Source organism: Bacillus sp. FSL K6-3458 (assembly GCF_038005045.1).
Lineage (GTDB): Bacteria > Bacillota > Bacilli > Bacillales > Bacillaceae > Bacillus > Bacillus altitudinis.
Window position 1 is genome coordinate 862,986 of sequence record NZ_JBBOSI010000001.1, and the last position, 115,343, is coordinate 978,328.

117 protein-coding genes, 1 tRNA gene and 1 other RNA gene (2 of these 119 cut by a window edge) are annotated in these 115,343 nt (G+C 41.7%); 95 read left to right on the top strand and 24 right to left on the bottom strand.

Going from position 1 to position 115,343, the window contains the following annotated elements; translation table 11 throughout:
* The 8 genes from MHH23_RS04430 to MHH23_RS04465 form a co-directional block, all read left to right on the top strand.
* Positions 1-401 carry the end of a C40 family peptidase gene (locus MHH23_RS04430; RefSeq protein ID WP_041091649.1) on the top strand. Its footprint begins 973 nt before the window's first position, so only the last 401 of its 1,374 coding nucleotides appear in the window; its start codon lies beyond the left edge, outside the window; it ends in the stop codon at positions 399-401.
* A 234-nt stretch (positions 402-635) separates the two neighbouring features.
* A complete protein-coding gene (trxB, locus tag MHH23_RS04435) occupies positions 636-1,586 on the top strand; it encodes a thioredoxin-disulfide reductase (RefSeq protein WP_024719880.1) in 951 nt (316 codons plus the stop codon).
* Positions 1,587-1,943: 357 nt separating this feature from the next.
* Positions 1,944-2,408 carry an 8-oxo-dGTP diphosphatase gene (locus MHH23_RS04440; RefSeq protein ID WP_008348133.1) on the top strand — a complete coding sequence of 155 codons (465 nt, stop codon included), beginning with the start codon at positions 1,944-1,946 and terminating at the stop codon, positions 2,406-2,408.
* A gap of 39 nt (positions 2,409-2,447) precedes the next feature.
* Positions 2,448-3,335, top strand: a complete 888-nt coding sequence (gene rapZ, locus MHH23_RS04445; protein WP_024719879.1) for an RNase adapter RapZ — start codon at positions 2,448-2,450, stop codon at positions 3,333-3,335.
* Positions 3,336-4,295 carry a gluconeogenesis factor YvcK family protein gene (locus MHH23_RS04450; RefSeq protein ID WP_008348128.1) on the top strand — a complete coding sequence of 320 codons (960 nt, stop codon included), beginning with the start codon at positions 3,336-3,338 and terminating at the stop codon, positions 4,293-4,295.
* 17 nt (positions 4,296-4,312) lie between these two features.
* The gene (gene whiA, locus MHH23_RS04455; protein WP_008348125.1) at positions 4,313-5,263 is read left to right on the top strand and encodes a DNA-binding protein WhiA; all 951 of its coding nucleotides are present in this window, start codon (positions 4,313-4,315) and stop codon (positions 5,261-5,263) included.
* A 26-nt stretch (positions 5,264-5,289) separates the two neighbouring features.
* Entirely contained in the window at positions 5,290-5,547 is a 258-nt protein-coding gene (locus tag MHH23_RS04460) for an HPr family phosphocarrier protein (RefSeq protein ID WP_008348124.1), read from the top strand.
* A gap of 39 nt (positions 5,548-5,586) precedes the next feature.
* Complete coding sequence (locus MHH23_RS04465; RefSeq protein ID WP_039169092.1) at positions 5,587-6,330, top strand: arylamine N-acetyltransferase family protein; 744 nt, start codon at positions 5,587-5,589, stop codon at positions 6,328-6,330.
* Between the two features lie 52 nt (positions 6,331-6,382).
* On the opposite strand, the gene MHH23_RS04470 is transcribed toward MHH23_RS04465, so the two are convergent.
* The 3 genes from MHH23_RS04470 to MHH23_RS04480 all read right to left on the bottom strand — a co-directional run bounded on the left by MHH23_RS04470 (position 6,383) and on the right by MHH23_RS04480 (position 8,497).
* A complete protein-coding gene (locus tag MHH23_RS04470; protein WP_039169094.1) occupies positions 6,383-6,871 on the bottom strand; it encodes a ribonuclease in 489 nt (162 codons plus the stop codon).
* Positions 6,872-7,051: 180 nt separating this feature from the next.
* Positions 7,052-8,029, bottom strand: a complete 978-nt coding sequence (locus MHH23_RS04475; RefSeq protein WP_039169103.1) for a 2-hydroxyacid dehydrogenase — start codon at positions 8,027-8,029, stop codon at positions 7,052-7,054.
* 303 nt (positions 8,030-8,332) lie between these two features.
* On the bottom strand, positions 8,333-8,497 hold the full coding sequence (locus tag MHH23_RS04480; RefSeq protein WP_340958969.1) for a hypothetical protein: 165 nt from the start codon (positions 8,495-8,497) through the stop codon (positions 8,333-8,335).
* Between the two features lie 87 nt (positions 8,498-8,584).
* Between MHH23_RS04480 and MHH23_RS04485 the strand changes: the two genes are divergently transcribed.
* Together MHH23_RS04485 and MHH23_RS04490 are read left to right on the top strand one after the other, a co-directional pair.
* Positions 8,585-9,166, top strand: a complete 582-nt coding sequence (locus MHH23_RS04485; RefSeq protein ID WP_096881889.1) for a beta-class carbonic anhydrase — start codon at positions 8,585-8,587, stop codon at positions 9,164-9,166.
* A 37-nt stretch (positions 9,167-9,203) separates the two neighbouring features.
* Positions 9,204-10,826, top strand: a complete 1,623-nt coding sequence (locus MHH23_RS04490; RefSeq protein ID WP_340958972.1) for a SulP family inorganic anion transporter — start codon at positions 9,204-9,206, stop codon at positions 10,824-10,826.
* Positions 10,827-10,855: 29 nt separating this feature from the next.
* Here MHH23_RS04490 and MHH23_RS04495 read toward each other — a convergent pair whose 3' ends face one another.
* Positions 10,856-11,197: a MazG nucleotide pyrophosphohydrolase domain-containing protein gene (locus MHH23_RS04495; protein WP_047945650.1), complete on the bottom strand. Its 342-nt coding sequence runs from the start codon at positions 11,195-11,197 to the stop codon at positions 10,856-10,858.
* A 136-nt stretch (positions 11,198-11,333) separates the two neighbouring features.
* Here MHH23_RS04495 and MHH23_RS04500 point away from each other — a divergent pair, with 136 nt between their 5' ends.
* A complete protein-coding gene (locus tag MHH23_RS04500) occupies positions 11,334-11,912 on the top strand; it encodes an LOG family protein (RefSeq protein ID WP_024719873.1) in 579 nt (192 codons plus the stop codon).
* 55 nt (positions 11,913-11,967) lie between these two features.
* Here the strand turns inward: MHH23_RS04500 and clpP are convergent, their stop codons facing one another.
* Positions 11,968-12,564, bottom strand: coding sequence for an ATP-dependent Clp endopeptidase proteolytic subunit ClpP (gene clpP / locus MHH23_RS04505; RefSeq protein ID WP_007500118.1), 597 nt, complete (start codon positions 12,562-12,564; stop codon positions 11,968-11,970).
* Positions 12,565-12,817: 253 nt separating this feature from the next.
* On the opposite strand from clpP, the gene MHH23_RS04510 reads away from it, so the two are divergent.
* From MHH23_RS04510 to abc-f, 14 genes are all read left to right on the top strand, one after another.
* Positions 12,818-12,893: transfer RNA gene (locus tag MHH23_RS04510), tRNA-Arg, on the top strand.
* A gap of 198 nt (positions 12,894-13,091) precedes the next feature.
* Positions 13,092-13,751: a hypothetical protein gene (locus MHH23_RS04515; protein ID WP_340958975.1), complete on the top strand. Its 660-nt coding sequence runs from the start codon at positions 13,092-13,094 to the stop codon at positions 13,749-13,751.
* A 49-nt stretch (positions 13,752-13,800) separates the two neighbouring features.
* On the top strand, positions 13,801-13,932 hold the full coding sequence (locus MHH23_RS20110; protein ID WP_417894827.1) for a helix-turn-helix domain-containing protein: 132 nt from the start codon (positions 13,801-13,803) through the stop codon (positions 13,930-13,932).
* Between the two features lie 387 nt (positions 13,933-14,319).
* Complete coding sequence (locus MHH23_RS04520; protein WP_340958976.1) at positions 14,320-15,552, top strand: Fic family protein; 1,233 nt, start codon at positions 14,320-14,322, stop codon at positions 15,550-15,552.
* Between the two features lie 76 nt (positions 15,553-15,628).
* A complete protein-coding gene (locus MHH23_RS04525; RefSeq protein WP_282745800.1) occupies positions 15,629-16,453 on the top strand; it encodes a hypothetical protein in 825 nt (274 codons plus the stop codon).
* A 567-nt stretch (positions 16,454-17,020) separates the two neighbouring features.
* Positions 17,021-17,485 (top strand): DinB family protein, encoded by a 465-nt coding sequence (locus MHH23_RS04530; RefSeq protein WP_203143692.1) that lies wholly within the window; start codon positions 17,021-17,023, stop codon positions 17,483-17,485.
* 233 nt (positions 17,486-17,718) lie between these two features.
* Entirely contained in the window at positions 17,719-18,609 is an 891-nt protein-coding gene (locus MHH23_RS04535; protein WP_330546891.1) for an ABC transporter substrate-binding protein, read from the top strand.
* A gap of 167 nt (positions 18,610-18,776) precedes the next feature.
* The gene (locus MHH23_RS04540; RefSeq protein ID WP_340958978.1) at positions 18,777-19,946 is read left to right on the top strand and encodes a macrolide family glycosyltransferase; all 1,170 of its coding nucleotides are present in this window, start codon (positions 18,777-18,779) and stop codon (positions 19,944-19,946) included.
* Between the two features lie 124 nt (positions 19,947-20,070).
* Entirely contained in the window at positions 20,071-21,714 is a 1,644-nt protein-coding gene (nikA, locus tag MHH23_RS04545; protein WP_340958980.1) for a nickel ABC transporter substrate-binding protein, read from the top strand.
* A 14-nt stretch (positions 21,715-21,728) separates the two neighbouring features.
* Positions 21,729-22,658, top strand: coding sequence for a nickel/cobalt ABC transporter permease (gene opp1B / locus MHH23_RS04550; RefSeq protein WP_116306256.1), 930 nt, complete (start codon positions 21,729-21,731; stop codon positions 22,656-22,658).
* Between the two features lie 5 nt (positions 22,659-22,663).
* Positions 22,664-23,551 (top strand): nickel/cobalt ABC transporter permease, encoded by an 888-nt coding sequence (opp1C, locus tag MHH23_RS04555; RefSeq protein ID WP_116306254.1) that lies wholly within the window; start codon positions 22,664-22,666, stop codon positions 23,549-23,551.
* On the top strand, positions 23,514-24,332 hold the full coding sequence (locus MHH23_RS04560; protein WP_047945655.1) for an ABC transporter ATP-binding protein: 819 nt from the start codon (positions 23,514-23,516) through the stop codon (positions 24,330-24,332). Before opp1C ends, MHH23_RS04560 begins: the two co-directional genes overlap by 38 nt.
* Positions 24,326-25,096, top strand: a complete 771-nt coding sequence (locus MHH23_RS04565; protein ID WP_047945656.1) for an ABC transporter ATP-binding protein — start codon at positions 24,326-24,328, stop codon at positions 25,094-25,096. Before MHH23_RS04560 ends, MHH23_RS04565 begins: the two co-directional genes overlap by 7 nt.
* Positions 25,097-25,430: 334 nt before the next feature.
* Complete coding sequence (gene abc-f, locus MHH23_RS04570) at positions 25,431-26,990, top strand: ribosomal protection-like ABC-F family protein (RefSeq protein WP_223255592.1); 1,560 nt, start codon at positions 25,431-25,433, stop codon at positions 26,988-26,990.
* 15 nt (positions 26,991-27,005) lie between these two features.
* Here abc-f and MHH23_RS04575 read toward each other — a convergent pair whose 3' ends face one another.
* The gene (locus MHH23_RS04575) at positions 27,006-28,415 is read right to left on the bottom strand and encodes a polysaccharide deacetylase family protein (RefSeq protein WP_041091297.1); all 1,410 of its coding nucleotides are present in this window, start codon (positions 28,413-28,415) and stop codon (positions 27,006-27,008) included.
* Between the two features lie 310 nt (positions 28,416-28,725).
* Between MHH23_RS04575 and MHH23_RS04580 the strand changes: the two genes are divergently transcribed.
* The 4 genes from MHH23_RS04580 (at position 28,726) to MHH23_RS04595 (ending at position 32,058) form a co-directional block, all read left to right on the top strand.
* Entirely contained in the window at positions 28,726-29,778 is a 1,053-nt protein-coding gene (locus tag MHH23_RS04580; RefSeq protein WP_038475387.1) for a FecCD family ABC transporter permease, read from the top strand.
* The gene (locus MHH23_RS04585) at positions 29,775-30,776 is read left to right on the top strand and encodes a FecCD family ABC transporter permease (protein ID WP_025208010.1); all 1,002 of its coding nucleotides are present in this window, start codon (positions 29,775-29,777) and stop codon (positions 30,774-30,776) included. Before MHH23_RS04580 ends, MHH23_RS04585 begins: the two co-directional genes overlap by 4 nt.
* 16 nt (positions 30,777-30,792) lie before the next feature.
* Complete coding sequence (locus tag MHH23_RS04590) at positions 30,793-31,689, top strand: iron-hydroxamate ABC transporter substrate-binding protein (protein WP_007500130.1); 897 nt, start codon at positions 30,793-30,795, stop codon at positions 31,687-31,689.
* Positions 31,690-31,833: 144 nt separating this feature from the next.
* Complete coding sequence (locus MHH23_RS04595; RefSeq protein WP_008347764.1) at positions 31,834-32,058, top strand: phage holin; 225 nt, start codon at positions 31,834-31,836, stop codon at positions 32,056-32,058.
* Positions 32,059-32,317: 259 nt separating this feature from the next.
* Here the strand turns inward: MHH23_RS04595 and slrR are convergent, their stop codons facing one another.
* Positions 32,318-32,788: an HTH-type transcriptional regulator SlrR gene (slrR, locus tag MHH23_RS04600; RefSeq protein ID WP_007500131.1), complete on the bottom strand. Its 471-nt coding sequence runs from the start codon at positions 32,786-32,788 to the stop codon at positions 32,318-32,320.
* A gap of 257 nt (positions 32,789-33,045) precedes the next feature.
* On the opposite strand from slrR, the gene MHH23_RS04605 reads away from it, so the two are divergent.
* The 19 genes from MHH23_RS04605 (at position 33,046) to MHH23_RS04695 (ending at position 53,361) form a co-directional block, all read left to right on the top strand.
* Entirely contained in the window at positions 33,046-33,777 is a 732-nt protein-coding gene (locus MHH23_RS04605) for a YveK family protein (RefSeq protein ID WP_024719858.1), read from the top strand.
* Positions 33,767-34,450, top strand: coding sequence for a CpsD/CapB family tyrosine-protein kinase (locus tag MHH23_RS04610; RefSeq protein WP_008347761.1), 684 nt, complete (start codon positions 33,767-33,769; stop codon positions 34,448-34,450). Before MHH23_RS04605 ends, MHH23_RS04610 begins: the two co-directional genes overlap by 11 nt.
* Positions 34,451-34,615: 165 nt before the next feature.
* Entirely contained in the window at positions 34,616-36,490 is a 1,875-nt protein-coding gene (locus MHH23_RS04615; RefSeq protein WP_116306249.1) for a polysaccharide biosynthesis protein, read from the top strand.
* Positions 36,456-37,595: a glycosyltransferase family 4 protein gene (locus tag MHH23_RS04620; RefSeq protein WP_113766929.1), complete on the top strand. Its 1,140-nt coding sequence runs from the start codon at positions 36,456-36,458 to the stop codon at positions 37,593-37,595. Before MHH23_RS04615 ends, MHH23_RS04620 begins: the two co-directional genes overlap by 35 nt.
* Before the next feature lie 2 nt (positions 37,596-37,597).
* Positions 37,598-38,437 carry a glycosyltransferase family 2 protein gene (locus MHH23_RS04625; protein ID WP_116306247.1) on the top strand — a complete coding sequence of 280 codons (840 nt, stop codon included), beginning with the start codon at positions 37,598-37,600 and terminating at the stop codon, positions 38,435-38,437.
* A complete protein-coding gene (locus MHH23_RS04630; RefSeq protein ID WP_116306245.1) occupies positions 38,430-39,560 on the top strand; it encodes a glycosyltransferase family 1 protein in 1,131 nt (376 codons plus the stop codon). Before MHH23_RS04625 ends, MHH23_RS04630 begins: the two co-directional genes overlap by 8 nt.
* 14 nt (positions 39,561-39,574) lie before the next feature.
* On the top strand, positions 39,575-40,678 hold the full coding sequence (locus MHH23_RS04635) for an EpsG family protein (protein ID WP_024719852.1): 1,104 nt from the start codon (positions 39,575-39,577) through the stop codon (positions 40,676-40,678).
* Between the two features lie 27 nt (positions 40,679-40,705).
* A complete protein-coding gene (locus MHH23_RS04640; protein WP_340958988.1) occupies positions 40,706-41,734 on the top strand; it encodes a glycosyltransferase family 2 protein in 1,029 nt (342 codons plus the stop codon).
* On the top strand, positions 41,734-42,762 hold the full coding sequence (locus tag MHH23_RS04645) for a polysaccharide pyruvyl transferase family protein (protein WP_286067844.1): 1,029 nt from the start codon (positions 41,734-41,736) through the stop codon (positions 42,760-42,762). The genes MHH23_RS04640 and MHH23_RS04645 overlap by 1 nt, the downstream gene beginning before the upstream one ends.
* Before the next feature lie 28 nt (positions 42,763-42,790).
* A complete protein-coding gene (locus MHH23_RS04650) occupies positions 42,791-44,320 on the top strand; it encodes an MATE family efflux transporter (RefSeq protein ID WP_340958991.1) in 1,530 nt (509 codons plus the stop codon).
* A gap of 20 nt (positions 44,321-44,340) precedes the next feature.
* The gene (locus tag MHH23_RS04655) at positions 44,341-44,934 is read left to right on the top strand and encodes a sugar transferase (protein WP_039169221.1); all 594 of its coding nucleotides are present in this window, start codon (positions 44,341-44,343) and stop codon (positions 44,932-44,934) included.
* Positions 44,897-45,586 (top strand): acetyltransferase, encoded by a 690-nt coding sequence (locus MHH23_RS04660; protein WP_340958992.1) that lies wholly within the window; start codon positions 44,897-44,899, stop codon positions 45,584-45,586. The genes MHH23_RS04655 and MHH23_RS04660 overlap by 38 nt, the downstream gene beginning before the upstream one ends.
* Entirely contained in the window at positions 45,583-46,746 is a 1,164-nt protein-coding gene (locus MHH23_RS04665) for a DegT/DnrJ/EryC1/StrS family aminotransferase (protein WP_039169182.1), read from the top strand. Before MHH23_RS04660 ends, MHH23_RS04665 begins: the two co-directional genes overlap by 4 nt.
* A gap of 164 nt (positions 46,747-46,910) precedes the next feature.
* Entirely contained in the window at positions 46,911-48,530 is a 1,620-nt protein-coding gene (gene nikA / locus MHH23_RS04670) for a nickel ABC transporter substrate-binding protein (RefSeq protein ID WP_039169183.1), read from the top strand.
* An 18-nt stretch (positions 48,531-48,548) separates the two neighbouring features.
* Positions 48,549-49,493, top strand: coding sequence for a nickel ABC transporter permease subunit NikB (gene nikB / locus MHH23_RS04675; protein ID WP_039169185.1), 945 nt, complete (start codon positions 48,549-48,551; stop codon positions 49,491-49,493).
* Complete coding sequence (gene nikC, locus MHH23_RS04680) at positions 49,490-50,323, top strand: nickel ABC transporter permease subunit NikC (RefSeq protein ID WP_039169186.1); 834 nt, start codon at positions 49,490-49,492, stop codon at positions 50,321-50,323. The genes nikB and nikC overlap by 4 nt, the downstream gene beginning before the upstream one ends.
* Before the next feature lie 4 nt (positions 50,324-50,327).
* Positions 50,328-51,143 (top strand): nickel import ATP-binding protein NikD, encoded by an 816-nt coding sequence (gene nikD / locus MHH23_RS04685; protein ID WP_189337172.1) that lies wholly within the window; start codon positions 50,328-50,330, stop codon positions 51,141-51,143.
* A 13-nt stretch (positions 51,144-51,156) separates the two neighbouring features.
* Positions 51,157-51,972, top strand: coding sequence for an ABC transporter ATP-binding protein (locus tag MHH23_RS04690; protein ID WP_116306237.1), 816 nt, complete (start codon positions 51,157-51,159; stop codon positions 51,970-51,972).
* 63 nt (positions 51,973-52,035) lie between these two features.
* Positions 52,036-53,361: an MATE family efflux transporter gene (locus tag MHH23_RS04695; RefSeq protein ID WP_045034032.1), complete on the top strand. Its 1,326-nt coding sequence runs from the start codon at positions 52,036-52,038 to the stop codon at positions 53,359-53,361.
* Between the two features lie 24 nt (positions 53,362-53,385).
* Here MHH23_RS04695 and yvfG read toward each other — a convergent pair whose 3' ends face one another.
* Positions 53,386-53,601, bottom strand: a complete 216-nt coding sequence (yvfG, locus tag MHH23_RS04700; protein ID WP_017359206.1) for a protein YvfG — start codon at positions 53,599-53,601, stop codon at positions 53,386-53,388.
* 70 nt (positions 53,602-53,671) lie between these two features.
* On the opposite strand from yvfG, the gene rpoN reads away from it, so the two are divergent.
* A complete protein-coding gene (gene rpoN, locus MHH23_RS04705) occupies positions 53,672-54,970 on the top strand; it encodes an RNA polymerase factor sigma-54 (RefSeq protein WP_024719845.1) in 1,299 nt (432 codons plus the stop codon).
* Between the two features lie 173 nt (positions 54,971-55,143).
* A complete protein-coding gene (locus MHH23_RS04710; protein ID WP_116306235.1) occupies positions 55,144-55,881 on the top strand; it encodes a FadR/GntR family transcriptional regulator in 738 nt (245 codons plus the stop codon).
* Positions 55,882-55,908: 27 nt separating this feature from the next.
* Here the strand turns inward: MHH23_RS04710 and MHH23_RS04715 are convergent, their stop codons facing one another.
* Complete coding sequence (locus MHH23_RS04715) at positions 55,909-57,351, bottom strand: sigma-54 interaction domain-containing protein (protein WP_116306234.1); 1,443 nt, start codon at positions 57,349-57,351, stop codon at positions 55,909-55,911.
* Positions 57,352-57,560: 209 nt separating this feature from the next.
* On the opposite strand from MHH23_RS04715, the gene MHH23_RS04720 reads away from it, so the two are divergent.
* From MHH23_RS04720 to MHH23_RS04780, 13 genes are all read left to right on the top strand, one after another.
* Positions 57,561-58,754 carry an ornithine--oxo-acid transaminase gene (locus MHH23_RS04720; protein WP_024719842.1) on the top strand — a complete coding sequence of 398 codons (1,194 nt, stop codon included), beginning with the start codon at positions 57,561-57,563 and terminating at the stop codon, positions 58,752-58,754.
* Between the two features lie 137 nt (positions 58,755-58,891).
* Positions 58,892-60,277, top strand: coding sequence for an amino acid permease (locus MHH23_RS04725; RefSeq protein ID WP_047945706.1), 1,386 nt, complete (start codon positions 58,892-58,894; stop codon positions 60,275-60,277).
* Between the two features lie 288 nt (positions 60,278-60,565).
* On the top strand, positions 60,566-61,603 hold the full coding sequence (locus tag MHH23_RS04730) for a sugar-binding transcriptional regulator (RefSeq protein ID WP_047945672.1): 1,038 nt from the start codon (positions 60,566-60,568) through the stop codon (positions 61,601-61,603).
* 31 nt (positions 61,604-61,634) lie between these two features.
* Entirely contained in the window at positions 61,635-62,642 is a 1,008-nt protein-coding gene (gene gap, locus MHH23_RS04735; protein ID WP_007500174.1) for a type I glyceraldehyde-3-phosphate dehydrogenase, read from the top strand.
* Positions 62,643-62,855: 213 nt separating this feature from the next.
* Complete coding sequence (locus MHH23_RS04740; RefSeq protein WP_017359212.1) at positions 62,856-64,040, top strand: phosphoglycerate kinase; 1,185 nt, start codon at positions 62,856-62,858, stop codon at positions 64,038-64,040.
* Between the two features lie 30 nt (positions 64,041-64,070).
* Positions 64,071-64,832, top strand: coding sequence for a triose-phosphate isomerase (gene tpiA, locus MHH23_RS04745; protein ID WP_017359213.1), 762 nt, complete (start codon positions 64,071-64,073; stop codon positions 64,830-64,832).
* Positions 64,825-66,360 carry a 2,3-bisphosphoglycerate-independent phosphoglycerate mutase gene (gene gpmI / locus MHH23_RS04750; RefSeq protein ID WP_017359214.1) on the top strand — a complete coding sequence of 512 codons (1,536 nt, stop codon included), beginning with the start codon at positions 64,825-64,827 and terminating at the stop codon, positions 66,358-66,360. Before tpiA ends, gpmI begins: the two co-directional genes overlap by 8 nt.
* A 30-nt stretch (positions 66,361-66,390) precedes the next feature.
* Positions 66,391-67,683, top strand: a complete 1,293-nt coding sequence (eno, locus tag MHH23_RS04755) for a phosphopyruvate hydratase (RefSeq protein ID WP_003212752.1) — start codon at positions 66,391-66,393, stop codon at positions 67,681-67,683.
* Positions 67,684-67,962: 279 nt separating this feature from the next.
* Positions 67,963-68,232, top strand: a complete 270-nt coding sequence (locus tag MHH23_RS04760; RefSeq protein WP_039169204.1) for a hypothetical protein — start codon at positions 67,963-67,965, stop codon at positions 68,230-68,232.
* Between the two features lie 59 nt (positions 68,233-68,291).
* Positions 68,292-69,059, top strand: a complete 768-nt coding sequence (locus tag MHH23_RS04765) for an ATP-binding cassette domain-containing protein (protein WP_268430592.1) — start codon at positions 68,292-68,294, stop codon at positions 69,057-69,059.
* The gene (locus MHH23_RS04770; protein WP_268430593.1) at positions 69,031-70,428 is read left to right on the top strand and encodes a hypothetical protein; all 1,398 of its coding nucleotides are present in this window, start codon (positions 69,031-69,033) and stop codon (positions 70,426-70,428) included. The genes MHH23_RS04765 and MHH23_RS04770 overlap by 29 nt, the downstream gene beginning before the upstream one ends.
* Positions 70,425-70,790 (top strand): hypothetical protein, encoded by a 366-nt coding sequence (locus MHH23_RS04775; protein WP_268372707.1) that lies wholly within the window; start codon positions 70,425-70,427, stop codon positions 70,788-70,790. Before MHH23_RS04770 ends, MHH23_RS04775 begins: the two co-directional genes overlap by 4 nt.
* On the top strand, positions 70,791-71,072 hold the full coding sequence (locus MHH23_RS04780) for a hypothetical protein (RefSeq protein ID WP_008347692.1): 282 nt from the start codon (positions 70,791-70,793) through the stop codon (positions 71,070-71,072). It begins immediately after the preceding gene.
* 20 nt (positions 71,073-71,092) lie between these two features.
* Here the strand turns inward: MHH23_RS04780 and MHH23_RS04785 are convergent, their stop codons facing one another.
* Together MHH23_RS04785 and MHH23_RS04790 are read right to left on the bottom strand one after the other, a co-directional pair.
* Positions 71,093-71,557 carry a GNAT family N-acetyltransferase gene (locus tag MHH23_RS04785; RefSeq protein ID WP_268372709.1) on the bottom strand — a complete coding sequence of 155 codons (465 nt, stop codon included), beginning with the start codon at positions 71,555-71,557 and terminating at the stop codon, positions 71,093-71,095.
* Positions 71,558-71,572: 15 nt separating this feature from the next.
* A complete protein-coding gene (locus MHH23_RS04790) occupies positions 71,573-72,037 on the bottom strand; it encodes a hypothetical protein (RefSeq protein ID WP_268430596.1) in 465 nt (154 codons plus the stop codon).
* A gap of 118 nt (positions 72,038-72,155) precedes the next feature.
* Between MHH23_RS04790 and MHH23_RS04795 the strand changes: the two genes are divergently transcribed.
* On the top strand, positions 72,156-72,791 hold the full coding sequence (locus tag MHH23_RS04795) for a MarC family protein (RefSeq protein WP_024719834.1): 636 nt from the start codon (positions 72,156-72,158) through the stop codon (positions 72,789-72,791).
* A 55-nt stretch (positions 72,792-72,846) separates the two neighbouring features.
* Here the strand turns inward: MHH23_RS04795 and MHH23_RS04800 are convergent, their stop codons facing one another.
* On the bottom strand, positions 72,847-73,383 hold the full coding sequence (locus tag MHH23_RS04800; protein WP_017359221.1) for a GbsR/MarR family transcriptional regulator: 537 nt from the start codon (positions 73,381-73,383) through the stop codon (positions 72,847-72,849).
* Positions 73,384-73,652: 269 nt separating this feature from the next.
* On the opposite strand from MHH23_RS04800, the gene MHH23_RS04805 reads away from it, so the two are divergent.
* From MHH23_RS04805 to MHH23_RS04820, 4 genes are read left to right on the top strand one after another with little or no spacing between them, the layout of a single operon-like run.
* Positions 73,653-74,801 (top strand): betaine/proline/choline family ABC transporter ATP-binding protein, encoded by a 1,149-nt coding sequence (locus MHH23_RS04805; protein WP_135009680.1) that lies wholly within the window; start codon positions 73,653-73,655, stop codon positions 74,799-74,801.
* Positions 74,802-74,814: 13 nt separating this feature from the next.
* Positions 74,815-75,468, top strand: coding sequence for an ABC transporter permease (locus MHH23_RS04810; RefSeq protein ID WP_024719832.1), 654 nt, complete (start codon positions 74,815-74,817; stop codon positions 75,466-75,468).
* A gap of 13 nt (positions 75,469-75,481) precedes the next feature.
* On the top strand, positions 75,482-76,399 hold the full coding sequence (locus MHH23_RS04815) for an osmoprotectant ABC transporter substrate-binding protein (RefSeq protein ID WP_008347678.1): 918 nt from the start codon (positions 75,482-75,484) through the stop codon (positions 76,397-76,399).
* A gap of 21 nt (positions 76,400-76,420) precedes the next feature.
* Positions 76,421-77,110, top strand: coding sequence for an ABC transporter permease (locus MHH23_RS04820; RefSeq protein WP_008347676.1), 690 nt, complete (start codon positions 76,421-76,423; stop codon positions 77,108-77,110).
* Between the two features lie 81 nt (positions 77,111-77,191).
* Here MHH23_RS04820 and MHH23_RS04825 read toward each other — a convergent pair whose 3' ends face one another.
* From MHH23_RS04825 to MHH23_RS04835, 3 genes are all read right to left on the bottom strand, one after another.
* The gene (locus tag MHH23_RS04825) at positions 77,192-77,512 is read right to left on the bottom strand and encodes a winged helix-turn-helix transcriptional regulator (RefSeq protein ID WP_007500199.1); all 321 of its coding nucleotides are present in this window, start codon (positions 77,510-77,512) and stop codon (positions 77,192-77,194) included.
* A gap of 82 nt (positions 77,513-77,594) precedes the next feature.
* The gene (locus MHH23_RS04830; RefSeq protein ID WP_159145118.1) at positions 77,595-77,996 is read right to left on the bottom strand and encodes a helix-turn-helix domain-containing protein; all 402 of its coding nucleotides are present in this window, start codon (positions 77,994-77,996) and stop codon (positions 77,595-77,597) included.
* 130 nt (positions 77,997-78,126) lie between these two features.
* Positions 78,127-78,531 carry a helix-turn-helix domain-containing protein gene (locus MHH23_RS04835; RefSeq protein ID WP_007500204.1) on the bottom strand — a complete coding sequence of 135 codons (405 nt, stop codon included), beginning with the start codon at positions 78,529-78,531 and terminating at the stop codon, positions 78,127-78,129.
* A gap of 154 nt (positions 78,532-78,685) precedes the next feature.
* Between MHH23_RS04835 and MHH23_RS04840 the strand changes: the two genes are divergently transcribed.
* From MHH23_RS04840 to MHH23_RS04875, 8 genes are all read left to right on the top strand, one after another.
* Entirely contained in the window at positions 78,686-78,919 is a 234-nt protein-coding gene (locus MHH23_RS04840; protein WP_008347669.1) for a helix-turn-helix domain-containing protein, read from the top strand.
* Between the two features lie 38 nt (positions 78,920-78,957).
* Positions 78,958-79,248, top strand: a complete 291-nt coding sequence (locus MHH23_RS04845; RefSeq protein ID WP_008347666.1) for an AbrB/MazE/SpoVT family DNA-binding domain-containing protein — start codon at positions 78,958-78,960, stop codon at positions 79,246-79,248.
* 186 nt (positions 79,249-79,434) lie between these two features.
* Positions 79,435-79,668 (top strand): preprotein translocase subunit SecG, encoded by a 234-nt coding sequence (gene secG / locus MHH23_RS04850; RefSeq protein ID WP_003212746.1) that lies wholly within the window; start codon positions 79,435-79,437, stop codon positions 79,666-79,668.
* Positions 79,669-79,791: 123 nt separating this feature from the next.
* Positions 79,792-80,538: an alpha/beta hydrolase gene (locus MHH23_RS04855; protein WP_008347663.1), complete on the top strand. Its 747-nt coding sequence runs from the start codon at positions 79,792-79,794 to the stop codon at positions 80,536-80,538.
* Between the two features lie 19 nt (positions 80,539-80,557).
* Complete coding sequence (rnr, locus tag MHH23_RS04860; RefSeq protein WP_024719828.1) at positions 80,558-82,897, top strand: ribonuclease R; 2,340 nt, start codon at positions 80,558-80,560, stop codon at positions 82,895-82,897.
* A 139-nt stretch (positions 82,898-83,036) separates the two neighbouring features.
* A complete protein-coding gene (smpB, locus tag MHH23_RS04865; protein WP_008347658.1) occupies positions 83,037-83,507 on the top strand; it encodes an SsrA-binding protein SmpB in 471 nt (156 codons plus the stop codon).
* Positions 83,508-83,688: 181 nt separating this feature from the next.
* Positions 83,689-84,052: a transfer-messenger RNA gene (gene ssrA, locus MHH23_RS04870) on the top strand.
* A gap of 430 nt (positions 84,053-84,482) precedes the next feature.
* Positions 84,483-86,756, top strand: coding sequence for a CDP-glycerol:glycerophosphate glycerophosphotransferase (locus tag MHH23_RS04875; RefSeq protein WP_268430599.1), 2,274 nt, complete (start codon positions 84,483-84,485; stop codon positions 86,754-86,756).
* A 52-nt stretch (positions 86,757-86,808) separates the two neighbouring features.
* On the opposite strand, the gene MHH23_RS04880 is transcribed toward MHH23_RS04875, so the two are convergent.
* Positions 86,809-87,045 carry a hypothetical protein gene (locus MHH23_RS04880; RefSeq protein ID WP_144679176.1) on the bottom strand — a complete coding sequence of 79 codons (237 nt, stop codon included), beginning with the start codon at positions 87,043-87,045 and terminating at the stop codon, positions 86,809-86,811.
* Positions 87,046-87,284: 239 nt separating this feature from the next.
* Here MHH23_RS04880 and MHH23_RS04885 point away from each other — a divergent pair, with 239 nt between their 5' ends.
* The 10 genes from MHH23_RS04885 to MHH23_RS04930 all read left to right on the top strand — a co-directional run bounded on the left by MHH23_RS04885 (position 87,285) and on the right by MHH23_RS04930 (position 98,344).
* Positions 87,285-88,883: a histidine kinase N-terminal 7TM domain-containing diguanylate cyclase gene (locus tag MHH23_RS04885; protein WP_340959000.1), complete on the top strand. Its 1,599-nt coding sequence runs from the start codon at positions 87,285-87,287 to the stop codon at positions 88,881-88,883.
* 254 nt (positions 88,884-89,137) lie between these two features.
* Positions 89,138-89,593, top strand: coding sequence for a DUF6376 family protein (locus MHH23_RS04890; RefSeq protein ID WP_301231756.1), 456 nt, complete (start codon positions 89,138-89,140; stop codon positions 89,591-89,593).
* Between the two features lie 97 nt (positions 89,594-89,690).
* A complete protein-coding gene (locus MHH23_RS04895; RefSeq protein ID WP_017359234.1) occupies positions 89,691-89,996 on the top strand; it encodes a metal-sensing transcriptional repressor in 306 nt (101 codons plus the stop codon).
* An 83-nt stretch (positions 89,997-90,079) separates the two neighbouring features.
* Positions 90,080-90,286, top strand: a complete 207-nt coding sequence (gene copZ / locus MHH23_RS04900) for a copper chaperone CopZ (protein ID WP_017368060.1) — start codon at positions 90,080-90,082, stop codon at positions 90,284-90,286.
* Positions 90,287-90,370: 84 nt separating this feature from the next.
* Entirely contained in the window at positions 90,371-92,806 is a 2,436-nt protein-coding gene (locus MHH23_RS04905) for a heavy metal translocating P-type ATPase (RefSeq protein WP_340959004.1), read from the top strand.
* Positions 92,803-92,970, top strand: coding sequence for a hypothetical protein (locus tag MHH23_RS04910; protein ID WP_203143668.1), 168 nt, complete (start codon positions 92,803-92,805; stop codon positions 92,968-92,970). Before MHH23_RS04905 ends, MHH23_RS04910 begins: the two co-directional genes overlap by 4 nt.
* 271 nt (positions 92,971-93,241) lie before the next feature.
* Entirely contained in the window at positions 93,242-94,519 is a 1,278-nt protein-coding gene (locus MHH23_RS04915; RefSeq protein ID WP_007500222.1) for a cation:dicarboxylate symporter family transporter, read from the top strand.
* Positions 94,520-94,535: 16 nt separating this feature from the next.
* Entirely contained in the window at positions 94,536-95,981 is a 1,446-nt protein-coding gene (aspA, locus tag MHH23_RS04920) for an aspartate ammonia-lyase (RefSeq protein WP_035701391.1), read from the top strand.
* A gap of 117 nt (positions 95,982-96,098) precedes the next feature.
* A complete protein-coding gene (locus MHH23_RS04925; RefSeq protein WP_340959006.1) occupies positions 96,099-97,415 on the top strand; it encodes an ATP-binding protein in 1,317 nt (438 codons plus the stop codon).
* Complete coding sequence (locus tag MHH23_RS04930; protein WP_045034051.1) at positions 97,412-98,344, top strand: response regulator; 933 nt, start codon at positions 97,412-97,414, stop codon at positions 98,342-98,344. Before MHH23_RS04925 ends, MHH23_RS04930 begins: the two co-directional genes overlap by 4 nt.
* A 13-nt stretch (positions 98,345-98,357) precedes the next feature.
* On the opposite strand, the gene MHH23_RS04935 is transcribed toward MHH23_RS04930, so the two are convergent.
* Positions 98,358-98,966 carry a TetR/AcrR family transcriptional regulator gene (locus MHH23_RS04935; RefSeq protein ID WP_340959007.1) on the bottom strand — a complete coding sequence of 203 codons (609 nt, stop codon included), beginning with the start codon at positions 98,964-98,966 and terminating at the stop codon, positions 98,358-98,360.
* 88 nt (positions 98,967-99,054) lie between these two features.
* Between MHH23_RS04935 and MHH23_RS04940 the strand changes: the two genes are divergently transcribed.
* Entirely contained in the window at positions 99,055-99,603 is a 549-nt protein-coding gene (locus MHH23_RS04940) for a hypothetical protein (RefSeq protein WP_017368056.1), read from the top strand.
* 37 nt (positions 99,604-99,640) lie between these two features.
* On the opposite strand, the gene MHH23_RS04945 is transcribed toward MHH23_RS04940, so the two are convergent.
* The 3 genes from MHH23_RS04945 to MHH23_RS04955 are packed head-to-tail and all read right to left on the bottom strand — an operon-like array spanning position 99,641 to position 102,208.
* On the bottom strand, positions 99,641-100,579 hold the full coding sequence (locus MHH23_RS04945; protein ID WP_024719816.1) for a metal ABC transporter substrate-binding protein: 939 nt from the start codon (positions 100,577-100,579) through the stop codon (positions 99,641-99,643).
* Positions 100,580-100,592: 13 nt separating this feature from the next.
* Positions 100,593-101,465, bottom strand: a complete 873-nt coding sequence (locus MHH23_RS04950) for a metal ABC transporter permease (protein WP_007500236.1) — start codon at positions 101,463-101,465, stop codon at positions 100,593-100,595.
* Entirely contained in the window at positions 101,465-102,208 is a 744-nt protein-coding gene (locus tag MHH23_RS04955; protein WP_338705749.1) for a metal ABC transporter ATP-binding protein, read from the bottom strand. The genes MHH23_RS04950 and MHH23_RS04955 overlap by 1 nt, the downstream gene beginning before the upstream one ends.
* A gap of 423 nt (positions 102,209-102,631) precedes the next feature.
* On the opposite strand from MHH23_RS04955, the gene MHH23_RS04960 reads away from it, so the two are divergent.
* The 7 genes from MHH23_RS04960 (at position 102,632) to MHH23_RS04990 (ending at position 110,913) form a co-directional block, all read left to right on the top strand.
* Positions 102,632-104,731, top strand: coding sequence for a heavy metal translocating P-type ATPase (locus tag MHH23_RS04960; protein WP_039168260.1), 2,100 nt, complete (start codon positions 102,632-102,634; stop codon positions 104,729-104,731).
* A gap of 116 nt (positions 104,732-104,847) precedes the next feature.
* Positions 104,848-105,564, top strand: coding sequence for a DsbA family protein (locus tag MHH23_RS04965; RefSeq protein WP_008347618.1), 717 nt, complete (start codon positions 104,848-104,850; stop codon positions 105,562-105,564).
* On the top strand, positions 105,561-105,974 hold the full coding sequence (locus MHH23_RS04970) for a disulfide oxidoreductase (RefSeq protein WP_007500241.1): 414 nt from the start codon (positions 105,561-105,563) through the stop codon (positions 105,972-105,974). Before MHH23_RS04965 ends, MHH23_RS04970 begins: the two co-directional genes overlap by 4 nt.
* Positions 105,975-106,122: 148 nt before the next feature.
* Positions 106,123-106,734, top strand: coding sequence for a trimeric intracellular cation channel family protein (locus MHH23_RS04975; protein ID WP_007500242.1), 612 nt, complete (start codon positions 106,123-106,125; stop codon positions 106,732-106,734).
* Positions 106,735-107,050: 316 nt separating this feature from the next.
* Positions 107,051-109,066 carry a Na+/H+ antiporter gene (locus MHH23_RS04980; RefSeq protein WP_024719813.1) on the top strand — a complete coding sequence of 672 codons (2,016 nt, stop codon included), beginning with the start codon at positions 107,051-107,053 and terminating at the stop codon, positions 109,064-109,066.
* A 63-nt stretch (positions 109,067-109,129) separates the two neighbouring features.
* Positions 109,130-109,999: an ROK family protein gene (locus MHH23_RS04985; RefSeq protein WP_045034590.1), complete on the top strand. Its 870-nt coding sequence runs from the start codon at positions 109,130-109,132 to the stop codon at positions 109,997-109,999.
* Between the two features lie 68 nt (positions 110,000-110,067).
* Positions 110,068-110,913: an aldo/keto reductase gene (locus tag MHH23_RS04990; protein ID WP_008347122.1), complete on the top strand. Its 846-nt coding sequence runs from the start codon at positions 110,068-110,070 to the stop codon at positions 110,911-110,913.
* A 209-nt stretch (positions 110,914-111,122) separates the two neighbouring features.
* Here the strand turns inward: MHH23_RS04990 and modB are convergent, their stop codons facing one another.
* The 4 genes from modB to MHH23_RS05010 all read right to left on the bottom strand — a co-directional run bounded on the left by modB (position 111,123) and on the right by MHH23_RS05010 (position 115,145).
* Positions 111,123-111,788 carry a molybdate ABC transporter permease subunit gene (gene modB, locus MHH23_RS04995; protein WP_041507764.1) on the bottom strand — a complete coding sequence of 222 codons (666 nt, stop codon included), beginning with the start codon at positions 111,786-111,788 and terminating at the stop codon, positions 111,123-111,125.
* The gene (gene modA, locus MHH23_RS05000) at positions 111,788-112,564 is read right to left on the bottom strand and encodes a molybdate ABC transporter substrate-binding protein (protein WP_340959011.1); all 777 of its coding nucleotides are present in this window, start codon (positions 112,562-112,564) and stop codon (positions 111,788-111,790) included. The genes modB and modA overlap by 1 nt, the downstream gene beginning before the upstream one ends.
* Before the next feature lie 115 nt (positions 112,565-112,679).
* Positions 112,680-114,530 (bottom strand): LTA synthase family protein, encoded by a 1,851-nt coding sequence (locus tag MHH23_RS05005; RefSeq protein ID WP_025207970.1) that lies wholly within the window; start codon positions 114,528-114,530, stop codon positions 112,680-112,682.
* Positions 114,531-114,653: 123 nt separating this feature from the next.
* Entirely contained in the window at positions 114,654-115,145 is a 492-nt protein-coding gene (locus MHH23_RS05010) for a metal-dependent hydrolase (RefSeq protein ID WP_008347118.1), read from the bottom strand.
* 170 nt (positions 115,146-115,315) lie between these two features.
* Here MHH23_RS05010 and MHH23_RS05015 point away from each other — a divergent pair, with 170 nt between their 5' ends.
* A protein-coding gene (locus MHH23_RS05015; RefSeq protein ID WP_007500254.1) for a MarR family winged helix-turn-helix transcriptional regulator crosses the window boundary here: on the top strand, positions 115,316-115,343 show its 5' end (the start). It continues 401 nt past the right edge of the window; only the first 28 of its 429 coding nucleotides appear in the window; the start codon lies at positions 115,316-115,318; its stop codon lies beyond the right edge, outside the window.

Consider the following 115,343-nt stretch of genomic DNA (forward strand, 5'->3'; position numbering starts at 1 on the left):
GCGGTATCGAAGGTGCAATCAGCACAGGTTCTACGATTGTAGGACAATCTCCATATAAATGGGGCGGCGGCAGATCACAAGCCGATATTGACGCACGTCGTTTTGACTGTTCTTCATTCGTTCGCTGGGCATTTGCATCAGCAGGCATCAACCTTGGACCAGTTGGCGGTACAACAACAGATACGCTTGTAGGTAAAGGAAGAGCTGTAAGTGCATCTGACATGAAACGCGGAGACCTTGTGTTCTTTGATACGTATAAAGTAAATGGACACGTTGGTATTTACTTAGGAAACGGTACATTCTTGAACGATAATAGCTCTCGCGGTGTTTCAGTTGACTCTATGAGCAACGTTTACTGGAAAAAAGCATTCAATGGCGTTGTAAGAAGAGTCGTTGAATAAATCATTACTTACTATATAACCGTAAACAGGCTTCCTTAAACAGCAGTTTAAGGAAGCTTTTTCTTTTTTTGAAGATATGAGCAAATGATTCGCTTATTACCCGCAGATTTAATAGGATATGGGTAAGGAATAAAAGCTAAGAGTGGAAATGATGCTCTCTGTCATGAATGGAAGCATCACCCAAGGGCATTCTAATAAGAAATGCTAGCAGCAATTGAAGAGGGAGTGACAGTTGTGTCAGAAGAAAAAATCTACGATACGATCATCATTGGAGCGGGTCCTGCCGGAATGACAGCCGCTGTTTATACATCACGGGGAAATCTTTCAACACTGATGATTGAAAGAGGAATTCCAGGCGGCCAAATGGCGAATACGGAAGATGTCGAGAACTATCCGGGCTTTGAAAGCATCTTAGGGCCGGAACTTTCAAATAAAATGTTTGAGCATGCAAAGAAATTCGGTGCCGAGTATGCGTATGGCGATATTAAAGAAATTGTAGATGGTGAAGAGTACAAAATCGTCAAAGCTGGTTCCAAAGAATACAAAGGACGCTCTGTCATTATTGCGGCAGGTGCTGAATACAAAAAAATCGGTGCACCAGGCGAAAAAGAACTTGGCGGCCGCGGCGTATCATACTGCGCGGTATGTGATGGAGCCTTCTTTAAAAACAAAGAGCTTGTCGTGATTGGCGGAGGAGACTCAGCAGTAGAAGAGGGTGTTTACCTCACTCGCTTTGCATCTAAAGTCACTATTGTCCATAGACGCGACAAACTGCGTGCCCAAAGCATCTTACAAGCACGTGCATTTGATAATGAAAAAATCGACTTTATGTGGAACAAAACCGTCAAAGAAATCAATGAAGAGAACGGGAAAGTCGGCAGTGTGACATTAATTGATACCGTGACAGGTGAGGAAGAAGACTTCAAAACAGATGGCGTCTTTATCTACATCGGTATGCTGCCGCTGTCTAAACCATTTGAAAATCTAGGGATTACAAATGCAGAGGGTTACATTGAGACGAACGAAAGAATGGAAACAAAAGTTGAAGGAATCTTCGCAGCTGGAGACATTCGTGAGAAAACACTTCGTCAAATCGTCACAGCAACAGGTGATGGAAGTATTGCAGCACAGAGTGCACAGCATTATGTAGAAGAGCTTGCTGAAAAGCTAAAAGCAATGAAATAAACAGCTGTCGTAAATCCTTAATATTGCGTCACGGGCTTTTAACTGGAATGTAACACGGGTGAAACAATTATCCGTTATGATGAAACTAGTAATTGACCCCCTTTTATAAGGAATACATGTTTGGCACGGATGTGAATCCGTGTCCTTTTTTTTGCTTAAAATCAGAAATTCACGAGATGTTCACAAATGACGCATGGAGAACCGTTAGATGTTGTAAAATAAAGAATAGAGAAAGTGCCCGTCACCATATTCATACGAAAACCTGTCTGTTTTCAGTGAAGAACGGGCATGTTCATTGTGGGAGTCATGATGAACCTGTATAATAAGAAAAAGACATAAAAGAGTAGGTGACAGCTGATGCAACGAGTAACCAATTGTGTGCTGCATCACGAAGATCAAGTTCTCTTGCTGCAAAAGCCAAGACGAGGCTGGTGGGTAGCACCTGGCGGCAAAATGGAGAGCGGAGAATCGGTCAAGGATTCAGTCGTTCGAGAATTTAGAGAAGAAACAGGCATTTATATTTTAAATCCGCAGCTAAAAGGCGTATTTACCTTTATCATAAAAGAAGGCGATCAAATCGTTCAAGAGTGGATGATGTTCACCTTTATGGCAGATTCCTTTACAGGAAAAAACGTATCAGAGTCGGAGGAAGGCATTTTAAAATGGCATGATGTAAAAGATGTGCCCAGCTTGCCGATGGCTCCAGGAGATTCCCATATTCTTGACTTCATGTTGAAAGGCAAAGGACTTCTCCACGGCACTTTTACGTATACACCAGATTTTGAGCTGATTGCTTATCGATTAGATCCTCAAGGAGACTAATAAATGAACCGTTTTCATAAAGAAGGAGAGGGAGCAGGCATGAATACGCACAAACAAGATGATATTCAGCTTGTGATTATTACAGGAATGTCAGGTGCGGGGAAAACCGTTGCCATCCAAAGCTTTGAAGACTTAGGTTACTTTTGTGTGGATAACTTACCGCCATCACTTTTACCGAAGTTTCTAGAGCTCATGAAGGAATCCAATTCAAAGATGAGCAAGGTGGCCCTTGTGATGGATTTGCGCGGACGCGAATTCTTTGATAGCTTAATTGCTGCCTTAGATGAGATGAGTGATATCGGCTGGATCACACCAAGGATTCTATTTTTAGATGCAAACGATAAGGTGCTTGTCTCAAGATATAAAGAAACGAGACGTTCTCATCCCCTTGCGACAACAGGTTTGCCGCTCGAAGGAATTGAGATGGAACGCGATCTGTTAGAAGAGTTAAAAGGCCGGGCTCAAATGATTTTTGATACATCGGATTTAAAACCCAAACAGCTTCGAGAAAAAATTGTCGCACACTTTGCCACGAGCCAAGGGCAGGTGTTTACAGTGAATGTGATGTCCTTCGGTTTTAAATACGGTCTGCCGATTGATGCTGATCTTGTATTTGATGTGAGATTTCTGCCGAATCCTTACTATATTGAGAGCATGCGTCCACAGACTGGAAACGATGAAGAAGTACGCTCCTATGTCATGAAGTGGAGTGAAACGCAAAAGTTCACAGAGAAATTAATCGACCTTCTCAGCTTTATGCTACCGTCCTATAAACGAGAAGGGAAAAGTCAGCTGGTGATCGCTATTGGCTGTACAGGCGGACAGCACCGATCAGTGACGCTAGCGAACTACTTATCGGAGTATTTTAAAAATGACTACTATACTCATGTCACTCACCGGGACATTGAAAAGAGAAGCAGAAAATAGATGACGACACTTCCAAAGGTGGTCATTCTTGGCGGGGGCACTGGCTTATCTGTTTTACTTAGAGGATTAAAGACAAAGCCAGTGGACATTACTGCCATTGTGACGGTAGCTGATGATGGAGGCAGCTCAGGCAGACTGCGACATGATTTGAATATTCCGCCTCCAGGCGATATTCGAAATGTACTTGCGGCACTCTCTGATGTCGAACCGCTTGTAGAAGATTTATTTCAGCACCGTTTTAATAAAGGGAATGACTTAACAGGCCACTCTCTCGGCAATCTCATTCTTGCGGCTATGACGAATATAACCGGTGATTTTTTTCATGCCGTCACAGAAATGAGCAAGGTCTTAAATGTGAGAGGAAAAGTATTGCCAGCAGCGAATTCAAGTGTTGTTCTTCATGCGGAATTAGAAAACGGGCAAGTGGTAACAGGAGAATCAAAAATCCCAACCTATGGTGAGCGAATTAAACGAGTGTTCCTCACACCCGATACGATTGAGCCGCTCCCAGAATCGATTCAAGTCATTCGTGAAGCCGACTTGATCGTCCTTGGACCTGGCAGCTTGTATACCAGTATTTTGCCCAATCTGCTTGTACCGCATATTGGCGAAGAAGTGATTCGTTCTAAGGCGAAAAAAGTGTATATTTGCAATGTCATGACACAGCCGGGGGAAACGCTTTCCTACAGTGCAGCTGATCATGTGCAGGCATTAAACGATCATATGGACCGACCATTTATCGATACGATATTTGTGAACAATAAAGAAATTCCAGAAGAAATCAAAGCAAAATATGCAGAAGAACAGGCGCAGCCTGTACAATTCGACACAGATGTACTCAAAGCCATGGGACTAGAAGTCATCCCTGGGGAAATTATTACATATGACCAGCATGTGATTCGTCATGATACGTTGAAAGTAGCTGCGCTGCTTGTCGATTTGCTGCATCAGAAAAAATAGGAATGGGGGTGGCAAGGATGTCATTTGCATCCGAAACAAAAAAAGAGCTGACTAATCTGGAAGTGAAGGACTGCTGCACAAAAGCAGAGCTTTCTGCCCTCATCCGTATGAACGGTTCATTATCTTTTTCTAATCGAAAATTGATTTTAGATATACAGACAGAGAACGCAGCCATTGCAAGACGTATTTATACCCTTTTGAAAAAGAAATACGATGTGACTGTCGAGCTGCTCGTTCGTAAAAAAATGAGATTAAAAAAGAATAATGTGTATATTGTCAGACTGGTAGAACGAGCGAAAACCATTTTAGAGGACCTAAAGATATTAGGTGAACAATTTGTATTTGAACGCAACATTTCAGAAGAACTTGTGAAGAAAAGATGTTGCAAGCGTTCCTATATGAGAGGTGCTTTTTTAGCAGGAGGTTCTGTGAATAATCCAGAAACCTCTTCGTATCACCTTGAGATTTTTTCACTATACAAAGAACATAATGATGCTCTTTGTGAGCTCATGAATCAATTCCATCTTAACAGTAAAACACTTGAACGCAAAAAAGGCTTTATCACATACATGAAGGAAGCGGAGAAAATTACGGAATTCTTAAGTGTTGTGGGTGCTCATAACTCATTGCTTCGTTTTGAAGACGTGCGCATCGTCCGAGATATGAGGAATTCTGTGAACCGGCTCGTCAATTGTGAAACAGCAAACTTGAATAAAACGATCGGTGCCTCACTGCGCCAGGTTGAAAATATTCAATTCATTGACGAAAAGATTGGACTAGACGCCCTGCCAGATAAGCTGCGTGAAATTGCGCAACTGCGTATTGACTACCAAGAAGTCACACTAAAGGAACTTGGCGAAATGGTGGAAAGCGGCAAGATCAGCAAATCAGGCATTAATCACCGTTTAAGAAAGCTAGATCAAATTGCAGAACAATTAAGAAACGGACAAGCTGTTACACTCAAATAGGGAAATAAAAAAGGGAGGCAGATCATATGGTGGAAAAAACGGTCACAATTCAGCTGAAAACGGGTTTGCAGGCACGTCCGGCTGCTTTGTTCGTTCAAGAAGCCAATCGTTTTGGTGCTGATATTTTTCTAGAGAAAGATGGGAAAAAGGTCAATGCGAAGAGTATTATGGGACTGATGAGTCTTGCGATCAGCTCTGGGGTCACCGTCAAACTAATAGCTGATGGAGCAGATGAACAAGAAGCCATCGATGCGTTAACGGATTTTATCAATCAAGAAAACTGAGTCTCTTTCAAGGGCTCAGTTTTTTTAGGAGGGAAAGTTGTGATTCAATCAGCCTTTTTACGGAAAATTGGATATGAAGCCGCGTCCATTACGTTTGATCAATTACCGGATTTACTAAGGAAGATGGCTTATACCTTTCCTTTTGAAAATAGATCTGTGGTGGGTAAACACGCCTATGCTTTGGATCAAGAAGGTTTGAAGCATCATCTTTTGGAAGGCAGCAGAGGTGGGCTTTGCTATGACCTCAATCCGCTCTTATATTATGTCTTAAAAGAGGCAGGTCTCGCCGTAAAGCTCGTTCAAGGGACCGTATATAACAAAGAAGCAGAGAAGTGGGCACTGGATGGGACGCATGTAGCCATCGTCCTTCAACATCACCATGAGCGCTACCTCATTGATGCAGGATTTGGTGTGAATTTACCCCTTCAGCCCGTCCCTTTTACAGGTGAATGGGTGGAAGCACCGTCCCTTCGTTTTCGCGTGAACGCAGAGGAAACAGAAAAAGGAACCCATTTACTCCAATTGGATAGGGGAGCAGGTGCTGAAACAGGTTATGCTTTCACATTAAAAGAAGTCGGTGAAGATACACTTGTGCAATTGCGGCATGAGATTTATGAAAATGAAGCCTCTCCTTTTAACAAAAGGCTGCTTGCATCCAAACTGACACCAACAGGTCGTGTGATCGTGACAGAGGATCATGTCACGATACATGAACAGGAAGAAGTATCGAAGAAACCACTCTCACAACCGTTTGAGGAGTACGTACAAAAACTGCTTCCGTAAACAATATCAAAAAAGACAGCCCTTTTGACTTAGGGCTGTCTTTTTACAATGATTAACGAATCCTCGCAAATGTCGCATAGTGATCGGTTGTTTTATAAATAAGCCAGTCACTTGAGTATACTAGGCGGTCTGCATTACGGAAACCGGAGACGTAGTTGATGTCGGCTTCACGCCATGTACGGCCACTAGCGGATGGAAGGCGTCCCTCCCGATTAGAGAATACGTCTCCACCGATGCTTTTGCCCGGCGCGACTTCAGCTAAATTTCCTTTTGATGCCACCCATCCGAGGGCGCTCGCTTGTGATTTGGTGATGTAATTATCAGGTAGTCGTTTATAGCGGATTAAGTAATCTGCTACACCATCAAAGGTATTAATGACGGCAAGGGTACGAAGGTCTGGTGCAAGCTGTACGGAAGCAGTCTCATTTGTGGCTGTTGGTGTAAGTGGTGTTTCTGCATGGACTTGCTGCGGGATAAATCCAGAAAACAGAATGGCAGCAATCAGAGCGAACAGAGTAAAAATCGAACTTATTTTTTTCATCTTGATCCTCCTCAAAAGGAAATGGGATGCCGTCCTCTTGATGCTTGTCTACCTCATATTATAGCACCGGCATATGAAGAGAATGTAAAGAATCAGGAGATTGGAAAAAATGAGGCTTTTTGACCTACTGTCTCTAGATGACGTAAACAAAAAGACGCAGTTCCCTGCGCCTTTTTTCAATTAAGATGAGGCAAGCTCCTTCACAATATCAACAGGGGCTTTGCCGTCAATTCCATGAAGCACATTATGAATGGCTCGTTTCAGCATAAGATCTCTTGTCGTTTCAGTAGCGGAACCGATATGCGGGGCAAGCGTGACATTGTCCATCTCTTTGAAAGGATGATCTTCCTGAAGCGGTTCTTGCTCATACACATCCAGACCAGCTCCTTTAATCCACCCTTCCTGCAGTGCTTGAATGAGGCTTTTCTCATCGACGGTTTTTCCTCGGGAGATATTCACGAATAAAGCTGTCGGCTTCATTAATTTCAATTCCCGCTCTCCTATCATATGGTATGTCTCATCCGTCAGCGGTGTGATTAACACAATGATATCAGCTTGCTTCAGCAAGTCATCCAGTGCACAATATACAGCGCCATATGCCGATTCGGCTTTCTCGTTCCGGCTCCGGTTGTGATAGAGGACGTTCATATCAAAACCATGAGCGGCTCGTTTGGCTACTTGCTCACCGATTCGTCCCATCCCAATGATCCCAAGCGTTTGATGATGGACATCAATGCCGAATATATCTTCCTCTTGAACAAATTTTGTCCATTTTCCCTTACGGATAAAACGATCAAGCTCGGCAATTCTCCTTGCAGAAGAGAGAATGAGCGAAAAGGCAAGATCAGCAACGGTATGATCGAGTGTATAAGGCGTGTGCGTACCAATCACGCCTCTTTGTCTCATGGCTTCTAGATCAAAATTGTCATAACCGACTGAATTATTGCTCACCACCTTGAGTTGGGGTGCATGATCTAATAAATCTTGATCAATTTTCGTCCCAGATGTTAAAAGGCCATCAGCCTTCTGCAGCTTCTCAAATAACAGATCTCTTGGGATCGGATCCTTTGACTGCCATACCTCATATGTACAATGTGCCTTTAGCATGTCTTCAAAAGAGGCAGGTAAGGGTTTGGCGACAAAAATATGTGGTTTCATCATCACAACTCGCTCCTTTCACATGGTCATCTTTCTCTTTTTATTATAAAGCAACCATTTTGGCAGTACACGTTTGAATATGAGCTGCTCAATATTTAATATACTGAAATAACGGAAAAGGAGAGATTTTTATAGTGAAAGAGTAAATGCTGATGTCTTTTTATGATGTAGAAAAACGAGGGATTAGTAGATGAGTCATAGAAAAATGTTAGATGTTTCGAGAGATAATCTGACAAACTGGAAAATAGATCGAGACTTTTTGATAGAAAATTTATTATATTTGCAGTGTATTAAACGGGATGGTCATTTTCTACTAAACCATTTCATCGTCTTTTGGTGAAATGAAAGCCATTGTTTGAAAGCAAAAGCCGCATATCCCCTGTGCTGAAGCGGAACAAAGAGCAAAATAGAGAAAATGCTTACATATTCTCTCATCGTTTTCTCATTTTTTTCTTTTTTTTCTATCATTTTTCTTCTCTATGCTTGAGAACACACAAGGGAAAAGGAGGCCAGGTAAGGCGTTACAATCACTTAAAAAAGATAGGAGATGACAGGATGGGATCAACATTAGAACAGATTCTTCAGCACAATGAAGACTTTGTGAAAGAGAGACAGTATGAGCCTTTCAAGACGGGAAAATTTCCTGAGAAGAAATTGGTTATATTAACTTGTATGGACACACGCCTGTTGGAATTATTACCCCAATCCATGGGGCTTCGTAACGGTGATGCGAAGATCATTAAAAATGCAGGAGCCATCGTCACACATCCATTTGGCAGTGTCATGCGGAGTATTTTACTAGCCATTTATGAGCTGAAAGCAGAGGAAGTATGCATTGTCGGACATCATGAATGCGGAATGGCAGGCCTTGCGGCAGACCCTTTACTTGAAAAGGCAAAAGCACGGGGAATTGAGGAAAAGTGTTTGAGCATTGTGAAAAGCGCAGGTGTCGATTTAAAGGGCTGGCTGACAGGATTTGATTCAGTGGAAGAGAGCGTATCTCAAAGTGTGAAATTAGTCAAAGAGCACCCGCTCATGCCAAGTGATGTAGCTGTTCATGGACTAGTGATTCATCCGGCAACAGGAAAGCTGGATGTCGTTATAAAAGATAAACAGATCGACCCGCAATATACCTAAATCATCTACACATACTTGAAGGAGGCCAACACATACCATGCGTTTTTATGGAAGATTTGAAGGTTATGATTCATCAAAGTTTAGACGCGATTTAATCGCTGGGCTTGTCGTGGGCGTTGTGGCAATTCCTTTAGGCATGGCTTTTGCCATTGCATCTGGTGTCGGACCAGAATACGGATTATACACAGTCATCGTTGCTGGCATTTTGATTTCATTGTTTGGTGGTTCAAAGTATCAGATCGGCGGACCGACCGGGGCATTTGTTCCAATTTTATTCGGGATCGTCAGCCAGTACGGTATTGAAAACTTACTCATTGCTGGTTTTATGGCAGGCTGTTTGCTTGTGTTATTCGGAATATTCAAACTAGGAAAGCTCATGAAATTTATTCCTCGTCCGGTTATCATCGGCTTTACTGCTGGCATTGCTGTCATTATTTTTTCAGGACAGATTGCCAACTTCCTCGGATTAAAGGGTGTTGAAAAGCATGAAAGCTTTTTCCTCAATATGAGAGAAATCGTGGTCCATCTCGGTACCGCAAACAGTCTCGCCATTCTCACAGCGATTGTTGGGCTCATCGTGATTTTGGCGGCACAAAAATACATTCCCAAAATACCTGGTGCTCTATTAGGTCTACTCGTTTCAACATTTATAGCTGTTCTCTTTTTTCAAGGACAAGTTGAAACCATCGGCTCTGCATATGGCGAAATCCCTCGTCAGCTGCCAACTTTCGCTTTCCCTGAATTAACGATTGAAAAAATAATTTATCTGCTGCCGCCGGCTATTGTCATTGCGCTTTTGGGCGGCGTGGAGTCCATCTTGTCAGCGATGGTTGCTGATAATATGAAAGGCTCAAAGCATGACAGCAACAAGGAGCTTGTCGGGCAAGGAATTGCCAATATGGTGGCACCGCTTTTCGGAGGGATCCCAGCGACTGGAGCGATTGCTCGTACGGCAACAAACATTAAAAATGGTGGAGCAAGCCCCATTTCAGGAGTCGTGCATGGTGTCGTCGTCTTGCTCATCTTAATGTTATTTGCACCATATGCATCGATGATTCCGCTTGCTGCCATGGCACCGATTTTGATGTTTGTGGCGTGGAATATGAGTGAGAAAAAAGAGTTTATCAATATTGTCAAAGTCAAAAATGCGGATTCCCTTGTGCTTGTCGTGACCTTCCTGCTGACGGTCATCGGTGATTTGATTATTGGCGTGACTGCAGGTCTCATTTTAGCGTTTATCGCCTTTATCAAAAAAATGAGCCAGACAACGAATATCCACACAAATGTCGCTGTTCCTCAAATCGAAACGGCGGCTGCCTTAGAAAGGGAGACCGATCAGAAAGGGATTAGTATGTATTCGATTGAAGGGCCACTCTTTTTCGGTACAACCGATTCATTGGAAAATTCGATTTTGGATCATGTTCAGACAAAGCCGAAAACACTCATTTTGCTTATGAACAAAGTGAATTATATGGACACCTCAGCAGAAGCGGTTCTGATGAACATTTCCAATCGATTAAAGCATCACGATGGAAAATTGATGATTGTAGGGCTTCAATCACAGCCAAAAGAGCTTTTGCATCGTACCGGTCTTTTCCATCACATTGGAAAGCAGCATTTCTTTGAACGAACGGATGATATTTCACCACAGCAGCTATAAAAGGCTAAAAAAAGCACGTGACATGTCGGTCACGTGCTTTTTACCTGCTCTTTTTCACTAGAAAACCGTTGTGTGAGTTTCTGTTGATGGGAAGAGAAGATCTCTTCTACTGTTACATCATAGAGATCAGCTAGAACAAGTAGATTTCCTAAGACATCTCCCATTTCTTCAATAAGGTCCTTTCTTAACGCGGCGTCCTCCTGTGTTTTCTCATCAGGTCGATCGCGTCCAATTTCGACCGCCCTGACTGCACGAGCGAGTTCTCCTGTTTCTTCCATCAGGAAACCTAACCTGATAAACGGCCCGTATTCTGTCCAATTTCTCATTTTGTAGAAATCTTTGATCCATTTTTCCATTTCAGTTGTTTGCATTCTCTTTATACAGCTCCTTATATGGTGTTCACCTTCTGATTTTACACTATATATAGATGGAGCGGCTGTTTCTTTACAATGAATTATAGTAGAATGAGTGGGTGAAGAAATCATAGAGAGAGATGGAGCTGTTTTGATGAAAACAATTTGTGTGTTTGCTGGTTCGAATCCAGGTGTGAATGACATCTACAAACAAAAAGCTGTCGAGTTAGGGGCTTATATGGCAGAGCAAGGAATCCGTCTTGTATACGGTGGCTCACGAATTGGCTTAATGGGCGCTATAGCGGATGAGGTATTGAAAAACGGCGGGCAAGTGATCGGAGTCATGCCAAAAGGGCTTTTTAGAGGAGAGGTTGTGCATCAAGAGCTCACTGAACTCATTGAAGTCAAAGGAATGCATGAACGAAAAGCGAAAATGAGCGAGCTGGCCGATGGGTTTATTGCCATGCCAGGTGGTTTTGGTACATATGAAGAATTATTTGAGGTGCTATGCTGGGCGCAAATTGGCATCCATCAAAAGCCAATCGGATTGTATCAAGTGAATCAGTATTTCAAACCGCTCCTCGACATGGTGACGTTCAGTGTACAGGAAGGTTTTTCGAATGAATCACACCTTCAGTTGCTGCATGCCTCTGGAGAACCAGAAGAATTGATTTCTCAGATGGCTTCCTATCAAACACCGTCTCTACAGCAGAAATGGACGGAGCTATCTTAAAACAAATGCATAACAAAAAACCGCCTGTTCAAAGAGCAGACGGTTTGTTTTGTGATTATTTTTGTTCTTCTGTATTACGGGTCAAGACTTTGTCAATGAGTCCGTATTGAAGTGCTTCTTCCGCTGTTTTGAAGTTGTCACGATCTGTATCGCGCTCAATGACTTCAATTGGCTGACCAGTACGTTCAGCAAGTACTTGGTTCAGTTTATCGCGTAAAGAAAGGATTCGTTTTGCCGCAATTTCAATTTCTGTTGCTTGACCTTGCGCACCACCTAGTGGTTGGTGAATCATCACTTCACTATTTGGAAGGGCATAACGCTTACCTTTTTCACCAGCAGCAAGCAGGAACGCACCCATAGATGCAGCCATACCAATACAAATAGTTGATACCTTTGGTTTAATAAATTGCATCGTATCGTAAATGGCCATACCAGCTGTGATCGAACCACCAGGGCTGTTAATGTAGATAGAGATATCTTTTTCTGGATCCTCGGCTTCTAAGAAGAGAAGCTGTGATACGATGGAGTTGGCAACATTGTCATCGATCGCAGAACCAAGCATGATAATACGGTCTTTTAAAAGACGAGAATAAATGTCGTAAGCTCTTTCCCCACGATTTGTTTGCTCAATGACTGTAGGTATTAAATTCATAATGTTCCTCCTTCACCTTTTAGGTAAGTATGTAATTCAATGATACATTTTTGGTCAATAAAGGTCAAACAAAATGCTGACCTAAAATCAAATACCCCTATCCATTTTCCCCAAAACTCTTCCACTTCAAACCATCATATGAGTATATGTATGGGAATGAAGAAAATGCATCGACAGGGATAGCGATTAATCATTGCTTTCTTGCAGCATTTCCCTTATAATTTGATATGCTGACGTTCAAAAAACATATCGTGCGCTCGTAGCTCAGTTGGATAGAGCGGTGGTTTCCGGTACCACGTCTGCCGGGGGTTCGAATCCCTCCGAGCGCGTCTATAGGATCCGGTAGGATTCGATTTATCATTTGTGGAAAAGCTAAAAACCCTTTGAAATAAAGGGTTTTTAGCTTTTTTTATGTGGGTGGAATTAAAAGTGAGTAAACGATAATGTTACGTTTTGTACAAATTTTCCATTTGTGGATCTTTTGAGATGTGGAGAAAAGTGAGAAGCTGTCATGACAACATCCTTGTATGACAGAAAAAACGCCTTTGATGGGAAAGGTGTTTTATGAACAGTTAAGTATACCTATTAATCAAATTCCAAGAAAGGAAACAGGTTATGGCTTTGAAAGGGAAGTGAATCTTCATTATGAAAATGAAATCGGCGAAAAGGTTACGCCTGCATTTGATTTTGAAGTTCCGACGAATATGGTCGATAGTTATTTGACATACAAGAAAAGCGGAAACCGTTCTTTAGTTGAAATGGAAGAAACGAAGCGCAGTAGTGAAATGAAGGGAGAAACATCAGTGTATGACATTACGTATGAGCTTCCGCATATCAACGTCGAGCGTCATACAGGTCGCCTATTTGATGATGAACAGGTCGAGAAGAAAGACAAAAGAATCACGTATGATCTTGTGGATGGAGGTCGTAAGTTTTATAGTCCTATTTGGTCTTATATTGGGAAGTATGACATGAAATTGAAATCACAGCCTATGGGTGTGAATCTCGTTATGGTGGATGTGCAACAGCAATTAGAGCTATACGCTCTTATGTATGCCCATATGGATTCGGAAACAAAGGAATATGACGAGGTTCTACTGAAGTCAGTGTATGCCGATGATCCATTCCCAAATGGATTACCAGAGGGATGGACAAAAGAGGACATGGAATGGATAAAAAAGAAATAGCAGAGAGGAGATAGGTGGATAGAGTTTTGCAGAAGTTCTAAGAAAAGCTATGGATGAAACAAATATTTCACAGGCTGAATTGTCAAAGATGACAGGGATAGGGAAATCCTTAATAAGTAAATATTTATCAGGAAAGAACAAATATATACAAAATAGGAAGGTGAAGTATTTTAGTTCTTAGGATGACTTCCTTTGAGCATAATGATGAAATAAGTAAGGATAATACCGATAAGGCGATATAGTAAAAAATCAGCTGAGATTCTGGGGAAATCAGAACAATTTGTACGTGTTGGATTGCAACGTTCTGTCTTGCCTTTTGGCACAGCGGTGAAATTAAACTCCAAATGGACTTATCATATAAGCGCAAAGAAGTTTTATGATTATATCTGATGGATTACGGTTTAAAACATTGAATAGCAGCTATGTGAAAAGAATTAATATTTTTAGGGGATTTTTATAATGTCAGGGTCTAGTATTTGAAAACGAAAAATAATTTGTTTTAAAATCACGTTACAAGTTATATAATTTTAAAAAATGGGCATAATTTAAAATAAGGGAGGTTGGAATTGTGGAATATGAAAAATTAACAAAGCTTTTTTATAAGAAAGGTGAACAATTTGCCGAAGAAGAATATAAAAAGCGAATAAATAGTTATGGTTCCTATCTAACCCCATTAGCTGTGCAAGGATTTAGAAAAGGTAAACTGACTCAGTGTCATCACTCCTTATTTTACGTTAACATACCATATTTAATGCAATTAAATAATAAGGTGTTAAAAAATAGTTCAAGAATCTCATCATTAATTGCGAAACTGCCGCAATATATATTAGAACCATATTTTCATAAAATGATTGTTAATGAAGCGCAGAGTAACAATGAAATTGAAGGGATAAGAAGTACAAAAAAAGAACTGGAAAGTGTATTAGAAGGAGTAAATAGATCGGAAAATCTTAACAAACGTTTTACGGGTCTTATGAAAACATATTTGTTTATCGATGATATTGAACCGTTTAAAACTGTGCGGGATTTTAGAGAATTGTATGATGATCTAGTTTCGAAGGAAATTGAAAGTAGTAATGAGCCCGACGGTAGGTTGTTCCGAAAAGGTTATGTTGAGGTAAACAATGGTTTATCGGTCACACATATAGGAGTTAGTACCGAGGACAAAATATTAGAGTGTTTAAATACACTTATAACATATTTGGAAGATGATGAACACCCTGAATTATATCGTTATATGGTTGCTCACTATTTTTATGAGTATGTACATCCATTTTATGATGGAAACGGAAGAACAGGGCGATTATTGGTTTGCAGTTATTTATCTAGATATCTTGAGAGATACTCCGCTATAACATTTTCATATGCTGTTAATAAGAATAAAAATAAGTATTATAAGGCACTTGAAGGAGTACCCAATCCATTGAATAAAGGAGAACTTACATTTTATTTAATGGATATGCTTGAATTATTATCTATGGGCCAAGAAGAGATTATAGAGGATTTAGAAATAAGTTTGGGAAAACGTGAGAGAATAGCAAAATTCTTTAATGAAGATTTTGTAGAGAGTAGCCGAGACAAGTGGTTGATATTAAAATTTATGGTTGATATTTCTGTGTTTGTAAATAATGATGCTAATATTTCAATAACGAAACTAATGGATGCTACTAATATAACGAGATATAAAGTGGATAAAATAGTGAGCGAATTAGAGTCTGAAGGTTATATAGAACAAGTTAGCCAAAGACCTAAAGCTTTTAAAGTAAATGAGGGTTTTCTGGAGAATACACTTAGAGTTTAAAAAATTGAGTTTCTAATTCCGCAAAAGGTTTAACTAGGTGGTATTATTAAAGTAAACTCAATGGGGTAACTTGTTTATGAAAAAAAGTACAGAATTCAGATGTAATCTTGATATCAGTATCGTTGAGCGAGTCAATAAGCGATTGTTAGAAAATGGCTATTCTGAAAATGCTAAGGGGATTAAAAATAATAAAGGGAAAATCGAACAGGAACAAAATAAATGGAATTTTTTAATGGCCTGTTTAACTCGAGTGAAAGAAATCGGCATTTATTTGAATAGCAGTGAAATGAAAATTGATTTTGAAAAAGATTATGTTGAATTTAAATTCATCGAATTACTCAATTATGCAAGCCAGATAGAAACGATAACCAATCAAATAATTGTAAATTTATCGAAGAAAGAATTTAAAAAAACTCAGGTTAATAATATCTTTGTTTTGGATGATTTTAAAAGAAAGTATGGGGAAAATACTTCAGGAGATTCACAATTTATTGAATATATTCGTTCTCTTTGTGCAATTCACCCAACAGAAACAAATAGACATAAAAAGAGGGGGTTTCAATCAGGTCTTGAATTTTCTCCGTACGTTAGTAAGCTGGGAAAGTCTATTGATCTTATGGAATTTCCTCTAGTGATTAATACTTCCTCAACTACAGAGGAGTTAAATAGTTGTTGTTTAAGCATTACAGTGTATCCTGGAGAAAAAAATATAAGTGAAGATCACACCTCAAAAAAGAGTGAGATAAATAAATTGTATGCACTTGGTGTAATAGATGAAGAAGAGTATTACCAATTGTTCAATCAAATTGAATTTGGTGGAGATTTTTATATTATTGTCAATGTGAAAGATTTGATATGTTTTATTGAAAATAGTTATTCTAGATTAGAATTATTGATATAAGAGTTGGTATTGAGTGGGGAAACTAATCATCTTTGAAGTCGTACGACAGCTCTTGAGTAATACACCGGTAATAGACAAATGCGTGTTTGATGTTGCTGTATATAGATACCTCAGTTCTCAAAACAAGAAATGAGGTATTAAAAGGGGTTTTTAATACTAAATGTTAATTTAAAGTGTACTTAGAAATATTTTTTGCACAAATTTTTCACGAGATAATTTAATAATGTTGTTACAACAGTATTCAAAGACATAAATTATACGTTCTCCGAGCGCGTCTTGAGTATCCGATGGATTATTTATGAAAGAACTTGAAAACCCTTTGAAATAAAGGGTTTTTTTGTTTTTTTATGAGTGGTATTGTGTGAGTAAATTGAGAGGAACTTCACTATTTATTAGCGAGTTCATTTTGTATCGAAAAACACAGATTAATATTGTTAAAAAGACAAATTTTCTTGATGATAGGCAATCAAGTAAACTTAATCTATTATTGGAGTATAAAGTCAGTTCATCAATATTCTAAAAGCTTGTTCAACGAAAAGGGCAGAATTCATTCATAAGGAGGCACTAATGAATTGTGAAAGTGTTTTACATCAAATTGAAGTAGCTGTTAAAACTTTGATAAAAATAGTAAGTCAATTAGAAGAAGCTGATTTACGAAAAAGACCAACACCTCATAAGCAGTCTATCGGAGAGTTGTTGGAACACATTGCGATCATTTGTGAAGCTGACTGGCGTATTTCTAATGAGGCGACCCAAGAAGAGATGGAAATATTTTATGCTAATGTATCATATAAAACTATAAAATCGATAGAAAATGGTTTAATGACTAATTTCCATTCATTAAAAAATAATTATATGAAATTATCGGACACAGAACTACTGTCTCGTACCACTTCCTATTGGGGTGTGACATATACAAGGTATGAATGGTTGTTAGAGATTTTAGCACATGTTTATCATCATAGGGGGCAAGTACACGCTATGCTTGTTCACTGTTACGATAAAGACCCTAAAATTTCTATGTTTGAATAACTGTCCTCAATTCAAATAACCATCCATCGTGTTGGTTCAAGTAATGTCAATTATACGTTCTTCGAGTTCATGCTCGACCTAGTTCACGATAGAACAAGGTCTCTCAAACCCTTCTCCATTAAGAGTGGGGTTTTTGTGTGGCGTTCACTGCTAAAACTTTACATCTAAACCACACTGTTTATGTTATAATTAATAATCATTCTCAATTAAAGGTGGTTTCGCAAGTGAAAAAAATGATGTGGCTTATGGGTCTGCTGGCAGTATTGTTGGTGGCTTGCGGGCAGAAAAACAATAAAGAACAAGAATCAAATACTCGTACATATATAACTGAAACGGGTGAAAAGATCACCATTCCTGACAAGCCGAAACGAATTGTTGTGTTAACAGCGCAGCTTGGAAACTTTAAAAAGTTAGGTGTGACACCTGTTGGCATGACAGATGTTTATCCTAAATCATCCTTTTTAGATGAAACAGGTGTGAAGCGGGTGCCGATAGAAAATGTGGAGGCAATCGCCAAACTGAAGCCTGATCTCATCATTGCTTATTCACAAAATGATCAAGTTGAAAAATATAAAAAGATCGCAAAAACAATTACTTTCACAACAAGTGAACATAGCTTCAAAGAGATGCATATTGAAATCGGAAAGATTCTTGGAAAAGAAGCGTTAGCGAAAAAACAAGTACAACAAATGGACGAGCAGCTGAAGAAAGATGGCAAAGAGATTAAAGCAAAAATTGGTGATGACAAGACGTTCTCTATTATGGACGTCGAACCAAAGCAAGTATACTTATTTGGTACAGACTTTGGCCGCGGCGGTGCAGTCATCTATCAAGGCTATGGGTTCAGCTTGCCTGAAAAGGCAGAAAAAGCTCTTCCAAAAGAAGGGTATCTCGGCATTTCATTAGAAGAGATGAACGAGTTTACTGGCGACTATTTACTTGTACCAACAAAGGATGGAAAAGCACCGAATTTTGATATCACAAGCAGTGGTGTATGGAAGAAAAATAAAGCAGTAAAACAAGGACATGTTCTAACCTATTCAATCAAAGAATTTATCTATGCTGATCCAATCTCAATTGAAAAACAGTCTGCTGCGTTTAAACAAATGCTGCTCAAAAATTAATAGAAAAAAGACAAAGCACTTAAAAAGGAGGCTTTGTCTTTTTTTCTGCTATCCTCTTAAAATACTAGCCATAAGACTCATTTATCCCTTTTTCAGGCGTATTTGTTGAGCCTGATCACTGTATAAGATTAACATGGAAGGGAATTGACAATAAGGAGAGGATTCTTGTGGTGAAAGTTTTAATGATTACGTTCCCAGCTGAAGGACATGTGAACCCAATGTTAGGGATGATCAGTGCATTTGTTGATCGAGGTGATGAAGTGCATGTGGTCACAACTGAATATTATCAAAAGCGGATCAAACGCTTAGGCGCTCACATACATATACATCCAGATTATATTCGCACATTAAGTGTCGAAGAAAGCGATTTAGAGTCCATGCAGCCATTTTTTCATGCCATGCTACAAACGTCATTAGACATTTTAGAAGTGGTGGAAACTCTTTCTCAACAGCATTCATTTGATTTGGTCTATTTTGATATGTTTGGAGCAGGTGAGCTTGTGCGGGATTACTTACAGATTCCAGGCATTGGTTCAAATCCTTCTTTTGTGCTGCAAGAGGCGCATTTTGATACACCTTTATACAGAAAGGATGAGAAGGCGGCTCATCTGTTAGAAGAAATACATGAACGTTTTGGCGTTCAGCCAAATTATTTGATGCAATTCATGAAAAACCGCGGCGAACTGAATATGGTGTATACAAGTGAATATTTTCAGCCGTCTGTTGATGCATTGGATGATTCGTTTGTTTTCATTGGACCGAGTTTTCTAAAACGTGCTGACCAGCACGATTTCCCATTAGAAGCGCTTGAGCGGGAGAAGGTTGTCTTTATTTCAATGGGAACGGTTCTTGGAGATACTGAAGCATTCTTTAATATGTGTATTGATGCCTTTGCCGACTTTGATGGAAAAGTGATTCTCGCAACTGGTGAAAAAATCGACATGTCTCTCCTAAAAGAAGCGCCATCTCATTTTCTCATCGAGCCTTATGTGCCGCAGCTTGAAGTCCTTGAACTGACAGATGTGTTTGTGACCCACGGCGGGATGAACAGTGTCAATGAAGGTATTCATTATCATGTTCCAATGGTTGTCATCCCGGTTGACAAAGATCAGCCGATGGTGGCAAAAAGACTGACGGATCTCTCTGCTGCTCGTGCACTCGATAAAGACCAGCTGACAGCAAAACAGTTGAGAGATACTGTAGAGAGTGTACTCGGAAGTGACACATACCGTGCTGGGATTGAAAAGATTGAAGAAAGTTTCCAAACAGCAGGTGGAACAGAAAAAGCATTACGTGTCATTGATCAGTTTATGCAAGCGAAACAGACTCAATCATGAGTCTGTTTTTTCGGTGAAAAAAGACATTGTATTTCCCAGATCTATATGCTAACATTCAATTCGTAATCATTTCGATTAATAATCGTAATGATTACGATAAAATGAACATTTGGGGGAAGTACATATGAATCATCAACCTGTTTACATAAAGAAAAAGGACGAGAAAAAGCAGTCCTTTGTGACATATACCTTGATGCTGTTTTCAGTCATGGCTTGTTTTCTATTGGCATCTTGTTCTGAAAATAAGACCTCTTCCAGTTTAAGTGGAAGAGAAGATGATGAACTGGTGTATGCAAGTACAAAAGATATAAGAGACATTAATCCCCATCTATATGGCGGGGAGATGGCCGCTCAAAATATGGTGTTTGAATCGCTTGTTGTGAATACGGAAAAAGGCATTCAACCTGCCCTGGCCCAAAGCTGGGATATTTCTAAAGATGGAAAAACCTACACATTTCATCTTCGAGAAAACGTGACTTTTTCAGATGGTGAGCCATTTAATGCGAAGGCTGTCAAAATGAATATTGATGCAGTTGTCAAAAATATTGAAAAAAATGCTTGGCTCAATCTCGTGTCAGAAATTAAATCCACAAAGGCTGTAGATGAACATACTTTTGTTCTCACATTGAAGGAGCCCTATTATCCAACATTAGAAGAACTTGGTTTAACACGTCCATTCCGTTTTATTTCTCCCAAAAGCTTTATTGATGGCACCACATCAAAAGGCGTAAAAGGTTATGCAGGTACAGGTCCTTATGTGTTAAAGGAACATAAGAAAAATCAATATGCCATTTTTGAAGTGAATCATCACTATTGGGGAAAGAAGCCAAAGATTTCAACGGTGAAATGGAAGGTCATGCCTGATCATCAAACCATTTTACTCGCTCTTCAAAAAGGGGAGGTTGATCTCTTATTTGGAGCAGATGGTGACATGATTGATGGAGATTCATTTCAGGCTTTAAAAGAAGCTGGTCAATATGGTGTGACTGTGAGTCCTCCTGTTGGTTCAAGATCTATTGTAATCAACTCCAATCAACCAATAACACAAGATCCAAAAGTAAGAGAAGCATTTCAATATGCCATTCAAAAAGAGATGATTACAGAAGGGATTTTAAATGGAACTGAACAGGTGGCACATACACTGCTCGCCCCATCAGTCCCTTACGCAGATATTCCGCTTAAAAAGAAAACCTATCAAAAAAAGAAAGCAGAGGCATTATTAGATGAGGCAGGCTGGAAGCTAAAAGAAGACGACTATCGCTATCAAAAAGATAAGCCGCTCAGCGTGACCATTTATTATAATTCGGATAATGCAGGTGAAAGAACGATTAGTGAATCGATTCAGCAGGACTTCAAGCAGGTTGGAATCAAGCTGGATATTAGAGGTGAAGAAAAACAGGCATTTTTAGATCGTCAAAAAACAGGAAAGTTTGATCTTATGTACTCTCTATCTTGGGGACTTCCTTATGACCCTCAAACATACGTCTCTTCATTCCGTGTTGCATCCCATGCTGATTATCAAGCTCAGTTAGGATTGAAAAAGAAAAAGTGGCTGGATGAGACCATTACGAAAGTATTGGTGGAGCCGGATGAGCAAAAGAGGGCACAAATGTACCGAGATATTTTGACGTATATTCATGATGAAAATGTCTATATTCCTATCTCGTATTCTGTGACAAAGGCTGTTTATAATAAGCGCCTCAAAGGTGTAGATTTTCATGTATCTCAGTATGAAATTCCTTTTGATCGAATGTATTTTTCGTCATAACCGGAGGCGGAGACATGACACGCTATATCATAAAAAGATTATTATTTCTTTTACCACTCATTGTATTCATTACCTTCTTTGCGTTTGTGCTGCTTGCGATGCGTTCAAGTGATCCAGCTGAGGTCGCTTTACGTGTGAACCAAGTAACCCCAACCGAAGAAATGGTTGAATTCATGCGTCAAGATCTAGGCTTAGATCAACCATTTTTCTTACGATATGCCACATGGCTTAAAGATGGATTAACAGGTGATTTTGGCAGCAGCTATGTCACGCGGGAGCCAGTTCTTGATCTGATCTTGGAGGCACTTCCTGCGACTTTACAGCTTGCAGGGATGTCCCTTTTGTTTATTATTGTGCTGAGTTTGTTGTTCGGAATGGTGTGTGCATATGCGGCACATACATGGTTGGATCGAATCGTGAGAGCATTTGTGTTTATTGCAGCTTCCATGCCTAGTTTTTGGTTGGGCATTTTGTTTATCTGGCTTTTTTCAGTCAAATTTAACTGGGTCAACACGAGTGGAATGGAAGGATTTAAATCGATTCTTTTGCCAGCGATGACTTTATCACTTGGCTACTTATCGACCTATGTGAGACTCATTCGAAATCAAATCCTAAAGTTTCAGCACGAGCCCTTTGTTTTTTATGCAAGAGCTCGTGGTTTAAAGGAACGAACCATTCAATTGAAGGTGATGAGACATGCCCTTCAACTAGCGGTAACAGCACTCGGTATGTCAGTACCAAAGCTCATTGCAGGAACCGTTATTATTGAAAATCTCTTTGCTTGGCCAGGGGTTGGCCGTTTGTGTGTAACAGCTATTTTTCACGCCGATTTCCCTATGATTCAAGCCTATTTGTTTGTGATGGGATGCCTGTTCGTTGTGTGCAACCTTGTTGCTGATGTCATACAAATGATCATGAACCCGCAGTTAAGAAAGGAGGTCTAAAAAATTTGATCGTATGGAATCAATTAAGAAAAGATCGAATGGCTATTCTGTCTATCTGGCTTTTGGTACTTGTCACATTAGCTGGGCTGTTTGCACCGTTTCTATCGCCGCATGACCCAACTGACACGAACATTCTTCAAAAATATGCTGGTGTGAGTCTAACATATCCCCTCGGAACCGATCAGCTGGGGAGATGCGTATTGTCCCGGCTCTTATATGGTATTCGGACAACGATGCTTGCTGCCGTGCTGACAATGTGTATCACGATGCTCATTGGCACGATACTTGGACTCGTAGCTGGCTTTTTTAGAGGGAAAGTTGATGGAGTGTTGATGAGAATATGTGATGTCATGCTGTCATTTCCAGCAGAGGTGATGATTTTGGCTGTTGTGGGCATTATGGGACCTGGGCTTTTCAATATTATTTTGGCCAATGTCCTTGCAAAATGGGCTTGGTATACAAGGATGATTCGTTCGTCAGTCCTGCAATATACGAATGAACCATCTGTTCAGTTTGCGAAAGTATCTGGGGGTTCACCTTTTTATATCCTTCGAAAACATCTATTTCCTCGCATCTCAGGAGAGATAGCTGTCTTTGCTACACTTGACGCAGGCTGGGTCATTTTAAATATTTCTGCTCTGTCTTTTCTTGGATTAGGTGTGAGTGCACCTACACCGGAATGGGGCATGATGCTCAACGAGGCGAAGAATGTCATGGTGACGCACCCGGCTCATATGCTCCCGCCTGGACTTGCGATCTTATTTGTGGTCATGGCACTGAATTTTTTAGGAGACAGTCTTCAGCAGGTCATGAACCCTGCCATGCATCTTAGCAACAAAAAAAGGGGGAGACGGTTTGCCTTTCATCGAGATAAAAAACCTGTCCGTACATGATCCGATTCAACAAAAGGATTTGGCGGCAAATATCACGTTTACATTACATAGACAACGTTGTTTAGGCGTTATTGGAGAAAGTGGAAGCGGAAAATCAACCGTTGCAAAAGCATTAATTGGCCTCATCCCTCCTTCGCTAGAGATGATTGGGACCATTTTGTTTGACGGTGAAAAATTGACAAGTCATGCTGCACAGCGTTGGAGAGGAAAGCGAATTGGCTACATTCCACAAGATGCTATGAATGCGTTCAATCCAATTGAAACAATTGGTCATCAAATACTTGAAACGTTCCAGCGGCATTTGGGCATACGTGGCAAAGAAGGAACAGCACATGCGATTACTGGGCTAGAACGTGTCCATTTAAACAATTCGCATATGTTAATGAAAAAATATCCTCATGAGCTGTCGGGAGGGATGCTTCAACGTGTCATGATTGCCATTACGATCATGCTTTCTCCTGACGTGATCATTGCCGATGAGCCTACAGCATCATTAGATGCATATAACCGGCGTGAAGTCATCACGCAATTACAGACGCTGAAAGAAGAAACAGGAGCTGCCTTGATCATCATTTCGCATGATTTAGGCGTCGTTCAGGCAATCGCTGATGAATTGTTGGTGATGCACCAAGGGGAGATGCTTGAGCATCGTCATGCAAAAGAGATATTTACATCACCTGAGCATCCTCAAACGAGGCATTTACTAGAAACGAGGCTTCGCTTATCGGCACCCCTTGAAGCACTGAGGCAGCAGAAGAGAGTGAGGGCATTCCCATGCTGATCACAGCAAATCAACTACTTAAACATGGAGAAGATAAAGGACGCTTTTTTCATAAAGAGGAATCCCTAGCACGCATAGATCAGGTTTCATTTCAGATTGGAGAAGGTGAATGTGTCGGGTTAGTCGGTGAGAGCGGCAGTGGTAAAAGTACAATAGCACGTACGCTGCTTGGTTTAGAAACATTAGACGGCGGAGAGATAAAGATAGGTGGATGGCCAGCTCATACATGGCGTAAGATGAACCGGGGGGGAATGAGTGTTGTTTTTCAGGATTATCTATCTTCTGTCCATCCTTCCTTTACAGTGAAAGAGATCATAGCAGAACCCATGCAAATAATAAAGCGAAACATGGATGTGAACCAAAAAGTGTTGTCCCTGCTCAAGCAAGTAAGACTTCCATCGTCTTTGCTAAATCAATATGCTCATCAGCTAAGCGGCGGTCAGCTCCAGCGTGTATGCATAGCAAGAGCCATATCGACGAATCCAGCCATTCTCATCTTAGATGAAGTCCTTAGCTCACTTGACGTTTCTGTCCAAGTTCAAATATTGGAACTTCTTGAGACATTAAAGCAAGAGTTAGATATGACCATTCTCATGATTACCCATGATCTAGAGGCAGCCGTTTTTTTATGTGATCGACTTCTTTTTTTACATGAGGGAAAACTTGTGGAAGAATGTAAAAGTGACCAGCTGTTTGAAGCGACTCATCCATTTACGCTCAAGCTAATAGACTCACTCATGCCTTTTCAGCTTGACAAAAAATAACCAATCTTTTATCGTATACGTAACAAATGACGGAAGGGTGACCCAATGCAATGAAGTACTAATCCTATGACCTGTAAGCAAAATGAAAGAACGAAGGCAGTGAGCAAACGATATGTGTTGCTATGTTTGCTGCGTTTTCATTTTTTAGCTTCGGAATAGGATGGTACAGCTTGGGAATCAAAGATTGAAGTGATGGATACTGGGGATATGTGTGCTCATTTGATGAACCGCATGTCATTCTGTATCGATACGCTTATTTTTGTACACCATTTTGCCTCCTATTCTGAGAATGGGAGGCTTTTTCATGTCTCCTGATACGAAAGGAGAGGGTTGGATGTTACTGAGAGCCCACCAATTAAAAGTATTTCGAAAGGATCGTTTGTTATTTGATATAGAGGAGCTTGCCATTCATCAAGGGGACCGAATCGGCCTTGTAGGGACAAATGGCAGTGGGAAAACGACATTGCTCCATGTACTAGCGGGGAGGGAAAAACCAGACAGCGGTACATTTGCACATACTACAACTTGTACGCTGCTTCCTCAACTAAAGACAGGAGATGGCAGACAAAGTGGCGGAGAGATGACTCAAGCTTATATTGAAAGAGCTTTAAGCCGGCCTTCTGCCCTTTTATTAGCCGATGAACCCACGACTCATTTAGATACGGAGCATATTGAGTGGCTAGAAGAAAAGCTTTGTCATCATCAAGGTGCTCTGATTGTCGTCTCGCATGACCGTGCTTTTTTAGATGCGTTATGTACAGACATTTGGGAATTGGAAGATGGGAAGCTCAAACTATACAAAGGCAACTACAGCGATTTTGCCCGGCAAAAAGAACTCGAACATCGCCAGCACGTGGAGGCGTACGAGGTGTATACCCAAAAGAAAAAACAGTTAGAACATGCACTGCAAAAGAAAATGAAAAAAGCCGACAAAGCGACAAAGCCATCTCCAAAGCTGAAATCCTCGGGGCCTAAAATTGCAAAGCCTTATTATGCAAACAAGCAAAAAAAGCTTCAAAAAACAGCCAAATCTATTGAAACAAGAATGGAGAAATTAGAAAAGGTGGAGAAGGTAAAGGAAGTCCAGCCTCTTCAAATGACGCAGCACACCATGAAGGAAGTGGCAAGCCGCTCCATTTTTCGTGTCGAACATGTAGATGGCATGGCAGGAGATAAAGTCCTTTGGAAAAAGGCGAATGTTGAAGTGAGAGGCGGAGACAAAGTCGCGATCATTGGGAAGAATGGGAGTGGTAAAACGACATTTCTCCGAATGCTTGTAAACGGACATCCCGGGATTTTTCGTTCAGAAGCCGTGAAGATTGGCTATTTCAGCCAAGATCTTTCAGGACTGAATCTAGATGAATCGATCTTACAAAATGCACTGGAACAGGCGATTCAAGATGAGACGATCGTTCGCACCGTTTTAGCGAGACTTGGGTTTCGGGGAGACGATGTGTATAAGCTGACGAACGTATTAAGCGGCGGGGAACGAGTGAAGACGATGCTTGCAAAGTTGCTCGTCAGTGATGCCAATGTTCTGATGCTTGATGAACCGACGAACTTTTTAGACCTTGCGGCAGTAGAAGCGCTTGAAGGACTTTTAAAAGATTACCCGGGCACAGTTGTGTTTGTCTCCCACGACAGGAGGCTCATTGAGCAGGTGGCTACTCGTATTCTTCATGTGCACGAGGGTACCATTGAACGCTTTGATGGCACCTATGAAGAATATAAACAAAAGGAAGAAAAGCCAGCTGCTACAAAGAAAGAAGAAGAGCTCCTGCTGATTGATATGCAGCTGTCTGAAGTGCTCAGTCGTTTAAGCATCGAGCCTTCTCGTGAGCTTGAAGAGACGTTTCAAGCATTGTTAAAAAGAAAGAAGTTGTTAGAGTCATAAAAAAAGCCCCTGTGTTTACTGCACAGGGGTCTGTTCGTTTCGTTCTTTTTTCAATTGTTCAAGTTCGCTGACTGTGACAAGCTGGTAGCCTTGTTTGGTGAGTTCATGTATGATCTTCACTGCTGCTCGAGCAGAGCTGTCATAAATATCGTGCATGAGTACGGTTTTGCCATCTGCTGCATGTGAGAGAACATGGTTTGTGATCTGCTGGCTGTTGCGAATTTTCCAGTCTTCAGGATCGACATCCCACAATGAAACGTTCATGCCCACCGCTTGATTGATGTCGGGATTTGTTCCTCCATATGGCGGTCTAAAGTGCGTAGGAGTATAACCGCTGGCCTTTTCAATCAGCTTCTGCGTGTCTTTTACTTGTTTGACCGCTTCTTTTAGAGGGAGTCTCGTTAATAAAGGATGGTTATATGAATGGTTTCCGATCTCATTTCCGCTCTTTAAAATGTCGGCAAGCATTCCAGGATAATACTGAACCCTGCTTCCTAATACGAAAAAGGTGGCGTGTCCTTTATTTTCTTTCAGCGCTGCTAAAATGGTTGAAGTTGTGGCTGGGTTTGGACCATCATCAAATGTGAGTGCGATGGCTTTTTTATTCGGATCAAGCTTTGGCTTTTGCGGCAGCTTGACGGCTTTTCTTTTTGGATTCGGTTCTTTGATTTCATTCTGATTTTTGGTCTTGTTCATATATTCAGGCTTCAAGATATCTTTTAGCAACGTCTTTTTGATCGCCAGCGTTTGCGGACCTAAGTCCTTTGCGGCTACTTGAGAAGCTGGGAAATAGAACTCTATATATTTCTCTTTTAAGGCGAATTGACTGAAGTTTTGATCAGTAGGGGCTGTTCCTTTTTGAAGGAGTGATAGATCCTTAGACAAGGTTTTATCTTTTTTAAGCTCCGTGTATGTAATATAGGATAATTTTTTCAAATAGTCCTTTTTTGGTTGAAATAAATCTTTTGTGTCAAGAAAGTCTTTTTTCTGAAAATCGAAATTGATTGTGACGTGATGAGTGGTCCCATTTTGCTGACCTGTATACGTGTAGGTCGTAAAATAAATGGCCGCAGATTGTTTTGCATAGTGCACCATGTCATAGTCAATATTCAGTTCAAACCGTTTGTTTTCATCAATGTCCTTTGCTTCACTAAATGTCTTTTTGAAATGCTCTAATGCTGAATTCGCATAGCTTTGAATCTTGTCATCTAACTTTTTTTGATGAAAAAGTGGATAGTTCACCGCATATCTCATAAACTTCCCGTCATTTACAAGAGTGACAATTTCAACATTTTTATAATTCGTATCCTGCTTCACATTTTTCTTCTCTGTACCGCTTGCTTGCTGATTTTGAAAGAATGCAACTGCTCCAATGACGATGGCAAGCGCAAATAGGATGATACTCCATTTTCCCTTTACTGACACAACTTTCAATTCTCCTCTCATGACGGGTCATTCTTTATTCCTTTGACATCTGTTTGTAATATTTTTATAACATTTGACTTACTTTTGTAATTTTAGGGGATTTTCATGCGGAATGTCAACTATTTTCCTATTAAAATACTGTAAAAATTGATAGGTCTTTCAGAACGAGAAAAAGCAGAAGAAAAGAATTCTCTTATTTGCCGTCTACACATACCTTCAATAATTAAAAAAATGAGCCGTACATTGATTTTTCAAAGGCTGACGGCTATAATTTTGATGATTATGATTCTCATTTTCAAACTGACTTTTAATGAAGAAAAGGATGACACCGATTTTGCCGGATAAGCGAACATCTCAACAAAAACGATCATCACCTATTTTGTTCTTTTTATTGTTTTTTCTCGCTGTCATTGGTTTATTGGCGGCTATGTTTTTGGCTGTTTCCTACGGTGCAAAGTCATTGTCTTTGCAAACGGTCTGGACAGCTGTGTTTGACTATCAGTCTCATGTAACAGAGCAGCAGATCATTCATGAATTAAGGCTTCCTCGTGTGCTAGGAGCTGCGCTTGTTGGAGCGGCGTTTGCTGTGGCAGGTGCGCTCATGCAAGGCATTACAAGAAATCCGCTGGCAGATGCGGGGATATTAGGCATTAACGGCGGTGCGATGTTTGTAGTCGCTCTCTGTTTTGCTTTTTTTCCAGGAATGCCTTATTCGGCATTGATGTTATTTTCTTTTTTTGGTGCCGTTCTCAGTACACTGCTGATCTTTGCCATTGGGGCGGCTGGCGGCGTGCTGACCCCACTTCGGCTCACTGTAGCTGGAGCTGTTGTTGCCGCATTGCTGCATGCGCTAAGCTCAGGTATCGCCATTTACTTTGATCTCAGTCAGGATCTGGCTTTTTGGTATGCAGGGGGTGTGGCAGGTGTCAAATGGCCGCAGCTGATGATCCTTGCTCCAGTCATTCTCATTGTCATCGTTTGGGCGATGTTATTAGGACGATCCCTCTCGTTATTATCACTTGGTGAAGATGTAGCTGCGAATTTAGGGGTGAAAACCCGGCAAGTGCGAATACTAGGTATGGCAGCTGCGGTTCTGCTGGCAGGCGTTTCTGTATCGGCGGTTGGGTCTATTGGGTTTGTCGGGCTTGTCATTCCGCATATTGCACGAAAGCTGGTTGGGGTCAATTATCGTTTCGTCATTCCGATGTCAGCGATTTTAGGCGCAATGCTTCTCGTCTTCGCTGATCTTGCCAGCCGGACAGTAAATCCGCCAAGAGAGCTTGCCATTGGCGTCATGGTGGCACTTGTTGGTGTTCCTTTCTTCTTATATATTGCCAGAAAAGAAGGGAGGAACCTGTCATGAAAGAGAAACGGCGTGCTCTTGTCGTGACAGCCGTTTTGCTTTGTCTGAGTGCGGCTGTCGTGCTGTATAGTTTAAATACCGGCACGCTGAAACTCAGTCCTCTCGTTGTCGTCAAAACGTTATTTGGCTTTGGAGATTTCCAAAGTGAGACGGTGCTGTTTGATTATCGTCTGCCTCGAATCGTCGTGACGATACTAGCTGGAATAGGTCTAGGTATTGCAGGTGGCATTTTGCAGAGTTTATCCCGCAATCCACTGGCTGACCCTGGGATTATTGGTCTGAATGCAGGAGCCGCATTCGGCTTAATCATCTTTGTGACGTATTTTCACGTACTAGAAGGAAATCCATCTTTACTCATTCCGCTCTTTACATTTGGTGGAGGCCTACTTGCGGCGGCAGTCATCGTTCTTCTTGCGTACGACAGGCATGAAGGGCTTGTGCCTATCCGGCTGATCCTTGTTGGAATTGCCGTAGCTGCGGGGTTTAGTGCATTGACGTTATATTTGTCATTGAAACTGGATGAAGATACATACACCTTCGCTTCAAGGTGGCTTGTGGGAAATGTATGGGGAAGAGACTGGATTCATGTGCTTGCGCTCCTACCTTGGATCGTATGTCTTGTCCCGCTTACGCTCATGCAGTCCAGCACACTCAATGCGTTAACATTAGGTGATGCCGTCGCCTCAAGTGTCGGAGTACGTGTAGAGCGCAAACGACTTTTTCTTCTCACCTTAGCTGTTGGTCTAGCAAGTGCAAGTGTATCGATGACAGGCGGAATTGGTTTTATTGGCCTTGTTGCACCTCATTTGGCGAGGCGTCTTGTCGGCTCACTGCACCAATATTTTTTACCAGTGAGCGCTTTGCTTGGATTGTTGATTTTGGTCAGTGCTGATACACTCGGACGTTCCATATTTGCCCCAAATGCCATCCCAGCGGGTGTGGTTGTGGCTTTTATCGGAGCACCTTATTTTCTCTATTTACTAACAAAAACAAAATAAGAAAGAGGAACTCATCATGAAAAAAGTACTTGTGTTTGGTTTAACGCTCTGTTTCTTGATTCTGGCCGCTTGTGGTCAACAGGAAACAAAGAAGACAACAAATCAAGATGAAAACGGAACACCTAAGATTGCGTCCTTGTCGATTCATTTAACAAATGACTTATTAGCACTCGGGATAAAACCTGCTGGCTCTGTTGTAGGGGGAGACTTAAAAGATTTCCTTCCACATGCGAAAAAGCAGCTTAGCCAAACGAAAAAGCTGGGCATCGCAGCAGATCCTGATATGGAGTCATTGCTTGCTTTAAAACCAGATGTCATTTACGTCGATGAAGAACTGGCTGGACAAGACTTATCAAAATACAAGAAAATCGCCAAAACCGAAGTGTTTAATTTAAATGATGGCACATGGCGTGATCATTTGAAAAAAATCGGCAAGCTCGTCAATAAAGAAAAAGAAGCCGATCAATATATTAAGGACTACAATCAAGAAGCAAAAGAAGTCAAATCACTCATCCAGAAAAAGATTGGAAATGGAAAAGTGATGGCGATTCGTGTAACAGCAAAAGAGCTTCGAGTATTTAGTATGAAACGTCCGATGGGGCCAATTTTATACGATGATTTAGGACTGACACCTGTAGATGGTGTGAAAAAACTGGACAGCAAACGTCCATTTGAAGTCATTTCTCAAGAAGTGCTTCCTGACTTTGATGCAGATGCTATTTTTGTCGTCGTGAACCGTGATGATAAGGCGCAACAGGCATTCAAACAGTTAGAGCAGACGCCGATTTGGAAAGGCCTAAAAGCCGTGAAGAAAAACCAAGTGTATCCGATTGCCGATCAGCCATGGTTAGATTATTCAGCTCTAGGCAACAAAATGGCAATGGATGAAGCAAAAAAGATGTTCTCTAAATAAACAGCACATAAATCAAGGCATCATTCCGCATCTAGGAATGATGTCTCTTTTTTGATTCGATCTTCTATTCATTCGCTTTTTGCATACATATGAGAGGGAACGAGCAGTATCGCCCGTATGAAAGGATAAGGGGAGGGGTTACAGTTGAAGGTTCAAAAAATTAGTGCAGGCACTATTGCGAGGCTTGTGCTGCTTTTATTGGCACTTGTGAACAGCGCTCTCACTGCTGCAGGAAAAAGCCCAATTCCAATTGATGAAGAAGGTGTGCAGCAATTCATTACGTTAGCCTTTCTTGGCATCACATCACTATGGGCCTATTGGAAGAACAATGATATTACGAAAAAAGCACGAACCAAAAAAGAAGAATAACAGAAAACAGAGCCTTTTCATGCAAAAAGGCTCTCAGCATTTAGACAAACTCTCGCATTCGGTGTCAGCCCTGCGCTCGGGTGCTCGTCCTTACTAGACTGCAAAGGTTTTCTATCACGCTGAAAAGAAGACAAAGGGCTAAAATAAGTTCATTTTAGCCCTTTGTCCATAAACTGAAAAGAGCCTTTTCATATAAAAAGGCTCTATTTCATCGAAGCGACAAGCGCCTCTCCCCGCAAATTGGTTTGATCTCAGTGGCTTACGCCCGGTGTTCTCCCATATTGGTAAGAAACGCTTTCACTTCCTCGATGGTTAAGCCAATGGCCTTTGCTTCACTCATGAGACGCTTCCATTCTGACATATTTGAGTCGGTCAGCTTTCTATGATGGACATGTAACGTCTTTCCTTCCTGCTCCTTTCTGTAGGTTTGGAGCAGCTGATACAGTTCTTCTTTAGGCATGCCGGATTGGACGGCATGAACGATATGATCCCGCCACTCCTGTTCACCGCCCTCAGCGTAATGAAACATCATCGTTTCTGCATCAAACAGCTCTTGTAAATCAATGTCTAGTGATGAGGATACCTTTTTTAAAAACTGGACAGATGGATTACGATGGACACCACGCTCAATTTTACTCAAATACGATTTAGAGACATGGGCATCTTCAGCCAGCTGCTGGATTGAGTATCCTTTCCTCTTTCGGTAAATGCGTATCACCTTTCCTATCATTCGATATATGATCTCCCTTCTCCCCGGCGAATCGTTCTGCGACCTTTTCGTTCATTATAAGAAATAAATTGTTCTTTATAAAATTCAAAAACGTAAGAAACAGGAAGTAAACAAAAGAAAACGAACGATTTCGTTCTTTAAAAAGAACTATAAGACCTATTATGACATTTTTCTTTGCGGGTATTATCTTTTATAATCCAATCATTAACAAAAAGAAACCATATATAACCTTTTTATGATGAAATCGGGAGGTATCTATGAATGAGAATATAGGTTTTAAGCAGCTGTTTTCTGTCATAAAAGAGAAAATGGCCCTTCTGATCCTGATTGTCCTGATCGTAACGGGCATTTCAGCCTACTATCAGTTCTATGTCTCGACTCCTGTATATCAGGCAACCACTCAAATTCTTGTTCATAAACGAAGCAGTGATGCACAAGCGAATTTAAACGATATTCAGATGAACCTTCAATATACACGTACCTTTCAAGTCCTATTAAAAAGTCCAATCGTTATTGAAAAAGTAAAAGAAACACTCAATCTTACAGAATCGGCGGAAGGATTAAAACACAAAATTGCCACAAGTACAGAAAATGAGTCAGAGGTCATAAATATTTCTGTACAAGATGAGGACCGAGCGAAGGCAGTAGCCATTGCGAATACAGCCACAGAGGTGCTGCAAGAAGAAATCAAAAAAACCATGAATATGGATCGCATTAATGTTTTGTCTGAAGCCAAGCTGTCCAACACGATACTGATGAACTCACGTAAATTCGTTCACATCGTTCTGGCACTAGGCGCCTCTGTATTAGGGGGAATGACACTCATTTTCTTAATGAATTTACTCGATGATACGGTGAAACGAACACATCAAATAAGAGAAGAGATCGGATTGCCGTCGCTCGGCAGTGTCTATCAGATGCAGGCAGACAGGAGGGCAAAAAAAGACAAGCAGTCCGTCATAACGGGAGGACAGAACATTGATTTTTAAGAGGAAAAAACGAGAAAAAAGAGATTTATCCTGTATTTCTGTATTAAATCCTCACTCTGTCATTGCGGAACAATTCCGAACGATCCGAACGAACATCGAATTCACGTCGATTCAAACGAGGTTGAAGTCGATATTGGTCACATCCTCCTTGCCGAAGGAAGGAAAATCATTTACGGCTGCAAACTTGGCAGCTGTTTTTGCACAGCAGAAAAAACGGGTCTTGCTCATGGATGCTGATTTACGTAAACCAGCCATTCATGAATATTTTGATCTGAGTCCGCACACCGGATTGACCAATGTGCTATTAAATAATTGCAGTTTGGAAGAAGCCATTTTGCCTACACCGATTGAGCATTTAGAGCTGCTTCCGAGTGGGACCATTCCGCCAAATCCCGCTGAACTGCTTTCCTCCTCTGTGATGAAGCAGCTATTTTACGAGATTGAGCAGCAGTATGACATGGTGATTGTTGATTCCACACCGCTTCTACCTGTAGCCGATGCCAAAATATTAGCAAACCGGACGGATGGAAGCATTCTTGTGGTTTTAAGCGGTAAAACGAAGATTGCCGCTGTGAAGAAATCAAAAGAAGTATTAGAGGGTACGACAGGGAAACTGCTTGGGGCGATGCTAAATGGCAAGAAAGTGAAAAAGGGAAGGCACTATATGTATTAAAGAGATTGATAGGTGATGTCTCCTAATCTTTAACAACGGAGGCACTCGATCCTGCTGTGGGCATGACATATGCCTTAGATGCTCGTCATCGGTAGTGGGATGTGAGGACGGGTTTGATGCCCATTTTACGTAAGAATAGTGATGTTTTAAAAAGGGGGAGGAGCGTTGACTTACGCCCAAAGATTATCAATCATCGTGGCACTAGATTCATATCTCATCTTAGTTGCCGTCTTTTTTGGCTTTCAATTTGTCCAAGAGGCAGCGTTAACCGTATATACATTTGAAATGCTCGTCATTTCTTCGCTCAGTCTACTGATCGGGCACCATTTGTTTTCGTATATTTTTCACGTGTACAAGCAAGTATGGGCTTATACAGGGGTTAGAGAGCTATTTTCTTTAATGAAGACCTTTGCGTGTTCATTTTTATTTTCTATGACGATGCTGTACATTTTTGTGCAGACATGGCCATTTCGTTTTTTATTTATTGTCTGGCTTTTCCATGTGTTATTCATCGGTGCATCACGAATGGCATCCAGGCTGTTTCATGATGGTGCCAAGCGGTTTCAAGTTGAAAAGGAGCGGGCACTAATCATTGGCGCTGGATCAGCCGGGACCATTATTGTTCGTCAGCTTCAGCAGTCGAGTGATGTACATATTGAGCCGGTCGCTTTCATTGATGATGACAAAACAAAGCATAAGCTTGAAATTATGGGGCTGCCTGTTCTTGGGGGAAAAGAACATATTCAAACGGCTGTTGCGATGATGGATATTCAAAAGATCATTATCGCTATTCCATCCAAAAGCAGTCACACATTAAAAGGACTATATAAGGAATGTGTAGCGACTGGAATCAAAACACAGATTATGCCGGAAATGGAACAGATTTTAAAAGGAACCCATGCGCTGAATCAATTGCGGGATGTACAGCCAGAGGATTTGCTTGGAAGAGAGCCGATTCAATTAGATACAAGCCGTCTATCCGTTCACCTAAAAGGAAAAACGATTATGGTGACAGGAGCTGGCGGGTCTATCGGGTCAGAAATCTGTCGTCAAATTTGTGTATTTTCCCCTCGGGCGATTGTGCTTGTGGGACATGGAGAATTTAGCATTCATTCTATTTTACTAGAGCTGAAAGAATTGTATGGAGACAGCATTAGCCTATATCCACAAATTGCGGATATTCAAGATAAACAAAAAATGAGTGAAATCGTTGGTCATTTTCAGCCGGATATGATTTATCATGCCGCCGCACATAAACATGTCCCGCTCATGGAAATCAGCCCGAAAGAAGCGGTGAAAAACAATATCATCGGGACAAAAAATGTGGCAGAAGCTGCACATGAGCACAGAGTTGAAACATTTGTCCTCATCTCATCTGACAAAGCGGTCAACCCTGCCAATGTGATGGGAGCGACAAAGCGATTTGCTGAAATGGTGATTATGCAAATGGGGGCAAGCAGTGAAACGAAATTTGTCGCCGTCCGGTTTGGGAATGTACTCGGAAGCAGGGGCAGTGTCATTCCGATCTTTAAAAAACAAATTGAAAAAGGCGGGCCAGTGACTGTCACGCACCCAGCCATGACAAGATATTTTATGACGATACCAGAAGCATCAAGGCTTGTTATTCAAGCTGGTGCACTAGCAGAAGGAAGGCAGATTTTTGTTTTAGACATGGGGGAGCCAGTCAAAATTGTCGACCTCGCAGAAAACCTCATTCACCTCTCAGGCTACACCACAGACCAGATTCCAATCACATTTACGGGGATTCGTCCCGGAGAGAAAATGTACGAGGAGCTACTCAACCAGCATGAAAAAGCACAGGAGCAAATTTTCCCGAAAATCCATATTGGGCATGCCTTGGATGGAGATCCGTATGTGCTGAACCGCTTTATTCACGAATTTAATATGATGAGTGACGATCAATTAAGACAGGCCTTGTTTGCCGCCATTGAGTCGCATGATGTATTGCCTGAACCGATGCAACGAGAGGAGGAGCCACTTGCTAATGAAGAAAAAAGTCTTGTTTTGCGCAACGGTTGATTATCATTTTAAGGCGTTCCATCTCCCGTATTTCAGATGGTTTCAGGAACAAGGATGGGAAGTGCATACAGCGGCAAATGGCCAGCTGGAGCTACCGTATGTGGATCAAGCGCATTCCATTCCGATTCAGCGTTCCCCTTTTCATTTGCACAACCGGCTTGCTTATGTGGAGCTGAAAAAGCTGTTAGAAAAAGAGCATTATCAGTTCATCCATTGTCACACACCGATGGGGAGTGTCATTGGCAGGCTAGCGGCCAAAGGGACGCGCAAAAAAGGGACGAAAGTTCTTTACACAGCGCATGGGTTTCACTTTTGGAAGGGGGCACCGCTTCAAAATTGGCTGCTTTATTATCCAGTTGAGAGATGGCTCGTTCAATATACGGATGCACTCATCACCATTAATGGAGAAGACTATGAAAGAGCCGATCGTCTGTCAAAAGAGAAGGCGGCTGTGCATTATGTTCCCGGTATGGGTGTCGATATGAAGCGATTTGCACCAGTTGATGACAAAGAAAAAGACCGCCTTCGTAAAGCATATGGTTTTACCACGCAAGATTTTATCGTGCTGTGTGCTGGTGAATTAAATGACAATAAAAATCAAGGAATGCTCATCAAAGCTTGCGCGCAGGTGTATCGGAATATACCACATGTGAAAATTGTATTTGCTGGAGAAGGGACAAGTCGGTCGTCCTATGAAAAGCTGGTCTGTCAGCTGAATCTTGAGGAACATGTACAGTTTGCGGGATTTTGCAAACACATCGAAGATTGGATGCATATGAGCGATGTATGTGTATCAACCAGCTTGAGAGAAGGACTTGGGATGAATCTTCTTGAAGCGATGTCTGCTGAAAAGCCGGTGATTGCAACAGAAAATAGAGGGCATTGTGAGCTCGTCAAACATGGAGTGAACGGCTTTTTAGTCAAACCGCATGATGTGAATGGTTTAGCCGTTTATTTACAACAGCTCTATCATAAAAAGGACCAGCTTCACCTAATGGGGAAAGCGGGACGTTCTATGGCTCACGCATTTGCACAGGAGCAGACGGTAAGTGCAATGGAGGAAATTTACACAACGTATATGGATCAAAAAGAGAAGGTGATGTGAGCATGCGTCAGCCGAAAGTATCGATTATCATGGGTGTTTACAATTGCCAAGAGACAGTAGAAGAAAGCATTGAATCGATTCTTCGTCAAACCTATGAAAACTGGGAGCTCATCATATGTGATGATGCATCAACAGATGGCACCTATGAAAAAGTGCTGCACTATACCATGCGTGATCCAGATAGAATTCGCCTCATTCAAAACGAACACAATCAAAGACTTGCCGCCAGTTTAAATCGTTGTCTCACTGAAGCGAATGGAGAACTGATTGCAAGACAGGATGGCGATGATATATCAGTGTCTACACGATTAGAAAAACAGGTTCATTTCCTCGAAGCGCATCCAGAATATGATGTGGTTGGTACGGCGATGACGGTGTTTGATGAGTCAGGGGCGAAGGGCGTTCGAGCACTTGTCTCAGAGCCTGATCGAAGGGTGTTAGCAAGAGGAACGCCTTTTTGTCATGGGACGATTATGATGAGAGCGTCTGCCTACAAGTCTTTAAATGGCTATCGTTCTGTAAAAACAACCAGACGCATGGAAGATATCGATCTTTGGATTCGTTTTTTTGCTGCGGGGAGAAAAGGCTTTAATTTGCAAGAGCCCTTATACCTTGTAAGGGAGGATGAAGCGGCCTTTCAGCGCCGGAAATTCCGATATTCAATGGACAATGCCTGGCTTGTGTTACAAGCATGCAAGCAATTAAAATTGTCGCCGTTTGATTATCTCTTTGCGCTTAAGCCGGTCATCCGTGCCTGTATGTCACCAAAGATCATGAGGTTTTATCATCAGCGGAAACTTGGAGGATCTATGGTGAAAAGGAGGACGATTCGGGATGAGTGAGCCAAAGCGTGTACTTCATGTTGTGGGCGGAATGAACAGAGGTGGAGCAGAAACGATGATCATGAATATCTATCGTGCAATCGACCGGAATGTTCTTCAATTTGATTTCATTACCCACCGGGAGGATGTCTGTGATTACGATGAGGAAATTCGTCAGCTTGGCGGGCGGATTTTTTATGTCCCAAGTATTGGAGCGTCCTCTCCATGGACGTTTGTCAAAACGTTGACGAAGACGATTAAGCAAACGGGACCTTATCAGGCAGTGCATGCACATACAGATTTTCAAACGGGCTTTTCTGCCCTTGCTGCGAAACTGGCAGGTGTGAAGATACGCATTTGCCATTCACATAATACGGCTTGGAAACAGTCTCCTAGCCGGGTTGATCATTTGTTGCTCAAAGGATTCCGTCAATTGATCTTTGCCTTTTCTACGCAGCTCGTTGCATGCGGTGAAGATGCCGGTGTCTTTTTATTTGGACAAAAAAGAATGCACGATGGACGAGTGAACATTTTACCAAATGGGATTGATTTGGACCTTTTTTTTCAGTTGGAGCCAGAAGCGAAGGTGAAGATGAAAAAAGACCTCCATCTTCACGAGAGAAAACTGATCATTGGACATATTGGCCGATTTCATGAGCAGAAAAACCATGTTTTTTTCATCGAATTAGCGCAGACACTGAAAAAACAAGGGGTCTCCTTTCAGCTAGTTCTCATCGGAGATGGGCCGCTCCGGCCAGTGGTTGAATCGTATGCAGTGAAAGCAGGATTAATGGAAGACATTGTGTTTACGGGCGTTGTCTCAGAGGTTCCGCAGTATATGAAAGCATTTGATGTGTTTGTGATGCCGTCTTTGTTTGAAGGTCTTCCTCTCGTATTAGTGGAAGCGCAGGCATCTGGACTCCCATGTGTGATTTCAGATCATATCACAAAGGAAGTCGATTTAGGTTGTGGGCTTGTGAAACGGAAATCCTTGCAAGATTCAGCACATGAGTGGATGAAAGCCATACTAGAAGCCTACCATGCAGACCCTCCTCTTCAGGAGACGATTATTTCTCAGCTTGGCCTTAGAGGATTTGATGTGAAACAGAACATCACCCGTGTGATGAATGTGTATGGATTGTAAGGAAGGATTGGCAGATGGCGGTTTATTTGGTGAACATGATCATGGTCTATTTATGGTCGAGCTTTGCTGCATTTTATGGCAGACGTGATGATACCATACAAAGCGGCTGGCGGCCGAACAAGCTTCTGGTGTTTTTTCCATTTTTATTTCTTTGTATTGTGGCGGGCATACGCTACAAAGTAGGAACTGATTTTGTAACCTATGGACAAATGTATGAGTTCTCCGTCAACTATGACAAGCCTTGGCATATTTTCGGATTCGGTGTAGACAAGGCCGCCACTGATCCGGGCTTTACATTGATCTTATGGATGCTCAATCAACTATCACATGAGCCGCAAATCATGTATATCACAGTTGGGATCATCACCTATTTTTTTATTATCAAAACACTTGTGCGATATGGACGGCCATTTGAGCTTAGTATGCTACTATTTCTTGGCACATTTCATTATTACGCTTCGTTTAATGGCATGCGGCAGTATATGGTGGCAGCGATTCTTTTTTATGCCATCCAGTTTGTCATCAAAGGTCAGTGGAAATGGTATTTTCCGCTCGTGCTTGTATGCGCGCTATTTCATTCCTCGGCACTCATTATGATTCCAGTCTATTTCATCGTCAGAACAAAGGCATGGTCTTGGATGATGCTTGTGTTATGTATGATTTTTCTAGGCTTAACTGCTCTGTATGACCGCTTTGTCTCCGTGTTTGTGGTGATGCTGCAAGGGAGTTCTTATGGTCATTACGAGGAGTGGCTGACAACGAATACGAATGGAATGAATGTGACGAAAATTGGTGTCTTGATTTTGCCGTTATTGCTTGCGTTCTTTTGTCGAAAACGACTTCGTGAGCTGACCCCAGAGAGTGATTATATTGTGAATTTTTGCTTGCTTGGATTTTTGTTTGGCATCCTTGCAACGAAGGATGTCATTTATGCAAGATTTCATATTTACTTTGGTCTGTATCAGCTCATTTTACTGCCTTATTTCACACGGATTTTTGATCAGCGAACCAATTTCTTTATGTATATCGGAATTGCGGTTTGCTATATTTTGTACAGCATCATGCTGATGCCGTTTGATTCTTCTGTTTTACCGTACCGAACGATTTTTACAAAGTAGATTTGAAGAAAGGTGGGGCTTGCTGTCATGCCAGCTATCAGTCTATTGGTCGCAGTCTATAACACTAGTCAATATGTGGAGCAGTGTCTTCAATCGATTGCAGACCAAAGCTTTTCAGATATAGAGGTCATCCTCATTAACGATGGATCTACCGATCACAGTGGAGACATCCTTGAAGCGTTTGCTGCGCGTGATGAGCGATTTCGGGTGATTCACCAAACCAATCAAGGGCTGGGAGCGGTGAGGAACAGGGGCATAGAAGAAGCAACAGGAACGTATCTTGCCTTTGTTGATTCAGACGATGTTCTCGCTCCTCAATACTGTGAGGCTTTATATCAAAAAGCCGAAAACACCGGTGCTGATCTTGTTGTCAGTGAATATTGGATTCAGTTTGAACAGTCAAAACGGATCATACCGACGACGCTGTTAGCTCAACAGGAAGCCGATAAGACAAGTTTAATAGAATCGTTATTACATGGTGAGATCACGGGATTCTCATGGAATAAGCTCTATCGGCGGGCGTTTATCGAAAAGCATCATATCCGTTTTCCGTTGAGAGGTGAGCTTGAGAATATTGAAGATCAATATGTCACGCTGCGCTGTTTTTCTTTATCACGTGTCATTGCCTTTGTTCATGAGCCGCTTTATTATTACCGGGTTCATTTGTCATCCATTGTCCAGCGATATCAAAAGCAGTATTTTCAGCATGGACTGGCGTTTTATGACGCGCAGCGTTTGTTTTTAAAAGAGCATGATGAGCTGACACCATATGAGAAGGCTTTTTATTTTTTTATCGTGAATCATACGCTGCATTGTATGCTCAATGAATGGAAGAGCCAAAATTCCCTTTCCTTTCAAAAAAAGCTTGGTCATATGCGTGAAATGGTGACACATGAAGCTTTTCAGAAGGCTGTGAAACAAGTGGAACCATCGAAGCTGACTATGCGAAAGCGAATGATCTTATTCCTTGCTAGGATGCAGTGGGTGTATCCGCTCTCTGCCGCAGCTTCAAGCTATCAAAAATGGATTGAATATCAAACGAGAAAATCGGGGTGATGAGTGTGACATTGCAGCAATTAAAAGCACATGCCGCAGAGTGGCTGCTCTTAAAGGTCAAGTATCCACTTCAATATAGGTTGAGCCGCCAAAGACTGCCAGAGCTGCGTCATCAGAAGAAAATCATTCTCACGCTGCTGCCGGCACATGACAACTTAGGTGATCACGCGATTGCCTATGCCAGCTGCTGTTTTCTACAAAAGCACTTTCCAGACTATCAAATCATAGAAGTAGACATGCAGGAGATGTATCGTCTAGCACGTCCGCTGAAGCACGCGCGGCACCCAGAGGACATTGTCTGTATTATCGGCGGGGGCAACATGGGCGATTTATATCGATATGAAGAATGGACAAGACAATTTATCATGAATGCCTTTAAGTCCTATCCTGTTATTCAGCTGCCCGCTACTGCTCATTTTACAGAAACAAAGAGAGGGAAAAGAGAAGAACGCCGCGCTATTCAAGCATATCAGCAACACCCGAGGCTTCTCTTGATGGCAAGAGATCAAACCACCTATCAATGGATGAAGAAGCATTTTCCTAATAAAGAGGTGTGGAAACAGCCTGATATGGTCCTGACATTAGACGAAACATCAAAGAGTCAAACCCGTAAAGGTGTGCTGCTTTGTCTGCGTGAGGATAAGGAGGCATATCTCACGAAAGAGAAACGAAAACAACTGCAGGAGCATATCAAAGAAACGTATGATCAAGTTGGTTTTATCACAACGACCATTGGTAAGCGAGTGAATCGAACGACTCGTTTAGAGGAATTATCCACGTTATGGACGCAGTTGAGACAGGCACAAGTCGTCGTGACAGATCGACTGCATGGCATGATCTTTTGTGCGATCACACATACACCGTGTGTTGTCATCAGGTCGTTTGATCATAAAGTCATGGAAGGATATGAATGGGTAGCGCACTTGCCGTTTATGACCCTTTTGAAGGAACCAACGGAGGAAACGGTGAAAAAGGCCATTCATCAGCATATGAAAACAAGCAGACAAAAGGGAGAGGAAGTTGGATGAAGGCCCTTAAACACTGCGTGAAATCACCATGAACCGTGCGTTTCTTTACAATGTCAGTGCAAATGTGATGACGTTTTTCTTGATGATGCTGATGTCTGTTTGTTTAACGCCTTACATTGTTCATACACTTGGAGTGGAAGCGTTTGGTGTGATTCATCTGACGCAAAATATGATCAACTATTTATCGGTTATTACGGCTTCATTAAGTGCTGTGGTGGTGCGTTTTTTTTCTGTTGCGGCTCATAAAGGAGAGATGGAACAAGCGCAGCGCTATCTCGCTTCCTATTTTGTCAGTTCTCTTTTTTTATCCATCTGTCTTTTTTTACTTTGTCTATTCATGTCTCAGCAGCTGGTTGACTGGCTCCATGTGCCTGCTCATCTTGCAAAAGATACACAGATCGCCTTTGTGTTAGGGGGTCTTTTATTTATGCTCAATTTCGTCATGTCTGGTATTGGGGCGGCACCGTTTTATGCGAACAAATTATATGTATCGAGTGTTGGACAGGCCATTCAGATGTTTGGCAGAGCGCTTGTGATTGTGCTGTTATTTACCGTGACGACACCAGCCATTTGGCATATTCCGCTTGCAGCCGTTATGGGAAGTTTCGCCGCTTTGGGAATGGGTCTCTATTATTTTAAGAAACTCATTCCTTGGTTTTCGTTTAAGTGGCGGTACGTTTCTTTATCTTCAAGTCTCACGCTAGTTCGATCAGGGGTGTGGCATTCATTTGAGCAAATGGGCATTTTGTTGTTTTTACAAATCGATTTATTGATGACCAACTTACTGATTGGGGCAGAAGCGACTGGACAGTATGCCGCCATTTTACAATTTCCATTATTATTGCGCACCCTTGCAGGGACACTTGCGGTTGTGTTTGCGCCAACGATCACAAAATTATATTCAAATCAAGACGAGCAGGGGCTCATTCAATACGCCGCCAATGCCATGAAATGGAGTGGTTTATTTGTGGCATTCCCCGCGGCTCTGTTAGGAGGTCTTGCCGGTCCGCTCATGCTGTTATGGCTTGGACCAGCCTTTGAGGAGCTAAAATGGCTGCTGATGATTCATGCGGCTTATTTGTGTTTCACGTTGATGTTTTTACCGCTGACCTATGTACCGACTGCCTTTAACCGATTTAAAGTGCCGGCGGTTGTGACACTCATATTAGGCGGTTCCAATGTCCTGTTCGCCTATGGACTGACTCACCTACTTCAGCTTGGGTTATATGGCATTGCATCAGCAGGGGCCGTTGTTTTATTGATGAAAAATATCGTCTTTCTCCCATTGTATACAGCCAAGATCACGAAACAGAAAAGTACCATCTTTTACAAACATACAGTCGTTCCGCTGTTTGGGGCTCTATTCATATGGGGGATCTGTGCCGGCATTCAGGCTGTGTATGATGTGACGAGATGGTGGGAGCTATTTTGTATTGGCGGAATATGTTTCGTTCTCTACTTAGGCTATTTGTATCAATTTGCAGGAACAAAACAAGAGCGGATACAGCTCATGCGTAAGGTGAAACAAGCTGCTATTGAACGATCTGTCTCTCGCTAGTGTGGAAAGGAGAAGCAATGATGAAAAGAATAATAGATGTGGTCGTGGCTTTGACCCTGCTCATCGCAGGCAGCCCCCTTTTCCTTCTCATCTATGGACTCATTCGGTGGAAAATCGGAGCGCCTGTGGTGTTTCGACAAGAACGGCCTGGTTTGTACGGACAGCCGTTTATGCTTTATAAATTTCGGACGATGACCGAGGAACGCGATGAACATGGCGTACTGCTTCCAGACCATTTTCGATTAACAAAAACCGGCGCCTTTATTCGTAAGCTCAGTCTTGATGAATTGCCGCAGCTTGTCAATGTACTCAAAGGGGAAATCAGTCTCGTTGGACCAAGACCGCTTTTAATGGAGTATTTACAAATGTACACAGAGGAGCAAGCGAAGCGTCATCTTGTGAAGCCTGGTATCACTGGATGGGCCCAGGTGAATGGGAGGAATACTCTCTCTTGGGAGGAGAAATTCACCTATGACCTCTGGTATGTAGAGCACCAATCGTTTTGGCTCGATATGAAAATCTTATGGATGACCTTGCTGAAAGTCATCAAAACAGAAGGGGTGCAGCAGCCAAATCATGCAACAGCTGAAAAATTCAAAGGAACCGATACGTAAAGAGCAGCCCATTGGCTTAATAGGGGCTGGCGGACACAGCAAGGTCATTCAGGAGTTGATTTTTTTGCATCCTGATTACTCATTGTGCGCTGTATTAGACGATCGATTTGAGGAGGCTGACACTCGAACCGGCATTCTGTATGGTCCGGTTTCTATGAGTCAAAAGGTAAGAGATGAAATACCTGATATGCAATGGCTGATTGCCATTGGGCAAAACGAAATCAGACAGAGGATCAAAGAACGTCTCGCATTTGAAGAGAGGGCATTTGCCACACTGATTCATCCAGAGGCAGTTGTGAGCTCGTCAACGAAGATTGGTCAGGGAACGGTTGTGATGGCAAGGGCTGTTGTGCAAGCAGATGCAGTAATTGGTGAGCATGCCATTATCAACACCGGTTCTATCGTGGAGCATGACTGCTTTCTCGAATCTTTTACGCATCTTTCTCCGGGAGCTGTGCTCACCGGCTGTGTCTCTGTGCGAGAGGGTGCTCATATTGGAGCTGGGGCTGCTGTCATACCTGGCAGAACCATTGGAAGCTGGGCAGTGATCGGCGCAGGAGCGGCAGTGACCCGAGATATACATGATCAGAAAGTCGCCGTAGGCGTTCCTGCAATTGAGATCAAAGATCGAAGAGAAGGTGGGAAATCATGAGAGACAGGAAACGAATCTACTTATCTCCTCCTCATATGAGTGGAAAAGAACAGAAGAAAATAGAGGAGGCATTTAAAAGCAATTGGATTGCACCATTAGGACCGCTTGTAAATGAATTTGAGCAAGTGGTCGCGGATTATGCAGGCGTGAAGAGTGGAGCGGCATTGTCTTCAGGTACAGCAGCCATTCACCTTGCCTTAAAACTCATTGGCGTTCAAAAGGGAGATATGGTCTTTTGTTCCACTCTCACATTTGTTGCCAGTGCAAATCCTATTTTATATGAACAAGCGACGCCTGTTTTTATTGATTCAGAAAAAGAGACATGGAATATGTGTCCGCTAGCGTTAGAGAAAGCCTTCGCTGAAACAAAACGACTTGGGAAAAGACCCCGTGCGGTTATTGTCGTTCATTTATACGGACAAAGTGCGAAAATGGATGAAATCATAGCGGTGTGTGAGGCATATGATGTGCCAATCATTGAAGATGCGGCTGAATCGTTAGGCAGTATATACAAAGGAAGAAAAAGCGGTTCAATGGGCAGGTTCGGTGTTTACTCTTTTAACGGAAATAAAATCATTACAACATCAGGAGGCGGAATGCTTGTCAGTGATGATGAAGCAGCCATCGACCGCTGCCGATTTCTCGCGTCACAGGCAAGAGAACATGCCCTACACTATGAACATCAAGAGGAGGGATATAACTATCGGATGAGCAACCTGCTCGCAGGTGTAGGAATCGCACAAATGGAAGTGTTAGAGGAGCGTGTTCAGCAAAAACGCCGCATTTTCGAGCATTATCAAGATGCTTTAGCCGATATTGAAGGCCTTCAATTTATGCCAGAATATCAAGAAACCACATCGAACCGCTGGCTGACCACATTCACCATTGATCATCATGTACAGATGTCTCCAGTAGAGATGATAGATGCTTTAGAACAAAAGCAGATCGAAGCAAGGCGTGTATGGAAGCCGCTGCATCAGCAGCCGCTCTTTCATGGTTGTCCTTTTTATACAACAGCCGATGAAGTCCCTGCATCTGAGTTGTTATTTGAGACAGGTCTTTGCCTGCCATCTGGTACAAGCATGACAGACGCAGAACAGGAGCTTGTCATTGATACACTGTACAACGCCCTGCAAAAGAAAGCATTACCCTCCTCATAGGCTGCTCGTTCATCAGCAGCCTGCCTCTCTTTTTAACAAATCCCTTAATTTGTGGAATAATAAGGAATGTATATTGTCATTTCGTATCAAATATGATATTGACAACAGAGTCCTTCCTCCTTAAAATGAAAATGATTATCAGCATCAATTAGGGGGAGCAACTTATGTTTATTTGGAATAAATTTCTGAAAATTAAAATAAATACAATATTACCTATCCTACTGATCTTCTTACTAGTAGGCTGTTCTCAAGCAAATAATGGAGCAGGTGGAGACAAGGATCATCCCGATATGATCACCATGGCATGGCCAAGAGATATTGGCGAAATGAATCCGCACATATACAATCCATCACAATTGTTTGCCCAATCCATGATTTACGAACCATTGGTGAGCTATCAAAAAAATGGAAAGCTTAAACCTGAATTAGCAAAATCATGGGATGTTTCCAAGGATGGCAAGGTGTATACGTTCCATCTTAGAGACAATGTCACGTTCTCAGATGGATCTAAATTTAATGCGAACATTGTGAAAAAGAATTTTGATACGATTTTAAAAAACAAAGAAGTACATAGCTGGTTAGGTGTCATAAAGAAAATCAAAAAGACAGAAGCAGTGGACAAGCAAACGTTTAAACTCACATTAACTGAGCCTTATTATCCAACTGTTCAAGAGTTAGCTGTTGTGCGCCCCGTTCGTTTCCTAGGCGAAGCAGGTTTTCCGAAAAACGGAGATACATCAAAAGGAATCGAAAAACCAGTGGGGACAGGTCCTTGGGTATTAAAGACGTACAAAAAAGATGATTACGCGATTTTTGAACGAAATGACCACTACTGGGGAGAGAAACAAAAGGTCAAAGAAATCAAAGTGAAGGTCATTCCAGATGCCGAAACAAGAGTGATGGCATTTGAAAAAGGCGATGTAGATTTACTTTATGGAGAAGGAACGATTAGCCTCGATGCTTTTAAACAATTAGAGGCGAGCGGCAAGTATGAAACGAAGATGTCAGAGCCCATAGCCACTAGACAGCTTGTCATGAACACAAAAGTCGATCAGCTGTCAGATGAGAAAGTGCGTCACGCGCTTCAGTATGCGATCAATAAAACATCATTGGTGGAAGGTGTGACATCTGGCTTAGAGGATGTAGCGGATCACATCTTGCCGACAAACATGCCATATACGTCAGGCATCCGGGTGAAATCTTTCCAATATGATGTGGACAAAGCGAAGGCTTTACTGGATGAAGCAGGCTGGACGCTTCCAAAAGGAAAAACCATACGCGAAAAAGACGGAAAAACGCTTGAGTTTAGTATGATGTATGACTCAGCAGAATCGATTCAAAAAACAATGGCTGAAACACTGCAGGCAGAATGGGCAGCCATTGGGGTTGGCGTCAAACTTGAAGGTGTCGAGCTGGCGACGCAGGTTCAGCGATTTAAAGCGAACAAATTTGATATGAACTTCTTTAGCAATTATGGAGCGCCGTATGATCCGCATACATTTATGAACGTTGTCTCATCAGATGGTTTTGGATTCAAAGAGGCGATCTCAGCGTATCCGAATAAAGATAAGCTGATCAAAGAAATGACAGAGATTCCATCAACAACTAATGAAAACAAACGCAAAGCACTTTATTCGTCCGTCTTATCTTCCTTACAAGATCAAGGGGCGATTGTGCCAATCTCTTATTTTAAAAAGACAGCTGTTTATCAAAAAGATGTGAAGGACTTTGATTTCCCTGCGAATCGAGATGAACATCCTTTCACAGGCATCAAGCTGAAGTAACAGAAGGAAGGTAAGCAAATGAGCCGCTATATCATCAAAAGAATGTTATCCATCATTCCTGTATTTCTACTAGCCACACTGTTCACAACTGGCATGATTCATCTGTCACCAGTTGATCCAGCGGAGGCATATTTAGCAGCGGCTCATATTCAGCCTACTGATGAGGTATTAGCCCAAAAACGAAGTGAATTTGGTTTAGATGAACCTTTTTACATGCAGTACCTTCATACGATTGGAAAAGTCGTCCGTCTTGATTTTGGGCGGTCGTATATGACCAATCAGCCTGTGCTTGATGAGGTGATCTATCGAATACCTGCGACGATTCAATTGGCGTTCACTAGTCTGCTGATCGCAATTTGTGTCAGTATTCCACTGGGCTTTTTCAGCGGGTTGAGAAAAAATGGCGTTGTAGATCATGTGAGCCGGATGATTTCCTTCCTAGGAGCATCTATCCCGACCTTTGTTTTGGGATATTTGCTCATCTTCTTTTTTTCAGTGAAACTCGACCTTTTACCTGTTGAAGGTGTTGGTACATGGGAACATCTTGTACTGCCATCCATTACCCTGGCTGTGCCGTTAATTGCGATGTATACGAGATTATTACGAGCGAGTGTGAGTGAGACGCTTCACGAGCCTTTTGTTCAATATGCGAGAATGAGAGGGTTAAAGGAACAAGCGATTATGTTCAAACATGTCTTCAGAATGGCGATATCACCGATGCTGACAGGACTTGGCGTGAATCTTGGCAAGCTGCTCACAGGGACTATTATTGTAGAGGCTGTTTTTTCATGGCCTGGATTTGGACGATTTTTTATTGAAGCGATCTTTAACCGGGATCTGCCGGTCATTCAATTTTATGTGTTGATGGCGGCGTGTATCTTTATCTTAAGTAGCTTGATGGTTGATCTCCTTCAGCTGCTCATTGACCCCCGTATTTCTAGAAAGGAAGGCCGCCAGCCATGATGACAAAAGTAAAACACCTCTTCTATCATCAAAAGATGATCTCGATCTGTGTGGTGCTGCTCGGTCTCCTGCTCATTGTGACGGTATGTGCACCATGGATCGCTCCACATGACCCGGCGACTGTTAATCTTGCAATGAAACTAAAGGGATCTTCATGGGAGTATCCTCTAGGCACCGACCAATTGGGAAGATGCAATTTATCTCGTATTCTATATGGTGCTCGTATTTCACTAGGCTGTGCGTTGTTAATCTTTGTTTCCTCTCTATCTATCGGTTTAATCGTAGGGCTGATATCTGGATATAAAGGCGGCTGGATCGATCACGTCTTGATGAGATTGTGCGACGGGGTCATGGCATTTCCGAATTTGGTACTGATCCTTGGATTAGTCGGTATTTTTGGACCGGGGCTTTCTCAAGTGGTGCTGGCTTTGATGCTTGTGCAGTGGGTGTATTACGCTCGCGTCTTTCGAGGGATGGTCCTTAGTTTAAAAGAACAAAACTTTATTGCAGCTGCGAAGATTAGCGGTACTTCCCATTGGAATATCATGAGAAAGCATATGATTCCGAATGTACTGCCGCCACTCGCAGTTGTGGGCACACTTGAAATGGGCTGGGCGATTATGGACATTTCCGCCATGTCTTTTCTAGGCTTAGGGGTTCAGCCACCTACGCCTGAATGGGGAGCGATGATCCATGAAGGAAAATCTTATATTCAAACAAATCCTCAGCTGATGCTTTATCCGGGCCTTGTGATTATGGCTGTGGTCATTCTATTCAACTTACTGGGAGAAGCCCTTTCAGAGAAATATGGCATCAAACGTCGTGTGTAAAGGAATGAGTCAGTTGGAAGAGTCTATTTTAAACATAGAGAACCTGCATGTGCATACGAAAACACCGCAAGGAACCATTTCTCTCGTTCAGGAAGTAGCATTTGAGGTAAAGCGCGGTCAAATTGTTGGATTAATTGGTGAGAGCGGATGCGGAAAAACGGTGACAAGTATGTCGATCTTAAACATGTTTGATCGAAAAACAACGGAAGTGACTGGCAGTATCACTCTACAAGGTCGAGAATTGATCGGTTTGAGTGAACAGCATATGCGGTCTATTCGTGGCAAAGATCTTTCATATATTATGCAAAATCCAATGAATAGCTTTACGCCTGTATGGACGATTGGACATCAATTGATTGAAACAATCCGCCGGCATACAGCTGTCAGTAAAAGGCAGGCATGGGTCCAGGCAATGAAAGCCTTAGAGAAAATGAATCTGCCGCATCCAGATCAATTACTGAGTAAATACCCTTTTGAATTAAGCGGGGGGATGCTCCAGCGTGTCATGATTGCTATGGCTGCCTGTATGCATCCGCCTCTGATCATCGCAGATGAACCGACAACCGCATTAGATGTACACAATCAAAAGCTGGTGCTTGAGCACTTGAATCAAATTCGTCATGAATACGGAACGGCGATTTTGCTCATTACCCACGATCTTAGTGTGATTGCAGAAATGGCAGACGAGGTCGTGGTGATGAAACAAGGAAAAATCGTTGAAAAGGCTGAAGTTCTTGAGCTTTTTGAACACCCGAAGCATGATTATACAAAGAAACTTTTAGCAGCTCGTCCATCCATGCCAGCTGTTTGCACGATTTGAGGTGAGAAGACCGTTGCATTTAATAGAAGTGAAAGCAGTTAGTCATTCATATGGCAACCGATCGTTTCTGATGAGGACAAAAGGGAGAACCCCTGTCCTGAAAAACGTTCATTTGACCATTGAAGAAGGCACTTGTCTTGGATTATTAGGTCAAAGTGGCGCAGGGAAAAGTACACTCGGCCGCATCATCCTTGGACTAGAGAAGCCGAGGGTCGGACAAGTTCTGTTTGAAGGTCAGGATATCATTCGTGCAGATCAGCGGACACATCAGCATTTCCGCCGACATGTACAAGCGGTATTTCAAGATTCATATTCAGCGGTGAATCCAAGGTGGACAGTGGAACAAATTCTATCTGAGCCGCTTGAAAACTATGAACCAATGACCCGTAAAAAACGTCAGCATATACTCATTCACTGGTTAGAAAGAGTAGGGCTCAGTGAGCAGGATTTGTCCAAGTACCCATACCAATTTAGCGGCGGCCAGCTACAGCGGATCAACATCGCCAGAGCACTGGTGCTTCAGCCAAAGCTCATTGTGCTGGATGAATCAGTCAGTAGCTTAGATATGGTTACGCAGGCAGTCATTTTAGATTTGTTAGTCGAATTAAAGAAAGAGCTGAAGCTTGCATACTTATTTATCACACATGATTTGACAGCGGCCTATCATTTAAGTGATCAATTAGCGATTCTTGATCAGGGTGAACTTGTGGCTCAGTTTCAATCGAAGGATGATTTCTTTCTATCAGAGCACGCAGCTGTGCTGAAAATGAAGGAGGCAACGCTCGCCAGCCACCCTTTGTCTCGAACGATTGGCAGGCCGGTTCGTTAACTTTTTCATTCCCTCAATGCCTCTTTTAAGAGAGGCTATTTTTCATGAAAGGCAGGTGGCATCGTGAACCATCGAGCATATTTAGCTTTGGCGATCCCTTTAACCATTTCAACGATGACCACGCCATTACTTGGAGCTGTCGATACAGCAGTTGTTGGCCAGCTTGCCAACCCCGCTTATATAGGGGGCGTCGCAGTCGGCAGTCTCATTTTTAGTACATTGTACTGGCTGTTTGGCTTTTTACGGGTAAGTACATCTGCTTTTGCCGCCCAAGCAAACGGAGCGCAGAACGAGGAGCAGGGTGTTCTTGCTTTTCTAAGGCCTTTTTTGCTAGCTATTATCGTCGGACTTTGTTTTATTGCTCTTCAATGGCCCATTATTCAATCCGCATTATGGATCATCTCTCCTGCTGCTGATGTGCGCGAATATGCAGCGGACTATTTTCACATTCGGATCTGGGGAGCGCCATTTACCTTGATGAATTACGTCATACTCGGCTGGCTGATGGGGATGGCAAAAATGAAAGAAGCCCTTTCTTTACAAATTTTGATCAATGTCATGAATATGATCTTGGCATTGATCTTAGTTCATGCGTTTTCTTTTGCCGTCAAAGGTGTGGCAGCGGCGACATTGATTTCTGAACTCACTGCTTTTGTGTTAGGGGCCTGGATCATCTTGAAGCATACGTCAAACGGTTTTCGGATGCCTTCTATCCAGCAGGTGATGGACACACGTGCAGTAAAGAAAATGTTTCATGTGAATAAAGACTTGTTTATCCGAACGATCTGTCTGCTTGTTGTGATCAACATGTTTACAGCAAAGGGAGCTTCTTTCGGAACAGAGCAATTGGCGGCGAATGCGATTTTATTTCAAATTCACTACATCATGGCCTATTTGTTCGATGGATTTGCCAATGCGTCCAGCATCCTTGTCGGTAGATCAGTAGGTGCGAATGACCGAGCGCTTTATGATAAAACTTTAACCCTTTCGAGACAATGGGCAGTTGTGATGGCATGTGTCATTGCGGCAGGTTACTTTTTCTTTAAAGTACCGATTTTGAGCCTGTTTACAAATTTGCCTCAGCTTCTTGATGTGACACTGCAATATGCCGATTGGCTCGTTCTTTATCCGTTTGCTGCTTGCTTTGGTTTGGTGATTTATGGTGTATTCACAGGTGCGACAGAAATTGCTCCTGTTAGGAATTCAATGCTGTTTGCGATGATTTTGTTTGTGGCTGTTCAGGCGGCAGTCATTCCGATATGGCACAATCACGGACTATGGTTTGCCTTTATCATTTATACTGTAGGGCGGTCCGGCTTTTTGATGATGTACAAATCGAAGCTGGATCAAAAGCTTTTCCTGCATGAAAAACACCCTTTGCAATCATGAGAAAGGGTGTTGTTTTTCGTCCATTTATTCGCTTTCTTTTTTCACCTTTTGGTACGCTTCATCGAGATGCTGAATTCGCTTCAAGACAACAGCATTTTTCGTCAATTGGTCCTGCACAAGTGTAGAAACCACCGAACGATAATAAGCGTTCATGGCATGAATCTTGTCTTCATGTTGATTCATGGCAATGTGCTGTTTTAAATTGTCGATAAAGTATGGAACGGAAAAAAGTTCAGACATGGAAATCACTCCTATTTCGTATATACGGTCCGTCAATCTTCATGTAAAATGATGAGAGGGAGGGGAGACAATGAGCCTTAAACTGCAACAAGAACTAGTATTAAAGCAGGTACTCACGCAAGAACTCAGGCAGGCGATTACGCTGCTGCAATTGAATTGTGCAGAGCTGGGTGAGTATCTTGATCAGTTAGCGCTTGAGAACCCTCTGATTGAGCGGAAAGACACGGACAGCTATCAACCAGTTTATCATAAAAGAACGCAAGATCGAATGACAGAGCCGTATCGTACGCATCAAAAAGAAAGCCTGCAAATGTATTTAAAGAGACAGGCCATTGATTTGAATTTAAGTGAAAAGAATCAAAGGATATTTCAATTCATGATTGAGTCCATTGATTCCAATGGCTATTTAAATGAACCGGTTGACCAAATGGCCGCTGTTTTACAGGCTTCGGCAGAAGAAGTAGAGGCCGTTCTTCATCAGCTTCAATCATTAGAGCCTGCCGGTATTGGCGCTAGATCATTGCAAGAATGCATCCTGCTCCAGCTTAGACGAAAAAAAGATCGCTGGTATGAAGCAGAGCTGATCATCGAGGGGCATTTCTTTCTTTTCGCAAGGAAGGCTTGGAAGGAAATCGCAGCTAAAACAGGTATGCCGTTGAAAACCCTGCAAGCCATACAAGATGAGGTGTCGCTTCTCGAACCAAGACCAGGCCTTCATTTCTCTTATGAAGACCAGGATGTGTATATAGAACCAGATGTGTTGATTACAGCTGCGGGAGGTCACATCACATTCGAGCTGAACCAGCGTGCTTTTCCGGACATTGAAATGAATGAAGGGTATTTCGCCATGATTCAAGATCAAAAGCGGCATGAAGCATATGCATATTTAAAGGAAAAGCATCAGCAGTACAACTGGCTTGTTCAAGCGCTGAAGCAGAGAAAACAAACGATGACAAATGTCGTTCGTGAGATTATCTTACAACAGACTGATTTTTTCCTGACCGGGAAGCATAAAATGAAACCGCTTACGATGAAGCGGGTTGCAGATATATTACAAGTGCATGAGTCGACAGTGAGTCGAACAGTCAAAGGGAAAATGGTGCAGACTCCTTATGGGTTAATGGAAATGAAACAGTTTTTCCAAGCGAAACTAGAAGGGCATTCGCTTGAAGAAGCATCCAGCTACACAGTGAAGACCCACATTGCAGAGCTGATTCAATCAGAAAATAAGAAAAAACCGTATTCGGATCAGCAAATCATGACGCAGCTTCAGCAAACCTTTGGTATCCGCGTCTCTCGCAGAACCATTGCCAAATATCGTGAACAAATGAACCTTCCGTCTTCCACGCTGCGGAAGCGATATGATTAAAAAGAAGCACATGCCAGAAACAATGGCATGTGCTTCTTTTTTGATGAGTGGAAGAGTGAGAGAAGATTTCTTGAGAATTGAAAAAAGGGAAGACGTGTGATTTGAATTTTGGGGTAAAGTATAAGATAGGGCATGAGCCGATAGGGTAGACAACAGTGATGAGGTGAGACCAATTGAAATATAAACAAATCAAAACGAAAAAAATATATGAAGAAATTGCGGATGCATTAATCGAATCCATTCGAACGGGGGAGCTTCTTCCGGGCGAAAAATTAGACTCGGTTCAAGCACTTTCTGAAAACTTTCAAGTCAGCCGTTCCGCTGTGAGAGAGGCGCTGTCCGCTTTGAAAGCGATCGGATTAATAGAGATGAAGCAAGGAGAAGGCACATATGTGAAGCAGTTCGATCCTGAGCAGCTCACATTTTGTTTATCTCCTGCTTTTTTGATGAAGCAGCAGGATATCGTGCAGCTTCTTGAAGTGAGATCAATCATTGAATCGGGTGCTGTCAAAAAGGCAGCATTGCTGCGGACAGACGAGGACCTCCATCGACTGCATGAGGCACTAGAACAAATGAAGCGTGCAGAAGCGCATAAAGAAATTGGTGAAGAGGCAGACCTTACATTTCATCTTGCCATTGCTAAAGCCTCAAAGAATCATTTACTGGCGGCGTTAATGAATCAGGTCTCATCCTTATTAATTGAAACGATGCGGGAAACGAGAAAAATCGTGTTATTTTCAAGAAAAACGTCCATACGTCAGCTTTACAAAGACCATGAACGTATTTATCAGGCTGTCATGGACAAGCAGCCAGAAGAAGCGGAGAGGGCGATGCTTACACATTTGGAAAAAGTAGAACAACTTCTTGGTGATGTGCTACAAGAACAGGAAGGAAAGCCAGATATTCAATAAGCTGTGCCGAAAAACGGCACAGCTCTATTATTGAAGAGAAATATGCAATTTTTTCATTCGATATTGCAGACTTTGCCTGCTCATGCCCAATATCTTTGCAGTCTGTGAAATATTGTCGTCCATTTTATTTAAGTAATGGACGATGTATTGTTTTTCAAATCGTTCCATTTGGGTTTGGAAATCAGTTGTATGATCTGAGCTCGTGTAGACAAACGTATCAGCTGCAGCTGATAGATTAAGCGGGCTCATCTGCATGTGTTCACTAGGACGTCCTTCTCCTTGCTTGAAACGGAAATGGTAAGGAAGGTGATGCATGCTTAAGTATGTTTCGTCCATCATCATATTCATTCCAGCCTCAATCACATGCTCCAGTTCTCTTACATTGCCCGGCCAATGATACGTTTGGAACAGGGCAAGTACCTCTTCATCAGCCGCCTCCACATTCATTTGAAACAGTTCATTATATTTTTGAATAAAATGCATGACAAATGTGGGGATGTCTTCTTTTCGCTCAGAGAGTGGCGGGATAAACAAGGTGACAATGCCAAGCCGGTAAAATAAATCCTTTCGCATCCGTCCACCTGCGATCGCATCCACAGGGTCCTCATTCATATTAGCAATCACTCTCACATCAATGGCGATTTCCTTTGTACTGCCTAACCTTCTCACACGTTTCTCTTGCAAGACGCGCAATAGTTTTGCTTGAAGAGCTGGGTGTAATGAGTTGATCTCATCTAAAAGCAGTGTACCTCCTTGCGCTTGTTCGAATAGACCGGGCTGATCTGTTGCCCCTGTAAAAGCCCCTTTTTGTGTTCCAAAAAGCAGACTTTCAATCAGGTTATCAGGCAGTGCTGCGCAATTCTGCGTAATAAATGGTCCAGATGAACGGCTGCTGCCATTATGAATGCTTTGTGCAAATAGCTCTTTCCCCGTCCCTGTCTCACCAACAATCAGCACATAAGAAGAGGTACGTGTGGCTCGTTTCGCATGTTCAATCACTTCTAAAAAGGCAGGACTCTCCCCAATGATTGAATCAAATGTAAAGCGTGTGTTTCCTTTTTTCTTCATATTGTGATGAATGAGCCGTTCCAGTTTCGTGACATCATTCGAAATTTCAACCGCTCCTTGAATCAAACCGTCTCGAACGAGCGGGTATGTATGGTTAATCGTTGTGATTTCTTTTCCATTGTAGTTGTGATACGTCTGCTTTGCATGAACCGTCTGTTTCCCGGTTCGCAGCGCTTGGACAAGTGTACTGTGCATCTCATCCTGAAACACAAAGAGGTCTAAGACATTTTTATAAAGGACATCAGAACGTTTTAAAGATTCGATCTCCATCATTTTTTTGTTATAAACAATGGTATTACCATTTTCATCAATGGCGTGAACCCCAACATCAATTAAATCGAGCATTTGTTTATATAGATCAATCTCATTTTCGATCTTTGCGGTATGCTGATCTTTTTTCACTTGCGCCACCTCCAGACATTACCTCTATTTTACATGAAAAATTTTGCGGTTTCCTCTAAAAAAATTTGCATACGCAAAATTATTTTGCGTTAAAGATGAGCACAATCCTAGGCACAGAACGATCACTAAGTTGGCATGATCCTTGCATAATATAAGAGTGAAGATGAACCCAATCAAAAGAGGCAAGCTTATAGAAGGAGGAATACACGATGACACAGACAAAAGCATTGATTCATCAAACAGAACAATACGGTGCGGCGAACTATCATCCGTTGCCAATTGTGATTTCAGAGGCTGAGGGAGTGTGGGTGACTGATCCTGAGGGCAACCGCTACATGGATATGCTCAGTGCATATTCTGCAGTGAACCAAGGACATCGCCATCCCCGCATTATTGAAGCGCTTAAAACACAAGCTGACCGCGTGACACTCACATCAAGGGCTTTCCATAATGATCAGCTTGGCCCATGGTATGAGAAGATTTGCAAATTAACGAATAAAGAGATGGCATTGCCGATGAATACAGGTGCTGAGGCTGTGGAAACGGCTGTAAAGGCAGCGAGACGATGGGGCTATGATGTCAAGGGAATCGAAGAGAATCGGGCAGAAATTATTGCATGTACCGGGAATTTTCATGGTCGTACAATGACGGCTGTGTCACTTTCTTCGGAAGCAGAATATCAAAGAGGTTTCGGTCCGATGCTTCCAGGCATAAAGCTCATCCCTTATGGAGATATTGAGGCGTTACGCGAAGCGATCACTCCGCAAACAGCGGCTTTTCTCTTTGAACCGATTCAAGGAGAAGCGGGCATTGTCATGCCGCCTGAGGGCTTTATAAAAGAGGCAAAAGCGATCTGTGAGAAGGAACATGTGTTATTGATCGCAGATGAAATTCAAGTGGGATTAGCGCGGACCGGCAAGATGTTTGCATGCGACTGGGAAGACATTGAGCCGGATATGCTGATTCTTGGTAAAGCACTTGGCGGTGGGGTATTCCCGATCTCATGTGTTGTCGCAAACCGTGATATTTTAGGTGTATTTAATCCAGGGTCTCACGGGTCTACCTTCGGCGGGAATCCTCTTGCGTGCGCAGTATCACTTGCTGCACTAGATGTTTTAATCGACGAGAAGCTTGCCGAGCGCTCACTGGAGCTTGGGCAATATTTCAAAGACAAACTATCACGCATTCAAAGTCCTGTGATTAAGGAAGTACGCGGGCGTGGACTATTTATTGGGATGGAACTGACTGAGGCAGCTAGACCTTATTGTGAGAAGCTCAAGCAAGCAGGGCTGTTATGCAAAGAAACCCATGAGACAGTGATTCGATTTGCACCGCCGCTTACCATTTCAAAAGAAGACTTGGATTGGGCAATTGCTCATATCCAAGCGTTATTTCAAGCATAAATGATCAAGGGAGAAGCCTTCAAATTCTCCCTTTCTCTTTCAATGAACGGCGAATTTTGTCAAAGGTTGATGAATAGAAGAGTGAAAGTGGGGAAGCGGATTTGAAGCCAGAACAGCATAATGAACTAGAGCGTTCCATGAAAAGCAGACATCTTTTTATGATTGCCTTAGGCGGGGTTATCGGAACAGGCCTTTTCCTTGGGTCAGGACTCATTATTCATCAAGCAGGCCCAGGGGGAGCCATTCTTTCGTTTATCATTGGCGGGTTGCTCATGTATTTGGTCATGCTCTGTCTTGGTGAATTAGCAGTGGCGATGCCGACAGCTGGTTCCTTTCAGGAGTATGCAACCAAATATATTGGTCCGTCCACAGGCTTTATGATCGGCTGGCTTTATTGGTTTAGCTGGGCATGTACAATTGGGCTGGAGTTTACGTCAGCAGGCATTTTGCTCCAAAGGTGGTTTCCTGATATCCCAGTTTGGCTTTGGTGTCTTGCCTTTAGCGTCATCTTATTTGCCATCAATGCCATCTCAGCTCGCAGCTTTGCTGAAACCGAGTTTTGGTTTTCAGCCATCAAGGTTGCTGCGATCTTATTGTTTATTATCATTGGAATTGGCGCAATTTTCGGAATGATTCATTTGAAAGGCGGGGAACCTGCCCCCCTATTTCGCCATTTGACGGATCATGGCGGACTTTTTCCTAATGGTGTTTTTGCGATTTTATTAACCATGGTCACAGTCAATTTCTCCTTTCAAGGAACAGAGCTTGTAGGGATTGCAGCAGGGGAGAGTGAAAATCCAGAAAAAACACTCCCACGCTCTATTCGGAATATTATTTGGCGGACGATGGTCTTTTTTGTTTTATCGATTGCGGTTCTTGCAGCGCTTCTGCCATGGCAGACCGCCGGCGCAGTGGATAGTCCGTTTGTTGTGGTGTTGGACAAGGTTGGCATACCATACGCTGCAGATATCATGAATTTTATCATCATTACAGCGGTCTTATCTGTAGCAAACTCTGGACTATATGCATCATCACGTATGCTTTGGGCGCTTTCAAAAGACGGGAAAGGACCTGTTTTTACGAAAAAATTATCCAAACGTAAAATCCCGATCAATGCCTTATTGGTGACAATGGGTGTATCCGCTCTATCACTGCTCACGAGTGTTGTAGCACCAAAAACGGTATATGTCTGGCTCATATCCATTTCGGGTATGGTGCTTGTCGTGGTTTGGATGTCGATTTGTTTATCCCAATACTTCTTTAGGAGACAATTCATAAAAGAGGGCGGAGATGTAAAGGATCTTGTCTTCCGAACGCCTTTTTATCCATTTGTGCCATTAGCAGGCTTTATCGCATTTGGCATTGTTCTTATCAGTTTATTCTTTATTGAGGATCAGCGGATTGGTCTTTATTGCGGAGTTCCATTTATGGCCGCCTGCTACATCATTTACTACCTCAAGATTAAACCGAAGGAAGATGCGAAACGGTTTAATGAAGAGAAAGAAACGATTCCGAAAACATAAGCAGGCGGCTTTTGACCGCCTGCACCTTTTCAAAGACAAATGCATTCAATATAGAAGAAAATAAATAGTTTGAAAAAAATAAAATAGCGGAAAGCTAGATGACAAGCAGGTTATCGGTCAAAATGTGTCTATTTTTTGTCTAAATGTGTTTGTAAGAGTTGAAAATGCAAGATTATCCTGTTAAAATAATTAAAGAAAGCAGGGATTGATTTTTTTTGGCTGTGGCGGGACGTTTTTTGTCACAGTGGGACGTTTTTAGTCCAACGTGAAAAGAAAGGGTCGTTAGCCATGAATCGTTTATTGGAAGCTCAAAAAAAATTATTACCAGATCTTCTCACAGTTATGCAAAAGCGCTACGACATTTTGCAGTACATCAGATTAGCTGAACCAATTGGTCGCAGAAGTCTTGCGACAAGTCTTGGTCTCAGTGAACGTATCTTAAGAGCTGAAGTTCAGTTCTTAAAGGAACAAAATCTGCTGGATGTCAAAACGAGCGGTATGATGCTGACGACTGAAGGTCATGCTTTGCTTGAAATGCTTGAAGGAATGATGAAGGACGTTTTAGGTTTAACCTTTTTGGAAAATACATTAAAGAGGAAATTAGACCTGGAAGAAGTCATCATTGTTTCTGGTGACAGCGATGAATCCCCGTGGGTGAAGCAAGAAATGGGAAGAGCTGCTGTCCAATGTATGAAAAAAAGGTTTACTGGAAATAATATCGTCGCCGTCACTGGCGGAACGACGATGGAAGCTGTTGCCGAAATGATGACCCCTGATGCCAAAAATCGCGACATGATGTTTGTCCCTGCGAGAGGCGGTCTTGGGGAGAATGTAAAAAATCAGGCAAACACCATTTGTGCCCACATGGCTGAAAAAGCTTCCGGTACTTACAAACTGCTGTTTGTTCCAGGACAGCTGTCAGAAGGTGCTTACTCTTCCATTATTGAAGAGCCGTCTGTCAAAGAAGTGCTTCAAACGATTAAATCATCCACGATGCTCATTCATGGAATCGGTGAAGCAAAAACAATGGCGATGAGACGAAACACACCCGCTGAAGATTTAAAAAAGATTGATGAGCATGACGCAGTGACAGAGGCTTTTGGCTATTACTTTAATCGTGATGGCGAGGTCGTCCACAAAGTGCACTCCGTCGGCATGCAGCTAGATGATTTAGAAAGCATTCCACACATCATTGCTGTTGCAGGTGGATCATCAAAGGCTGGGGCCATTGAAGCTTATTTCAAAAAACCCCGCCGAACGGTTCTCGTCACAGACGAAGGAGCCGCAAAAGAGTTATTAAGGGAGTCAATAGATCCCTCAATATAAAACATTGTGACCTATAAAAGGAGGAAACATCATGGCAGTAAAAGTCGGTATTAACGGATTTGGACGTATTGGACGTAACGTATTTCGTGCAGCATTAAACAATCCTGAAGTTGAGGTAGTAGCGGTTAACGATCTAACAGACGCTAACATGCTTGCACACCTTTTACAATATGACTCTGTTCACGGAAAACTAGATGCAGAGGTTTCTGTAGACGGTACGAACTTAGTAGTGAACGGTAAAACAATCGAAGTATCAGCTGAGCGTGACCCTGCGAAATTAAGCTGGGGTAAACAAGGCGTAGAAATCGTTGTTGAATCTACTGGATTCTTCACAAAACGTGCAGACGCTGCTAAACACTTAGAAGCTGGCGCTAAAAAAGTCATCATCTCTGCTCCTGCTAACGAAGAAGATATCACAATCGTTATGGGTGTAAACGAAGACAAATACGATGCAGCTAGCCACGATGTCATCTCTAATGCATCTTGTACAACAAACTGCTTAGCTCCATTTGCAAAAGTACTTAACGATAAATTTGGTATCAAACGCGGTATGATGACAACTGTTCACTCATACACAAATGACCAACAAATTCTTGATCTTCCGCACAAAGACTACCGTCGTGCTCGTGCAGCTGCGGAAAACATCATCCCAACTTCTACAGGTGCTGCGAAAGCTGTTTCACTTGTATTGCCTGAACTTAAAGGTAAATTAAACGGTGGCGCTATGCGTGTTCCAACACCTAACGTTTCTTTAGTTGATCTTGTTGCTGAATTAAATCAAGATGTGACAGCTGAAGACGTAAATGCAGCACTTAAAGAAGCGGCTGAAGGAGAACTTAAAGGAATCCTTGGCTACAGCGAAGAGCCATTAGTATCTGGTGACTACAATGGTAATGCAAACTCTTCAACAATCGATGCTCTTTCTACAATGGTAATGGAAGGCAGCATGGTGAAAGTCATTTCTTGGTACGATAACGAGAGTGGATATTCTCACCGCGTTGTTGACCTTGCAGCTTACATTGCAAAACAAGGTCTTTAATTTCTCACACTGAAGGAACTCACTTGGTTCTTTCCTAGAGACACGATATAATGAAGACGGACAAGGGAAGGGGAAGCATCCCTTTCCCTTTTTCTCTGTATTTATCCGTTCTGCACGATTTCTCGTTTTGATGAGGGCAAAATGGGAAATGGATAAAGAGAGACTTGTCCAATGCGTAAGGAAACCAGAATAAAGGAGGATCTCCTGACGAGCATGAATAAGAAATCAGTAAAAGACATTGACGTAAAAGGTAAAGTTGTGTTCTGCCGCGTAGATTTTAACGTTCCAATGAAGGACGGAAAAGTGACGGATGATACTCGTATTCGCGCAGCATTACCAACGATTGAGTATTTAACAGGACAAGGCGCAAAGGTACTACTAGCTAGTCATTTGGGTCGTCCGAAAGGTCAAGTTACTGAAGAACTGCGTCTGACACCTGTAGCAAAACGTCTGCAAGAGCTTCTTGGACAAGAAGTGAAAAAAGCAGATGAAGCTTACGGCGACAACGTGAAAAAGCAAATCTCTGACTTAAAAGAAGGAGATGTGCTAGTGCTTGAAAACGTTCGTTTCTATCCTGGTGAAGAAAAGAACGATCCTGAATTATCAAAAGCGTTTGCTGATTTAGCCGATGTGTATGTCAATGATGCGTTCGGTGCTGCACACCGTGCACATGCATCCACAGCTGGTATTGCAGCGTATCTTCCGGCTGTTTCAGGCTTCCTCATGCAAAAAGAGCTTGAGGTTCTAGGAAAAGCCATTTCAAACCCTGATCGCCCATTTACAGCGATTATCGGTGGCGCAAAAGTAAAGGATAAAATCGGTGTGATTGAAAGTCTTCTTGATAAAGTGGACAACCTGATCATCGGCGGCGGACTTGCTTATACATTTGTCAAAGCACTTGGCCACGAAGTAGGGAAATCTCTATTAGAAGAAGACAAAGTAGATTTAGCGAAATCCTTTATGGACCGTGCAAAAGAAAAAGGCGTGAACTTCCTGATTCCAACAGATGTTCTGGTAGCCGACGACTTTTCAAATGATGCGAATACAAGCATTGTGCCAATCTCTGAAATTCCAAGTGATCTAGAAGCACTTGATATTGGAACAGAGACAAGAGAGAAGTATGCTGATGTCATTAAAAACAGCAAACTTGTTGTCTGGAACGGACCAATGGGTGTATTTGAAATCGATGCATTCGCTAAAGGAACAAAAGCAATCGCAGAAGCACTGGCAGAAGCAAAAGATACATATTCTGTCATTGGTGGTGGAGATTCAGCAGCAGCTGTTGAGAAATTTGGTCTTGCCGATCAGATGAGCCATATTTCTACAGGCGGCGGCGCTTCACTTGAATTTATGGAAGGCAAAGAACTTCCAGGTGTGACTGCATTAAACGATAAATAAGACCAAAACTGCTATAAGGAAGTGTCAATCATGAGAAAACCAATTATAGCTGGGAACTGGAAGATGAACAAAACACTTGGTGAAGCTGTAAGCTTCGTTGAAGAAGTCAAGTCATCTATTCCATCTCCTGACAAAGTGGAATCTATTGTCTGTGCACCAGCCCTTTTCCTTGAAAAGCTGAACAGCCTTTCTAACGGAACAGACCTTAAAATTGGTGCGCAAAACATGCACTTTGAAGAAAACGGTGCATTCACTGGTGAAATCAGCCCTGCTGCGCTTAAAGATCTTGGCATCGGCTACTCAGTGATCGGTCATTCAGAGCGCCGCGAATTCTTCGCTGAAACAGATGAAACAGTGAACAAAAAAGCACATGCTGCATTCAAGCATGGCATCGTTCCAATCATCTGTGTAGGTGAAACGCTTGAAGAGCGTGAAGCAGGCAAAACAAACGAACTTGTCGCTGATCAAGTGAAGAAAGCACTAGCTGGTTTAACGAAGCAGCAAGTCGCTGAATCTGTGATTGCCTATGAGCCAATCTGGGCGATCGGTACAGGTAAATCTTCTACAGCAAAAGATGCAAACGATGTTTGTGCGCACATTCGCCAAACGGTTGCAAGCGAATTTGGTCAAGAAGCGGCAGACAGCCTTCGCATTCAATATGGCGGAAGCGTGAAACCTGCGAATATTAAAGAATATATGGCAGAATCCGATATTGACGGTGCTTTGGTAGGCGGCGCAAGCTTAGAACCTCAGTCTTTCGTTCAATTATTGGAGGAAGGTCAATATGAGTAAGAAACCAGCTGCATTAATCATCTTAGATGGATTCGGTTTAAGAGGCGAAACAGTCGGTAACGCTGTTGCCCAAGCAAAGAAACCGAACTTCGACCGCTACTGGAACGAATTCCCGCATCAAACCTTAACGGCTTCAGGTGAGGCAGTGGGTCTCCCAGAAGGTCAAATGGGGAACTCTGAAGTTGGGCATTTGAACATCGGTGCAGGACGCATCGTGTACCAAAGCTTAACAAGAGTGAATGTGGCCATTCGTGATGGGGAATTTGAGAAAAACGAAACGTTCCTAGATGCAATGACTTATGCAAAAGAAAATGACAAGGCCCTTCATCTATTCGGTCTCTTGTCAGACGGCGGTGTGCATAGCCACATCCAGCATCTTTTTGCCTTGCTGAAACTAGCGAAAAAAGAAGGCTTAACAAAAGTATACATTCACGGCTTCTTAGACGGACGTGATGTTGGTCAGAAGACAGCGAAAGTGTACTTAAAACAGCTTGAAGAACAAATCAAAGAAATCGGTGTCGGAGAAGTCGCAACACTTTCTGGACGCTATTACTCAATGGACCGTGACAAGCGCTGGGATCGTGTGGAGAAAGCATATCGCGCGATGGCGTATGGTGAAGGCCCAAGTTATCAAAACATCTATGATGTCGTTGATGACTCCTATGAAAATGGAATCTACGATGAGTTCGTTATTCCATCTGTCATTACGAGAGAAAATGGTGAGCCGGTAGCAAAAGTAAACGACGGCGACTCTGTGATTTTCTATAACTTCCGTCCAGACCGTGCGATTCAAATTTCAAACACATTCACAAATGAAGATTTCCGCTCGTTTGACCGCGGAGAAGCACATCCGAAGGATTTACACTTCGTCTGCTTCACACACTTCAGTGAAACGGTAGATGGCTATGTGGCTTTCAAACCAGTGAATTTGGATAACACAGTAGGAGAAGTACTTTCTCAAAATGGATTGAAGCAGCTGCGGATTGCTGAAACAGAGAAATATCCTCACGTGACGTTCTTTATGAGCGGTGGGCGTGAAGAAGAATTTCCTGGAGAAGACCGCATCTTAATCAATTCACCAGATGTCGCAACCTATGACCTCAAGCCAGAAATGAGCGCTTATGAGGTAAAGGATGCACTTGTTGCAGACATCAATGCGGACAAGCATGATGCGATCATTCTGAACTTTGCTAACCCAGATATGGTGGGTCATTCAGGTATGCTTGAGCCAACAATCAAAGCCATTGAAGCAGTAGATGAGTGCTTAGGAGCTGTAGTCGACGCAATCCTAGCAAAAGGCGGACATGCCATCATCACGGCAGACCACGGTAACGCAGACGTGCTCATTACCGAAGAAGGAAAGCCGCATACTGCACATACGACAAACCCTGTTCCAGTCATCGTAACGAAAAAAGGGGCGACGCTTAGAGAAGGCGGCATTTTAGCCGATCTATCTCCAACGCTTTTAGACTTACTTGGTCTTGAAAAACCAAAAGAGATGACAGGAACATCATTGATTCAAAAATAACAAATTGATTCAAAAGGAGAGAAATTAAACATGCCATACATTGTTGACGTATATGCACGCGAAGTATTAGACTCTCGCGGTAACCCAACAGTTGAAGTAGAAGTTTACACAGAATCTGGCGGCTTTGGCCGTGCGCTTGTTCCAAGTGGTGCTTCTACTGGTGAATATGAAGCAGTAGAACTACGTGACGGAGACAAAGACCGTTACCTTGGAAAAGGTGTTCTGACAGCTGTAAACAACGTAAATGAAATCATTGCACCAGAGCTTTTAGGCTTTGATGTCACTGAACAAGTAGCAATTGACAAAATGTTAATCGAGCTTGATGGAACTGAAAACAAAGGGAAATTAGGCGCAAACGCAATCCTTGGCGTATCTATCGCTGTAGCACGTGCGGCTGCTGATTTCTTACAAATTCCACTTTACCAATACCTTGGTGGATTCAACTCCAAAACGCTTCCAGTACCAATGATGAACATCGTCAACGGCGGAGAGCATGCGGATAACAACGTAGACATTCAAGAATTCATGATTATGCCTGTAGGTGCACCGAACTTCCGTGAAGCACTTCGCATGGGCGCACAAATCTTCCATAGCCTGAAATCTGTATTAAGTGCAAAAGGCTTAAACACAGCTGTAGGTGACGAAGGTGGATTCGCTCCAAACCTTGGTTCTAACGAAGAAGCACTTCAAACAATCGTAGAAGCGATTGAAAAAGCTGGTTTCAAACCAGGTGAAGAAGTCAAACTTGCGATGGATGCTGCATCTTCTGAGTTCTATAACAAAGAAGACGGTAAATATCATTTATCAGGCGAAGGTGTTGTGAAAACATCTGCTGAAATGGTTGACTGGTATGAAGATATGGTATCGAAATACCCAATCATCTCAATCGAAGACGGCCTTGACGAAAACGACTGGGAAGGTCACAAACTATTAACTGAGCGTCTTGGCAGCAAGGTTCAGCTAGTAGGAGACGACTTGTTCGTAACAAATACGAAGAAGCTTTCTGAAGGAATCAAAAACGGCGTTGGTAACTCAATCCTCATCAAAGTAAACCAAATCGGTACATTAACTGAAACATTTGATGCAATCGAAATGGCGAAACGTGCAGGCTATACAGCTGTTATCTCTCACCGTTCTGGTGAAACAGAAGACAGCACAATTGCAGACATTGCAGTTGCAACAAACGCTGGACAAATCAAAACAGGTGCTCCGTCTCGTACGGACCGTGTGGCGAAATACAACCAATTACTTCGCATCGAAGATCAATTGGCTGAAACAGCTCAATACCATGGCATTGCTACATTCTACAACTTGAATAAGTAATGTAAAGCAACGCGCTGCGTGCGCTCTTTTGAAAAGAGCGTATCGCAGCGCTTTTTTATGTTGAAATAAAGATGCAAAGCTGGCTCAAGCGAATTAGCTCTGCTTCCTTTGTCATATCCTATTTTTGTAAAAAATCATCCTTCAGTCAGAGGAGAAACGATGAGCTTGACGATTTATAAGCAATAAATCATGAAAACTCTACTAAAAATATGATCTGAATTGAACTTATGCTATTTGCATGGGGGTGGTATCATTTTACATATATTAGGGGGTGATGAGATGCTGAATCCTTTTAGCCTTCGTTTTCCAGTAGGCGTGTACATGTATGTCCTTCACCTACTGGCGGCATATGATGAAAGGAAGCAACGAATTCTAACTTCTAAGAACGTACAGAAAAATGCATTTTGGATTTATGTCCTTGCCGCTATCTTAGGCATTGTGACAGTTGCCGCTTTGATTTGGGCATGCAAAACATTTGGAAAAGGCTCGAAATTTTTAGGAGAGTTCAAATTTTTAGGCCTGTATATTAAAATCAAATGCGGCTTTTAACAGATGGTGAGAACAGATGCGGGGTCATCTGTTCTATCTGAAATAAATGGAGGGACATGATGCTGACATTACACTTAACAGAAAAAACGTATAGCCGCACCTTTTCTCTCCGCGATATTCAGTTAAATGTGGAGAAAGGACGTATGCTTCTGCTTTTGGGGCATAATGGTGCAGGAAAGACCACGATGATTCAGTCTATGTTTGGCCTGACACCATTTACGGGTTTTGTCTCTTTGCATGGTAAACAGCTGAATTTTCAATCCTCAGCACATATCTCCTTTTTGAAAGAACATGTTTCCTATATTCCTGATGATCATGCTTTGTTTGATTATTTAACGCCGAGAGAATATTTTCATTTACTCCAGCTTCCAGACAAACGAAATGGACCTCGAGAAGAGGCCTTCGTCGATCTTTTTGAGCTGAATTCTTATATGGATCAGCCAATTGCCCAGTTGTCTCATGGCAATCAAAAGAAAACACAAATCATTTCACAGCTCCTCAGGCCTTGTGATTATTATGTATTCGACGAGCCTACAAATGGACTTGATCCAGATATGATGATCATCTTAAAAAAGGTGCTCATGAAGCTGAGAGATCAAGGCGCAGGCATTCTCATTTCTACCCATCATTTGGGCTTTGGTGAGACATTGTATGATCACCTCATGATCTTAAGAAACGGTGATATCAAGCTGGATATGTCACGTCAAGAAACAAACAAGACATTCCCTCATCAAGCACTTGAGGATATTTATAAAGAAGTGAATCAAGATTACTATATGCAGGTGGAGAGGTTGCTCAATGACTTGGACACGACACGTTCTTCATAAAATAGAATGGGGCATGCTCACAACGAAAATCAAGCAGCTCGGCAAAAAATATCCTTTGCAGCTTCTCGCCGCAGCCGTTTTTATGTTGCTGATCTACTCCATATACGTTGTCATGAGCCTGCGTTTTTTTATGCAAGTAGGGGAGAGCGAACCAGTTGCTTTATACCTTCAATTTGTGAAAATGACCCTGCTGCTTTTGGGAGCAGGTATTGTCTTTTCCCGTCATAAAATGAAGCGTCAAGAGTATCAGTTCTTCTTTTTGAATAGTGCGATGCAAAGTGTCTCATTTGTCCTTTGTGTGTATTTCTTTCCGGTGCTGTTTTGTTTCATCATGCTTGGTATGCTTTTTTTACCCATCCTATTAGGGCTGATCATTAGCGGCGTTACACTATCTTTGTATTGGATCATTGTGGTAGGGATCACTTGCTGTGGATTGGCGCTCTACACGCTTGCTTCTTGGATGCTGATACGTATTGGTGTGAGCCATTTTATATCAAAAACAAAAGAGCATTTACTGCTGCAAACGATTGGATTTGTGACGCTTGGTGCTTTCGTGTTTCTCCTTTTTCAAAAAACGGTTGAGATGATTCACGTATGGCCGTCTATCTATCTTGTATTTATGATGATCTTTCTATGTGCAGGGTGGTTTTGGCTGAAGGGCTTGGCGGCTTGTTATGTCAATCGGATGTTTTTGCAGCTAAAGGTAGAGGTGAAGTCGTTTTCTTACCAAAAAATCAGATCGGATTCTTCATTTTTCACACATCTGCGGCAGGAGCTTGTTTATTTTAGCCGATCAGCTGTGTTTAAAGAACAAGGTATTTTGTTCCTGTTTCTTGTCTGTTTCACGATAGGTCTCCCATTGATCTTTACTCCGGCAGAGACTGGCTGGCTGTTTGCTTTTATTGTGCAGTTTGCCTTAAAGGAGATCCTTATTATGCTTCCTCTGATGATTGGCAGGGAATATCATCTCCATCAGCGAGCCATTTTTATGTTAAATACATCAAAGGGTGCCTATTTATTATCAAGAATTTTATTTTATTACACAATGAATGTATTGATTTATTTTGTCTATATCGGGCTTGCTTATTTCATGATAGGGGTCGAAAGTGAAGGGCACGGTTTGGCGAGTTTGTCCATTTTATTGATCACTGTCATGGCGGCATGTGTCGGGTTTGTCGTGAAGATTAGTGAATTTAATAAACTGTTTGTGATCGTGATGATGATTGCTGTGTTCAGTATGTTGGATATGCTTTTAGTCCAGTGGCTTTCAGCAAATATCCAGCTGCTCTCAACTGCCTATATGGCTTGTTCAGCCGCATTCTTCATCTTCATATATGCTGCCATGCTAAAGAGGCCGATTGTGCGATGATGACGCTTTTATTTTGCTTAATAGCAGTTGTGCTCATTCATGAACTCGGTCATATCCTGATGGTGATGGTGTGCAACAAAATTGAAAAAAAACCCATCTTTGATTATGTGGTAATGATCGATTGGAAGCACGTGTCGATTATCCATGAGAAATTTTCACGGCCGGGTTTTAATGTGATGGTGGCACTTGCAGGTCCTGTGTTTCCAGTGATCTGCTCGGGTGTGCTTTTCTTCATGTGGGGGCATCCATTGACGCATCCATTGCTGCTTTTTTCTTTATTAAATACAGTGATGCTGCATCCAGCTTGCCCAGACGGGAAAAATATCATCACCAGTTTAAAAGAGATGAAAGGAGAGAACTAAATGGTTAAAGTATTTCATTCGTTTTCTAGCGGCTTAACGCTTGCAATGCTTTATGTGTTTGCTGTGTTTATGACGCCAGTATTTTTAATGCTGCTAGAGGTTCATCATGTTGAATCAAGTCCAACTCTCTTTGGTATGCCATTTTATATCATGAAAATTGAACAGTATCAATTCAGCTCAGAGGCAACGCTCTTTGGGTGCGTGGTCTGTTTTTTAGCGGGTGCCGCTCTCTACTTCTTGATTCAATATGTGATTCATGCAGTGAAAAAGAGCAGAACATAAAAAAAGCAGGCTGAATGAAGTCAGTCTGCTTGAAGAACGAGTGACAACCGCACCATATCCATACATTGAATACCGTTCTCATAAATCGGTTCATCATAGTGCTTCAGAAAGAAATCGTGATCGATAGACGCCATGCGAAAACCGCATTTTTGATAAAGGGCGAGCTGCTGAATACTAGAGTTGCCTGTGCCAATTTCAATTGTATGAAAGCCAGCTGTCTGGGCTTCTGAAATAGCATGGCGGATCAGCTGCTTCCCAATTCCTCTACCTTGCCATGACTCCTTCACGGCGACATTCATGATTTCCACTGTCTGCTGAGACAGAGGCGTCAGAACATACACACCAATCATGTCCTGTTTATGAAAAGCCACATAACAAGAACCAGATTGTACATAGGCAAGGACTTTTTCAGTTGAAGGGTCAGCTAATAGTAAAAGATCCATAGGAACAGATTGATCATGAGACAATGGCCGAATCTGTATCAAATCATTTCATCCTCTCTATTCTTTGATATACCCTTGTTTAACACCCCAATCATATTGATCCTGTACCCATTGAGAAGGAGGATGATGGGTGACATTTGGGTCTTTTTTGACAGTGGCTTTCCTAGTCGTTTGTGCTGCCTGCTTATTCGCTTGAGCCGTTGCTTTCGCTGCTGCCAGTTCTTTTTGAAGCTGGTCTATTTTCAATTCAAGTGCTTTACGCTGTTTGATTTCTTTTTGATGCGCCTTCTTTTCTTTCTTCAGCTTGTTTGTGACGGTGGACAATTCCTTTTTTTGACCATCCATTTCATCTTTCATATCCGTTCCTTCTGACTTTAATTGTGTCAGCTGCTCATTATTCTTTCTCATTTCTTGCTGGTGTTTATTCTCTGATGCGGTGAGCGACTGCTGCTGCCACACAATCCAGCCAGTTGCACCTAGGATGATCACAGACAAGACAATGATCGTGATGTTTTTTTTCATGTTCTATTCCCCTTTCGTTAAACCTCTATTATCATCGGTTAAAACAAACCAGGTTTTAACAGAACAAGGGAATATTCGCATCAGATTAGCAGACACTATGAAAAAAGGAGGGTGTCTGTTGATTTCCTTTATGATTCATGTCATTGTGTCACTATTTGCTGTCTCAAATCCCATTGGAAACGTGCCTCTTTTTATCACTTTAACAGAAGGCTACTCAGAAAAAGAACGATCCCAGACGGCCAAAAAAGCGATTGTTGTGTCTTTTATGATTTTGATTGCCTTTCTTTTGGCAGGCAGGCTCATTTTCAAATTGTTTGGCATTGATATCCATGCACTCCGTATCGCCGGAGGTATTTTTATTTTTGGTATCGCTTACAATTTGCTAAATGCAAAAGAATCACATGTTCAAAACCCTCATTCGGATGAAAAGGCAGAGAGCAAAGAGAAGGCTGATGTTTCGGTGACCCCACTCGCCATTCCGATCATTGCAGGACCTGGTACAATTGCAACCGTCATGAGCTTAACCCCAGGAAGCCACCAAGTAACGCTTCATCTGCTTGCGATTCTTATTGGCATTGTGGTCGTACTTGCCATGACCTATTATGCATTTCATTATTCGAGTTTCATTATGCGAAAAATGGGGAAAACAGAGATGAATGTCGTGACACGATTAATGGGATTGATTTTAGCTGTTGTGGCAGTAGAGATGATTGGCGCAGGGATCAAAGGGATGTTCCCAATGCTGATGTCATAAGTGTATATAAAAAAGCTGTTTTTTTCTACAAAATTGTAAAATAAAACAGCTTTTTTTAAGGTTTTGGCACATGTTGAAATACTTCTTCACTTTCAAAGAACTCAATTAAACGGCTAATCCAGTCATAATAATCGAGACTTTCCTTGATTTCTGAAAGAAGAAGATTGATTTTATCTACTGTTTCTTCTGGCAGGTCATCTTGTTCAAGCAGCTCCAGCAATTCCTTGCATGTCTTCTTATGTGCCTTGCGATTTTTGCTGACAACACGTGACCAATTGGCTGCAAACAATGAAATAAAGGTTTGATATTGATCTTGCTCAACGTCATATAAATCTTTGCGTATTCCTTTTTCATAAACCTTTTCAGCAATATTCAGATCAAGCATTTCTCGAACGACTTGACTCATTCTTGTTTTGCTCATGCCGGTCGCCTCTGAGAGCTCACCGAGCGTCATTGGTTTACGGTTCATATGAATGATACCAAGCACTCTACCCACTGTGGCAGAAAGACCAAAGGCATTCATGTTCTCGGCAGCTTTTTCAATATAATGATCCTGTGCTTTTTGAATGGCGCCTAACGCTTGCTTGTCCATTCCCCGCTTCATCCCTTCACGACTGACAATTTGTAACACAATATATCATATACCTGTTTGTTGATGAAAACAATAAATATTGAGTATTTGCTCGTAAGTTGGAGGAAAAAGGAGGGATCGGTACATATCAGGCCGTTAACTGAAAATTTTAAATAAATCTTATGCAATACAAACACATCGTAAACTTTTTATTTTATAAAGTTTGCACTATAATAAATAAGGTGTAAATTTTCTGAAAATATATATCCGACTAATTGGAGGTGTCTCATTTGCTGAAACTAGAGAATGTATCTAAGACGTATAAAGGCGGAAAAAAAGCTGTCAAAAATATTGATTTAGAAATAGCAAAAGGAGAATTTATTTGTTTTATTGGACCGAGTGGCTGTGGTAAAACGACAACCATGAAGATGATTAACCGACTGATTGAACCTTCCTCAGGAAACATATTCATCGAGGGAGAAAACATTATGAAAAAAGATCCAGTCCAATTAAGAAGAGAAATTGGTTATGTGATTCAGCAAATTGGACTTTTCCCTCATATGACCATCGCACAAAACATTTCCCTTGTGCCGAAGCTGCTGAAGTGGCCGGAAGAAAAACGAAAAGAACGAGCGCGTGAATTGCTCAAACTCGTCGACATGGGGCCGGAATACTTAGAGCGTTACCCTCATGAACTCAGTGGAGGACAGCAGCAGCGTATCGGCGTTCTTCGCGCACTCGCAGCAGAACCCCCTTTAATCCTGATGGATGAACCATTTGGAGCACTTGACCCAATTACAAGAGATTCATTGCAGGAAGAATTTAAGAAACTGCAAAAAACGTTAAATAAAACAATCGTATTTGTCACACATGACATGGATGAAGCGATTAAACTTGCAGACCGCATTGTCATTTTAAAAGATGGAGAGATTGTCCAAGTGGGCACGCCAGATGACATTTTACGTAACCCTGCGAACGAATTCGTAGAAGAATTCATCGGGAAAGAACGTCTACTTCAGTCAAACCCGAATATGGAACGTGTGGAACAAATGATGAACACGTCTCCAGTCACAATTACCGTCGAAAAAACATTGACAGATGCCATCTTTATTATGAGAGAAAAGCGGGTTGATTCCCTGCTTGTCGTTGATGAAAATCATGTGCTAAAAGGCTATATCGACATTGAAACCATCGATGCAAACCGCAGAAAAGCAGCCTTCGTTGGCGATATTTTAAATACAGAATTTTATACAGTACAAGAAGGAGCGCTTCTTAGAGATACTGTCCGAAAGATCTTAATACGTGGCATTAAATATGTACCGGTTGTCGATGCAAAAGGGCACTTAAAAGGCATCGTCACACGTGCAAGTCTTGTAGATGTCGTATATGACTCTATTTGGGGAGAAGATACCCCGGAGGCTGTCACTGAAATGAACTAAGGGAGGTGTACACATGGATCAAATCATCGATTTTCTTGAGAAAAATGGTGGGGAACTCCTCACAAAAATGTGGGAGCATTTATACATTTCTTTAATTGCCGTTGTGTTAGGCATTATCGTGGCCGTTCCTTTAGGCGTCATTCTTACACGAATGAAAAGAGGCGCCGGTTTTGTCATCGGCATCGTGAATATCTTTCAAACACTCCCTAGTTTAGCGATTCTTGCATTTTTTATTCCTATTTTGGGAGTTGGAAAAATACCTGCGATCGTTGCGCTATTTTTCTATTCCGTTTTGCCTATTTTAAGAAATACGTATGCCGGTGTTCAAGGTGTGAACAAAAACTTGCTTGAATCTGGAAAAGGAATTGGCATGACGACATGGGAACAAATTCGTCTTGTGGAACTGCCGCTTGCTGTTCCGGTCATTATGGCAGGTGTCAGAACCTCAACGATTTATTTAATTGGATGGACAACACTTGCTGCTTTTATCGGTGGAGGCGGTCTTGGTGACTACATTTTAATTGGGCTTCAGCTTTACCAGCCGGAATACATTATTGCGGGTGCAATCCCTGTCACTATTTTAGCGGTCATCATTGACCTTACATTGATGAAGCTTGAGAAAAAAGTAACACCAGAAGGCTTAAAAGGATTGAAGGAAGTTTCATAAGGAGTTGGCTCATGTGAAGAATCGAAAAACAAAATGGATCAGTGCACTGCTTGCCGGATGCTTGCTATTCATAAGTGGCTGTTCACTTCCTGGACTAGCCGGCTCTTCAGGGAGCACGCTGCGAATCGGTGCACAAAACTTTACAGAATCAGAAATTATGGCCTATATGGTGGGAGACATCATTGAGCATTACACAGATAAAAAGACAACCATTGTGAAGAATTTAGGCTCGAATACGGTGCAGCAAAAAGCAATGGAAAACGGGGATGTCGACATTTCAGCAACACGATATACAGGCACGGATTTAACAAGTACGCTAGGAATGGATGCAGAAAAAGATCCAAAGCGTGCAATGGAAATCGTCCAGAAAGAATTCAAAAAACGCTATGATTACAAATGGTTTGATTCCTATGGGTTTGATAATACGTATGCCTTTGCTGTGACGCAGAAGATGGCGAAGGAAAACAACCTAGAAACAGTCTCTGATTTAAAAAAGAATGCCAAAAATTATCGCTTCGGTGTGGATAATATTTGGCTGAAAAAGAAAGGTGACGGTTACGAAGGGTTTGTGAAAACATACGGAATTGAATTTGGAAGCACTTTTCCGATGCAGATCGGTCTAGTCTATGACGCATTGAAAAATGAAAAAATGGATATTGTGCTTGCCTATTCAACAGATGGCCGGATCAAAGCGTATAATCTCAAAATCTTAAAAGATGATAAACGATTCTTCCCACCATACGATGCATCACCAGTTGTCCCTGAGAAGGTATTAAAAGAAAATCCAGGACTGGACAAGGTGATCAACAGGTTGATTGGAAAAATCGATACCGAACAAATGCAAGAGCTCAATTATCAAGTCGATGGAGAACTAAAAGAACCAGCGACTGTTGCGAGAGATTTTCTAAAGAAACACAATTACTTTGAGTAAGATTGGGAGGTGTCAGAGCTGATGGACACACTACAGCAATTATGGGCGTATTATCAACAGAACGGTTCATATGTGTTAGAAGAATTTTACCGGCATTTCCTCATGTCAGCGTATGGGGTATTGTTTGCGGCAATTGTGGGAATACCAGTCGGCATCTTTGTGGCGCATTACCGCAAACTGAGCAATTGGGTGTTCGCGATAACCAATGTCATTCAAACCATTCCAGCGTTAGCGATGCTTTCTGTGTTGATGCTTGTATTAGGACTTGGTGCAAATACAGTCATCTTATCACTCTTTTTATATTCGCTTCTGCCGATTATCCGTAACACGTACACAGGTATTGTCAGCATTGAGCATGCCTATTTAGAATCGGGGAAAGCGATGGGTATGACGAAATGGCAAGTGCTGAGAATGGTTGAATTACCGCTTGCTTTATCTGTCATTATGGCTGGTTTAAGAACCGCACTTGTGATCGCAATCGGTATTACAGCGATTGGGACATTTGTTGGTGCTGGAGGACTTGGTGATATTATCATCAGAGGATCAAACGCGACAAACGGAACAGCCATTATTTTAGCAGGTGCTATTCCAACTGCGCTCATGGCCATTATTGCCGACCTTGTCATGGGCTGGCTTGAACGCTATTTAAGCCCAACCAACAAGAAAAAAGAAAGCAAGGCGTTAGCTGAAAAAAACATGACGTCCGCATAAATGCTTGAAAAGACAAAACCTCCTCTACATCTGTAGGGGAGGTTTTTTTATCATGATTAGGCGGCTCACATCAGGAGACATTTATGATTCAAGTGTGATCCATTCAGAGGACCACTTCGCAATTTCCTCAAAAACGGGTGCAAGTGAGCGCCCCATATCAGTTAATGAATACTCAATACGCACGGGTGTTTCAGCAAAAACCTCCCGTTTTACAATGCCTGCTGCTTCCAGCTCTTTTAATCTCTCAGATAAAACCCTTCCGCTTAAATTGGTCAGAGCTGCTTCGATTTCACTAAAGCGCTGCGAACCTGAGAGAAGCTGAAAAACAATCAGTGCCACCCAGCGTTTACTTAATAACTCAACTGCTTTTTCAAACCGTGGGCACATATCAGATTGATTCATCTTTCTTCACTCCAATCTGAACCCATTATACCGTAATTCTGTCAAAAATCGGCGCAAAAAGCTTGTCAATGATCAAAACATTTTACGATGACGAACGGCTGTTTAGTAGAAATAACAAATAGCGATTTAAATCCTCTATTTCATGTTTAGAAAGGGTGGACCATATGTCCCCATTAAATATTTCAAGATCATCAAGTTCATAGTGCTCTGCTGCTTCTTTTATTTGGGTAAAAGCCGTTTCTTCTTCCTTTATGACATAGGCAGAAGATGCTTCTTCAATATACCCTGCAGCCTGCATCATGTCCTCATAAGGTACTTTTAATGCACTTGCTAGTTTTTTAATTGTAGGAGGTTTCGGAATGCCGCGTTTCCCGTTTTCAATCCGAGAAATACCAGCAGCGCTGACCTCTGAATACATCGCTAATTGGTTCACCGATAGTTTCCTTTTCTCACGTAATGCTCTTAAATATGCACCGAAGTTCATCAACTCAAAACCTCACATGGTTAAAGATTAGTTATCTCTAGTGTACTCGATTTGTTGACTATTGGCAATAAGTGCACCATGAAAATATTGACATTAGTTAATGGTGGATGTATCTTATGTTTATGCCCCGCTATTTGTTCGCCTTTTTTTGGTTAATGAGCGTGAGAAAGTATTGATTCAGCTGGCTGATGTCTTGTGCGGTGAGTGTTTCCCATTGGTCTCCATCGAAAATAGGGAGATGTTCTACATCCTTTTGAAGCGCCGTTTGATAGATTTTTAATATGGATTCATATTTCGGTTTCATTTCATGCACTTTTTCCTGTTCAATATAACCGGCAAGCAGCATTAAATCCTCATAGGGCACCTTCAAAGCGCGTGCTAATTTTTTTATGGTTAAAGGCTTTGGCACACCACGCTTTCCATTCTCAATCCGAGAAATACCGGCAGCGCTTACGCCTGAATACATGGCGAGTTGATTGACAGACATCTTTCTATTCTCTCTTAAAATGCGTAATTGTTCACCAAAGTGATTCATGTCATCGAACCTCACATTTCAGTATATGACTTATTTTAGTATGATCATTGACCAAAGGAAATAGAAAGGGCGTAAAAGTGTTGACATAAGTTAATGAATCCGGGAGATATGAGAATCCTACATGTTGTACATATTGATCCCATAGGAGGTTGTAATGATGGTCGAAAAGATTCAGATCAGGCGGGCTTTTGTGATGCAGTATATGATCGAAAACGATATGTCTTTAAATCAGCTCGCAGATGAAATTGGCATCTCTCCTGCCACACTCAGCAGGGTATTGAATGGTCACCGGAAGCCAGGACAGCTTGTCATTGGCAAAATGATTCATTACTTTGATAAAAAATTTGAAGATTTATTTTACTATGAAGATGTTGACAAAAGTCAATGAATGAAATCATTGTTTGATCATTAAGGAGGCGGGCTTCATTGAAAAGAACTGGAATGGTAAGACACATTGATTCGCTTGGCAGAATTGTTCTGCCTTCAGAAATGCGGAAGGTACTCAATATAAAGGAAGAGCAGCTGTTAGAAATTTTCATCGAAGATCAAACCATTATGCTGAAAAAATATGATGCAGATAAGAGCTGTTTATTAACTGGCCAAATAACGAAATACAACAAAAGCTATGGAAATGGTAACGTCGTGCTGAGTCCTGAAGGAGCTGAACGGTTGTTAGTAGAATTAAAACAGCTCTTAAAAGAAGAAGCAACTCGCTAAAAACGCTTTTTAACCTCAAAAATTGCATATAAAAATGCTGCATACAATCCATTGGAGCGAAATTGAATCAAAATGACATATAAAGTCGACAATATATAGGAAATCTTTATTTTGATGTTTCGTGACATGCACCTTGTTTTCATGTAAAATAAAGTTATGTGTACCAGTTTGTCTGGAGGTGTTTTCATGCACGCATTTGTTATCACATTACTCGTAATTGTCAGTATCGCACTTATCATCGTTGTATTATTACAATCAAGTAAAAGTGCAGGACTGTCAGGCGCTATTTCAGGTGGAGCCGAGCAGCTTTTCGGTAAGCAAAAAGCGAGAGGTCTTGACTTGATTCTTCACCGATTAACTGTCATTTTGTCAGTGCTTTTCTTCATCTTAACACTTGCATTGGCATATTTAGGCGTGTAGGCGCGAGTAACAGAAGGTCTGATCTTTTTTCAGACCTTTTTTTATTATCAGCACTCTTTTGTGTTTGTTTCATACATACAAGTGGAAAATATAAACCATATCAGAAGGAAAGGAAGTCACATCATGAAAGTTGTTACACCAAAACCATTTACGTTTAAAGGTGGAGAAAAGGCGGTGCTTCTTCTTCACGGTTTTACTGGGAATACAGCCGATGTTCGTATGCTTGGGCGTTATTTGAATGAAAGAGGCTATACATGCCATGCACCTCAATACAAAGGACACGGTGTACCGCCAGAGGAGCTTGTTCATACAGGTCCTACAGATTGGTGGAAAGATGTAGAAGAAGGCTATCAATTTTTAAAAGACGAAGGTTATGAGGAAATTGCGGTCTGCGGACTATCCCTCGGAGGAGTTTTTTCATTGAAATTAGGTTACACTGTACCTGTAAAGGGAATTGTACCTATGTGTGCACCTATGTACATAAAAAGTGAAGAAGTCATGTACCAGGGTGTACTAGATTATGCCCGTAACTATAAAAAATTCGAGGGTAAGTCAGAGGATCAAATTGAGCAAGAGATGGAAGAGTTCAAGAAAACACCAATGGGTACACTCAAGGCTCTTCAAGAACTCATTGCAGATGTCAGAAACAATGTTGACATGATTTATTCACCTACTTTTGTTGTTCAGGCACGTCATGATCATATGATTAATACAGACAGTGCAAACATTATTTATAACGAAGTAGAGACTGATGAAAAACATTTAAAGTGGTATGAAGAATCGGGCCATGTTATCACGCTTGATAAAGAGCGGGAGAAGGTTCATCAGGATGTATATGCATTCTTAGAATCACTCGATTGGTCAATTTAAATATATAGGGGGTTAGAGTGTGCAAAAAGAAGAATTTATGGATGAATTACTTGCGTTTATGCAAGAAGAGGCGTACAAACCATTAACGGTACAGGAATTAGAAGTCATGATGGAAATTACCAATCCAGATGATTATAAAGAGCTCGTCAAAGCACTTGTGATATTAGAGGATCAGGGACTGATCGTCCGTACCCGCAGCGACCGCTATGGTGTACCGGAAAAAATGAACTTGGTCAAAGGGAAGCTGTCTGCGCATGCAAAAGGATTTGCATTTGTGACACCAGAAGAGTTTGGACAGGATGATATTTTCATTCCGCCAAATGAGCTAGGCACAGCAATGAATGGCGACACCGTCATGGTTCGTGTCAGCCACAAATCAAATGGCACCAAAAAAGAAGGAACGGTCATCCGTATACTAGAGCGTAATACTCAGACGGTTGTCGGTACCTATACAGAAACGAAAAGTTTTGGTTTTGTCATTCCTGATGATAAAAAAATCACAAACGATATCTTCATTCCAAAATCCGCTAAAAACGGAGCGGTTGAAGGTCATAAAGTCGTTGTCACGCTGACAAGCTATCCAGAAGGTAGAATGAGCGCAGAAGGTGAAGTGACTGAAATCCTTGGTCACAAAAATGACCCTGGCATCGATATTTTGTCGATTATTCATAAACACGGGCTACCAGGTGAGTTTCCGGAAGAAGCGCTCCAGCAGGCAGTAGACACACCTGAAACGATCGATGAAAAAGACTTAGAGGGCAGGCGTGATCTGCGCAACGAAACGATTGTGACGATTGATGGTGCAGATGCAAAGGACTTAGATGATGCGGTAACCGTGCAAAAGCTCGATGATGGCAAATATAAGCTCGGCGTGCACATTGCAGACGTTTCTCATTATGTTACAGAGAATTCGCCGATTGATCAGGAAGCCTATGAGCGCGGAACGAGTGTGTATCTTGTCGACCGCGTTATTCCAATGATTCCTCATCGCCTGTCAAATGGCATTTGCTCATTGAATCCGAAAGTTGATCGTCTCACACTCTCTTGTGAAATGATCATTGATCGAAGTGGGAAAGTCGTCAAACACGAAATTTTCCAAAGTGTGATCAAAACGACGGAAAGAATGACCTATTCCGATGTGAATAAGATTTTAGTTGACCAAGATGAAGAGCTTTTAGACAAATACGAGCCGTTAGTACCAATGTTCCAAGAGATGGAGAAGCTTGCAGAAATTCTGCGTGACAAGCGAATGGAGCGTGGAGCAGTCGATTTTGACTTCAAGGAAGCAAAGGTGCTTGTAGATGATGAAGGCGCAGCGAAAGACGTAGTCATTCGTGAGCGTTCCGTTGCCGAAAAATTAATTGAAGAATTCATGCTGGTGGCAAACGAAACAGTTGCCGAGCATTTCCACTGGATGAATGTTCCGTTCATTTACCGAATTCACGAAGAACCAAATCCTGAGAAGCTTCAGCGCTTTTTAGAGTTCGTGACGACGTTTGGTTACATTGTGAAAGGAACGTCAACGAACATTCACCCGCGTGCTCTTCAAAGTGTACTTGATGCCGTCCGTGATCAGCCGGAAGAAGTCGTGATTCAAACTGTGATGCTTCGCTCGATGAAACAGGCGAAGTATGATCCAGAAAGCATTGGCCATTTTGGATTATCAACGGAATTCTATACACACTTCACATCACCGATCCGCCGTTACCCGGATTTAATCGTGCATAGGCTGATCAGAACCTATTTAATAGAGAAAAAGACAGACGAAGCGACCCTTGAAAAGTGGGGCCAACTGCTGCCAGAAATCGCAGATCATGCATCTACAATGGAGCGCCGCTCTGTTGATGCTGAGCGCGAAACAGATGACCTGAAAAAGGCAGAGTATATGCTTGATAAAATCGGTGAAGAGTTTGATGGTATGATTAGTTCCGTCACGAATTTCGGACTATTCGTTGAACTGCCGAATACGATAGAAGGTCTTGTCCATGTGAGCTACATGACTGACGACTACTATCGTTTTGATGAACAGCACTTTGCTATGATCGGTGAACGTACAGGGAATGTATATCGCATTGGTGACGAAATTACTGTCAAAGTGGTGAGTGTGAATAAAGATGAGCATTCCATTGATTTTGAAATCGTCGGGATGAAAGGCACTCGCCGTAAATCACCAAAAGACTTCAAGTTCAAAAAACGGACAGATCCACCAGCCAAAAAAGGACGCGGAGGTCAAAAGGCCTCTGGGGAAAAAGGCAAAGAGGATAAAGGCGGCGACTGGTTTACAGGTCGTAAAAAGAAGAAAAAGAAAAAACGCGTTTTTGATAACGCACCGAAACAAAAGCGCAAAAAGAAAAAGTAACGTGACAAAAAGCAAATAGGGCACCATGCTCTATTTGCTTTTTGACCACGTGGCAGCAGCATTGTCGAAAGCTGGATTGTTTGATAAAATAATCCGTACGATTTGGACCGTGTCTGTGTCAAAAGGAGGGTGTACGCCAATGCCAAAGGGAGAGGGAAAGGTTGTTTCCCAAAATAAAAAAGCCAATCATGATTATTTTATAGAAGAAACATACGAAGCCGGCCTTGTATTACAAGGAACTGAAATCAAATCCATTCGAGCAGGAAAAGTGAATTTAAAAGATTCCTTTGCCAAAATCGAACGAGGAGAAGTGTTTCTTCACAATATGCACGTGAGCCCATACGAGCAGGGGAACCGTTATAACCATGATCCGCTCAGAACGAGAAAGCTGCTTCTTCATCGCAAGCAAATCAGCAAATTGATTGGTGCGACAAAGGAAGAGGGCTACTCACTTGTTCCCATTAAACTCTATTTGAAAAATGGCTTTGCCAAAGTGCTAATTGGAGTCGGTAAAGGGAAGAAAAAATATGATAAACGTGAAGATCTGAAGAAAAAAGATGCGAAACGTGAAATCGAGCGTGCTTTCCGTGACCGGCAAAAGCAATTCTAGACGCATGCAGATGGCTTGCTGAGAGCGGAAGCATTATGCTACAATATGTTATGCAGTAAACAATCATTGTCGTCTTTTTACAGAAACCACCAGTTGTTTCGAGCGATGAGATTGTTATAATAGTCATATACGGAAGCAGTTAAGCTAAAGAACGTTTCCATCCCGTATATCCCTTTTACAAGGGGACGTTACGGATTCGACAGGGATGGTTCGAGCTTAGGCTGCGAGCCGAGAGGCGATCTCGTTAACACGCACCTAAATGTAACTGGCAAAACTAAAAGTTTTAACCAAAACTTAGCACTAGCTGCCTAATAAGCGCAGCGAGCTCTTCCTGACATCGCCTATGTGTCTGTGAGGAGCCCAATGAAGTAGGCTACGCTTACGTTTTCGTCTGAGGACGTAAGAAGAGATCCATCAGACTAGCTCTCCAAGCGCCCGTCAGCAGGCATGAGGATGAGTGAACACGTAAATATGTTGACTACGCTCGTAGACGCTTAAGTAATCGATGTCTCTGGACGTGGGTTCGACTCCCACCGTCTCCATCAAAACTTTTAGAATGTAGTCGTATCAAGGGTTTGAAAGCCCTTGGTGCGGGTCTGGCATCTTTAAAAAATGAATGGTTATATGAAATGACGCTATCACAGCGTCATTTTTCTTTGCTATTAGAAACTTAAACAATCTGAATTTTAAACAAAACTGGATGTTATCATACAGACAAAATACGTTCTTATTATTTTTATTTCAAGTCGGCTAGAACAGTGGTTTTTTTATGTTAAGTATGATAAATTGTTGTATCATAGAAGTATAGATGAAAACATTTTGGATAAACGAATTTCTAGTGAGTCGTCTTTTTAGACGAATCTTTTTTTTGAATAAAAACACGTTTTTGTTATAATATTTATTGTTTTTTAAATCATATTAAGTGATGAAAAGATCAAACATTGTTGTTTATATAAAATTTGGAAGAGGGATCTTATGTTATTTACTATTGTTATTCCTTATAAGGATACCAATAAAAAGTATACTGATAACTGCATGAAAAGTTTAGATGATCAAATTTTTAAAGATTTCGAAGTACTTTTGGTCCATCAAGATAGTCAACACCTAGAAGAAATTTTAGCGCCTTATACTTTTAATTATAGAACAATCAATATGGGACCTCATACAAATGCAGGCATTAGTAGAAATAAAGGCATAGAAGAAGCTCAAGGAGAGTACATCTTATTTTTAGATGCTGATGATTTCTTACATCCCAATGCGCTGATATATGCAAAGCAAATCATTGATCAAGAACAATTGAATGTTTTTAAGCTGAAAGTGAAAAAGACAATTGTAGACAGAAACACAACATTAAAGGAAAAGAAGCAGGCTTTGTATCAGCATGATACGTTGGATAATTTAAGTCATGTTTTGAAAAAATTAAATGTTGATGCAAATGAAAACGAAGTCATGCAGATGCTTTTTGAGGAGAATGTTGTATCAGCTCATTATCATGAAATTGCAAAAGAAAAGTTCTTTAAGAAGATTTCTTATCAATTAAAATCACATGGGTTCGTTATTCAAAAGAAATATTTGTTGAACAATCAAATACAGTTTGATGAAAGCGCACCATTGTATAGTGATATTCCGTTCTTAATGAAAATTTATCAAGATGCATTCTCTATTTTGGAAACATCAATTTGTCTATACTATAAGCTGATCCATAACGATCCTATCAATTTCCCTTCACTTTCCCAGGAAGAACAGGATCATCGATTTGAAGAAATGTTCCGAACATTAAGCAAATCAATCGAACAATGTGACGATTTGGCTTTAGTGAAACAAGTGAAGCTTGAAGCGATTAGCCAATATTTATATAAGGTTGTAAAAAGCCCATTGTTTAAAGAGGGCATTCAAAGTTTAACGCCTATTTATCAGTCCTGTCAGACCATTTTGAATGCAGAGTCAAATCCAATCAAACTGAAGAGAAGACATTCAAAAGAAATTAATGCAATTAAGGTCGGGAATTATCATAAGGCATATCGTCTGAGTAAAAAGAGAGTTCTCTATTATAATCTGTATCAGGGCATAAAACCGAAAAAGAAGAGAGCGAGACAAAGAATCGTTCAACAATTGTTCTTCTCAAGATTGCCTATTAAACCTAACACCATTGTCTATGAAAGCTTTTTAGGAAGAAACTATTCGGATAGCCCTAAGGCGATATTTAAATATCTTCTTGAGCATGAGCCAAATCAATGGAAGCATGTTTGGATTCTGAATGATAAAGAAATGGTGGCAAATGAAGAAGAATTTCAGCACAAGAACGTTAAAGTAATTAAGCGATTTAGCTGGAGCTATTTTTACTATGTCACAGTGGCAAAATATTTTGTTTTAAACATGAGACAGCCAAAGTCGCTTTATAAAAAAGATGAACAAATTATCTTATCTACATGGCATGGTACACCACTTAAGAAATTAGTATTTGATATGGATAATGTAGTATCTGCAAATCCAGATTATAAAAAAGAATTTTATTTACAATCTCGAAAATGGGATTACCTAATTGCAGCAAACCCATATTCTGAAAAAATCTTCGAAAGTGCATTTATGTATCCGAAAGAAAAAATATTAACATATGGCTATCCAAGAAATGATATTCTGAAAAACTTTACAGAAGCAGATAAAGTAAAGATTAAATCGAAGCTTGGTATACCTGCTGATAAAAAAGTCATTTTATATGCTCCAACATGGAGAGATGATGAATTTCATAAAGCAGGGCAATACAAATTTAATCTCACTTTAGATTTAAATTTGTTAAAAGAAAAGTTAGGCGAAGAATATGTCATCATTTTACGAATGCATTATTTCATTTCAGATAATATTGATTTAACAGGGTTTGAAGGGTTTGCCTTTGACTATTCTAAATATAATGATATCAATGATTTATATATTTCAAGTGATATCCTTATCACGGATTACTCGTCTGTATTCTTTGATTTTGCAAACCTAAGGCAGCCGATTCTTTTCTTTACGTATGATATTGATAAATACAAAGATGTGCTGAGGGGTTTTTATATTGATGTCGAAAAAGATCTGCCAGGTCCGTTATTGTATACGTCTGAAGAAGTGCTTCATAGCATTCAGAACATTGAAAGCGTAAAAGATGCTTACAAGGAAAAATACGATGTATTCCATGAAAGATTCTGTTCACTAGAAGATGGAAAAGCAAGTGAACGAGTGGTGAAGGAAGTATTTACTCGTAATCATTAAAGTTAAACCTCTACTTGCGATGGGACAAGTAGAGGTTTTTTCTATTACTAAGTCAAGCGTTCCTCTGAAAAGACTGGATCATTCGAACAAACAAAGGACAAACCACAATCAACGCCATCATCATCAAAAGCCCATCCGACATGATCTCCACAAATGTTGTCTGAATCACATAAACCGCAAGCAGCAGCAAATAACTCATTAAAAATAACAGCTTAGATCGTTTCTTCTGAAATGGCTTCTCTAAAAGAATCAGCATAAACAAACCTGCCATGATGATCAAAAAAGTCATCTCCTATCAAGCCTCCTTTTCATTCATCTCCACATTGTACAGATATTTCACTTGCTACAATATGCTTTATCCTTAAATTAAGTAAGAAGTAATAAATAGATGGGGCGCCACGACTAGTAAAATGACGAACGCTTTCCAAAAAAACGCCAACCAAATCAAAATCACATCTTCCCATTTGAGACGTCCTCATATATAGTAAGATTAGACTAGTTCTAAATAACTGAAATTGGGGCGTTTACATGGATTCGATTGTTTTACATTTTATTGTGATCATGAGTGTTTCTGGCATTCTGTCCGTAATATTATCAATCATTGCTCATGCAAATCGCCATCGGTATATTGGCTGTCAATTGTTTATGTATATGTCTGGAGCAACTGCGATTTATATTTTTGGACATACATTTGAATTATTGGCGCGCACCCCTCAAGAAATTACATTTTGGGTTAGTTTTCAATACATAGGTCTTCCGTTTATTGCACCGTTCAGCCTGATGATTGTGCTGCAGTTTACTGGTTTCCATCAATATGTAACAAAGCGCCGCGTGCTTCTCTTCTTGTTGATTCCAATTTTAACCACCATTCTGGTGTTCACCAACTCTTTTCATTCACTCTTTTACCGAAGCATCACGATGAATACAGTAGACGGGTTTTTATTAGCTGATTTTACCATTGGTTATTGGTATATCATTCATGGGGTCTATACATTTGGCTGTTCTATGCTCGCTATTTTTATGCTGCTTTGGTTTTTACGTGTGAAGAAAGAATATTTGAAACAGGTTCTGATCTTGCTCGTTGGAATATTATTGCCGATCACGACCTCTTTTATCTATTTATTAGGTGTCACGCCTTTTCACATTGACCCAGTACCAGTGGTGATGTTTTTAACCAACGCACTCTACTTATGGGCGATTATGTCTTTTCATCTCTTTAAGCTCTCTCCCATTGCAATGGAGCGTGTGTTTGAACATATGTCAGAAGGTGTTCTTCTATTGGATCGATACCGAACACTGATTGATTATAATCCTGCGGCTGCATTGATCATTCCTGTGCTCGCTAAAAAGGGAATCGGCTATAAAATCGATGATATATTCTCAGGGATCATCAAAGAGCCAGCGTTTATACAGTGGCTGCGTTCTCCGAAGGATCATTCACAGTATGATTTAATGTGGGAAAAAGAGCAGAACTTCTATTATCATCTCACTGCTTCTTCTCTTTTTAATAGAAGAGGCGAAGTCGAGGGCAGGCAAATTGTGATTAGCGATGTTACGGAGCAGCGACTATTGCAGGAAGAGCTGGAGCGTCGAGCATATATTGATGGTTTGACGAATATCTTCAATCGGTCTTCCTTTATTGAACGAACGCAGATGTTATTGGAAGAGGATGCGCAGGATACTGCGATATTGCTATTTGATATTGATTTCTTTAAACAAATCAATGATACGCATGGACATCATATTGGAGACGAGGCGTTGCGTCATGTTGTGTCCATTTGTCAGCAGCATTTGAAGATGGATGATTTATTTGGCCGATATGGTGGAGAAGAGTTCGCCATTTGTCTGCCGCATCATTCATTTGAAGAGGCATGTCATATTGCGGAACAGATGAGACATTCATTTGAAGTGAGTTTCTTTCAGACAGATGAGAAAAAAGTAAGAGTGACAGCAAGCTTTGGCGTCGCCCATACAGCGAATGATCCCTCTATATTAGAAACGCTTCTATTTGAGGCAGATCAAGCCTTGTATATGTCAAAACGCCAAGGACGTAATCGGATTTATGCATCAACTGGTTCGGACTATATGCTATACCAAAAGCAGGATCTTCCGCCTGCTTCTCATTGACTGTTGTCCTTCATTTAGATATGATAAACATAACATTTGAACGGTTTCCTAAAGGGGAGTAGCTTTTACGGTTTGGTCGTCATTACAGAAACATCCGTTGTTTCTCGGCCATTCCGGCATGAACATGTTAGCCAGACCTTTGCCTATCACACATGAGGCAAAGGTCTGGCTTTTTTTAAGGTCTTTTTGCATCTGTGTGGTTGGAAGCTGGACAAATGAGGGGTTTCAACATACAGATGAAAGGATGATGGATCTTGAAACAATATGTGATGGCGTTTCTATTTACCGGTACGTTTTTGTTAAGTGGATGTTCAGGACTGCTAGACCAAGTGAACGATACAACGACATATGTCACAGAGGCAAATGAGTATGTGACGGATATTCAGCAATTCACAGAGGATTTTCCACAGCTTGCGGAAGAAGCTGTACAAGATGCTGCCAAAAGAGTAGATTTGACGCAGCAGCTAGAATCATTGAAAGCAGACATTCAAGAATTTAATGAACTCACAGCCCCATCAATAGCAGAAGACCTGCATGCACAAATCATGGAGAAAAATAAAGTGCTGTCAGAGGAGATTCAAACCTATTTACAGCAATTGAAAATGGACAACTTCGATGCTGCAGCTATTTTAGAGGATCAGCAAGGCCTCATGAAGCAGCTTCAGCAATCGGTCAGCCTTTTGCAAGATATTGAACAACTAACAAACTAGGATAAGCAAACGGTGATCACAGCATATCTTTGCCTTTTCAGGTGAAGATATGCTTTAATTGAATGTAACACAAGTATGATAGAAAAAAGGTGATCAGATGACAGAACATGAAGAAAGACATATCGCTTCGCCTAGAGCTGAAAAGGAAAAAGAGCAATTAATCAATCGCTTAAAACGAGTGGAAGGTCAAGTGCGAGGGATTCAGCAAATGATTGAAAACGATCGTTACTGCATAGATGTCGTGAATCAAATTTCTGCTGTCAATGCAGCATTAAAAAAAGTGAGTCTTCAATTAATGGAAAAGCATACACATCACTGCGTAGCGGATGCCATTAAGAGCGGTAATGGGGATGAAGCCATTGAGGAGTTAATGAATGTCTTCACGAAGCTGACAAAATCGTAGCAAAAAGCGGATCATTTATGTTTACAATTATACCCTACTAGGGTATAGTAAAATTAGAAAATGATTGATGGAGGCGATGAGAAGTGGAACAAGCAACACTACAAGTGCAAGGCATGTCTTGCGGACATTGTGTGAAAGCAGTCGAAGGAAATGTAGGAGAATTAGCAGGTGTTGAATCTGTGAAAGTCCATTTAGATAAGGGTCAGGTGGAGGTTTCCTTTCACCCAGATCAAATCACGTTACACCAGATCTCTGATGTCATTGAAGAACAGGGATATGATGTCGTATAAAATGAGCATACGTGCTGCATAAGACAGCACGTATTTTTTAAAAAATAACAATACCCCCATGGAGTATGTGGAGAGGTGAGATAAATGAAAAAAGAAATTGATTTTCAAATTACGGGAATGACTTGCGCCGCCTGTGCAGGCCGCATTGAAAAGGGCTTGAACAGGTTGGAAGGTGTGGACGACGCCAGTGTGAACTTTGCACTTGAAACATCCCACATTGTGTATGAAACAGAACAACTCACAGCAGGGGATCTAAAACAAAAAATTCAATCTCTTGGCTATGATGTGGTGGTGGAGCAAGCCGAATTTGATATAGAGGGAATGACATGTGCGGCTTGTGCAAACCGAATTGAGAAAAAAGTCAACCGGATGGATGGTATTGATCAAGGATCAGTGAACTTTGCGCTTGAGTCACTTCAGGTGACATATCATCCAGGGAAAATATCTCCAAGTGACATAAAAGAGGCTGTGAAATCCATTGGATATTCATTAATTGAACCAGCCGAAGAGCATGCAGAGGAAGGGAAAAAAGACCATCGCCAAGTAGCGATTGAGAAACAAACGGCACGCTTTTTGTTCTCGATGATTTTGTCATTGCCTCTTCTTTGGGCAATGGTCAGTCATTTTTCTTTCACATCGTTTATTTGGCTGCCAGAAGCGTTTATGAATCCATGGGTTCAGCTCGCATTAGCAGCGCCCGTCCAGTTCATTGTCGGCTGGCCTTTTTATGTAGGTGCTTATAAAGCGTTGAAAAATAAAAGTGCCAATATGGATGTCCTTGTGGCACTAGGGACATCGGCTGCTTTTTTCTATAGTTTATATGAAAGTATTCAATCAGCGGTTCAAGGCACACATGAAGCGGCCCTTTATTATGAAACGAGTGCTGTGCTGATTACGTTGATTGTGCTCGGAAAGTTAATGGAAGCAAGAGCGAAAGGGAGATCATCAGAAGCGATTCAAAAACTGATGGGCTTACAAGCGAAAGAAGCTGTGATAGAGCGAGATGGGAAAGAAATGACCGTTCCTATTTCTGAAGTGAAAGTGAATGATCTTGTGTTCGTCAAGCCAGGTGAAAAAGTCCCGGTAGACGGAGAAATCATCGAAGGAACAACAGCGATCGACGAATCGATGATTACAGGAGAAAGTCTGCCAGTTGATAAAACCACAGGAGATACAGTCATCGGGGCAACCATCAATAAAAATGGATTTGTGAAAGTGAAAGCAACAAAAGTAGGAAAAGAAACAGCTCTTTCACAAATCATTCGAGTCGTCGAACAAGCGCAAGGCTCAAAAGCACCAATTCAAAGAATGGCAGATCAAATTTCAGGGATATTTGTCCCCATTGTTGTAGGATTGGCTGTGCTCACTTTTCTGATTTGGTATATCTTTGTTGATCCAGGAAATGTGACAGCGGCCCTTGAAACCTTTATAGCAGTCATCGTCATCGCATGTCCTTGTGCGCTTGGCCTTGCTACACCGACCTCTATTATGGCAGGCAGCGGCCGGGCAGCTGAATCAGGTATTCTGTTTAAAGGCGGAGAGCATTTAGAGATAACCCAATCACTAGATACAGTAGTGCTAGATAAAACAGGGACTGTGACAAAAGGGGAGCCGAGTCTTACAGATGTGATTGCGTCTGCCAATTGGACAGAAGATAAGCTGCTTCAGTTAGCAGGATCGGCAGAACAGCAGTCAGAGCATCCACTTGCCAGAGCAATCACAGAAGGCATGAAGAACCGGGGTCTCCAAGCGGTCGAGGTAGAAGCCTTTCAAGCAGATCCTGGTCATGGAATTGAAGCAAGGGCTGCAGGACATGAGCTTTTGATTGGCACACGGAAGCTCCTAAAGAAACATTATATCAGCTGCGAAGCACTAGAAGCAGTTGTGACTGAGCTTGAAGAACAAGGAAAAACGGCGATGCTCATTGCCATTGACGGCGAGCCAGCAGGTATTGTCGCCGTTGCTGATACAATCAAATCGTCTTCTTCTCAAGCGGTCGCTCGTCTCAAAGAGCAAGGGATTCACGTCGTGATGATGACAGGAGATAACAAACGCACAGCAGAAGCGATTGCGAGTGAGGCAGGCATAGATCATGTCATTGCTGAAGTTCTTCCAGAGGAAAAAGCGGCTCATATTGCAGCGCTTCAGAAACAAGGAAAAAAAGTGGCGATGGTTGGAGACGGCATCAATGATGCCCCTGCCCTTGCAACAGCAAATATCGGGATGGCTGTCGGAACAGGTACAGATGTTGCCATGGAAGCGGCAGATATTACGCTCATGACAGGAGATCTCCATGCCATTGCAGATGCACTTGAATTTAGCAGAAAAACGATGAGAAACATTAAACAGAATCTATTTTGGGCACTTGCTTACAATTGTATTGGCATACCAGTCGCCGCATTTGGGTTGCTGGCACCATGGCTTGCAGGAGCGGCAATGGCCTTTAGTTCTGTATCGGTTGTGCTGAACGCACTAAGATTACAGCGATTGAAACCTGTCAGAGAGGGTGTGGCAAAATGAAGCTGAATGTCAAATTGGTGTGGACGTTGAGTGCTGTGATTTATGTAGCCTTTGTACTGATAGGCTATGCGATTTATGTCGAACTTTCTCCTCTTCAAGAGCCGCCAGCTGATCATATGCAACATGAGACTTCATCAGAAGCGAAGTCCTCGCATTCGGTGTAAGTCCTGCGCTTCGGTACTCGTCCTTTCTAGACTTCAATGGATTTCTTTCACAAAGAGCTAACATAAAGTTCATTTTAGCTCTTCTCAACAACCTGAGACTTCGCCAAAAGCGAAGTCTTTTTTTAACAATTTTGTGGAAAAACCCACCTTTTAAAAGATTTTTCATAAAAAATTCACTTCTTTTTGTTCCTTTTTGTCGTTTTTTGTAGGTTCATCGTTAAGATGCGATTAGGCAACAAAGAAAGCGTTATCAAAAAAAGGGGGTCCACGTATGAAAAAGTTAGGGTTAGCTTCTCAAATACTCATCGCACTTGTTTTGGGTGTTGTCGTAGGAGCACTATTTTATCAAAATGAAACCGTTATTAATGTGTTAACGCCGATTGGCGATATATTCATCCACTTAATTAAAATGATCGTTCTTCCAATTGTTATTGCTGCATTGATTGTAGCCGTTGCAGGTGTAGGCGATATGAAAACCATCGGAAGACTCGGTGGAAAAACGATTCTTTACTTCGAAATTGTGACAACGATTGCATTAGCAGTTGGACTGCTTGCAGCAAACGTTTTCCATCCTGGTACAGGAATTGATATGAGTAACATGGAGAAAGGCGATATCTCTAAATATGAAGAGACATCTAAGTCTTCTGCCGAAAAAGCTAGTTTCTCTGAAACGATTGTGCATCTTGTGCCAACAAACGTGTTCCAATCCATTGCAGAAGGTGATCTATTACCAACAATCTTCTTTACAGTGTTATTCGGATTAGGAATTGCAGCAGTTGGAGACAAAGGAAAACCAGTGTTAGGATTTTTTGAGGGCATCCTCGAAGCGATGTTCTGGGTGACCAATAAAGTGATGAAGTTTGCACCATTTGGTGTATTCGCGCTCATCAGTGTGACGGTGATCAAATTCGGGGTCGGAGCGCTTCTCCCGCTAGGTAAACTGGTACTTGTCGTTTACGGCACAATGGCATTCTTCGTTATTGTCGTACTTGGCATTATCGCAAAATTAGCTGGAACAAGCGTCTTTACACTATTTAGAGTGTTAAAAGAAGAAATCATTCTTGCATTCTCAACAGCAAGTTCAGAAGCTGTACTGCCTAGACTAATGGATAAAATGGAGAAGTTCGGCTGCCCGAAAGCGATCACGTCGTTCGTTATCCCAACAGGCTATACCTTTAACTTAGATGGAAGTGCCATCTATCAATCCATTGCCGCCATATTTGTTGCACAAATGTACGGCATGCCTCTTTCCATCTATGAGCAAATTACGTTACTATTAATCTTAATGCTCACATCAAAAGGAATGGCTGGTGTACCAGGTGCATCGATCGTTGTTGTGATCACAACACTTGGAGCAATGGGACTTCCACTTGAAGGACTTGCCTTCATCGTTGGGATCGACCGTATCCTTGACATGGTTCGTACAACTGTTAACGTATTTGGTAACTCACTTGCAGCCATTGTCATGTCTAAGTGGGAAAAAGTGTTTGATCAAGAGAAATCGAAGAAGTATATTGAGGAATTAAAACAACAAACAAAAGCAGCGTAAAAGGAGATCTTTTCAAATGACGAAGCTACAGGACAAGCAAGTTCGTATCGAACGAGACTTTCTAGGTGAAAAGGAAGTAGACACTCAAGCGTATTATGGAATTCAAACATTACGTGCAGTAGAGAACTTTCCAATTACTGGCTACCATGTTCATGAGGAACTCATCAAAGCATTAGGGATTGTCAAAAAGGCAGCCGCACTTGCAAATATGGATACAAAGCGACTATATGCTGGTCTTGGAGAAAAAATTGTTCAAGCCGCAGATGAGGTTATTGAAGGAAAATGGAACAATCAATTTATTGTCGATCCAATTCAAGGCGGGGCTGGCACTTCAATGAATATGAATGCCAATGAAGTCATTGCAAACAGAGCGCTTGAACTACTAGGAAAGGAAAAAGGCGCTTATACTGAGCTAAGTCCAAACACGCATGTGAACATGTCGCAGTCAACAAACGACGTTTTCCCAACAGCGATTCATATTTCAACATTGAATATGATTGAAAAACTACTTTATACGATGGAAAACATGCATCAAGTCATGACAGAAAAAGCGCAAGAATTCGATCATGTCATCAAAATGGGACGTACGCATCTTCAGGACGCTGTTCCAATCAGACTTGGTCAAGAGTTTAGTGCATATGCAAAGGTTCTTGCTCGTGATATTAAACGAATCAAGCAGTCTAGACAGCATTTATATGAAGTCAATATGGGCGCAACAGCAGTTGGAACAGGACTGAATGCTGATCCTAAATATATTCGCCAGGTAGTTGGTTATCTAGCTGACATTAGCGGATTGCCGTTAGTTGGAGCAGAAGATTTGGTCGATGCTACGCAAAATACAGATGCTTATACAGAAGTATCAGCTGCACTGAAAGTATGTATGATGAATATGTCCAAAATGGCAAACGATATTCGTTTGATGGCTTCAGGTCCTAGAGCAGGCTTTGGTGAGCTGCACTTGCCGCCGAGACAGCCAGGTTCATCTATCATGCCAGGGAAAGTCAACCCAGTGATGCCTGAGGTCATGAACCAAGTGGCATTCCAAGTCATTGGAAATGACCACACGATTTGCCTTGCATCAGAGGCTGGTCAGCTTGAACTGAACGTCATGGAGCCAGTTTTAATATTCAACTTACTACAGTCTCTCAGCATGATGAAAAATGTATTTGAATCCTTTGTCGATAACTGCTTGCGTGACCTAAAAGCAGATGAATCTAGATTAAAAGAATATGTAGAAAAGAGTGCTGGTGTCATGACGGCGGTCAATCCGCATATTGGTTATGAAGCTGCTGCACGAATTGCGAGAGAAGCGATTCTTACAGGCGTATCTGTACGTGAGCTTTGTCTGCAAAATGATGTGTTATCAGAGGAAGAGCTTGATGTCATCTTAAATCCTTTTGAAATGACGAAACCAGGTATTGCTGGTGCATCACTTTTAGAAAAGGATCGTTTAGAAGATTAAGCGGCATCATGAGAAGCGCACACCGACAAATGTCCGGTGTGCGTTTTTTCATGGACTGTTTGTTTTTCTGAAGCTCACATAGTATACTATCGTCAATTATTAGGGATGTGACTGCGTTTGAATCTACTGAAAAAATGGTTGAATACAGAGCCTTATTTAATTATCATGCTCATTGTTCTGACTCCGATTGGGGGAGAGCTGAAATTTTATCCATTTGAGGATAGCTTTCGGGTGAGCTTTGGAACCGTTGTCTTTTTCTTTATCCTGCTTCAAATGAAAAAATTCCCGGCATGGGCAAGCGGCATCATTGCGGGGGGATCAGTGTTTGCATTCCGGGTGCTTCTTGATACCGCAGTGTCAGGCCACTTAGCGCTGGAAGAGGCCGTTTCTTTAAGATTTCCTTCCCTGCTGTATTACGTCGTCTATGGTACGCTTTTTTATGTATTACAGGTCAGACGTTTCCGTGATAAGCCTTGGCTCATTGGGGCGACAGGGATCATCATGGAACTATGTGCAAGTGTAGTCGAAATGATTGCACTCAGGGGAGCCATTGATGAAATTTTAACAGTGAGAACGCTGTTTCAACTATTTGTATTGGCGATTTTCAGAAGCTTTTTCGTATTGGCTTGTTATACGATGATTCGATTATACGAAGAACAGGCGAGAGAGCGCCAAATGAAGAAGGAAAAGGAACACCTGTTGATGCTGCTGTCGAATCTTTATACGGAATCTACATATTTTTATAAAACCCTTGCACATGCTGAGCACATTACAGCTACTTCATATCAATTGTATCAATCTCTGCATCATGCAAAGGATACGGAATCATTAGATTTGAAAAAACTCGGAAAAACAGCCCTACAAATTGCAGGTGAGGTACACGAAATCAAAAAGGATAATCAGCGGATTTTTTCTGCCTTATCAAAACTGATTCATGAGGAAAACTTTCAGGAGTATGCAAGTCCTGCTCATATCGCTGGACTTGTGATTTGTATCCATGAAAATTACGCGGAATCTCTTAAAAAACAAATCGTTTTTCATTATGATGAAGATGGGCAGCATCCCGCTTATCACGTGTATACCATTCTATCTTTATTAAATAACATTGTATCCAATGCCGTTGAAGCCATTCCGGTGAATGGAGAGGTATCACTATCCATTTTGCGGAAAGAAAATGATGTGATTTTTCAAATCAGTGACAACGGGCCAGGCATTAAAGAGCGTAACCATCATGTGATCTTTAAACCGGGCTTCACTTTAAAATACGACCAAGCCGGGAACCCATCAAGCGGCATCGGTCTTTCCTATGTGAAAGACACAGCCGAGAAGCTTGGCGGAAGTGTTGAAATGAAGAGTATCCCAAATCAACAAACGATGTTCACTTTAACGATACCAATTGATCAAGTCAGCAGAAAAGAGGGGAATGGGAGATGAGATTTTTTATTGTTGATGATGATGAAGCTGTTCGTTCTTCACTGGCACAGCTCATTGAAGATGAAGAGCTTGGCATTGTGGCAGGGGAAGCAGAGGATGGTGCTGAAGTAACAGCGAGCTACTTAAATGATTTGCATATTGATATCTTGTGTATTGATCTTCTGATGCCGGAAAGGGACGGTCTTGAGACGATTCGAGCGATCAAGGATGAATTTCATGGGAAATATTTAATGCTGTCACAAGTAGAAACAAAGGAACTCATCGGCCAGGCATATACGCTCGGTGTCGAGTATTATGTGACAAAGCCGATCAATCGGGTAGAGGTCTTAAGTGTGCTCCATCTCATGATTGAACGACTGCATTTAGAGCACTCAATTGAAAATATTCAGCATTCGCTCAAATCGGTCATGCAGTTCCAGCAGCGCGGACAGACAAAAACGAAGCAACGCGGGAAAAGTCTTGCAGAGGCAGGTCAGTTTTTGCTCGCGGAGCTTGGGATTGTCGGTGAAAAGGGGTCTAAGGATTTACTAGATATGATTCTTTTCACAGATCAGTATTTAGCGTTACATGCCGATCAGCACGACTCTTTTCCTTCATTAAAAGTAATTTTCACTGGCATCACAGAGGATAAATTAAACGAACCTTTTACATCAGCAGACATCGCAAGAGAAGCAAAAGCAGCGGAACAGCGGGTAAGACGTGCGATCAACCAATCATTGAAACACATCGCCTCGCTAGGGTTAACCGATTTTTCTCACCCAACCTTTGAAAACTATGCATCAAAATTTTTCGATTTTACCATTGTGCGTAAGAAAATGAGTGAACTCACAAAAGAGACAACTGGAAGAGAAGAGCACACACGTATCAATGTGAAGAAATTTGTGCAGGTGCTTTATTACGAGGCAAAACGAATTTTTATGGAAGATTAAAAAGACATGCTCTCTATAAGGAGGGCATGTCTTTTTTTGTGATGGATTGAAGATGCATCTGCAGCACGGAGCGCATAAGCTGAGGCGGTAAACGATGGGGCTGTACGATTCCATTCAATGCAAGCCCATTGATGACCGCATAAAGCCGCTCAGTTTCTAATAAAAGATCGATATGATCTAGCAGTAGTTCATCCTCTTTCAATTTCATTAAGCAAAATTGAACGGTTTGAAAAAGCTCGTCATACATCTTTGCATTGAGCGGCTGTAAATCTGGTTCAGTCAGTGCCTTGACTGTAAAAGCCTGCCACACCTCCATTTCAAATATTCGTTCTTTGTCTAGTGGAAGAACCTGCTCCAATAAAGTGAATACATTTTCCTCTGTTGAACCGTTTAATGGAAGCTTAGCAATTCGCTCCTTCACTCTTTCCTGAATTAAATTCATGGAGAATAGAAACAATTCTTGCTGTGTGGAAAAATAATGACGCATAGAGCCGGCTGAAATGCCAGCTTCAACGGCTATTTTTCGTACAGAAGCGCTTTCCAATCCCTCTTGTTTAATCACTCTCATAGCAGCTTGAGCGACCTTTTGTTTTTGTTTATGGTGATCGACGATTTTTGGCATACCTTGATTTTAGCACAGCTATTGTTTTTTTAACACAGTTGTGTTATTTTTTATTTAATACAATCGTGTTAAAAAGGATGTGGGGAAATTGGTCGGTTTATTGATTGTGGCATGTGAAATTGGTTTTTGGCTGTTTATTCTTATGGGCTTAACACTGCGTTATGTGTTTAAACAGAAAAAATGGGGTGCTTTCTTTCTTGTCTGTACGCCGGTTTTAGATCTCATCCTTCTTGCGGCTACTTATATAGATTTAAAGCAAGGGGCTGTGGCGAGCGTCATTCACGGGCTTGCGGCTGTTTATATTGGTGTGAGCCTGGCCTTTGGACATCAAATGGTGAAATGGGCGGATGCCCGGTTTGCTTATCGTTTTGCAGGAGGCCCTAAGCCAAAGGGGAAACCCAAGTACGGGAAGGAGCGGTCTTTGTATGAAATGGTGGGCTGGACGCGTCATTTCATCTCTTATGTCATCGGAGCGGGGCTATTATATGGATTGACCTATCTCATCCAAGCACCAGAACGAACGGAATCTCTGATGCAGCTTGTCAGTGTGTGGGGGATGGTCTTAACCATTGATTTCATCATTAGCATCAGCTACGTCATTTGGCCGAAAAAACACCCAGAAAATATAGCAGGATGACAAAAAAGACAGGCGGATTTACTCCACCTGTCTTTTCTTATGATGACAGTCCTTTATAAATAGTGTCAATATTCCATTTCATCATCTTATAGTAGCTGTCCCCATCTTCACCTTCTTTGCCAATAGAATCCGTAAATACTTTCCCCTTAATCGGAACTCCGGTTTCCTCAGATAGGCTTTCAAGGCTGCGCTTATCTACACTTGTTTCAAGAAAAAGGGCAGGAACTTGATGGTCTTTGACAAAATGAATGATGCGCTTCATTTGTCCAGGTGTTCCTTCACTTTCTGTGTTGATCTCCCAAATGTAGCCGGCTTTCAGTCCATACGCATCCGCAAAATATTTGAATGCCCCTTCGCTTGTGACAAGGAGTTTTTTGTCTTTTGGCAGTTGATCAAATTTGTCTTTTGCTTCATCGTGAAGCGTTTGAAGCTTTTTGATATAGGTTTCAGCATTTTTCTCGTAATCCTCTTTATGCTCAGGATCTGCTTGAATGAGCGCATCTCTGGCATTTTGCGCATAAAGAATCCCATTCTCGACATTCAGCCATGCGTGTGGGTCCTGCTGGCTTTCAAGCCCTTTTGAAGACAAATGCTTCACTTTGACACCTTTACTCAGTTCGGCTACAGGTGCATCATCCCCGTCCTTGCCGCTCGATTCAAGCAGTTTTTGAAACCAGCCATTCCCTGTTTCAAGGTTCAAGCCATTAGATAGAACAAGGTCTGCATCCGTCGTATACTGAACATCCTTTGGCAGTGGGTCAAATTCATGTGGGTCTGTACCAATGGGAACAATGCTGTGAATAGAGACATGCTGTCCTCCTACTTCCTTCACAATGTCATAAAGAATGGAGTAGGTCGTGACAACTTTTAATTTACCGTCATCTTTTCCGGAACTCTTTTGCTGAGTAGAACAGCCTGCGATGACCAAAAGGGCAATACATACTGCGGTCAAACGGATTGCTAATACCTTCTTCATATATGTCCTCCTTTTACATAGACGCTTCCTTTTTTAACTGTGTTCGTTTTCGCTTCGATTTTAAGGATCTCCACAATATCCCTTGTTTCGGTGAAAAGATAAAGGCACTGCCGAATAATATGGTCGCGACCAGCACAATGGAAGCACCAGACGACAAGTTATACGTAAAGCTGAGCCCAAGTCCTACAACGGCTGAAACTGCTCCAAAAAAAGCAGATAAATAAATCATGATCCATAGCCGGTCTGTCAATAAATAAGCGGTGGCAGCTGGTGTAATAAGCATTGCAACAACAAGAATAATACCTACAGTTTGCAGGGATGCCACTGTCACTAAGGTCAATAAGGTCATGAGGAAATAATGGATCATGCGATTTGGTAAACCGTAAACGGAAGAAATCACTGGATCAAATGAACTAATGAGCAGTTCTTTGTAGAAAACAATGACAGCCAGTAAAATGAAAATGCCGATGCCAAGCGTGATCCACATATCAGATGAACGAACGGCTAGTACGTTTCCAAACAAGATATGATATAAATCGCTGGAACTTTTTAAAAATGTAATCAAAATGATCCCAATGGAAAAAAAAGCAGTGAATACGATCCCGATGGCAGAATCATTTTTAATACGGCTGTTTTGACTGACATATCCGATGCCGATGGCTGTCAGTACACCAGTTAGAACCGCACCAAAGAAAAAGTTAATGCCGAGCATATAAGAGATGGCGACACCTGGAAGTACAGCGTGTGAAATCGCATCTCCCATCAAAGCCATTCCCCGTAAAATGATAAAGCAGCCAATGACGCCGCAGATGATCCCTACCATAACGGATGTAAATAACGCTTTTTGTAAAAACGCATATTCAAAAAGTCCGGTTAAGAATTCCATTACGCGTCTCCTCCTGCTGATTTTAAAAATGGCAGCTGTGTTTCGTATGCTTGGAGCATGACCTCAGGACGAAGAATATCATGGACAGGCCCTGCTTTGACCAGCTTCTTATTTAGAAGAACGAGATGGCTGAAGTAATCATCGGCTTTACTTAAGTCATGGTGGACGACCAGAATGGTTTTTCCTTCATCTCGTAATTCCTTCAAAATGCGGATCATCGTTTCTTCACTTGCCATATCAATTCCGACAAATGGTTCATCTAAACAAAAGAGCTGTGCGTTTTGAGCGAGTGCTCGCGCAAGGAAGACACGCTGCTGCTGACCGCCGGATAATTCCCCAATCTGTCTTTTGGCAAAGTCCTGCATCCCGACCTTTTCTAAGCAATGATACGCATAGGCACGATCTTCTTTTTTCGGTCGTTTGATCAATCCGAGCTTTGGGTATGTGCCAAGCAGTACGGTATCCAGTACATGGATAGGAAACGTCCAGTCTAGATCATTTCTTTGCGGTACATAGGCGATCTGTTTTCTCACTTGTTTAAAGGGTTGTTCAAAAAAATGAATGTCGCCTTGATCCTTTTCAATTAAATCCAAACATGCTTTCAATAAAGTCGATTTACCAGCACCATTTGGACCAATGATTCCAGTCATCGTTCCTTCCTGTATGGAAAGAGAGACGTTTTCTAGTGCATCCTGTCCGTGGTATGAGACATACAGGCGGTCGATTGTTAAAGCATATGACATCTCTTAAGGCCCCTTTCGATCATCAATTGCGTTTCCTAAAAATATATGCATACATTTAATAATTTTGACTAAAGGATGAAATGATTCTCTAACGCTAATTTGTTTCCTTAAGGAAACTTTTATCTTATTCTAATCGTATGTCCTTCTTTTGTAAAGAGAAATGCTGAAATATTCCCATCTAGCGATCGTTTTTATGTTATGCAACGAAGAGGGGACATGAGCATGGATTATTGAAAATTCACATGACATCCTTGAATACGAAAAATCTCAAACATTTGCTTATAAATGATTGACAGTTTGTAAGAACTCCTCATATAATAAGGGTAATTCAATATATGAATATGTGCTCATATATAATATCTACAGCAGCTGATAGGTTTGATTGAATCAGGGAAGGCTACTTATATAGAAAAAGGTGAGAACATGAAAAAGATGAAGGATGAATACGTATTAAGCGGTCTCGATTGTGGAAACTGTGCACGTAAAATTGAAACAGGTGTCAGCAAACTCGAAGGGGTTGAAGCCTGCTCAATTAATTTTGCGACAGGTACATTAACTGTGACACATGCTGATGCACAAGAAACGATGTCAAAGCGTATTGAAAAAACCGTTCAGTCCATTGAACCTCATGTGAGTGTATCACCAAAAGAAGAAGGACATCACCACGATCACGATCATGGAACAAAGAATTTAAAAACGATTGTACTGAAATTAATTGGTGGTGCAGTCATTGGAACGGCGGCTTATTTTATACCTGACAATGGCTTACTGAAGTTCATCATGTTTTTCGCCGCGTATTTACTAGTTGGCGGAGATGTTGTCTTGAAAGCACTGAAAAATATTGTGCGCGGTCAAGTATTTGATGAGAACTTCTTAATGACCATAGCTACAGTTGGTGCTTTTGTGATTCAGCAGTATCCTGAGGCACTGGCAGTCATGCTGTTTTACCAAATTGGAGAACTGTTCCAAGGGGCAGCTGTGAATCGCTCTAGAAAATCAATTAGCGAATTAATGAATATCCGTCCAGAATACGCAAACCTCAAAGTGGGGCAAGAAACAAAAAAGGTAAAGCCGGAAGAAGTCAAAGCTGGTGACCGTATTGTCGTCAAACCAGGTGAAAAAATTCCTTTAGATGGACGTGTGATAGACGGTTATTCTCTTGTGGATACCTCTGCACTAACTGGGGAGTCTGTTCCAAGAGATGTGGAAGCAGGAAAAGAAGTGCTTGCTGGATTTGTGAACCAAAACGGTATTCTTGAAATTGAAGTGCAAAAAGAGCTCAGTGAGTCAGCGGTTACGAAGATTTTGGATTTAGTCGAAAATGCAAGCAGCCGTAAAGCGCAGACAGAAAACTTTATCACAAAGTTCGCTAAATATTATACACCTGCTGTGGTCGTGCTAGCTTTATTGCTTGCCTTTGTACCACCGCTTCTCATCCCATCAGCTCAATTGTCTGATTGGGTGTACCGGGCACTTGTCTTTCTTGTCATTTCGTGTCCATGTGCTCTCGTTGTATCCATTCCATTAGGTTTCTTTGGCGGAATTGGTGCCGCATCAAAACGAGGCATTTTAGTGAAAGGCAGTAATTACTTAGAAGCCTTGAACTCTGTCCGCTATGCGGTGTTTGATAAAACAGGTACTTTGACAAAAGGGAACTTTACAGTCACTCATATCGAAGCAGCGAATGAGAAATGGTCAGAAGAGGAATTGCTTTCTTTTGCAGCGCTGGCAGAAGCGCATTCTTCGCATCCGATTGCAGAATCGATTAAGGCGGCTTACGGAGCGTCTCTTGATGAGAGCCAGATCGAATCTTACGAGGATATTGCCGGTCATGGGATCAAAGCGACAATTCGCGGAGCTCATGTATTGGCAGGTAATCATCGCCTTATGGAACGAGAGGGCATTGCTTTTGAAAAAGAAAAACGAAGCGGAACGGTTGTGTATTTAGCAATAGACGGTGAGTTTGCGGGATCGATCTTGATTGCAGATGAAGTAAAGGACGATGCAGTTGAAGCGATATCTTCTCTAAAAGCTGCGGGCATTCAAACCGTGATGCTTACAGGGGATGCTTCGCAAGTAGGAAATGCAGTCGCACAGCAGATCGGCATTGACGAAGTTCACACTGAATTATTGCCACAGGATAAAGTCGCCAAAATCGAAGACATGTATGAGAAAAAAGCATCTCAAGACAAATTATTGTTTGTTGGTGATGGCATAAACGATACGCCGGTTTTGGCAAGAGCGGATATAGGTATTGCCATGGGTGGACTTGGTTCAGATGCAGCAGTTGAAGCGGCTGATATTGTGATTATGACAGATCAGCCATCGAAGGTAGCGGAAGCTATTGCTGTCGCTAAAAGAACGAGAGCCATCGTATGGCAGAATATTGCGTTTGCTCTTGGGGTGAAAGCCGTCTTTCTCATACTTGGTGCATTCGGTATTGCAACGATGTGGGAAGCCGTCTTCTCGGATGTTGGTGTCACTGTTCTGGCTGTTTTAAATGCGATGAGGGTCATGAAATAAAATTGTAAGGAAAAATTCATGAATAGCGTCTTTCATAATAGACCCCCTCTTGTTAAAATAGAAGAAGTTGGATAATGGCATTTTCTTGAGCTGTTATCCTTTTTCTTTGTGAAGGAATGAATGAAAAAGATAAGGTAGGTGCTTTTGTGAGTAAAAAAAATAATCAATCTTCATCCATCAAGTTTGCAGTTATATTAACCATCATTGCAGCTCTTCTCATCGGTATTTTCGTTGTGATCGGTAACAACAACAGCCAAGAAGCACAAACAGTCGACAGTAAGCCGTCTATTAAAGGACAGCCTGTCATGGGAGATCAAAAGGCAAAAGTGCAAGTTGTCGAGTTTGGGGATTACAAATGTCCATCATGTAAATCATTTGAGACTGACATTTTCCCAAAATTGAAAGCAGACTACATAGATAATGGCGATGTATCCTTCTCATTTATTAACTTACCACTGCCTGTTCATGGGGACGGTGCGGTATTAGCAGCACTGGCTTCTGAAGAAGTGTGGAAAGAAGATCCGAAAAACTTCTGGGCATTTCATGAAGCGGTCTACAACGCACAACCAGATAGTGAAGCAGAATGGGTAACGCCAGCAAAGCTCACCGAATTGGCGAAGAAGACAACGAAAATTGATACGGACAAGCTGAAAGATAACCTATCGAAGAAAACATATCAGCCACAGCTGAACACAGATGATCAGCTGGTGAATCAATACAAAGTAAATGCAACACCAACTATTTTCATTAACAATAAACAAGTCCAAAACTTTTATGACTATGATGAAATCAAAGAATTAATTGATCAAGAGCTGAAAGGGAAAAAATCATGAAGAATAAACTGATTTACTTATACAGCGCTTGGATCGTCTCGATTGTGGCGACGATGAGCAGCCTGTATTTAAGCGAAGTAAAGAAGTTTATTCCATGTGATATGTGCTGGTTTCAGCGCATTTTCATGTATCCGCTTGTGCTTTTACTTGGAATTGCTACATTCCGTGGCGATGTCAAAGTGAAGTACTACGTTCTCCCTTTGGCTGGGATTGGTGCTTGCTTTTCCATCTATCATTATATGGAACAAAAGATTCCAGGCTTTGCATCGATTCGTCCTTGTCTAAGCGGTATTCCTTGTTCCGTTGATTATCTGAACTGGTTTGGTTTTATCACCATTCCACTCTTAGCTCTCATTGCATTTATTCTGATCATCATTAGTATGCTGCTTTTAAATGCAAAAGAAGATTGAGGAGATAGCCTGCTTAAAAGCAGGCTATTTTTTATTTTTGCAAAAAGATAAAATTTAAAGAAAATTTGTATTGCTTTTCATTTGTGTCAGATATACATTAAGGGGAGAGTGTTAGATGATCAGACAATGGTAAGGAGATAAGCGGAAAATGGCATGGGAAGTGTTAAGTATTATTGGCATTGTGGCATTCGCCATTAGTGGTGCGATTGTCGCAATGGAAGAAGAGTACGATATTCTTGGTGTGTACATTTTAGGGATTGTCACAGCATTTGGCGGGGGAGCGATTCGGAATCTATTAATTGGTCTTCCGGTGTCTGCTTTATGGTCACAGGGCAAAATGTTTACCATTGCCCTTGTATCCATTACGATCGTGTTCCTATTTCCAAAGCTTTTGCTCAAGCACTGGAGCACGTGGGGGAATTTCTCGGATGCGATCGGTTTAGCAGCCTTTGCGATTCAAGGCGCATTATTTGCTGTACAAAGAGAGCTCCCGCTCAGTGCGGTCATTGTGGCAGCCATTTTGACTGGAAGCGGCGGCGGCATTGTGCGTGATTTATTAGCAGGACGAAAGCCACTTGTGCTAAAAGCAGAGATTTACGCAGTATGGGCAGCCCTTGGCGGTTTACTCGTGGGACTGGGCTTAGCGCAAGGAGAGCTTGCTTTATATCTGCTGTTTGTCATCCTCGTCATATGCAGGGTTTGTTCCTACTTATTCAAATGGCGGCTTCCCGCTAGGTCTTATTTTTTAAATAAAGGGTAAAGAAAAGGGCGATGTCGCTCTTTTTTTTATGTGTTATTCGAGCTTGATGTCAGCAGGTCAAGCTGTTTTCGTGTAAAATAAAAGTAGGTTCTTTATTCATCATTGGAACAATACACGAGATGAAAATGTTGTCATTTGACTGAATATGTAGATTCAGTCTTTTTTTGCCTAGATGGATTGTTATGTGTTGGTTTCGCTTTTTGCGGGATACTAAAGAAACGCTCATGACCGAACGAATGGACCTGAAAGAAATGAACACATCTTTGCATGTAAGCAAAACATGACGGAAAAAATGAAATGGGAGGGACATGTACTAGTGGAGATTTTTTTGGCAGTGCTCGTACTACTAGCACTCATTGCATCATCTAATATTATCAATCGTTTTCTGCCCTTTATTCCAGTTCCATTAATCCAAGTGGGTTTAGGGATATTGGTCGCAGCTTTTCCTTCAGGTTTACATATTTCTTTAAATCCTGAGCTATTCTTCGTTTTATTCATTGCACCGCTGTTATTTAATGATGGGAAGCGTACCCCAAGGGACGAGCTGTGGAAATTAAGAGCGCCCATTCTTCTATTAGCTTTAGGGCTCGTATTTGCGACGGTCATTGTCGCAGGATATACCATCCATTGGATGATTCCAAGCATACCACTTCCAGCTGCATTTGCGCTTGCAGCGATTTTATCACCGACAGATGTAGTGGCTGTAAGTGCCCTTTCCAGCCGTGTGAATATGCCGAAGGGGATCATGAGACTGCTGGAAGGCGAAGGGCTGATGAACGATGCGTCAGGACTTGTTGCTTTTAAATTTGCTATTGCAGCAACGGTTACAGGGGCATTTTCCATTGCAGAGGCATCCTTTAGCTTTGTTCTGATTGCTGCTGGCGGATTATTGACCGGATTTATTCTGTCGTTTTTTATCATTCGTTTCCGCTATTTTCTCCGCCGTTTAGGCATGGACGATGTCACAATGCACATCATCCTGCAAATCCTCACGCCGTTTGTGATTTATTTAGCAGCGGAAGAAATTGGCGTATCCGGCATTTTAGCCGTTGTTGCCGGTGGTGTGACACATGCCATCGAGCAAGACCGAATGGAAGCGAATTTAGCAAAACTGCAAATTGCTTCTTCAAACACGTGGAATATTATTTTATTTATTTTAAATGGCCTTGTTTTCGTTTTACTTGGATTACAAATTCCTGATGTATCGACCGTCATTTTCCAAGATGAAGCCTTTAATAATATGCAGGTCATCAGTTACATTTTAATCATTACATTCTGTCTGATGATTCTCAGATTCCTATGGGTATGGCTGTTCTGGGCAGGGAACTGGAGTGTATCGAAAAAGAAGAACGCGAAAAAACCGAAGCTGCGTGCTTCCATGCTGATGACATTCTCTGGTGTTCGTGGTGCTGTTACATTAGCGGGTGCTTTCTCCATCCCGTTTACGCTTGCAGACGGATCACCATTTCCTGAGCGTCATTTAATTATTTTCCTCGCAGCAGGCGTCATTTTATGTACACTCATTTTAGCGAGTGTGCTACTGCCTATTTTATCGGAGAAAAAAGATAAGCAAGTGGATGTGGACTTAGATACAAAGATTCAGCACGCAAAACGGAAGCTGCTGAGAAGTGCCATTAAAACGTTAAAAGAAGGAATGAATGAGGACAATCGAGAAGTCTCCCTTGCACTCATCAATGATTTCCGAATGAAGCTACGAAATATTCAGCGGGAACCGTACCAGTTTGGTATGAGAAAACAAGAGAGAAAAATCAGACTGCATGGTATTAAAGCAGAACAGATGAAACTTCAGCAGTTGATTGAGGAAGAGAAAATCGACAAAGAAGAAGCATATGAGCTGCAAGAGAGATTTCATGAGCTGGAAATGCTCTATTCCAACTCCTTTAAAATTCGTTTCTCAAAAGTGAAATTTCTGCGCTTACTACAATGGCTTCAATTGTGGCGTCCCCATCAGCGTATTTCGAGCGGCATATTAGAAAACGAGGAATCGTATAAACAAATCCGTAAGAAAACGGCTGAAGCTGCGGTGGATTCTATTAAGCACCATATGACCGAAGACAATCAACAAACGTGTCATCAAGTCATTGGGTTTTACAATCAAGTGATTTTCCGCTGTGAACATGGTCCTTCTTTCTTCCAGCAAAAGGATCGTACGTTTGACCGGAAGAAGAAAGAGCTTAACTTCCAAGCCGTACAGACGATTCGTAATGAAATCCAAACTTTATATGAAAATGGCGAAATCAATCGTGATATTGCCCATCATTTAAGGGAATATATCAATGACATGGAAGCAGTCTTACTGACCAATACATGATGTTGTCATCTTCTCCCCTTTGTTTTATGATGAAAAAAAGAGACGAGCAGGGGGAGAGGCAGGATGACATATTACGGAGCGATTGAAGCTGGGGGGACAAAGTTCTGCTGTGCCATTGGCAATGAGCATGGGGATATCATAGAGGAATTAACCATTCCAACAGAGCACCCGGAAAAAACCATCCAATCACTTATTCCATTTTTTCAGCAACATGAAATTGCAGCATTAGGGGTTGGTTCCTTTGGACCGATTTGTGTCCAGAAAGACGATCCTTCTTACGGTTACATCATGAATACGCCGAAAGTTGAATGGAAGCATTACCCATTGATACCTGAGCTGGAGAAACAATTAGGTGTACCGGTGTCCTTTACGACAGATGTCAATGCCGCAGCATTAGGTGAACTGACAAAAGGGGCCGCCAAAGGGCTAAGCAGCTGTCTGTATATCACGGTCGGTACGGGGATTGGTGCCGGGGCTGTTGTGAAAAATGAGCTTCTCCACGGTCACTCACATCCAGAAATGGGACACATCCTGGTCAGGCAGCATGAATCAGATCAGTTCGCAGGTGTCTGCCCGGCGCATGGTACTTGCTTAGAAGGACTGGCGGCAGGACCATCTATTGAGGCAAGGTGGGGAAAGCCGGCTAAAGAGCTTACCGAAGAAGATGAAGTTTGGTCTCTTGAAGCAGATTATTTAGCACAGGCATTAATGCAATACACGCTGATATTAAGCCCAGAACGCATCATCATGGGTGGAGGCGTCATGAAGCAAAAACAGCTATTTCCGCTCATTCGAGAGAAGCTGGCAGCGTATGTCAATGATTATGTCGACATGCCGCCGCTTGATACATACATTGTCTCTCCTGGACTTGAGGACAAGGCAGGTATGACAGGTGCTTTGCTGCTAGCGATTGAAGCGAAGAGAAACGCCTGATAATAGAGTTTTCAAACGCAACATGAGATAATGAAAAAGATGGAATCTATGAAAAGGTGGTTGTTAACATGGTCAAAAGCTTGAATGATACCGTAACACTAAATAACGGAGTAGAAATGCCATGGTTTGGTTTAGGTGTATTCAAAGTGGAGGACGGCAACCAAGTGGTTGATGCCGTCAAAGCAGCCATACGAAACGGTTATCGCAGCATTGATACGGCTGCCGTTTATAAAAACGAGACAGGCGTAGGGAAAGCCATTAAAGAATCTGGCGTAAAAAGAGAAGAATTGTTCATTACGTCAAAAGTATGGAACACAGATCAAGGATATGACAAAGCACTCGCTGCATTCGATGCAAGCTTAAACCGGCTCGGTCTTGATTACTTAGACCTCTATTTGATTCATTGGCCTGGACCAAATGCAGATACATTTAAAGAGACATGGCGTGCGCTTGAGAAGCTTTATAAAGATGGAAAAGTAAGAGCGATTGGTGTCAGCAACTTCTACGTGCAGCATTTAGAAGAGCTGTTAAAAGATGCGGAGGTTGTTCCAGCGGTGAACCAAGTGGAGTTTCACCCAAAACTGACACTTGTAGAATTACGACAATATGCGAAAGAAAAAGGCATTCAAATTGAAGCATGGTCTCCGCTGATGCAAGGAAAGCTTTTGGATCATGACGTATTAAAGGAAATTGCAGCACAATACAACAAATCTGTGGCTCAAGTGATCTTGCGTTGGGATCTGCAAAGCGGCGTTGTCACCATTCCAAAATCAATCAATGAAGATCGCATTAAACAAAATGCCGACATTTTTGACTTCGAGCTTTCACAAGAAGACATGGAAAAAATCAATGCACTTAATAATAACGAACGTGTCGGGTCTAATCCAGAAACGATGACGGTTGGGTTTGAATAAATAAAAAATCTCCTCAGTGTGTAGACAAACCCTCGCATTCTTTGTCAGTCAGTTCTGCGTGCAGGTGCTCACGAATGTCAAATTCGCTACGCACCAGTACAGCAAAGGTTTTCTATCACGCTGAAAAGAAGACAAAGGGCTAAAATCAAGTTCATTTTAGCCCTTTGTCAACAATCTGAATCCCTTTCTCTTTTTGAGAAGGGGATTTTTTAATTCCTGCTTCGGCGCACAGCCAACAGCATGAGGAAAGACAGGATCACAATACAAATGGTCCAAGCCCACGCAAGTTCCATTCGTCCAGAATCAATCGCCACATAGATGGCTGTTGGGAGGGTTTGCGTTTTCCCAGGAATGTTGCCAGCGAACATTAAAGTCGCTCCAAATTCCCCTAACGCCCTTGCGAAACTTAAAACTGCACCAGAGAGAAGAGAGGGCAGTGCGAGTGGGACGGTAATATAGGCAAAAACCTGAAAAGAATGCGCACCATCAACTTTTGCAGCACCTTCAATGTCTGACTCAATCGTAGAAAATCCAGCTTTCGCTGATTGATACATGAGCGGGAATGCGACAACTGTCGATGCTATGACTGCTGCCCAATAAGTGAAGATGACAGGCTGATGGAAGATCCATTCAATCGCTTGTCCAATCACACTGTTCTTCCCGAACGCAACGAGCAGCAGAAATCCTACGACCGTTGGCGGAAGGACAAGCGGCATCATGAGGAGCGTTTCCACGATCATTTTCCCTTTGAAAGATGTACGGGCCATCCAAAAACCAATGGATGTTCCTAAAACGACAGCCAATAACCCGCTGAAAGCAGCCACTTGTACGGACAGCCAGATAGGTGAAAGAAAATCTTCGGTCAGCATCGGCATTATTTCACTTGAAAGCCGTACTTTTTAAAAATCGCTGCGGCTGGATCTGATTGGAGATATTGAAAAAATGCTTTCGCTTCCTTCATATGTTCGGTCTGTTTGACAATGCCAACTGGATAAATGATGGGGGAATGCATGTCCTGATTTGCCTCATCTACTATCTTTACTTTGCGAGAAACGAGCGCGTCCGTCTTATACACGACACCAGCTTCCACATTTCCTGTTTCGACATAGTTTAATACTTGACGAACATCCTTGCCATAGACAGCGTTCTGTTTCACTTGGTCCCATATATTCAGTTTTGTGAAAATCTCTTTTGCATATGTACCAGCAGGAACAGATTCAGGTGTGCCAAGCGCTATCTTTCCTTTTATGTGCTGAACATCGCGGAAGGTTTTGATAGAAGAGGAACCTTCTTTTGGCACGATGAGAACAAGCTCATTTTGTATGGTATCCTTTGTATGATCCTGATCGATGTCGCCAGATTGAACAAGGTTATCAAAAGGCTCTTCAGCTGCTGAGAAGAAGAGATCCGCTTTTGCTCCTTGAGCGATTTGCTGCTTCAATGCACCTGATGACCCGAAATTATTCGTGAGTTTCACGTTTGGATGATCATCTTCATAGGCAGATTCAATCTCTTTCAAAGCATCCTGCAGGCTTGCCGCCGCTGAAATCACAAGTTCTGTCTTTTTGCTTTGATCTGATGACGTCGACTCCGTTTGACACCCAGTCAGGAGCAAACAGATGGTGACGTAGGTTAAGAATAAATATTTCATGATCACACCTCTTTATCATTCAACATCATGTGTATCCTTTATTATAATCAAACTTATTTGACCATTCATAGGTTTTCAGGAAAAGAGAAAAGAAAAAGCCGCCAGAGGGCAGCTTTTAATGCTGATAAAAACGTAGTAAGTTCCCGTTGATCACTTTATCTGATAGAGACAGCTCTTTATTGGCTTTTTCTATATAAGGCTGGCATACTTCATCTTCTTCAACAGGTTGTTTTGTTTTTTGATCATAGCACGTGTTCTTTGTATAAAGATAATCATCCGTAATAAAGTTTCCATTTCTTAGCACAGCAAACGGTGTACGCTCATTGGAGAAAAGGTCATTTCCAAATTGAATGGCATCTTTTGATTCAATGCCGAGTAAATGAAGAAGTGTCGGTTTGACATCCATTTGACCGGCTGTTTCAGAAATGGTTTGAGGGGCCTCGTCTGTCACCCCAGGAATGTAAATCAAAAAAGGGACCCGCTGCAGTTTAACCGCATCAAACGGTGTGATTTCATCCTGCTTCAGCAGCTCTGCCATTGCCTCATGATGTGCTTCTGAAATGCCATAGTGGTCTCCCATCAGGACAAACATTGTATTTTCATATAGTCCTTCTTCTTTCATTCGTTCAAAGAACCTTTTGATGGCTTCATCTTGATAGCGGACGGTGGTCACATAGCGGTTTAAAATGGTGCTAGTCGAATCGTATTCATCAATGAACTGATCCTTTGGATCAATTTCAAATGGGAAGTGATTGGTTAAGGTAATAAACGTGCTGTAATAAGGCGCCTTCAGCTTTTTTAAATAATCAATGGATTGGTCAAAAAAGTCGATATCTTTTAAGCCCCAGCCAGTCGAATTCTGTTCATTGACATCAAATGAATCGACATCATAAAAGCGGTCAATCCCAAGAGATTCATACATCACATCACGATTCCAGAATGTTTTATTATTCGCATGAAATTGGACGGATTGATAATTCTCTTTTTTCAATTGCTTGTACAGTGTGTCATATTCGTTGTCACTCGCTGTGAAAAAGACAGCGCCACTGCTAGATGGATAGAGGGAGTTTGCGACGATAAACTCTGAGTCCGACGTTTTGCCTTGCTCTGTCTGCTGATAAAATTCATCGAAATAGAAGCTTTTTTTGGCAAGTTGATTTAAAAATGGTGTGATGTATTGTCCATTCACCTTTTGATTCATGACAAATTGTTGCGTTGATTCAAGTGAAATGAACACGACATTTTTGCCTTTAGCAAGTCCAAAGTAGTCTTCATTCGGTGCACTGTAATCAGCTTTTGTGTAGTTTGCCACTGTTGAAAGTGTATCTTCGTCAGCAAAGGCTTTTTGTCCAATACGTGCTGTTTGAGCGGCACCGTCATACAAATGGAATTGAAACAGCCCAAGGTTGCGTACAATGACTTCTCGATCATACGAGCTTGTCAAAAATCGAGGGTGATCCATCATGGCTGAGCTGACATGGAACAATAGAAAACTGCAGCAAACCACATAGTATGTTTTGATCGTCTTAAAAGACGCTTTTGGTGATAACGGTTTCCGTTTTAAGAGCCATGCCAGCACCACAAAATCAATCAGCATGAGTATAAATAGCGGATGAAACAATTCAGTCATACTGCTGCCCATATCTCCCATGTTCTTTGCTTGAAATAAGACAGGAATGGTAATGAAATCAATATAAAAACCGTAAAAGATCGTATTCGATATCAAAATGGCTGTCAAAATAAAATTTGTGGTCAATAAAAAGACCTTTTGTTTCGTTTCATTTAAGAAAAGAGCAATCCCAAACAAAGGGAGCAAAAAGCTAAGTGGATTGATCAAAAGCAGCCACTCGTGAAACAGATTGGCCGTTCGTATATGAAATCCGAATTGATAAATGATGTATGTTTTCATCCACATAAAGAGGATGGAGTACACTAAAAACCAGTGATTTTTGAAAAACGCTTTCATTTATGTAGCTCCTCACCATTCTGTATTCAGCTGCAAGGCAAAAACACTTATCTTAAAACTACTAAAAAAATGAGGAATGATCAATTCATATCCTGCTTTTTTGCAAAACTCTTTTTTCTTTTTCTAAAACGGCAATGGGATGGATATTCCGCAAATGACAGCCATGTAATAGCAGGTGACAATGGTCAGAGCAGCTAGTACGACTTGTTCTCCTGTGCTGCCTGTTTTGACATAAAAGGGGAGACGTACTTTCATGGTTGCAGGGAACAAAAATTTAATACCGTTCACTGTGCCTGCATCAAGGATGAGGTGGCTTGCCATCCCAACTAGTAACCCGGTACTGAGGCTGTCATTTGGAATGTATGTTGTCGCAATAAAATAAATGATCAGCAGAAATAATAAACTATGTGTAAAGGTGCGGTGCCCGAACACACTACTGATCAGTGTGGAAAGGAGCGGGAATTTCCTGCCGATTTTGCTTTTTGTATGACATAGATCTGGGATGAGGGCACCTACTGATCCTGCAGCAGCCATCGTCACTGGTTCGAATCCGTAATAATAGGCGACGGCTGTGGAGGCGGCAATTCCGCCCATAATATGTGTTTTTCCTGTCATGATGCGTACTCCTGTTCTGTTTTTTGTTCAAGTACTCACTATATCAAGGGTGAATCCATTCAGCAAGGCTTATTTCTAAAGAAAATGGGATAAAATAGTTGGCTGTTTGGAAAAACATTCTATAATAAGAAGGAAGTCATGTTGACACTAACGATAAGGATGCGATTCGGATGAGTAATGCAGACATTTTAAAAGAAA

Bases quoted from the DNA above. Each gene is read 5' to 3' on its own strand.
- MHH23_RS04440 (WP_008348133.1), top strand. From the start codon at position 1,944: ATGCAACGAGTAACCAATTGTGTGCTGCATCACGAAGATCAAGTTCTC.
- rapZ (WP_024719879.1), top strand. From the start codon at position 2,448: ATGAATACGCACAAACAAGATGATATTCAGCTTGTGATTATTACAGGA.
- MHH23_RS04450 (WP_008348128.1), top strand. From the start codon at position 3,336: ATGACGACACTTCCAAAGGTGGTCATTCTTGGCGGGGGCACTGGCTTA.
- whiA (WP_008348125.1), top strand. From the start codon at position 4,313: ATGTCATTTGCATCCGAAACAAAAAAAGAGCTGACTAATCTGGAAGTG.
- MHH23_RS04460 (WP_008348124.1), top strand. From the start codon at position 5,290: ATGGTGGAAAAAACGGTCACAATTCAGCTGAAAACGGGTTTGCAGGCA.
- MHH23_RS04470 (WP_039169094.1), bottom strand. From the start codon at position 6,871: ATGAAAAAAATAAGTTCGATTTTTACTCTGTTCGCTCTGATTGCTGCC.
- MHH23_RS04475 (WP_039169103.1), bottom strand. From the start codon at position 8,029: ATGAAACCACATATTTTTGTCGCCAAACCCTTACCTGCCTCTTTTGAA.
- MHH23_RS04480 (WP_340958969.1), bottom strand. From the start codon at position 8,497: ATGATAGAAAAAAAAGAAAAAAATGAGAAAACGATGAGAGAATATGTA.
- MHH23_RS04485 (WP_096881889.1), top strand. From the start codon at position 8,585: ATGGGATCAACATTAGAACAGATTCTTCAGCACAATGAAGACTTTGTG.
- MHH23_RS04490 (WP_340958972.1), top strand. From the start codon at position 9,204: ATGCGTTTTTATGGAAGATTTGAAGGTTATGATTCATCAAAGTTTAGA.
- MHH23_RS04495 (WP_047945650.1), bottom strand. From the start codon at position 11,197: ATGCAAACAACTGAAATGGAAAAATGGATCAAAGATTTCTACAAAATG.
- MHH23_RS04500 (WP_024719873.1), top strand. From the start codon at position 11,334: ATGAAAACAATTTGTGTGTTTGCTGGTTCGAATCCAGGTGTGAATGAC.
- clpP (WP_007500118.1), bottom strand. From the start codon at position 12,564: ATGAATTTAATACCTACAGTCATTGAGCAAACAAATCGTGGGGAAAGA.
- MHH23_RS04515 (WP_340958975.1), top strand. From the start codon at position 13,092: ATGACAGAAAAAACGCCTTTGATGGGAAAGGTGTTTTATGAACAGTTA.
- MHH23_RS20110 (WP_417894827.1), top strand. From the start codon at position 13,801: ATGGATGAAACAAATATTTCACAGGCTGAATTGTCAAAGATGACAGGG.
- MHH23_RS04525 (WP_282745800.1), top strand. From the start codon at position 15,629: ATGAAAAAAAGTACAGAATTCAGATGTAATCTTGATATCAGTATCGTT.
- MHH23_RS04530 (WP_203143692.1), top strand. From the start codon at position 17,021: ATGAATTGTGAAAGTGTTTTACATCAAATTGAAGTAGCTGTTAAAACT.
- MHH23_RS04535 (WP_330546891.1), top strand. From the start codon at position 17,719: ATGATGTGGCTTATGGGTCTGCTGGCAGTATTGTTGGTGGCTTGCGGG.
- nikA (WP_340958980.1), top strand. From the start codon at position 20,071: ATGAATCATCAACCTGTTTACATAAAGAAAAAGGACGAGAAAAAGCAG.
- opp1B (WP_116306256.1), top strand. From the start codon at position 21,729: ATGACACGCTATATCATAAAAAGATTATTATTTCTTTTACCACTCATT.
- MHH23_RS04565 (WP_047945656.1), top strand. From the start codon at position 24,326: ATGCTGATCACAGCAAATCAACTACTTAAACATGGAGAAGATAAAGGA.
- abc-f (WP_223255592.1), top strand. From the start codon at position 25,431: ATGTTACTGAGAGCCCACCAATTAAAAGTATTTCGAAAGGATCGTTTG.
- MHH23_RS04580 (WP_038475387.1), top strand. From the start codon at position 28,726: ATGAAGAAAAGGATGACACCGATTTTGCCGGATAAGCGAACATCTCAA.
- MHH23_RS04585 (WP_025208010.1), top strand. From the start codon at position 29,775: ATGAAAGAGAAACGGCGTGCTCTTGTCGTGACAGCCGTTTTGCTTTGT.
- MHH23_RS04590 (WP_007500130.1), top strand. From the start codon at position 30,793: ATGAAAAAAGTACTTGTGTTTGGTTTAACGCTCTGTTTCTTGATTCTG.
- slrR (WP_007500131.1), bottom strand. From the start codon at position 32,788: ATGATAGGAAAGGTGATACGCATTTACCGAAAGAGGAAAGGATACTCA.
- MHH23_RS04605 (WP_024719858.1), top strand. From the start codon at position 33,046: ATGAATGAGAATATAGGTTTTAAGCAGCTGTTTTCTGTCATAAAAGAG.
- MHH23_RS04620 (WP_113766929.1), top strand. From the start codon at position 36,456: ATGAAGAAAAAAGTCTTGTTTTGCGCAACGGTTGATTATCATTTTAAG.
- MHH23_RS04625 (WP_116306247.1), top strand. From the start codon at position 37,598: ATGCGTCAGCCGAAAGTATCGATTATCATGGGTGTTTACAATTGCCAA.
- MHH23_RS04630 (WP_116306245.1), top strand. From the start codon at position 38,430: ATGAGTGAGCCAAAGCGTGTACTTCATGTTGTGGGCGGAATGAACAGA.
- MHH23_RS04635 (WP_024719852.1), top strand. From the start codon at position 39,575: ATGGCGGTTTATTTGGTGAACATGATCATGGTCTATTTATGGTCGAGC.
- MHH23_RS04640 (WP_340958988.1), top strand. From the start codon at position 40,706: ATGCCAGCTATCAGTCTATTGGTCGCAGTCTATAACACTAGTCAATAT.
- MHH23_RS04645 (WP_286067844.1), top strand. From the start codon at position 41,734: ATGAGTGTGACATTGCAGCAATTAAAAGCACATGCCGCAGAGTGGCTG.
- MHH23_RS04650 (WP_340958991.1), top strand. From the start codon at position 42,791: ATGAACCGTGCGTTTCTTTACAATGTCAGTGCAAATGTGATGACGTTT.
- MHH23_RS04655 (WP_039169221.1), top strand. From the start codon at position 44,341: ATGAAAAGAATAATAGATGTGGTCGTGGCTTTGACCCTGCTCATCGCA.
- MHH23_RS04660 (WP_340958992.1), top strand. From the start codon at position 44,897: ATGCAACAGCTGAAAAATTCAAAGGAACCGATACGTAAAGAGCAGCCC.
- MHH23_RS04665 (WP_039169182.1), top strand. From the start codon at position 45,583: ATGAGAGACAGGAAACGAATCTACTTATCTCCTCCTCATATGAGTGGA.
- nikA (WP_039169183.1), top strand. From the start codon at position 46,911: ATGTTTATTTGGAATAAATTTCTGAAAATTAAAATAAATACAATATTA.
- nikB (WP_039169185.1), top strand. From the start codon at position 48,549: ATGAGCCGCTATATCATCAAAAGAATGTTATCCATCATTCCTGTATTT.
- nikC (WP_039169186.1), top strand. From the start codon at position 49,490: ATGATGACAAAAGTAAAACACCTCTTCTATCATCAAAAGATGATCTCG.
- nikD (WP_189337172.1), top strand. From the start codon at position 50,328: ATGAGTCAGTTGGAAGAGTCTATTTTAAACATAGAGAACCTGCATGTG.
- yvfG (WP_017359206.1), bottom strand. From the start codon at position 53,601: ATGTCTGAACTTTTTTCCGTTCCATACTTTATCGACAATTTAAAACAG.
- rpoN (WP_024719845.1), top strand. From the start codon at position 53,672: ATGAGCCTTAAACTGCAACAAGAACTAGTATTAAAGCAGGTACTCACG.
- MHH23_RS04720 (WP_024719842.1), top strand. From the start codon at position 57,561: ATGACACAGACAAAAGCATTGATTCATCAAACAGAACAATACGGTGCG.
- MHH23_RS04725 (WP_047945706.1), top strand. From the start codon at position 58,892: ATGAAAAGCAGACATCTTTTTATGATTGCCTTAGGCGGGGTTATCGGA.
- MHH23_RS04730 (WP_047945672.1), top strand. From the start codon at position 60,566: ATGAATCGTTTATTGGAAGCTCAAAAAAAATTATTACCAGATCTTCTC.
- gap (WP_007500174.1), top strand. From the start codon at position 61,635: ATGGCAGTAAAAGTCGGTATTAACGGATTTGGACGTATTGGACGTAAC.
- MHH23_RS04740 (WP_017359212.1), top strand. From the start codon at position 62,856: ATGAATAAGAAATCAGTAAAAGACATTGACGTAAAAGGTAAAGTTGTG.
- tpiA (WP_017359213.1), top strand. From the start codon at position 64,071: ATGAGAAAACCAATTATAGCTGGGAACTGGAAGATGAACAAAACACTT.
- gpmI (WP_017359214.1), top strand. From the start codon at position 64,825: ATGAGTAAGAAACCAGCTGCATTAATCATCTTAGATGGATTCGGTTTA.
- eno (WP_003212752.1), top strand. From the start codon at position 66,391: ATGCCATACATTGTTGACGTATATGCACGCGAAGTATTAGACTCTCGC.
- MHH23_RS04760 (WP_039169204.1), top strand. From the start codon at position 67,963: ATGCTGAATCCTTTTAGCCTTCGTTTTCCAGTAGGCGTGTACATGTAT.
- MHH23_RS04765 (WP_268430592.1), top strand. From the start codon at position 68,292: ATGCTGACATTACACTTAACAGAAAAAACGTATAGCCGCACCTTTTCT.
- MHH23_RS04770 (WP_268430593.1), top strand. From the start codon at position 69,031: ATGACTTGGACACGACACGTTCTTCATAAAATAGAATGGGGCATGCTC.
- MHH23_RS04775 (WP_268372707.1), top strand. From the start codon at position 70,425: ATGATGACGCTTTTATTTTGCTTAATAGCAGTTGTGCTCATTCATGAA.
- MHH23_RS04780 (WP_008347692.1), top strand. From the start codon at position 70,791: ATGGTTAAAGTATTTCATTCGTTTTCTAGCGGCTTAACGCTTGCAATG.
- MHH23_RS04790 (WP_268430596.1), bottom strand. From the start codon at position 72,037: ATGAAAAAAAACATCACGATCATTGTCTTGTCTGTGATCATCCTAGGT.
- MHH23_RS04800 (WP_017359221.1), bottom strand. From the start codon at position 73,383: ATGGACAAGCAAGCGTTAGGCGCCATTCAAAAAGCACAGGATCATTAT.
- MHH23_RS04810 (WP_024719832.1), top strand. From the start codon at position 74,815: ATGGATCAAATCATCGATTTTCTTGAGAAAAATGGTGGGGAACTCCTC.
- MHH23_RS04820 (WP_008347676.1), top strand. From the start codon at position 76,421: ATGGACACACTACAGCAATTATGGGCGTATTATCAACAGAACGGTTCA.
- MHH23_RS04825 (WP_007500199.1), bottom strand. From the start codon at position 77,512: ATGAATCAATCTGATATGTGCCCACGGTTTGAAAAAGCAGTTGAGTTA.
- MHH23_RS04830 (WP_159145118.1), bottom strand. From the start codon at position 77,996: ATGAACTTCGGTGCATATTTAAGAGCATTACGTGAGAAAAGGAAACTA.
- MHH23_RS04835 (WP_007500204.1), bottom strand. From the start codon at position 78,531: ATGAATCACTTTGGTGAACAATTACGCATTTTAAGAGAGAATAGAAAG.
- MHH23_RS04840 (WP_008347669.1), top strand. From the start codon at position 78,686: ATGATGGTCGAAAAGATTCAGATCAGGCGGGCTTTTGTGATGCAGTAT.
- secG (WP_003212746.1), top strand. From the start codon at position 79,435: ATGCACGCATTTGTTATCACATTACTCGTAATTGTCAGTATCGCACTT.
- MHH23_RS04855 (WP_008347663.1), top strand. From the start codon at position 79,792: ATGAAAGTTGTTACACCAAAACCATTTACGTTTAAAGGTGGAGAAAAG.
- smpB (WP_008347658.1), top strand. From the start codon at position 83,037: ATGCCAAAGGGAGAGGGAAAGGTTGTTTCCCAAAATAAAAAAGCCAAT.
- MHH23_RS04875 (WP_268430599.1), top strand. From the start codon at position 84,483: ATGTTATTTACTATTGTTATTCCTTATAAGGATACCAATAAAAAGTAT.
- MHH23_RS04880 (WP_144679176.1), bottom strand. From the start codon at position 87,045: ATGACTTTTTTGATCATCATGGCAGGTTTGTTTATGCTGATTCTTTTA.
- MHH23_RS04885 (WP_340959000.1), top strand. From the start codon at position 87,285: ATGGATTCGATTGTTTTACATTTTATTGTGATCATGAGTGTTTCTGGC.
- MHH23_RS04895 (WP_017359234.1), top strand. From the start codon at position 89,691: ATGACAGAACATGAAGAAAGACATATCGCTTCGCCTAGAGCTGAAAAG.
- MHH23_RS04905 (WP_340959004.1), top strand. From the start codon at position 90,371: ATGAAAAAAGAAATTGATTTTCAAATTACGGGAATGACTTGCGCCGCC.
- MHH23_RS04910 (WP_203143668.1), top strand. From the start codon at position 92,803: ATGAAGCTGAATGTCAAATTGGTGTGGACGTTGAGTGCTGTGATTTAT.
- MHH23_RS04915 (WP_007500222.1), top strand. From the start codon at position 93,242: ATGAAAAAGTTAGGGTTAGCTTCTCAAATACTCATCGCACTTGTTTTG.
- aspA (WP_035701391.1), top strand. From the start codon at position 94,536: ATGACGAAGCTACAGGACAAGCAAGTTCGTATCGAACGAGACTTTCTA.
- MHH23_RS04930 (WP_045034051.1), top strand. From the start codon at position 97,412: ATGAGATTTTTTATTGTTGATGATGATGAAGCTGTTCGTTCTTCACTG.
- MHH23_RS04935 (WP_340959007.1), bottom strand. From the start codon at position 98,966: ATGCCAAAAATCGTCGATCACCATAAACAAAAACAAAAGGTCGCTCAA.
- MHH23_RS04945 (WP_024719816.1), bottom strand. From the start codon at position 100,579: ATGAAGAAGGTATTAGCAATCCGTTTGACCGCAGTATGTATTGCCCTT.
- MHH23_RS04950 (WP_007500236.1), bottom strand. From the start codon at position 101,465: ATGGAATTCTTAACCGGACTTTTTGAATATGCGTTTTTACAAAAAGCG.
- MHH23_RS04955 (WP_338705749.1), bottom strand. From the start codon at position 102,208: ATGTCATATGCTTTAACAATCGACCGCCTGTATGTCTCATACCACGGA.
- MHH23_RS04960 (WP_039168260.1), top strand. From the start codon at position 102,632: ATGAAAAAGATGAAGGATGAATACGTATTAAGCGGTCTCGATTGTGGA.
- MHH23_RS04965 (WP_008347618.1), top strand. From the start codon at position 104,848: ATGAATGAAAAAGATAAGGTAGGTGCTTTTGTGAGTAAAAAAAATAAT.
- MHH23_RS04970 (WP_007500241.1), top strand. From the start codon at position 105,561: ATGAAGAATAAACTGATTTACTTATACAGCGCTTGGATCGTCTCGATT.
- MHH23_RS04975 (WP_007500242.1), top strand. From the start codon at position 106,123: ATGGCATGGGAAGTGTTAAGTATTATTGGCATTGTGGCATTCGCCATT.
- MHH23_RS04985 (WP_045034590.1), top strand. From the start codon at position 109,130: ATGACATATTACGGAGCGATTGAAGCTGGGGGGACAAAGTTCTGCTGT.
- MHH23_RS04990 (WP_008347122.1), top strand. From the start codon at position 110,068: ATGGTCAAAAGCTTGAATGATACCGTAACACTAAATAACGGAGTAGAA.
- modB (WP_041507764.1), bottom strand. From the start codon at position 111,788: ATGCCGATGCTGACCGAAGATTTTCTTTCACCTATCTGGCTGTCCGTA.
- modA (WP_340959011.1), bottom strand. From the start codon at position 112,564: ATGAAATATTTATTCTTAACCTACGTCACCATCTGTTTGCTCCTGACT.
- MHH23_RS05005 (WP_025207970.1), bottom strand. From the start codon at position 114,530: ATGAAAGCGTTTTTCAAAAATCACTGGTTTTTAGTGTACTCCATCCTC.
- MHH23_RS05010 (WP_008347118.1), bottom strand. From the start codon at position 115,145: ATGACAGGAAAAACACATATTATGGGCGGAATTGCCGCCTCCACAGCC.